Source organism: Comamonas sp. UBA7528 (assembly GCF_002479375.1).
Lineage (GTDB): Bacteria > Pseudomonadota > Gammaproteobacteria > Burkholderiales > Burkholderiaceae_C > Comamonas.
Genome location: NZ_DLMU01000008.1, coordinates 224,145 through 337,810, shown reverse-complemented (window position 1 = coordinate 337,810; position 113,666 = coordinate 224,145). Strand labels below are relative to the sequence as shown.

The following is a 113,666-nucleotide window of genomic DNA, read 5'->3' as shown; positions in this document are numbered from 1 at the left end:
CAGCAAGGTGGCCGTGGTCGGCCTGGGCGGCCTGGGCCATATGGCGCTGAAGCTGGCCAAGGCCATGGGCGCCGAAGTGACGCTGTTCAGCCGCAGCCCGGGCAAGGAGGCCGATGCCCAGCGCCTGGGTGCCAGCCACGTGGTGATCTCCACCGATCCCGCGCAAATGAAAGCCGTGCGCGGCCAGTTCGATCTGATCATCGACACCGTGCCCTATGTGCACGAGCTCAACCCCTATGTCAGCACCCTGGCGGTGTCCGGCACGCTGGTGCTGGTGGGTTACCTCGGCCCTCTGGAAGAAATGCTCAACACCGCCCCCCTGGTGATGGGCCGCAAATCGGTGGCCGGATCGGTGATCGGGGGCATTGCCGAGACCCAAGAGATGCTGGACTTCTGCGGCCAGCACGGCATCACGGCCGATATCGAGCGCATCGATATCGGCAGCATTAACGACGCCTACGAACGCATGCTGAAAAGCGATGTGAAATACCGGTTTGTGATCGATATTGCCTCGTTCCAAAGCGCTGCGTGAGGCCACCCCACCACCCTGTGACGGCAGGGGCAGCCAGGCCATAGCTACTGGCGGCCCACAGCATCGGCCAGCCAGCCCATGCCCAGGGCACCTGCCCTGCCATCGGGACGCAAAAAAGCCAGCACGCAGCTGGCTTTTTTGCTGGGGGCACGGAACGTGCCGGCTTATTCCACCCGGAAGATGCCGCTGGGCTTGAAGGTCCAGCCTGCGGCCTTGCCCTTGCTGCCGCGTTTGCCGGCAGCGTTGTTCAGGCTGCGGATTTCCAGGGTTTCTTCCCGGTCCTTGCCGCCGCGTCCATTGCCGGTGATGCGCACGCTGCGGGTGTAGGCCGCCACGCCCACCAGGCTGGCCTTGTCGTCCAGCTTCATCAGCTGCAGGCCACGGCCGCCACTCATCAGCTTCAACTCGGACAGGGCGTAGGTCAGCACATGGCCATCACTGGACAGGCAGGCCACATGGGTGGCGGCCGGCGTCTCGGCACCGTCGGCCGTGGTGGCTGCAATGGCGGCCAGGCTGCTGGGCAGGCACAACGTCTCGCCGTCCTGCACCGTCACAAAGGACTTGCCCGCCTTGTTGCGGGCCACCATGGATTCCAGCTTGGCCACAAAGCCATAGCCGCCGGAGCTGGCCAGCAGCAACTGGCTGTCGGCGTTGCCTGCAAAGTAGGCAGTGATCTGGCTGCCGGATTCCAGGTCGATCATGGTGGTGACGGGTTGGCCGTCACCACGTCCGCCAGGCAGGCTGGAGACGGCCACGCTGTAGACACGGCCGTTGTCGCCAAACACGATCAGCTGGTCCACCGTGCGGCATTCGAACGTGCCCCACAGCTGGTCGCCGGATTTGAAGGTGAACACCGCGGCCTCGTGGCCATGGCCCTGGCGCGTGCGCACCCAGCCTTTTTCGGAGATGACCACGGTCACCGGCTCATCCACCACCTTGAGCTCGGCCACCACCTTCTTTTCGGCCTGGATCAGGGTGCGGCGGGCATCGCCAAACTCTTTGGCGTCGGCCTTGATTTCCTTGACCATCAGGCTGCGCAGCGCCTTGGAGTCCTGCAGGATTTCTTCCAGCCCCTGCTGCTCGCCGCGCAATGCGGCCAGTTCCTGCTCGATCTTGATGGCTTCCAGCCGTGCCAACTGGCGCAGGCGGATCTCCAGAATGTCTTCGGCCTGGCGTTCGGACAGCTGGAAGCGCTCCATCAGCGCCGGCTTGGGCTCGTCACTGGCACGGATGAGGGCAATCACCTCATCGATATTCAGCAGCACGGCCTGGCGGCCCTCCAGGATGTGGATGCGGTCCAGCACCTTGGCCAGGCGGTATTCGCTGCGGCGGGTGATGGTGGCCTGGCGGAAGTCGATCCACTCTTCCAGCATCTGGCGCAGCGGCTTCTGCACCGGTTTGCCATCCAGCCCAATGCAGGTCATGTTGATGGAGCTGGACGTTTCCAGGCTGGTGTGGGCGAGCAACGCCACCACCAGCTCGGCCTGCGGCACCTTGCCGGTCTTGGGCTCGAAAACGATGCGCACCGCTGCGTCTTTGCTGGACTCGTCGCGCACCCCGTCCAGCACCGCCAGCATGCTGGCCTTGAGCTGGTTCTGCTCCTGCGTCAGTGCCTTCTTGCCGGTCTTGACCTTGGGGTTGGTGATGTCCTCGATCTCTTCCAGCACTTTCTGCGTGCTCACGCCCGGAGGCAGCTCGTTGACCACCAACTGCCACTGGCCGCGCGCCAGCTCCTCGATCGTCCAGCGCGCGCGCACCTTCAGGCTGCCGCGGCCGCTGCGGTAGGCCTCGGCAATGTCGTGGCTGCTGCTGATGATCTGGCCACCACCGGGGTAATCGGGACCGGGAATCAGCGCAAACAGCTCCTCATCGGCCAGTGCGGGCTTCTTGATCAGCGCCACGCAGGCTTCGGCCACTTCCTGCAGGTTGTGGCTGGGAATTTCGGTGGCCAGACCCACGGCGATGCCGCTGGCGCCGTTGAGCAGCGAGAACGGCAGGCGCGCGGGCAACTGCTGGGGTTCTTCGGTGCTGCCGTCGTAGTTGGGCACGAAATCCACTGTGCCCTGATCGATCTCGTCCAGCAGCAAGCGCGTGATCTTGGACAACCGGGCTTCGGTGTACCGCATGGCTGCGGCACCGTCGCCGTCGCGGCTGCCGAAGTTGCCCTGACCGTCCACCAGCGGGTAGCGCTGGTTGAAATCCTGCGCCATGCGCACCAGCGCGTCGTAAGCGGACTGGTCTCCGTGGGGGTGGAAACGGCCCAGCACGTCACCCACCACGCGAGCGCTCTTGACCGGCTTGGCCGCGGTGTTGCCGGTGCTGCCGCCATAGGACAGGCCCATGCGGTCCATGGCGTACAGAATGCGGCGCTGTACGGGCTTGAGGCCATCGGCCACATCGGGCAGGGCCCGGCCCTTCACCACGGACAGGGCATATTCCAGGTAGGCGCGCTGGGCGTAGGCGCCCAGGTCCAGCGAGTCACCGCCCTCGGCGGGGGGTGCAAGGTCTAGCGTCAAATGGTCACTCATGGAAGAAAGTTCGGGGTAGTACTCAGGTCCGCAGCCGGCTGGTCGCCGCGCAACTCCATGCGCACCCGGCCTGTGCCGGGGACGGCCGCTTGGCGGCCACCGCGCGTGGCCACCGAAGCCGCCATGGAGGCGCCGGGCTGCAGCTGTTCGTACAGCGCCAGCACGGTGCGGACATAGTTTTGGGTTTCTTTGTACGGAGGAATCGCCTGGCCAAAACGTTTGACCGCGTTTTCCCCTGCGTTGTAAGCGGCCAGCGCCAGGTCCAGCCGGCCCGGGAACATGGCAATCAGGTACTTCAGGTAGCGGGCACCGGCCTGCAGATTGGTGGCGGGGTCGGTCAGCTTGTGGGCCACCGAGCGGCGCGCATCGGCGCGCACGCCAAAGCGCTCGGCCGTGGCCGGCAGCAGCTGCATCAGCCCCACGGCGCCCTTGGGCGAGACCACATCCACATCGAAGCCGGATTCGGTGGCGATCAAGGCCTTAAGCAACTCGCCATCCAGGCCAGCATTCTGCGCGGTGTGCTCCACATGGCGGCGCACCCGCTGGTACTGGGCCGAGGACGAGAAATACGCCGCCAGCTTGCTGGCCGATGCCACGGAAGCCGCGTCCACCTTCAGGCCCGAGCCGTTGCCCCTGTGCCGGGGCGTGCCATCGCGCTGCGAATCGAAATCATCGCCCTGGAAGAACAGGCGGTAGCGTTCGTCCAGCGGCTCGGCCGCAAAGTGGGTCACGCCCTGACCATCCACATAGGCCCAGATATCGGCCCGGGCCGCGCCGGGCAGCGCCAGCGCGGCAGCCGCCACCCCAAGGGTCAGCAGCAGCTGTCGATACCGGGCCCACCCCTGGCTCTTTGGGCTCAGCCCTCGTTCACCGCACAGGCGCAGTCCCGCCAGGCGTGCCGCGCGCTGCGGCCCTGCCCGAAAAGTCTGCAGCCATGCAATGAAAGACAGCGGCATGGCAGGGCCTCAGATGTCCAGATCCACCGCGTCGCCGTGCAGCTCCATCAGCTCACGGCGCGAGGCGGCCTCGCCCTTGCCCATCAAACGGGTCATCAGGTGCTCCGTCTCCTGCAGCGGCATGGTGTCGACCTGCACCGGCAGCAGGCGGCGCGTGTCGGGGTTGAGCGTGGTTTCCCACAGCTGCTCGGCGTTCATCTCGCCCAGGCCCTTGAAGCGGCTGATCTGGCATTTCTCGCGCGCCACACCTTCCTTGGCCGCTTTCTCCAGGATGGCGTTCAGCTCGCTTTCGTCCAGCGCATACACCTTGGCCGCAGGCTTCTTGCCGCGCGCCGGCACATCCACGCGGAACAGCGGCGGACGGGCGATGCAGACATGACCGGCATCCATCAGCTTGGGGAAATGCTTGAAGAACAGCGTCAGCAGCAGCACCTGGATATGGGAGCCGTCCACGTCCGCATCGGACAGGATGCAGATCTTGCCGTAGCGCAGGCCGGACAGATCCACCGTGTCATCGGGGCCATGCGGATCGACACCGATGGCCACCGAGATGTCGTGAATTTCGGTGTTGGCAAACAGGCGGTCGCGGTCCACTTCCCAGGTGTTGAGCACCTTGCCGCGCAGCGGCAGCACGGCCTGGGTCTCCTTGTCCCGTCCCATCTTGGCGGAGCCGCCGGCCGAGTCCCCTTCGACCAGGAACACCTCGTTGTGGGCCAGATCGCGGCTTTCGCAGTCGGTGAGCTTGCCGGGCAGCACGGCCACGCCGGAGCCCTTGCGCTTCTCCACCTTCTGGCCGGCGCGCTGGCGCGTCTGTGCGGCCTTGATGGCCAGTTCGGCCAGCTTCTTGCCGTGCTCCACATGCTCGTTCAGCCACAGCTCCAGCGCCGGGCGCACAAAGCCCGAGACCAGGCGCACGGCGTCGCGGGAATTCAGGCGCTCCTTGATCTGCCCCTGGAACTGGGGGTCAAGCACCTTGGCCGAGAGCACATAGCTGGCGCGGGCAAACACATCGTCTGGCATCAGCTTGACGCCCTTGGGCAGCAACGAATGCATGTCGATGAACGCCTTGACCGCCTGGAACAGGCCGTCGCGCAGGCCGCTGTCGTGCGTGCCGCCAGCGGTGGTGGGAATCAGGTTGACATAGCTCTCGCGCAGCGGTGCCCCTTCTTCGGTGAAGGCCACACACCAGGCCGCACCTTCGCCTTCGGCAAAGTTGTCGTTGTGCCGGTCGGCAAAGCCCTCTGCCTCGAACAGGGGAATGACGGGATCGCCCGTCAGGCTTTGCGCCAGGTAGTCGCGCAGGCCGCCCTTGTACTGCCAGCTTTGCGTGTCGCGGTTCTTGTCGTTGACCAGGGACACGCTCACGCCGGGCATCAGCACCGCCTTGCTGCGCAGCAGGTGCACCATCTCGCCCATGGGCAGGTTGGACGATTCAAAGTATTTGGCGTCCGGCCAGGCGCGCACGGTGGTGCCCTGCTTGCGCTCGCCGCTTTGCAGCGGGCGCACGGTCAGGTGCTCGACCACATCGCCACCAGCAAACACCAGATGGGCCACCTGGCCGTCACGGTGCACGGTGACTTCCAAACGGGTGGACAGTGCATTCGTCACCGACACGCCCACGCCGTGCAGACCGCCGGAGAAGCTGTAGGCGCCGCCCTGGCCCTTGTCGAACTTGCCGCCGGCATGCAGGCGGGTGAAGACCAGCTCCACCACGGGAGCGCCTTCTTCGGGGTGCAGACCAAAGGGAATGCCGCGGCCATCGTCTTCCACGCTGACCGAGCCATCGGTATGCAGCGAGACCTTGATGCGCTTGCCGTAGCCGGCCAGGGCTTCGTCGGCCGCGTTGTCGATCACCTCCTGCAGGAGGTGCAGGGGGTTGTCGGTGCGGGTGTACATGCCGGGGCGTTGCTTGACCGGCTCCAGGCCCTTGAGGACACGGATCGAACCTTCCGAATATTCGGGAATGGAAGTAGAGGGTTTGGCTGCCATGGGGGCGGATTGTAGTGCGCGCGCCAGCGCACAGCTGGATAAATAAACAGTTACCCCTGACGCCATTGCTTGCACATGCGCCAGCGCCGGGGCATTTCCGGGCACAACGCTAACACAGCAGGCTGTCGCGCCGGAGTCCATTCGCGAGGTGGGGCTGCCCCACAGGCAGGGGGTGAACTGGATACATTCCACAGCTATGCAAAACCAAAACAACACCTCCAACCGCCTGTCCATGCTGCAGGTGCTGCTGTGCGGGGGCGCAGTGGTCACCTTGTCCATGGGCATACGCCATGGCTTCGGCCTGTGGCTGCAGCCCATCACCCAGGAAATGGGCTGGACCCGCGAATCCTTTGCCCTGGCGATTGCCATCCAGAACCTGTCCTGGGGCGTGCTGGGCATTTTCGTGGGCATGATGGCCGACAAACTGGGCGCCTTCAAGGTGCTCATCGGCGGCGCCATCCTGTACGCGCTGGGCCTGGTGGGCATGGCCCTGTCGCCCTCCACCTTGCTGTTTGCACTCACGGCCGGGGTGCTGATCGGTGCGGCCCAGGCCGGCACCACCTATGCGGTGATCTATGGCGTGCTGGGCCGGCAGATTCCGCCCGACCGCCGCAGCTGGGCCATGGGCGTGACGGCCGCTGCCGGTTCGTTCGGCCAATTCTTCATGGTGCCGGTCGAAGGCGGGCTGATTGCGCAGTTCGGCTGGTCCAACGCGCTCCTGATCCTGGCGGTGATTGCCCTGGTGATTGCCGCCTTGGCCTTTGGCCTGCGCGAGCCCGGCTTTGGCCGCACGGCAGGTGCTGCGCCCCAGCGCGACCAGACCATCGGCCAGGCCCTGGCCGAAGCCTGGACCAACCCCAGCTTTGTGCTGCTGCTGTCGGGCTACTTTGTCTGCGGCTTTCAGGTGATGTTCATCGGCGTGCACATGCCCAGCTACCTGAAGGACTTTGGCATTGCGCCCCAGGTGGCCAGCTATTCCCTGGCGTTGGTGGGCCTGTTCAACATCTTCGGCACCTACATTGCCGGGAATCTGGGCCAGAAAATGCCCAAGCGCTACCTGCTGTCGGGTATCTACGGACTGCGCTCGGTGGTCATCATTGCCTTCCTGCTGGCCCCGCTGTCGCCCTGGTCGGTCTACCTCTTCTCGGCCGCCATGGGCTTTCTGTGGCTGTCCACCGTGCCGCTGACCAATGCCACCATCGCCCAGATCTTCGGTGTGCAGCATCTGTCCATGCTGGGCGGTTTTGTGTTCTGCAGCCACCAGGTGGGCAGCTTCCTGGGCGTGTGGCTGGGCGGCTACCTGTATGACCGCAACGGCAATTACGACATGGTCTGGTATCTGGCGATTGCGCTGGGCATTTTTGCCGCCGTCGTCAACCTGCCGGTGCGCGAGCAGGCCCTGGTGCGCAAGCCGGCCACCGCCTGATCGGTCTCGCACCGCCGTTCAGCGCTACCATCGCTGCCATGCACACCCCCAGCACCGCCCCGCCCTCTGTCCCGCCGCGGCTGCACGGCTGGCAGCGGGCGCTGGTCTGGGCGGCCATCGCCGCAGTGCTGACAGCAGTGTTTGCCCTGTATCTGCAGCCGGACTTCATGGTCACACTCGCCAACCAAGTCTGGGCCTGCTTCTGAGCCTGGGGGCAGCCCGCCCCGGCGGCATGGCCGGGAGGTCTCATGCCCCGCATTCTCATCACCGGTGCCTCTGACGGCATCGGCGCCGAAATGGCACTCCAGCTGGCACGGCACCACCAGCAGTCGCTGCAGCTCACGCTGGCTGCGCGCAACCTCGACAAACTGCAGGCCGTGGCGGACCAGTGCCAGGCCCACGGCGCCCAGTTGCTGGCCGTCCCCACCGATGTCTCCGACGAAACCGCCTGCCGCGCCCTGGTGGCACAGAGCGTGCAGCAGTTCGGCGGCCTGGACGTGCTGGTCAACAACGCGGGCGTATCGGCCCATGCCCTGTTCGAAGAAGTGAGTGCCGAGCACCTGGCCTGGTACGAGCAGTTGATGCGCACCAATTTCTGGGGCAGTGTGTGGTGCACCCATGCGGCCTTGCCGCACCTGAAAGCCTCGCACGGCAGCATCGTGGCCGTGTCCTCGCTGGCCGGGCTGGTGGGCGTGCCCGGGCGTACGGCCTACAGCGCCAGCAAGTTTGCCCAGGCCGGCTTTTTCGAAGCGCTGCGCGCCGAGTTGAAACCGGCCGACGTCAGCGTGACCACGGCCTACCCCGGCGTGGTGGACACCCGCATCCGTTACCACGGCTACAACGCCCAAGGCCAGGCCGCAGGCGTCAGCGGCCTGAAGGAAGAACATGCCATGCCCGTGGCCGAATGTGCACGGCTGATCCTGCAGGGCATGGAACGCCGCCAACGCGAGGTGGTCATGACACGCCAAGGGCGGCTGGGCCGCTGGGTCAAGCTGATCGCCCCGGGCGTGGTGGAACGCATGGCGCTGGCGGCCCTGCAGCGTCCGCTCGGCAGCCATTGACCCTGGTCAGTCCAGGCCGTCTGCACCACCCGGCCCCGAAACGCAGGCTGCTATAGTTTTCTACATGATCCACGCCACGTCACCTGCCTCCATACTCCCGCATGCCCAGCAAGCGCCCTCCCCCTGGATCGAGCGCTGGCGCCATCTGCTGCCTGCCGGTTGCAGCGTGCTGGATGTGGCCTGCGGCAGCGGCCGCCACCTGCGCTGGCTGGCTGCCAATGGTCACACCATGACCGGGGTGGACCGCGATGCGACCGCACTGGCCGCCCTGCCCGGTCTGGGCGAGCTGGTCTGCGCCGATATCGAAAACAGCCCCTGGCCGCTGCCAGGGCGGCAATTTGGCGCGGTGGTGGTCACCAATTACCTGTGGCGCCCCCTGTGGCCCCAGATCCTGGACAGCGTGGCGCCCGGCGGCGTGCTGCTGTATGAAACCTTCGGCCAGGGCAACGAGGCTTTTGGCAAGCCTTCACGCCCGGACTTTCTGCTGGCACCCGGCGAGCTGCTGCAGGTCTGCACCGGCTGGCAGGTGGTGGCCTACGAATGCGGGCAGCTGCGCCAGCCCGACCGCGTGGTGCAGCGCATCGCCGCCATCCGCCCGGCAGGTACCAGTGCGCTCCCCGCGCGGCTGACGCCGTAATCTGGTCACCCGGTCTTTCCAGCAGGCCGATGCCTTCAGCAATGGCCGCCTGTGGTCGCCATGGAGCCACACCCACGCCCTGACACACCAAGGTCTGCGGCCCAGGCACACCGCATGCCATGGCAAGGCTTCCTGGCCACTCCGCACCCATCCGGGGTAGCACGTTCGGCCCATGGAACTTCTCTCTACCCTTTTTCTGAATCACTGCACTCCATGCCCACCTACGCCCTGCTGCTGGCCCACGACGAATACCCCAGTTCCACCACCGCATGGCCGGCACGCCCGGGTGCATCGGGCAGCCCCTGCGACGGCTGGGCCGAATGGTTCGACCACACGCCACGGCTGTTCAGCCTGCTGATGGGCGATGCCCGCCACCTGCCCGCTCTGGTACCTTGCAGCGCCTACGGGGACAACGAAAGCCTGTCCGCCCTGGCAGCCCCCATGGACGGTGTGAAAGCCCGCTGGCAATGGCTGAAGACGCAGATGGAGCCATTGCCCGCGCATTGGCCTGACGCCCAGCGCCGGCAATGGCAGGACATCGACCAGGCCATCACCACCAGCACGCGCCGCTGGCTGCTGCTGGACTGCGCCACGCTGTGCCCGCACGAATTTGACGAGCCCGTGTACACCACCTTTTTGCAGGCCCAGCGTGATCAATGCCTGTTGTGGGACTGCAGCACCCCGGGCCTGCCCGAGGCGCTGCAGAGCCTGCTGCAATCGCCCGCCGCCCAGCTGGGCTGGTGGAGCCCTTCGGTGGTGGCACGCACCGAGCTGATCGAACGCGATACCACCGACGACTGGCCCGCCTGGCTGTCGGAGCACTATGAAGAGCGCTACCACGGCGCCTGGGAGGAAGAACTCGATGCCTACGTGGTGATGCCCAAGCTGCACCCGCGCACCGGACAGCCCTGCAAGACGGAGGAGGAGCGTGAACACTGGCCTGAGGGTCTGGTCACGCCCTACGGCCGCTGGCTGCTGCATCCGGATGCCGGGGCCCATGGCGCATTTGCCAGCGGCGGCTGCATCAACCTGGTCTACCCGCCGGAGCATCCAGGACAGGCCGAGCGCCGGGGCATCCAGGACGCCAATGGACTGTGGCTGCTCACCCCAGACCAAGGCTATCCCGAAGCCTGGGCGCTGACACCGCACCTGATCCAGACCCAAGCAGCCGACGGCAGCTATGCGTTGCTGCGCCTGTCCGACCAGGCAGAGCTGTACAGCGGCCTGAAAGAGATCGAACTCTCTCAGGATGATGGGCTCGTGCGTGCGCGCCGCAGCGACGACATCATGCTGGTGCTGGACGCCACCGGCCAGCCGCTGTTCGACAGCATCTATAGCCACGTGCTGAACTTCAACCCCAAAAACGGCCTGGCGGTGGCCTTCCAGCGCCAGCACCCAGGCGACCGCAACAGCCCATGGCGCGAAGGCGTGCTCCACCGCAGCGGTGTGTTGCGCGTGCCCTGCGCCTTTGCCCAGATCGAGCGCGGCTTCAACGATTCGCCCCCCAAAGTTTTCCCCGGCGGCAAGCTGCTGGCCTACAGCCCCGAAGGCCAGCCCCATGTCTTCAGCACCCAAGGCCAGCTGCTGTGTGCACCCGCCCTGTGGTGCCCACCACTGGCCCGCACCATCCAGAAGAACGCGCTGCTGGCCGGCATGGGCAGCGGCCCTGAAGCGGAGATGGGCTGGTTCTCTTTGAAAGACTTCAGCTTCGCGCCCACCGGCGAAACCTGGGGCGACATCACCGAGGCCCTGCGCCGCAACCTGGAAGGTGCTACCAACCCCGAAGTGCGCGTCCTGCGCCGCAGCGATCTGGTGGATGCCGAAGACACGGACTGGATGCAGGACGTGGCTCGCATGCTGTGCCTGGGCGATGCCGGCGCCGGCGATGCACTGGCCGAGCGCTGGCGCGAAGCGGTCGCCCGCCCGGACCCGGACGACTTTGGCAGGGACACCGAGGACCCGGATTTCGACCCCGACACCCTGGAGCTCTATGGCGACGACAATGACCTGACGCTGTACTGGCAACATCTGCTGGCCATTGCGCCGCAGTTTGCCCAATTGGACTGGAAGGATGCCGACGGTCTGGCCGGCAGCCAGTGGCTGCCCGGCACACGCGATTGGCAGTGGGACCGCGCCACCCAGGGGGACGGCATGCAGGATGGACTGGACAGCCTGGCCCAGCACCTGGGCACGCAGCAGTTGGCCTTGCTGCAGCTGCGCACCGACAGCGACTGCCTGCGCTTTGCCGTGGTGCGCCAGGACGATGCAGCCCATCTGCTGGAGCGGCTGTCCCAGGCCGCTGTCGGCGCCTGGGTGCACGAGGAGTGAAGGTGGAGCGGCCCTGCCGGGGATGCCTGCAACGGCCGCACCGCCTTGTCCCTCGGGCAGCCCTAGCCCGTGCCGCTGCACGCGCCCGTCCCACAGCACCGGCACGGACGCAACACATTCGACGAAACAAAAAATAATTTATCGTCACATCGGCGAATAATTGCATCAAAATGGCAGAAACAGCGTCATGAGCGTTGCCACCCTGTCTGCCCAGTGCCCTTCACCAGATCCGCTGGGTAGAATGAATTTTTCCCGTTTCACTTTGCGGACATGACCACTTCTTCCGTCGCCCTGCGGGGCAGCATTGTTGCCCTTGTCACTCCCATGCATGAGGACGGTAGCGTCGACTACCCCAGCCTGCGCAAACTCATCGACTGGCATGTGGCCGAAGGCACCAACTGCATCGGCGTGGTCGGCACCACCGGCGAATCGCCCACGGTGAGTGTGGAAGAGCACTGCGAAATCATCCGTGTGTCCGTGGAGCAGGCCGCAGGCCGCGTGCCCGTGATGGCCGGCTGCGGCGCCAACAGCACGCACGAAGCCATCGAGCTGGCCCGTTACGCCAAGAAGGTCGGCGCCGACAGCCAGCTGCAGGTTGTGCCCTACTACAACAAGCCCACGCAGGAAGGCCAGTACCAGCACTTCAAGGCGATTGCCGAGGCCGTAGGCGACCTGCCCATGATGCTCTACAACGTGCCCGGCCGCTCCGTGGCCGATATGCAGCACGACACCGTGCTGCGCCTGGCACAGATCGACAGCATCTTCGGCATCAAGGAAGCCACCGGCAACATCGAACGCGCACAGTGGCTGATCCGCGATGTGCCCCAGGATTTTGGCGTGTACTCGGGCGATGACCCCACTGCCGTCGCGTTGATGCTGCTGGGCGGCCACGGCAATGTGTCCGTCACCGCCAACGTGGCCCCGCGCCTGATGAGCGAGCTGTGCCAGGCCGCGCTGGCCGGTGATGTCAAGCGCGCCATGGACATCCAGTTCAAGCTGATGCCACTGCACAAAAACCTGTTTGTGGAAGCCAACCCCATCCCTGTGAAATGGGCTGTTGCACGCATGGGTCTGTGTGGCGCTACCATGCGCCTTCCCATGACACCGCTGTCCGCAAACAACCACGCCGTAGTGGAAACTTCTTTGCGCGACGCGGGTCTGCTCTAATAGCGGTTTGCGCCGGGTGTCACCCGGCGCTTTCCCATGTCTTGACCCTCAAGGATTTCCTGCGTGAAAAACATCACACGACTGAGCCTGTTGGGCATTGCCGTCGCTCTGTCGGCTTGCTCTGTGCTGGAGAACGACAAGATCGACTATAAGAGTGCCAAAAAGGGCGTGACCCTGGATGTGCCTCCCGATCTGAACCAGCTCTCTCGCGACACACGCTACAACGTGCCCGGCTCCAGCGTTTCGGCCCGTGAGCTGCAGGCTGGCCAGGCATCGGTGACACCGCCGCTGGAAAAGGCCGCAGCCCTGACCGTGGGTGACGTCACCATCGAGCGTGACGGCAACCAGCGCTGGCTGGTGGTCAACCGCCCTGCTGACAAGATCTGGGATCCGGTGCGCGATTTCTGGCTGGAAAGTGGCTTCAACATGGCCATTGAAAAGCCCGAGCTGGGCATTCTGGAAACCGACTGGGCCGAAAACCGCGCCAAGCTGCCCCAGGACGTGATCCGCTCCACCTTGGGCAAGGTGTTCGACTCGCTGTACTCCACCAGCGAGCGTGACCGCTTCCGCACCCGCCTGGAACGCCGCGCCGACGGCAAGACCGAAATCTACGTGACGCACCGCGGCATGCAGGAGGTCTATGCCAACCAGCAGAAGGACAGCACCATCTGGCAGCCACGCGCCGCCGATCCCGAGCTGGAAACCGAATTCCTGCGCCGCATCATGGTGCGCCTGGGCAGCACCGAAGAGCAGTCCAAGGCCGTGGTGGCCGCTGGCGGCACCAAGCCCACCGTGGCCCAATCGACCCGCGTGACCACGCTCAACGGCCAACCCGCCGTGGAAATCGACGAAGCCTTCGACCGCGCCTGGCGCCGTGTCGGTGTGGCCCTGGACCGTACCGGCTTCACCGTGGAAGACCGTGACCGCAGCAAGGGCCTGTACTTCGTGCGCTACGTGCCGGCCAACCCCGACACGGAAGAAAAGAAGAAGGGCTTCTTCGGCAGCCTGTTCGGCTCCAAGGCCGAGGCCAAGCCCGCCAAGTACCAGATCGCTGTGCGCAGCGAAGGCGCCAAGTCGCGCGTGGTGGTGCTGGGCGAAAACGGCCAGCCCGAGAGCGACGTCAACGCCCAGCGCATCGTGCGCGTCATTGCCGACGATCTGCGGTAATCCCTTCGGGATCCTCCACCCAAAGGCTGCCTCGGCAGCCTTTTTTCATGGCATTTTCAGTCCGCAGCGTGGCCAATCCTCTGGGGATACACCGTGCTCCCAAGCGCCCATGGCGGTATGGCATGGGACCGAAGCGTCAACGCGGCCATGCTGCCGAACCAGCTCACCTCAGAGCCTCGCGCTTGCGAGATGGAAGGCAGCGCCTCTGCGCACGACCGCCATGCAACGGTAGCCTGACTCCACCACACTCCGTCCAGCGCCCCCCTACAGCGCAACATCCCCACTTCGGCCCCGCCTGAACGGGCAGCCCCATGTGCGTAGCCAGGAGTGCCGATACGGCGCTGGCAACATGCAGTGAACGCCGCCAGGGGCAGGCGCAGGACCCCTGCACGGTCCCGTCACAACTGGCTGCTGCTTGCAAGCCACAGCAACCATGAAGGCCAAATGCCCAGCCCACAAACAAAAAGCCCGCCAGAGGCGGGCTTTTTGGTGCATTTGCCACCACGGTTGACAGGCCTGGGCCCGCAGCGTGGAGGAGGAGTGCAAATTACTTGGCTGCGGGTTCAGCAGCTTGCTTGGCAGCGTCGGCAGCAGCGTCAGCAGCTTGCTTGGCGGCGTCAGCAGCAGCGTCAGCGGCGGGAGCAGCAGCGTCAGCAGCAGGAGCGGCGGGAGCAGCAGCGTCAGCAGCAGGAGCGGCAGGAGCTTCAGCAGCAGGAGCGGGAGCTTCCACAGCAGGAGCGGCGGGAGCAGCAGGAGCTTCTTCCTTCTTGCCGCAAGCAGCCAGAGCAGCAGCAGCGATCACGGTAGCCAGAACGAGAGACTTCTTCATGACAATTTCCTCTTGAGGATGAGTTATTCGGTATGCCGCACCGGCTGGCCCCCTCCGGGCCCTGTTGGCTGGTGCTACGCACATGCCCGCCAGGGGCACGCATGCACAGACATGTACCGTCTCAACGCATGCCACACGCGGTTGGTTTACAGGGTTTGCATATTTTTTGAAAAAAAATTTGCCTTCCCTGTAAAACCTCCACGGCCCGGTGCCGCACGCTTTTTCAGCCCGCCAGCAGTTGCCGCAGCACATAAGGCAGAATGCCGCCGTGGCGGTAGTAATCCACCTCGATAGGGGTGTCGATGCGGAGTTTCACAACCACTGTCTGCTGGCTGCCATCAGCGCGTGTGACCACCAACTTTGCATCGCTTTGCGGGGCCAGATTCGCTGCCGGGATGACGTCGATCCACTCATCCCCCTTCAGGCCCAGCGTCTGCCAGCTGTCATTGCCCTTGAACTGCAGCGGCAGCACGCCCATGCCCACCAGGTTGGAGCGGTGAATGCGCTCGAAGCTGCGCGCGACCACCGCCTTGATCCCCAGCAGCTGCGTGCCCTTGGCCGCCCAGTCGCGGCTGGAGCCGGTGCCGTACTCCTCGCCCGCCAGCACCACCGTGGCCCGGCCGGCCGACTGCCACTTCATCGCAGCGTCGTAAATGGACATTTTTTCCACCTTGCCGTTGTCGTCGCGGTAAAGCGTCACCCCGCCCTCCTCGCGCGAGCCATCGGCCGCCGCAGGAATCATCAGGTTCTTGATGCGCACATTCGCAAAAGTGCCGCGCATCATCACCTCGTGGTTGCCACGGCGCGAACCATAGCTGTTGAAGTCGGCCTTTTGCACGCCATGGGCCAGCAGCCACTGGCCGGCAGGAGAGCTTTCCTTGATGGAGCCTGCCGGAGAGATGTGGTCGGTGGTGATGGAGTCACCGAACAGGGCCATGATGCGCGCACCACGCACGTCGTGGTCGGGAGCCGACGCGCCCCCCGCGGCAGCACCCGGCTCCAGCGTGAAGTCCTGGAAGAATGGTGGCTCGGCGATGTAGGTGCTTTGCGGCCAGGTGTAGGTGGAGCCGGTCACACCCTTGATTTTTTCCCACAGCTTGCCAGGCTCGGTCTTCACCTTTTCATAGTTGGCGCGGAAAGCCTTGCCGTTCATAGCGTACTTCAGCAGCGCATGGATTTCCTCGCTGCTGGGCCAGATATCGCCCAGGTAGATGTCCTTGCCGCCCTTGCCCTTGCCCACAGGTTCGGTCATCAGGTCCTTGCGCACCGTGCCGGCAATCGCATAGGCCACCACCAAGGGCGGGCTGGCCAGGAAGTTGGCCTTGATATTGGGGTGGATGCGCGCCTCGAAGTTGCGGTTGCCAGACAGCACTGCCGCGCACACCAGGTTATTGCGGGTGATGGCGTCGTTCAGCTCCGGCGTCAGATCGCCCGCGTTGCCGATGCAGGTGGTACAGCCATAGCCCGCCAGCGCAAAGCCCAGCTTTTCCAGGTAAGGCAGCAGACCGGTTTCGGTCAGGTACTCGGTCACCACGCGGGAGCCGGGCGCCAGCGAGGTCTTGATGTGCGGCTTGACCTTGAGCCCGGCCTGCACCGCCTTCTTGGCCAGCAGACCGGCCGCCAGCAGCACGCTGGGGTTGGAGGTGTTGGTGCAGCTGGTGATGGCGGCAATCAGCACATCGCCGTTACCGATGCGCAGCACCTTGTCGTCGCTGCCGGGCAGCGCACACACCGCCGTGGTCACGGCATTGTCATGCGTGGTTTCCAGCGTGGGGCGGTTGCTGACCATTTCCACCACCGCACGCGGCGCACCCGGCTTGGGCGGCGGTGCATCGGTGGCCAGCTCTCCTTCGCCACAGCCTACGCGGTGGCGCAGCCCCAGCCTGTCGGCCGGCTGGTTGAAGCCATTGGCCGCCACCGAGGCCGTGAACAGGGCATCGAACCTGCCGGCCACATCGCCGATTTCGATACGGTCCTGCGGGCGCTTGGGACCGGCCAGGCTGGGTGCCACCGTGCCCAGATCCAGCGAAACCACGCGCGAATAGTCGATGTCACCCGCCCGGGGCACACCGAACAGGCCCTGGGCGCGGAAATAGGCTTCGAACGCCTCGATCTCGCTTTTCTTGCGCCCCGTGCCCTGAAAGTAGTCCAGCGTCTTTTCGTCCACCGGGAAGAAGCCCATGGTGGCGCCGTATTCAGGCGCCATATTGCCGATGGTGGCGCGGTCCGGCAGCGTCAGGCTGGCCGTGCCTTCGCCAAAAAACTCCACAAACTGGCCCACCACCTTTTCCTTGCGCAGCATTTCGGTGACGGTGAGCACCAGATCGGTGGCGGTCACGCCTTCACGCAGCCGCCCCGTGAGCTCGAACCCCACCACATCGGGCGTCAGGAAGTACACCGGCTGGCCCAGCATCGCGGCCTCGGCCTCGATGCCGCCCACGCCCCAGCCCACCACGCCGATGCCGTTGATCATGGTGGTGTGGCTGTCCGTGCCCACCAGGGTGTCAGGGTAGTAGACCCCATCGCCCGTGCGGTGCACACCGCGCGCCAGGTATTCCAGATTCACCTGGTGGACGATGCCGAAGCCCGGCGGCACCACACCAAAGGTGTCAAAGGCCTGCATGCCCCATTTCATGAACTGGTAGCGCTCCTGGTTGCGCTGGAATTCCAGTTTCATGTTCAGGTCCAGCGCCTTGGGGGTGCCAAAGTAGTCGACCATGATGGAGTGATCGACCACCAGATCCACCGGCACCAGGGGCTCGATGGCCTTGGGCTTCTTGCCCAGTTTGGCTGCGGTGGAGCGCATGGCGGCCAGATCCGCCAGCAGCGGCACACCGGTGAAGTCCTGCAGCACCACACGCGAGACCACGAAGGGAATCTCGTCGGTCCGCACGGCCTTGGGCTTCCACTGCGCCAGCTGGGCCACATGCTCGGGCGTGACCTTGTTGCCGTCGCAGTTGCGCAGCACCGATTCCAGCACGATGCGGATGGACACCGGCAAGCGTTTCACGCCGGGGTATTTCTGCGCCAGCGCTGGCAGTGAGAAGAATTTCCCTTCCTTGCCCGAGGCGGTGCGGAAGTTGTGGAGGGTGGAAGCGAATGCGTGTTTCATCGAGGGTTCTCCGTCCATACAAAAGCCATCACCCCTGCATTCTGCGTCGCCCCCTCTGACGCGTCTATCGGACAAAGACCACGCGGCAAGCCATCGGGTACAAAAAAACCCGCCGAAGCGGGTTTGGGAGGCAAGGGCCGGCGCATGTCCGGCCTGTGCAGCAGGTGAATTACACCTTTTCGGCGACTGCCGCGTACTCGGCGATCTCATTGAAGTTCATGTAGCGGTAGACGGAGGCCTTGTCGGCATCGATCACGCCCATTTCCTTCAGGTACTCTTCCTTCGAAGGCAGCTTGCCCAGGCGCGATGCGATCGCGGCCAGCTCGGCCGAGCCCAGGAACACATTGGTGTTCTTGCCCAGACGGTTGGGGAAGTTGCGGGTCGACGTGGAGATCACGGTAGCGCCTTCACGCACCTGGGCCTGGTTGCCCATGCACAGCGAGCAGCCCGGCATTTCGGTGCGCGCACCGGCCGTGCCGAAGGCCGCGTAGTGGCCTTCCTTGATCAGCTCGCTCTGGTCCATCTTGGTGGGAGGAGCCACCCACAGCTTGACGGGGATGTCGCGCTGGCCGCCCAGCAGCTTGGCTGCGGCGCGGAAGTGACCGATATTGGTCATGCAGGAGCCGATGAAGGCTTCATCGATCTTGGTGCCGGCCACGTCGGACAGGGTCTTGGCGTCATCGGGATCGTTCGGGCAGCAAACGATGGGTTCCTTGATGTCGGCCAGATCGATTTCGATGATGTGGGCGTACTCGGCGTCCTTGTCGGCTTCCAGCAGATCGGGCTTGGCCAGCCAGGCTTCGACCTTTTCGATACGGCGCTGCAGCGTGTTGGCGTCGGCGTAACCATCGGCGATCATGTTCTTCATCAGAACGATGTTCGAGGTCAGGTATTCCTTGATCGGCTCGGGGTTCAGCTTGATCGTGCAACCTGCGGCAGAACGCTCTGCCGAGGCATCGGACAGTTCGAACGCTTGCTCGACCTTCAGGTTGGGCAGACCTTCGATTTCCAGGATACGACCCGAGAATTCGTTGATCTTGCCAGCCTTGGCCACGGTCAGCAGACCTTGCTTGATGGCGTACAAGGGGATCGCGTGCACCAGGTCGCGCAGGGTCACGCCGGGCTGCATTTCACCCTTGAAGCGCACCAGCACCGATTCTGGCATGTCAAGGGGCATCACGCCGGTCGCCGCACCGAAGGCCACCAGACCGGAACCTGCCGGGAAGGAGATACCGATGGGGAAGCGGGTGTGCGAGTCACCACCGGTGCCGACGGTGTCAGGCAGCAGCAGGCGGTTGAGCCAGCTGTGGATCACGCCGTCGCCAGGACGCAGGGCCACGCCACCGCGGTTGCTGATGAACTGGGGCAGTTCGCGGTGGGTCTTCACGTCCACAGGCTTGGGGTACGCAGCGGTGTGGCAGAAGGACTGCATCACCATGTCGGCAGAGAAGCCCAGGCAGGCCAGGTCCTTCAGCTCGTCACGGGTCATGGGGCCGGTGGTGTCTTGCGAGCCCACGGTGGTCATGCGGGGTTCGCAATAGGTACCGGGACGCACGCCCTGGCCTTCCGGCAGACCCACGGCGCGGCCCACCATCTTCTGGGCCAGCGTGAAGCCGGCGTTCGAAGCAGCAGGTGCCTGAGGCAGGCGGAACACGGTGGAGGCGGTCAGGCCCAGGAACTCACGGGCCTTGGCCGTCAGCGAACGGCCGATGATCAGATTGATACGGCCGCCGGCGCGCACTTCGTCAAACAGCACGTCGCTCTTGAGCTGGAACTCGGCCACCGTGTCGCCGTTCTTGGTGATCTTGCCGTCGTAGGGCAGCACGTCGATCACGTCACCCATTTCCAGCTTGGAAACGTCCACTTCGATCGGCAGCGAACCCGAGTCTTCCTGCGTATTGAAGAAGATGGGGGCGATCTTGCCGCCCAGCGTCACGCCACCGAAGCGCTTGTTGGGGACAAAGGGAATGTCCTGGCCGGTAGCCCAGACGATGGAATTGGTTGCCGACTTGCGCGAAGAACCGGTACCCACCACGTCGCCGACGTAGGCCACCAGGTTGCCCTTGGCCTTCAGCTCGTCGATGAACTTCATCGGGCCACGCTTGCCGTCTTCTTCCGGCTTGAACTTCGCGTCAGGACGCGTGTTCTTCAGCATGGCCAGGTAGTGCAGCGGAATGTCGGGGCGGCTCCAGGCGTCCGGGGCGGGCGACAGGTCGTCGGTATTGGTCTCACCAGGCACCTTGAAGACGGTGACGGTGATCTTCTTTTCCACTTCGGGACGCGAAGTGAACCACTCGGCATCCGCCCAGCTTTGCATCACTTCCTTGGCCTTGGCATTGCCCGACTTGGCCTTGGTGGCCACGTCGTTGAAGAAGTCGAACATCAGCAGCGTCTTCTTCAGGGCGTCGGCAGCCACACCGGCGACTTCGGCGTCGTCCAGCAGTTCGATCAGGGGGTGGACGTTGTAGCCGCCCACCATGGTGCCCAGCAGCTCGGTAGCCTTGGACTTGGAGATGAGACCCACCTTCAGGTCGCCGTGTGCCACGGCGGCCAGGAAGGAAGCCTTGACCTTGGCCGCATCGTCCACTCCGGGCGGCACGCGGTGGGTCAGCAGATCCAGCAGGAAGGCATCCTCGCCAGCAGGCGGGTTCTTGATCAGCTCGATCAGCTCAGCGACCTGCTTGGCATCCAGAGGCAGCGGGGGGATGCCCAGTGCGGCACGTTCTGCCACATGGTCACGGTAGGCTTTCAACATGGGTTCTCTCTCCAATGGTTTTGTAAGTGGGGTCAGCCTATTGGCAGCCCACCGCCGGCTTTATTTGCCGGCTGCGGGGTTTTCCAGAAGGCTAGGAGGGGGGTTTCGCTTGATGGCTTCAGCCACCTGGGTTTGCTCGCTGCTCATGCACTCGTCCGCCAGGCGCTGGCCTTGCTTCTGGTTCATGAGCATGGATTTGTTGGCGATCTGCAGCCACACGGCACCGGCCTGCTTGTCTTCCAGGCGCACCACGCCGGTGGACGTGGTCACAGGGGACATGTGGTACTTGAAGCCATTGCCGTCCACGTGGAAGTAACCCGGGTTGTTGCCATCCTTGGTCACGTTCACGTGCTGGCCCAGCTCGCAGCCGATGCGACCGGTGTGCACGCGGTCCGCCAGGCTCAGGGCTTCGGGCGACAGGGCCGAGGCGGCCACGGCCGTGGCGGCACCCGCGCCGGCCGCGGCGGCTACAGCGCCCTTGGTGGCAGCGCTCTTCTTGGCGGTGGTGGTCTTCTTCGCGGTGGAGGCCTTGGCGGCCGGTGCAGCCTTCTTGGCCGCGGCGGGCTTGGCCTGGACGGTGGCAGCAGCGGGCTGTACCAGCATCAGTGCGGGTACGAGGGCGATGACGGAGGCAATGAGGGTTTTCATTTCAGCTCCTGGATTTCCATGTGTTGTTTGCTACGGTTTTAAGATCCGGCAGGGCCAAACCAGTGGCTTGCGGCCACAGGGATGTGCTGCCCTGTCCGGTGTGCACGCTCCAGCAGCTGCCAGTAATACCGGTAGCTGGCGCGGTCGTGCAGCACGCCGTGGTGGCTGATGGGAGCCCAGTCAGCGTTGGCGGCGGCGGCAAGAATATCCGCAGCAAGCGCCACTTCGTCGCTCGCGGGCATGAAAGCCGCCAGAATCGGACGAATTTGCGCCGGGTGGATACTCCAGACCCGGGTATAGCCGAAATCATTGAAAGCTTTTGTTGCAGCCGCCTGCATCACTGCGGGGTTTTTGAACTCGGTGACCACACAGTGCGAAGGCACTTTGCCGTGGGCGTGGCAGGCCGCCGCAATCTCCAGCTTGGCACGCACCACCAGCGGATGCTGAAACTGTCCTTCCACGCCCATGGCGCTGGAGGGAATGGCGCCCCCGTGGGCCGAGACAAAGTCCATCAGCCCAAAGGAAATGCTTTGCACCGCCGGATGGGCGGCAATCTCGAAGGCCCGGTGCACTGCGGCCGGCGATTCAATCAGCACATGCAGCGGCACCGGCTGGTCGGTTGCGCGCTGCAGGGCTTTTTCAGCCAGCAGCACATCCTCCACCGATTCCACCTTGGGCACCATGATGTGGCACAGCCGGGCACCCGCCTCACCGGCAATGATGTCCATGTCCTGCTGAAAGGCTGCATGGTCCACGGCATGCACGCGGGCCGCCACCCGGGCGCCTGGCGCCGCATTGCGGGCCAGCCCGGCCACCAGCCTGGCGTGCTGCAGCTCCTGGCCGACCGGGGCGCCGTCTTCGCAGTCCAGCGTGACATCGAACACGCAGGCGCCGAACTCGGCCATCATCTCGGCCTGCAGCTGCAGACTTTTGCGCATGCGCTCTTCCACGCCACTATAGTGGTCGCACACGGGCAGACGCTGCGTACCGCCCGCCTGGGCGTCCAGCAAGACCTGCGCGGGGTGGACAGTCGAATTCGTCATGCTTGGCGTTGGGCAACAAGAAACAGGCGCGGGAAGGCCAGCAAGCGCTTGCCGTCCGCCCGCACGGGATAGGCAGCATCCACACGGCGCTCGTATTCCGTCAGAAATGCGGCTTGCAGCGCCTGGGGCAGGCCTTCCACAAAAGGCTTCAAACCGGTGCCACGCACCCATTGCACGATGGCGGCAGCGGACTCCATGGGGTGCTGGTACACGGTGTGCCATACATCCACGGAGGCGGTCTGCGCGCGTGGCGCAGCCAGTAAATCGTAATAAGCCCCAATGGGCAGAATGTCGGTACGCACCTTGTCTGCATCGCCGATGTACGGGGCAAACTCGGGCAGACGCGCCACTTCGCGCATCAGCCGGTGCGTGGGTTCCTGACGGTTGTCCGGCATCTGGATCGCCAGCACGCCACCGGGCGCCAGCAGCGAGAGCAGACGGGGAATCAGGGTTTCATGCAAGCCCACCCACTGCAGGGAGGCATTGGCATAGATCAGGTCCGGTGCAGGAGCGCCTGCCTCCGGCGCCCAGGTGGCGATATCGCCCAGGGCAAATTGCGCCTGCGGCAGCTGCGTGCGCGCAGTGGCCAGCATGGCGTCGGAATTGTCGATGCCCAGCGCCTGGGCATCGACAAAGCGCTGCACCAGCAGCTCGGTGGAATTGCCCGGCCCGCAACCCAGGTCCACCACATGGCGGACATGGGCAGGGTCGCCTGGCACCCGCGCCAGCAGCTCGGCCGCAGGACGCGTGCGTTCATTGGCGAAGCGCAGATACAGCGCAGGGTTCCAGTCTTGCATGCCGGTGACTCGCTGGTGGCTTACAGCAGGTGCTTGACGCCGTCTTGCTCGCCTTGCAGCTCAGCCAGGGTCTTGTCGATGCACTCTTGCGAGAAGGCATCGATTTCCAGACCTTCGACGATCTTGTATTCGCCGTTTTCGGTGGTCACGGGGAAACCGAACACCACACCGGCGGGAATACCGTATTGGCCTTGCGAAGGCACACCCATGGTGACCCATTCGCCATTGGAGCCCAGGGCCCAGTCACGCATGTGGTCGATCGCAGCGTTGGCAGCCGAAGCAGCCGACGACAGGCCGCGGGCAGCGATGATGGCGGCGCCACGCTTGCCCACGGTGGGCAGGAACACGTCCTTGTTCCACACCTGGTCGTTGACCATGTCCTTGACCGACTTGCCGTCCACGGTGGCGAAACGGTAGTCAGCGTACATGGTGGGCGAGTGGTTGCCCCAGACGGTCAGCTTGCGGATGTCGCCCACCTTGAAACCGGCCTTGGCAGCCAGTTGCGAAGCAGCGCGGTTGTGGTCCAGACGCAGCATGGCGGTGAAGTTCTTGGCCGGCAGATCCGGAGCCGACTTCATGGCGATGTAGGCGTTGGTGTTGGCGGGGTTGCCGACCACCAGCACCTTCACATTGCGCGAAGCCACGGCGTTCAGGGCCTTGCCCTGGGCGGTGAAGATCTGGGCATTGGCAGCCAGCAGGTCGGCACGTTCCATGCCGGGGCCGCGAGGACGGGCACCGACCAGCAGAGCGTAGTCGGTATCCTTGAAGGCTTCCTTCGGGTCGCTGTGGGCTTCGATGCCGGCCAGCAGAGGGAAGGCGCAGTCTTCCAGCTCCATGATCACGCCCTTCAGAGCGTTTTGAGCCTTTTCGTCGGGGATTTCCAGCAGTTGCAGAATAACGGGTTGATCTTTACCCAGCATTTCGCCAGAGGCGATGCGGAACAACAGGGCGTAACCGATTTGGCCAGCTGCGCCGGTGACGGCGACACGGACGGGCTTCTTGCTCATGTAAGAACTCCAAGTATGGATAAAACAGTTGTCGGCGCAGGAAGCACCAGCATCCATGACCAGCCGCCCATGCTCCGCAAACAGGGCGAAAGTGTACCGCCGATTTGAATCCTTGGTCAATTTGTCTTATGTCTTATATAAGATATGATCGGGGCTTTGACCACGGACCCGTTCCGCCTGTTTTTCCCGCCCGGAGATTGCTGACCGCTCCCCTACCCTGCACCATGGCATCCACCCCGACCACCGCCCCCGAGTTCCCCAACCACAGCGTCTCCAGCTCGGGCGCATCCACTCCCTCCTTCAGCCCGCTGTACCAGCAGATCAAGGGCCTGATCCTGCAAAGCCTGCAGGCTGGCGAGTGGCGTCCTGGCGAACTGATCCCCAGCGAAATGGAGCTGGCAGCACGCTTCAAGGTGAGCCAGGGCACGGTGCGCAAGGCCATTGACGAGCTGGCCGCCGAGAATCTGGTCATGCGCCGCCAGGGCAAGGGCACGTTTGTCGCCACCCACGCCGCGCAGCAGGTCCAGTATCGCTTTCTGAAGCTGCACCCGGACACCGGCGATCTGCAAAAGGAAGGCCGAGCCCAGCGCAGCATCCTCGAATGCAAGCGCGTGCGCGCCAGCGCCGAAGTGGCCCGCCTGCTGCAGCTCAAGAGTGGCGACGCCGTCATCCAGGCCCGCCGCGTGCTCACGCTAAGCGGCACGCCCACCATCGTGGAAGACATCTGGTTGCCCGGCCACGCCTTCAAGGGCCTCAGCGCCGAGCAGATGGGCAGCTACCAGGGCCCGACCTACGCCATGTTCGAGCTGGAGTTCGGTGTGCGCATGGTCCGTGCCGACGAAAAGATCCGCGCCGTGCTACCCGATGAAGAGCAGGCACAGCTGCTGCAAGTAAGCACTTCCACACCTCTGCTGAGCGTGGAGCGCGTAGCCTATACCTACAACGACACCCCCATGGAGTTACGACGCGGTATCTACCGCACTGACACGCACCACTACCGCAACGAATTGAGCTGATCTGCAGCTTCCGCCTCGGAGATACCGCACAATCCCGGATTCCCAGGCACCCGAAACTGCGGCATTGCAATAGAATTTTGGATCGTTTGCATCCGAGCGATTACAACGCAGTTACATCTCGAAAGCACCCCGCCATGACTGAGTTAGCAAAAAAGCGGCCAGAGTTCCGCAACATCCACGCCCTCCAGGACCTCCCAACCTATCGCTTGCCGCCGGCTGGCTGGGTTTCCATCTTGCACCGCATCAGCGGCCTGCTGATGTTCCTGCTGCTGCCGTTCATCCTCTGGATGTTCGACAAGTCGCTGTCCTCCGAGTTCTCCTTTGAAATCTTCAAGGCGGCCTTCAACGTGGGCATCGGCTTCGTGCCGGGCTGGTTCATCAAGCTGGTCACGCTGGCCATCATCTGGGCCTCGCTACACCACCTGATCGCCGGTCTGCGCCACCTGTGGATGGACGTGTCGCATTCGGCCGTATCCAAGGAATTCGGCAAGTCTTCCGCCGTGACCGTGCTGGTCATCAGCATCGCCCTGACCGTGGTCCTGGGTGCCAAGCTGTTCGGCCTGTACTGATACCACGTTAGAAGGAAAACAACATGTCCGTGAATTACGGCTCCAAGCGCACCGTGGTCGGTGCCCATTACGGTATCCGCGACTGGCTGGTGCAACGCGTCACTGCGGTCCTGATCGTGCTGTTCACCGTGGTCGTGCTGGCCCAGCTGGTGTTCAGCCAAGGCCCCATCGGCTACGACCTGTGGGCCGGCATCTTTGCCGCCCAGTGGATGAAGTTCGTCACCTTCGGCGTGATCATTGCGCTGGCCTGGCACGTCTGGATCGGTGTGCGCGATATCTGGATGGACTACGTCAAGCCCGTGGGCCTGCGCCTGGCGCTGCAGGTTTTCACCATTGTCTGGCTGGTCGGCTGTGCTGGCTGGGGCTTCCAAGTCCTGTGGCGTCTGTGACTTGCGCCCTCCCCTCACGATTGAAGGTTAAGAATGAGCTACTCCAAAGCGAATATCACCAAGCGCAAGTTTGACGTTGTCATCGTCGGTGCCGGCGGCTCCGGTCTGCGCGCTGCCCTGGAACTGTCCCGCGCCGGCCTGTCCGTCGCCTCGCTGTCCAAGGTGTTCCCCACCCGTTCGCACACCGTGGCTGCACAAGGCGGCGTGTCGGCATCCCTGGGCAATATGTCCGAGGACAACTGGCACTATCACTTCTACGACACCATCAAGGGTTCCGACTGGCTGGGCGACCAGGACGCCATCGAGTTCATGTGCCGCGAAGCACCGAACGTCGTGATCGAGCTGGAACACTTCGGCATGCCGTTCGACCGCAACCCCGACGGCACCATCTACCAGCGTCCCTTCGGCGGCCACACCGCCAACTACGGCGAAAAGCCCGTGCAACGCGCCTGCGCTGCCGCTGACCGTACCGGTCACGCCATGCTGCACACGCTGTACCAGCAGAACGTCAAGTCCAAGACCAACTTCTTCGTGGAGTGGATGGCCCTGGACCTGATCCGCAACCCCCAGGGCGATGTGGTCGGTGTGACCGCACTCGAGCTGGAAACCGGCGACCTGTACGAGCTGCACGCCAAGGCCGTGCTGCTGGCCACCGGCGGCGCCGGCCGTATCTTCCAGGCATCCACCAACGCCTTCATCAACACCGGTGACGGCCTGGGCATGGCTGCGCGCGCTGGCATCCCGCTGCAGGACATGGAATTCTGGCAATTCCACCCCACCGGCGTGGCCGGTGCCGGCGTGCTGCTGACCGAAGGCTGCCGCGGCGAAGGCGCCATTCTGCTGAACAGCGAAGGCGAGCGCTTCATGGAGCGTTACGCTCCCACACTGAAGGATCTGGCCCCCCGTGACTTCGTGTCGCGCTCGATGGACCAGGAAATCAAGGAAGGTCGCGGCTGCGGTCCCAACAAGGACTACATCCTGATGAAGCTGGACCACCTGGGTGCCGACACCATCCGCAAGCGCCTGCCTTCCGTGGAAGAAATCGGCCACAACTTCGCCAACGTGGACATCACCAAGGAACCCATTCCCGTGGTGCCCACCATCCACTACCAGATGGGTGGTATCCCCACCAACATCAACGGCCAGGTCGTCACCTGGGACGGTCAGCAAAACCAGGTCGTCAACGGTCTGTACGCTGTGGGCGAATGCTCCTGCGTGTCGGTGCACGGCGCCAACCGCCTGGGCACCAACTCGCTGCTGGACCTGCTGGTCTTCGGCAAGTCCGCCGGCAAGCACATCGTCAACTTCGTCAACAACTTCGGCCCCCACCACAGCGTGCCCGCCGACGGTGCTGACCGCACGCTGGAACGCCTCAACCAGCTGGACAACTCCAAGGACGGCGTCTACGCCCAGGACATCGCTGGCGACATCCGCACCGCGATGCAGACGCATGCCGGCGTGTTCCGCACGCAAAAGAGCATGGACGAAGGCGTGACCAAGATCAACGCCATCCGTGACCAGGTCGGCTCCGTGACCCTGAAGGACAAGTCCAAGGTCTGGAACACCGCCCGCATGGAAGCGCTGGAAGTGGACAACCTGATCGAAGTGGCCCAGGCCACCATGACATCGGCTGCTGCCCGCAAGGAATGCCGTGGTGCACACACCGTGTACGACTACGAGCACCCTGCCGACCACGCCGAGTTCCCGCTGGGCCGCAACGACAAGGAATGGCTCAAGCACACCCTGTGGGACAGCGCCACCAACGGCCTGTCGTACAAGCCCGTGAACCTGAAGCCCCTGACCGTGGACAGCGTGCCTCCCAAGGTCCGCACGTTCTAATCCAGCAGCCCACGAGAGAATCCAAAAATGAAGCGTACTTTCAAAATCTACCGCTACGATCCGGACAAAGACGCCAAGCCCTACATGCAAACCGTGCAAGTGGAGCTGGACGGTCACGAACGCATGCTGCTGGACGCCCTGGTCAAGCTGAAGGCGATGGACCCCTCCATCTCCTTCCGTCGCTCCTGCCGTGAAGGCGTGTGCGGCTCGGACGCCATGAACATCAACGGCAAGAACGGTCTGGCCTGCCTGACGAACATGAACACCCTCAAGGGCGACATCGTTCTGAAGCCCCTGCCCGGCCTGCCGGTCATCCGCGACCTGATCGTGGACATGACCCAGTTCTTCAAGCAGTACCACTCGATCAAGCCGTACCTGCAAAGCGACATCTACACGACAACCAGCAAGGAACGCCTGCAGTCGCCCGAAGAGCGCGAAGAGCTCAACGGTCTGTACGAGTGCATTCTGTGCGCCAGCTGCTCGACCAGCTGCCCCTCGTTCTGGTGGAACCCCGACAAGTTCGTGGGCCCGGCCGGTCTGCTGCAGGCTTACCGCTTCATCGCGGACAGCCGCGACACCGCCACCGGCGAGCGCCTGGACAACCTGGAAGATCCGTACCGCCTCTTCCGTTGCCACACCATCATGAACTGCGTGGACGTGTGCCCCAAGCACCTGAACCCCACGAAGGCCATTGGCAAGATCAAGGAACTGATGGTCCGCCGGGCTATCTGATCCATGAACGAGATGGACGCAATCCTCGAAGAACGGGAACGCGACTTGCTGCGGTGGCGAAGCCGCCGCGGCCTGGTCGAGAACGATCTCTACATCGAGAAGTTTTTTGCCACTTACGGCAGCCAGTTGACGCGGAGACACGCAACTGGTCTGTCTGCCCTGATGGACTTGGCAGACAACGATCTGATGGATCTCTTCCTGCGCCGCAAGGAGCCGGAAGGGGCCTTAGACACCCCTGAAGTTAGAGAAGTGCTACAGATGGTGCGCAAGCCCCTCTGATCTGCACAACTTGCAAAAAAGGCCGGCCCAGATCCGGCCACTCCGAGAAGGAAGTTGGAAATGAAACTCGCTGACAACAAAGCAACGCTGTCTTTCAGCAATGGCGCACCCAGCGTCGAATTGCCGGTCTACCAGGGCAACATCGGCCCGGACGTGATCGACATTCGCAAGCTGTACGGCCAATCGGGCATGTTCACCTATGACCCCGGCTTCCTCTCGACCGCGGCGTGCCAGTCGGCCATCACCTACATCGACGGTGACAAGGGCGAACTGCTGTACCGTGGCTACCCCATCGAACAGCTGGCCAAGAACTGCAACTTCCTGGAAACCTGCTACCTGCTGCTGTACGGAGAGCTGCCCAACGAAACCCAGAAGGCTGACTTCGAGAACCGCGTGACCCAGCACACGATGGTCAACGAACAGATGCAGTTCTTCCTGCGCGGTTTCCGTCGTGACGCACACCCCATGGCTGTGCTGACCGGCCTAGTGGGCGGCATGTCGGCCTTCTACCACGACAGCACCGACATCACCAACCCCGAGCACCGCGAAATCGCCGCGATCCGCCTGATCGCCAAGCTGCCTACGCTGGTCTCCATGGCCTACAAGTACGGCGTGGGCCAGCCCTACATGTACCCGAAGAACGACCTGTCCTACGCAGGCAACTTCATGCGCATGATGTTCGGCAACCCTTGCGAAGAATACAAGGTCAACCCCGTGGTGGAACGTGCGCTGGACCGCATCTTCATCCTGCACGCTGACCACGAGCAAAACGCTTCGACCTCCACCGTGCGCCTGTGCGGTTCGTCCGGCACCAACCCCTTCGCGGCCATCTCCGCTGGCGTGGCCTGCCTGTGGGGCCCTGCCCACGGCGGCGCCAACGAAGCCTGCCTGAACATGCTGGAACACATCCAGGCCAACGGCGGCATCTCCAAGGTCGGCGAGTTCATGGAACAGGTCAAGGACAAGAACAGCGGCGTGAAGCTGATGGGCTTTGGCCACCGCGTGTACAAGAACTACGACCCCCGCGCCAAGCTGATGCAGGAAACCTGCAACGAAATCCTGCAAGAGCTGGGCCTGGAAAAGGATCCGCTGTTCGCACTGGCCAAGCAGCTGGAAAAGATCGCCCTGGAAGACGACTACTTCGTGCAGCGCAAGCTCTACCCGAACGTGGACTTCTACTCCGGCATCGTGCAACGTGCCATCGGCATCCCCGTCAAGCTGTTCACCGGCATCTTCGCTCTGGCCCGCACCGTGGGCTGGATCGCTCAGCTGAACGAACAAATGGCTGACCCCGAGTACAAGATCGGTCGTCCCCGCCAGCTATACACCGGCTCTGTCGCCCGCGACGTCAAGCCCATCACCCAGCGTTGATGCGTGCGCCGCAAGGCGCATTCCACCGACATGGCAAAAGCCCGCACGCCTTGCGCTTGCGGGCTTTTTTCATGGGGCTCAGCACCAGCCGAAGCACCCACCGGGATGGCACCTGAAAACCGGGAGCGCCAGCAGACCCACGCCCCCACAGCCTCCTGTTCGGCAGCGGCGCAGAACTTCAATCCAGCCGGATCGAAGGACGCAGGCGGGAATTCATCATGTCCACCAGCCACAGGAAACCGCCGCGCCAGAAGCCATAGAGCCGGGCCTGGTGCGAGCGGTACAGCCACAGGTGGCTGAGCATGGCCAGCCGCCCGCGGATGGTGCCGCCGTTGAACAGCCCGAACTTGCCCAGTGATCCATAGGCGTCGTAATTGGCCAGCGACACCAGCGCGCCCATATCGCGGTAGGCAAAGCGCTCGCTGCTGCCGGCCTGCGGGTCGCGCAGCACCTGGGGCAAGGTGTCGATCAGGTAACGCGCCTGCTGGTGCGCCACCTGGGCCGTCGGCGGCAGGGGCTGGCCCTGCCCCGGCAGCGTGAAACTGGCGCAGTCGCCCACCGCGTAGATATCGGGGTCATCGGTACGCAGGTGGTCGTTGACCACCAGCTGGTGGCCGCGCGTGGTCTGCAGGCCCAGGGTCGACAGGAATTCCGGCGCCTTCACGCCCGCAGCCCACACCCGCAGACCGGCATGCACCGTCCGGCCATCGCCCAGCACCAGACCATCGGCCGTGGCTTGCTGCACCCGCTCGTTGACCAGCACGGTCACGCCCAGGGCCTCCAGACGGCGCTTGGTCGCGGCCGAGATGTCTTCGGTGAAGCTGGGCAACAAACGCGGCCCGGCTTCGACCAGCACAATGCCAAAGCGTGCCGCCTCCCCGATGGCGCCATAGGCGCGGGCGCTTTCTGCCAGTTGCACCAGCTCGGCCGCCAGCTCCACCCCGGTGGCCCCGCCCCCCACAATCGCCACCTGCAGGCCCTCGCCTTGGGTCATGCTGCGCACCATGCGCAGGCGAATTTCCTGGTTGAAGGCATCGGCCTTGCGGCGCGTGTCGATCATGAAACAGTGCTCCAGCACCCCATCCGTGCCAAAGTCATTCGCACCGCTGCCAATGGCCAGCACCAGCTTGTCATAGGCAATGCGCCGGCCTGGCACCACTTCGCGGCCATCGGGCGCGGTGATCGGCGCCAGCAGCACCTCCTTGGCCACACGGTCCAGGGCGCACATCTCGCCGGGCTGGTAGGCAAAGCCCGCATCGGCCGCCTGGGCCAGATAGGTGGTCTGCTGCTGGGCCAGATCGCGCGTGCCTGCAGCAATGGTGTGCAGCATGGGCTTCCAGACGTGGGCGGAATCGCTGTCGATCAGCGTCACGCTGGCGATCAGGCCGTCATCGCGGCGCTTGCCCAGGGCCGAGGCGATTTCCAGGCCCGCCACGCCGCCGCCTACGACGACAATCCGGGCCGGCTGCGATGCGGTGCTGCGTTCTTCGCCCATGGCGACTTCCTTTGTGGTGTTGGCAGAAAAAAGAATCAGAGGCACAAGGCTGCCACCATTCCACTGGTATCTCTCCCCGCAGTCCACCAGCAGCCCTGTGCGCAAGGGGCGCATTGTGCACCAATATTCATAGCACTGAATTCAATACAGACAACGGTTTCAACTGTGTTTTATATCTAATAGAAGACTAAAAATTTAGTAACCACCTGGTAACTGCTTCCGATTTGCCCAGGCCTTTTCACGGCCTGCCGGCCGGCGCAGAAGGCACCACCGGTCCGGCGTTCCAGGGCACTGAACCGCACGCATCCGGCGCACCACAGCCCGCGCAAAGCCACCGCACGGCCCACACCATTGCGCCCCTGCGGTCTGCGCCCCACCGCACAGATGCCGATAATGGGCGGCATCCGCAGCCTGCCCGCTGCCCCATGCAGCCACCTTCGGTGCTGCCCACACCATGCGCAAAAAACTTCCTCCCATCCACGACGCCGCCGGCATTGCCAAGTCCCGCGAAGCCGGCATGCTGGCCGCCCGCGTGCTGGAAATGCTCACCCCCCATGTACAGCCCGGCGTGAGCACCGAATACCTGGACGGGCTGTGCCACGACTTCATCGTGGACGAGCTGCGGTGCATCCCCGCCAACATCGGCTATTACGGCTATCCCAAGACGGTGTGCACCTCGGTCAACCACGTGGTCTGCCACGGCATTCCGTCCACCAAGGAAATCCTCAAGGACGGTGACATCGTCAACGTCGACGTGGCGCTGATCAAGGACGGCTGGTTTGGCGACACCAGCCGCATGTACACCGTAGGCCAGGTCTCGGCCCTGGGCCGCCGCCTGATCGACACCACCTACGAAGCCATGGTGGCCGGCATCCGTGCCGTGAAGCCCGGTGCCACGCTGGGCGACATCGGCCATGCCATCCAGACCGTGGCCCACCGCGAGCAGTTCACCATCGTGCGCGACTACTGCGGCCACGGCATCGGCCAGACCTACCATGACGAACCCCAGGTACTGCACTACGGCCAGCGCGGCCAGGGCATGACGCTGCAGGAAGGCATGATCTTCACCATCGAGCCCATGGTCAACGTCGGCAAGCCAGCCACCAAGGAGCTGGACGACGGCTGGACCGTGATCACCCGCGACCGCTCCCTGTCTGCCCAGTGGGAGCACATGGTGGCCGTGACTGCCACCGGCTACGAGGTGCTCACCCCCTGGCCCGAAGGCACCGGAGCCTACCCGGCGCCCTGAGCCGAGCGCTGCGCGGGCGCCTTGGCCCGTGCGCACAAACCGGAACCGGGCGTCAAGCAAGGGCCTGGCCTGCCTCGGGCCATTGGACGCCTCCCGCCACGCCAGCGGTTCGGTTGGCGCTACAGTCGCCGGCATGAGCAATTACTGGTTTCTGGGCATCGCCATCGTCTGCGAAGTGGCCGCCACCTCGCTTCTCAAAAGCACCGAAGGCTTCAGCCGCCTGGGGCCCAGCGTGCTCGTGGGTCTGGGCTATGTGCTGTCGTTTTACTTCCTGTCGCTTACGCTGCGCACCGTGCCCACCGGCGTGGCCTACGCCATTTGGTCGGGTGCGGGCATCGTGCTGGTCTCGGGTATCGCCTGGGTGTTTCTGAACCAGAAGCTCGACATCCCGGCCCTGATCGGCATGGGCCTGATCCTCAGCGGTGTGCTGGTGATCAATCTGTTTTCCAAGACCGCCGGCCACTGAGCCGCCAGGTCCCTGATATCGCCTTCGCACCGGGCGAGGTCCACGGATTCAGCCCTGGGACGCGATCTGCTCGGCCAGCCAGTCCCGGAACACCTGCACCTTGTGCGAGTGGCGCTGCAGTTGCGGGCGCACCAGATAGTAGGAAGCGCCGGTGCGCACCGGCAGACCAAATGGTGCCACCAGCTTGCCACTGCGCAGATCGTCCACCAGCAGGGCGGTCTGGCCGATGGCAATCCCCAGGCCATCGGCCGCGGCCTGCCAGGTCAGCACCGAGCTGCTGAAGCGCATGCTCTCCACGCTGTCGATCTCCGCCTCGTACCGGCATTGCCGGGCCCAGGTCTGCCAGTCTTTCTGCCGGTAGTGCGAAACCAGCAACCGCGTGCGCAGCAGGGCCTGCGGATAGGCGGACTCGGGCGCATTGCTGCGAAAGAACGCCGGGCTGCACACCGGCTCGATCACGTCTTCGAACAGAAAGTCCGTGTCCGTCCCCGGCCAGGCACCGTTGCCCATCTGGATGGCCATGTCCACCGGGTCACGGTCAAAGTCCACGTCCTTGACCGAATTGGTGATGACCACCGCAATGTCGCTGTAGCGGGTATGGAAATCGTGCAGGCGCGGGATCAGCCACTTGGCCGCAAACGTGGTGTAGGTCTGGATGCGCAGGGTCCGGTCCGAGCCGCTGCGCATGATGTCGCCCGTGGCCTTGCCTATGCTCTCGAAGGCCGGCGCAATGGCATCGCCGTAGCGCTGGCCGGCCTGCGTCAGGCTGATGCCATGGCGCTCGCGCCGGAACAGCTCCACCCCCAGGTATTCCTGCAGCACATGAAGCTGCTTGCTGACCGCCGACTGGCTGATGTGCAGCTCCTTGGCGGCCAGGGTCAGATTGCAGGTGCGCGCCACCACCTCAAACACTTTCAGCGGATTGAGCGGAGGAATCTTCAGGGCCATGCGCGCCATTCTAGAAGCCTGTGTGGCGCAGCGCTGTCGCGCAGGCCCGGCCTGGCATCACGTCTGCAACCAGCGCATCACCAGGGTGTTCACCGCGTCCGCGCTTTCATATTGCACCCAATGGCCAGCGCCGGGCACGATGGTCCAGTCCCGTTCGGGGCGGTCCTGTTTTAGGGCTTCGGCCGCCACCATGGGTACGGCCGTCACATCGGCCTCGCCCCACACCAGCAGAATCGGCCTGGCATAGTCGCGCAGCACCGCCTGCAGGCGGCTGCTGCGCGACATGGCCTTGCTGCGAAACCGCGTGGCTTCGCAGCAATGGCGATGGATGTGCCGGGCCAGCGCATCGGCCGCGGCCTCCTTGGAAAGCATGAACACCGCCAGGTTCTGGTCCAGCGCCGCCATGCGTTCGGCCGGATCGCTGACCCGCCAATCCAGCAGCGCCTCGGTTTCCCTGCGCGAGCCGCCATGGCCGGCCGTCCCCAGCAGCACCAGCCGCTGTACCTGCGGCAGGCGTGCGGCCAGCATGCCGGCCACCGCCCCCCCAAAGGAGAATCCGGCCAGGTGCAGCGGCTGCGCACCCACCAGTTGCACCACGCTGTCGCTCAGCGCGTCCAGCAATGCCGCCGGCCGCTGCCCGTCATGGGCGGGCAGGGCAAAGTCTTCGGATGCACCAAAGCCCGGCAGGTCCGGCACCAGCACCCGGTAGTGGCGGGCAAAGCACCCGATATTGCGGACCCAGTGCATCCAGGACCCATGGCCGCCATGCAGCAGCACCAGAGGCTGGCCCTGGCCCCATTCGCGCCAATGCAGCGTGATGCCGCAGGCCTGCACCCGGTGGTGGCGGGCGTGGGCTTCCAGTGCCCCCAGCAGCTGCGCTGCGCTGTCCTCTCCGTCCATGCTGCGCCGGCCTTATCGGGCCTGAAGCACCAGCGCATCCACCGCCAGCACCCCCTGCCCTTCGGGCATCACCATCAGCGGGTTCACTTCCGCCTCCAGCACCCCATGTTCGGGCTGCAGCGCCAGTTGCGACAGATCGGAAATGGCCTGGGCCAACGCTTCCAGATCGCCTCTGGCCTTGCCACGCAGACCCGATACGGTCTGCAGCAGCTTGACCTCGGCAATCATCTCGCGCGCGGTGTCCACACTGACCGGGGCCAGCCGGATGCTGCGGTCACGCATCACCTCGGCCCAGATGCCGCCAGCGGCCAGCATGATGATGGGGCCAGCATCGGGATCGATGCGGTAGCCCAGCAGCACCTCGGTCAGTCCCTTGCGCAGGGGCTGCACCAGCACCTCGCTGCAGGCCACACCGGGCGCCCTGGCTGCCAGATTGGCGCGCAGCGTGGCGAACGCCTGCCCCAGCTGCTCCTGGTTCTGGATCCCCAGCACCACACCGCCCACTTCGGTCTTGTGCGGGATCTCGGGCGAGCACACCTTGGCCACAACTGGAAAGTCGAACGGCAGCGGCCCAGGCAGGCCGTCCAGCGCGAAGGTGGCCGCGGGCGCATGGGGCACCTGCAGACGGTCCAGCAACTGGTAGGCCTGCGCCTCGCTCAGTGCAGCACCCGTACCCTGTGCCGCCGCCACGCTCTGGCCCGGTGTGTGCGGCACACGGCGTGCCAACACGGCCGCAATCGCATCGGCACAGCTTTCCGGTGTGCGAAAGCAGGGCATGCCGGCCTGGGTCAGGGCTGCCAGGGCCTGAGGGGCATCCGGCACCAGCATGGTCACCAGAGGCTTGGCGTGGCCGGCACTGTCCATGATGGGCTTGACCGCCAGATCGGGCTGGAAGCGCGCCGAGGAGCCCACCACCGCCACCACCATGTCGAACTCCGGGGCCTCCAGCATGATGTCCAGCACGCTCTTCATTACCTCATACCGGGTACCCGCCAGGGTCAGGTCCAGCACCCGGCCGGCACTGCCCGGCACTTGGGCCGCCTTGAGCAGGGCCAGGGTCGCGTCCGACACGGGCTGCACCGTGATGCCGCGCAGCCCCAGCTGGTCCACCACCATGGCAGCGCCACCGCCGGTGGTGGTCACCACGCCGATGCGTTTGCCGGCCATGGAATGGGACTGCAGCGGTACTTTCTGTGCCAGGGGAAAGACTTCGAACAGCGTCTCCAGCATGTCCACCCGCACGATGCCCAGGTCTTTCAGGAAGGCATCGGCAATATCGTCCTCACCCGCCAGTGCGCCAGTGTGGGTGGCCGCCATTTCCGCTGCGGCGCTGGATCGGCCCAGCTTGTACGCGATCACCGGCTTGCCGCGGCGTGCGGCTTCGCGGGCAAATGCCTGCAGCTGGTCGCCGTGGCGCAGGCTTTCCAGAAAGAGCGCATAGCCTTCGATGGCCGGATCGTCCAAGGTCGCCGCGCAGATCTCCCCGATGCTCAGATCCACTTCGCTGCCCACCGACACCAGCCCCGCAAACCCCACGCCGCGCGCCTTGCCGCGAGACACCAGGGCCCCGATCATGCTGCCGCTGTGCGAGGCGACAAACACCTTGCCCCTGGGCACATCGGGCTCTGCAAATGCGGCATTCGCAGTCAGCACCAGACCGTTGTGCGGGTTGACCACCCCCAGGCTGCTGGGCCCCAGAATGCGCAGCGTGGAGTTGCGGGCAATGGCGCGCAACTCCGCTTCACGCTGGACGCCTTCAGCGCCCGACTCCGAAAAGCCGCTGGCCAGAATGGTCACCAGCGGAACGCCCAGGCGCGCACATTCCCTGACCGTGTCGATCACGGTCTCGGTGGGCGACAGCACAAACACATGGTCCGGCACCTGCGGCAAGGCCGCCAGGCTGGGCCATGCCTGCTCGCCTTGCACGTGTGCCCGGTTGGGATTGATCGGATAGATCGTCCCTGCGAAGCCTGAGTGGCGCAGAAACTGCAGCGGACGGCCACCCGTTTTCTTGACGTCATCCGATGCGCCCACCAAAGCAATGCTTCGGGGGTACAGCAGGGTCTGGCAGACGGAGGGCATAGCGGCGAGGGATGCGGTCATGGCGTGGATTACTTCTCGATCTTGAATTTCTTGAACTGCTCGGACCAGTGGCCCACCTCGGTCTGCAACTGGGTTTTGAACTCGCTGGGCGAATTGCCGATCAGCACGGCACCCTGCGGAATCAGCACATCCTTGAACTCCTTGGACTTGACCGCTTTCATGACGGCGGCAGACAGCTTGTCGACAATGGCCTTGGGCGTTCCCGCCGGCGCCAGCAGACCGTTCCACGAGTCGGACACCATATCGGGCAAGCCAAGCTCACCGAACGTCGGCACCTGGGGCAGGCCCGGCAGGCGATTGGGACCAGCCACCGCGAGAGGCCGTACTTTGCCCGCTTCCAGGTTGGGCATGGCACCGGTGGATGTCATAAAAGCGACATCAACTACGCCCGCAATCAGGTCGTTCAGCACGCCCGATCCACCGGAATACGGCACATGCAGCATCCTGACCCCCGTCAGTTGCTCCAGCCGCAGCGTCGCCATGTGCTGCGAGCCGCCCGCGCCCGTGGTGCCATAGCTCAGCTCACCCGGTTTTTTCCGGGCCAGCTCCTCGAACTCCTTGTAGGTTTTGACATTCAGCTTGGGGCTGGCGGCCAGCACCCCTGGCGCCGAAGAGACTTTGGAGACCGGCTCGAAGCTCTTGAGCGGATCGAACTTCTGCTTGGGGAACACGTATTTGTTCATCGTCAACGGTGCAGCAGCCAGCAGCAAGGTGTAGCCATCGGCCGGGGCTGCAGCCACCATTTCCGAGGCGATGTTGCTGGTGGCACCCACCTTGTTTTCCACGATGAAAGCCCCTTTCAGCTCATCCTGCAAAGCCTTGGCCACCAGACGCGCCACCACATCGGTAGGGCCTCCGGCCTGAAAGCCGACGATGATCTTGACGGGTTTGGCCGGATAGGCGTCCGACGCCAGCGCGGTGCTGGACAGGGCGAGGCCTGCCATGGCCGCAGCGGCGGCCACCCATGTACGACGTTGCATGGTTTGTCTCCTTGTTATGCGATGCCGGCGCTTATGGCTTGGGAGCACGTTGCGAGAACGTGCGACCAAATACGCCTTCGGCAATGCGGTTCTTCAGCACTTCGATCGAACCGCCGGCGATCATCCAGCCACGGGTGCGGCGCACGCAGTACTCGACCAGCGCTTCCTGGCTGAAACCCATGCCCCCCATGACCTGCATGGCCTCGTTCGAAGCTTCCCAGCCAGCCAGATTGCAGGCCAGCTTGGCCATGGCCGTGCTTTGCGCACTGGGCAGGCCGTGCTCGCCTTCCAGCGCGGCCTTGTAGAGCAACAGCTGCGCCTGCTCCAGCTTCATCCACATCTCGGCAAACTTCCATTGCAGGCCCTGGAACTCGCACAGCTCGCGGCCGAACTGCTTGCGCACCATGGCGTGCTCACGTGCCAGGTTGAAGGCGTGGCGGCCCAGTGCCAGCGCACGCGAGGCATTGCCCAGACGCTCCACGTTGAAGCCGGAGATCTGCTTCTTGAAGCCCCCGGCGCCCAACAGCAGATTGGCCTTGGGAATGCGGCAGTTCTCGAAATACAGCTGCGACCACTGCTCACCGTTCATGAAGTTCGACGGCTGGCCTACGTCGAAGCCGGGGGTACCGCGCTCCACCAGCACCGAACCGATGCCGTCCACACCGGGGCCGAAGCGCACATAGATCAGGAACAGCTCCGCGTCGGGGCTGTGGGTCGAGAACACCTTGCTGCCGTTGATGACGTAGCGCTCCCCGTCCAGCACGGCCGAGGTCTTGAGTTCGGTCACCGCCGAACCGGCATCCGGCTCGGTCATGCCCAAAGAAATGAGCTTTTTTCCAGCCAGCAGATCCGGCAGAAAGCGCGCCTTCTGCTCGGGCGTGGCGTACTCCACAAAGGTGCGGATCGGGCCGAAATTGCCGGCCTGCACAATGTCCGCGCTCTTGGGGCAGACCAGCGCCACCTGCTGGATGGCCAGCACGGCGTGCATCAGCGAGCCGCCCTGGCCGCCATCTTCTTCCGGGAAGGCGATCCCCAGCAAGCCTTGCTCCGCCAGGATCTGCGCTGTCTCCCAGGGATAGTGGGAGGCATGTGCGCGCTCCAGCGCGCCGGCCGCCAGCTTGTCTTGGGCGAAGCGGGCCACGCTGTCGGCGAATGCCTGGTGTTCTTCGGAAAGGGTGAAATCCATGGTGCGATCGTGCAGGGTTGAACAATGGTCCGAATGATCTGCCCGCCCGCTCCTGGCAAGGTCTTCCAATTGCGCCACAAGATATGAGTTAAGGAAATGACTGATACCTGGCTGCCGGCCTATCCTGCAGATTCCGGGGGCCATTGCCCTCACCCCTCTCTCCCACACTCCCCCTCCATCGTGTCTGCCACCATGTACGTCAGCGAAACCCTGGGCCAGTTCGGTGCCCGCTTCCAGACCCAGCCCGTCAGCCCCTCTGTGCTGCACCATGCCAAGCGTGCCGTCGTGGACTGGTATGCGGCCCTGATTGCCGGCTACCCCATGCACCCTATGCCCTTGCTCGAAGCCGCCATGGCGGACGACCTGGACCGAGGACCGGCGCGGCTGGCACTGGGGCGCCCAGCCACGGTCAAGGCAGCCGCCCTGATCCAGGGCACAGCCTCCCACACGGCAGAAGTCGACGACATCTTCAAACACGCGATCTACCATCCGGGCGCCCCGACGATTTCGGCCGCCCTGGCGGTGGGCCAGCAGGTGAATGCCTCCGGCCGTGAATTCCTGCAGGCGGTCATCGTCGGCTACGAAATCTCGACCCGCATCGGCCAGATCCTGGGACGTGCGCATTACCAGTACTGGCACAACACCGGCACCGTGGGCACGTTCGGCGCGGCCGCGGCAGCGGCCTGTTTGCTCCGGCTGGATGCCACGCAGTTCACCCATGCGCTGTGCACCTCGGCCACGTTCGCCGCAGGTCTGCAGCAGGCCTTTCAGATGGACTCCATGTCCAAGCCCCTGCATTCCGGCCGCGCGGCCGAAGCCGGCGTGGCGGCCGCATCGATGGCCCGGCAGGGCATCACCGGCTCACTGGATGTGCTGGAAGGCAAGATGGGGATGGGCGTGGCCATGAGCAACACGCCGGACTGGGCGCCGTTGCTGGCCGATCTGGGCGAGGTCTTCAACATCACCGAAATGACCTTCAAGAACCACGCCTGCTGCGGCCACACTTTCGCGCCCATTGATGGCGCCCTGGAACTGCAGCGCACCCACGGTTTTACTTCCGCAGAGATTGCCCACATCGAGATTGCCACCTACGGCCCGGCACTGGCGGTCGCCGGCAACCCCGCCCCCCGCACCGCCGCCGAAGCGCGCTTCAGCATTCCCTATGTGGTCAGCACCGCCCTGCGGTGCGGCAGTGTGCGCCTGGCCGCATTCGATGCGGCGCAGCTGCACCACCCCGACACCCGCGCCCTGATGGAGAAAGTGACCTTGGCGGTGCACCCGGATCTGGACCGCCAGTTCCCGGGACAGCGCGCAGCCCAGGTCACCATCCGCCTGCACAGCGGCCAGACCTTGCGCTTTGTGCAGCCCACCCGCAAAGGCGACCCGGACATGCCGCTCACCGATGCCGATCTGCAGAGCAAGCTGGAAGAGCTGGCCACCGCCACCCTGGGGGCAGAGCGGCTGCAGGCTATATCGTCCCAGCTGTGGCAGCTGGAAACGGCACCGGATCTGCTCTTTCTCTGATCCACGGGCCGGCGCCAAGCCCTCCAAGGCCGGCCCGCATGGCCCACAGGACCCACACATGGTCCGCATATCGCCCCCAGAAAAAAAGGGGCTGTCAGCCCCTTTTTCGACAGTCCTCAGCGGCGCAACGGCCACTGGGGTTCAGAACCCCTGCAACTGCCCCCACTCGGCAAACTCGGCCCGGGTGGCACGCATGGTGTTGATCGGCGCCGCCTTGTCTTCGTAGCCCAGGGCAATGCCGAAGGCCACCAGATAGCCTTCGGGCACCGGGAGGTGCTGCTTGACCACGGCGTCGTAACGGCGCCAGAAACCCTGGGCGCAGGTGGACAGGCCTTCTTCGGTGGCACGCAGCATGAAGGCCTGCAGGTAGATGCCCAGGTCGATCCATTGCACCGGGCCCATGCGCTCTTCGGTGAACATGATCACGCCCACGGGTGCACCAAAGAACTGGGCATTCTTGGCCAGCTGCTTCAGGCGGCCGGCCTTGTCCTCGCGCGGCACACCGATGCTGGCGTACAGGTCTTCACCGTTGGCAAAGCGGCGGGTGCGGTAGGGCTCCCACAGATTGGGTGGGTATGAGACATGCTGGGGGTTTTCTTCGCCAGGGGTCTTCGCCACATCGGCGAGCATGGCTTGCAGCGGCTGTCCGGAGATGGCGGCCACGCGCCAAGGCTGCATATTGCCACCGGAAGCGGCTGCGGCGGCATCTTGCATGATGCGCTGCACCAGATCGGCTGCGGGCACTTGCTCGGTGAAGGCGCGCACCGAACGGCGTTCGCGCAGGGCTTGGGTCACATCCATGGATAGCGGTCCTGTTGCAGGTCAAAGGTGGAACAAAGCGCCAAGCGTACAAGAGCTTGGTGCCTGCCAGCGCCACCTAGGTGACGCAGATCAAGCCAGCTTCCCGCCCAGAAATGCCCAGCAAGGGCCGCGCACCACAGCGTGCCCACACTGAAAGCGCTACCGACGCGCGGAAAAAAGGGCCTTGGCAGGCCCTTTTTCCAACTTGCGCCTTGCAAAGCGCTTCGTCAGTCCATGAGGGCTTATTTGCCCAGGATCTGCTTGATCTTCTCGGTCTCGAAATGCTGGCCGCGCTCGGCTTCGGACGGCACGCAGTCGCGGGCCGACATCTGCACCGACAGTTTTTCGACCACCTCCCACAGCTTGGCCAGTTGCTCCTCGTGGCAGGCGGCACCATCGACCAGGCCGCGCATGGCCTGGGACAGCGGGTCGTCTTCCTGCGTCACGCCATAGGCGGTGAAAACCCCCTCCTGGCTCGCGCAGTCGGCGTTAGCGGCGGCCGACGGTGCCGCACTGGCCGGCTGAACCACGGGCGGCAGGTCCACGGCATCGGTCACATCGGCGCTGGCGCCTTCCTTGGACGGAATGATCCGCGCCGGAATGCCCACGGCCGTGGCACCGGCGGGCACCGGCTTGATGACCACGGCGTTGCTGCCGATCTTGGCGTTGTCGCCCACCTCAAAGCCGCCCAGCACCTTGGCGCCGGCGGCCACCACCACGTTCTTGCCCAATGTGGGATGGCGCTTGCTGCCCTTGTACAGCGACGTGCCACCCAGCGTGACGCCGTGGTAGATGGTGCAGCCGTCGCCCACCACCGCGGTTTCGCCGATCACCACACCCATGCCGTGGTCGATGAACACACGCTCGCCAATCACCGCACCGGGGTGGATTTCAATGCCCGTGAGCCAGCGTCCCAGGTGCGAGATGAAACGCCCCAGCCACTTGAGCCCATGCGTCCAGCACCAGTGCGCCAAGCGCTGCAGCCAGATGGCATGCAGGCCGGGGTAACAGGTGACGACTTCCCAGGTGCTGCGGGCCGCGGGGTCGCGGTCAAGAATGCACTGGATGTCGGAGCGCAGGCGGGAAAGCATCAGGTGTTACAAAGTGGAAGAAAAGGTCGCCAGTCTAGCGGCTTGCCGCCTCGCTCATCAGCATGCGTTTGGCGACACCGCGCAGGATGTGGATTTCCTCCTGCGTCAGCTGGGCACGGTTGAACATCTGGTTGAGGCGCGGCATCAGCTTCTTGGGCGCGGCCGGGTCCAGAAAGCCGATGTGCGTCAGCGCCTCTTCCCAATGCTGCAGCATGCCGCCCACCTGCGCCACATCGGCGCGCTGCGGCTGGGGCGTGTGCTCCACCACCGGGAAACCGCCCAGTGCCTGGCGCCATTCATAGGCCACCACCTGGATGGCCGCGCCCAGGTTCAGCGAGCCGAACTGCGGATTGGATGGAATGGAAAGCGCCACATCGCTGCGATAGACATCCTCGTTGCTCATGCCAAAGCGCTCGCAGCCGAACAGCAGGCCCACACCGGTCTGGTTGCACGTGGCGGAAGGCGCGGATTCGGCCGCAGCGGCCACGCCGGAAGCCAAACCCTGAACCGCCTGTGCCGTGTCTGCAGGACGCACATCCAGCTCCCCTTTCATCAGCATTTCGAAATGCTGGCGCGGCGTGCGTGTGGGCGGACCAAAGTCGCGCGGCGTCATGGCCGTGGCACACAGATGGCTGATCCCGTCCAGGGCTTCGTCCAGCGTTTCCACAATGCGGGCATTGCCCAGCACATCCAAGGCGCCACTGGCGCGCTGGATGGTTTCTTCCTTGCGCAGCACATTGGCCCAGCGCGGCCGCACCAGCACCAGATCGTCGAAGCCCATGGTCTTCATTGCGCGGGCGGCAGCGCCCACATTGCCGGCATGGCTGGTTTCTATCAGTACAAAACGGGTTTTCATGAAAATGTCATACCCAGCGTGAAACCGCGGGCAGCAAAAAATGGCGAAGCCAGTTAGAATCTCGCCCCTATTGTCGCTGTCCGCATCGCCGGACGTGCGCAGAGCGCGGGAACCCGGTCATTGCACTGCCATTGCACCGGGTCCGACCGCCTGAAAGAGTTCTTCATCCGCTGCGGGCGGTGTGTCATGCTGGTTGTTGTCTGAGAGAAGTTGCGTTAGGTACAGCATGCGCGCGCCTGTGGTTTAGCACCCAACGCTTACACAATCTATGTCGACCAACCTGCATCCCATGCTCAACGTGGCCATCAAGGCCGCCCGCGCCGCTGGCGCTGTCATCAACCGTGCCGCCCTTGATGTGGAGAACGTGCGCGTGGCGCAAAAGCAGGTCAACGACTTTGTGACCGAAGTGGACCAGGCGTCCGAGCGCATCATCATCGAGACCCTGCTGGGTGCCTACCCCCAGCACGGCATCCTGGCCGAAGAGTCCGGCAGCGAATACGGCAACAAGAACTCCGACCACATCTGGATCATCGATCCCCTGGACGGCACCACCAACTTCATCCACGGCTTCCCCGTGTACTGCGTCAGCATTGCGCTGTCGTACAAGGGCAAGATCGAGCACGCCGTGGTGTACGACCCCAGTCGCAACGACCTGTTCACCGCCACCCGTGGCCGTGGTGCTTTCCTGAACGAACGCCGCATCCGCGTGTCCAAGCGCACCCAGCTCAAGGACTGCTTGGTCTCCACCGGCTTCCCCTTCCGCCCCGGTGACAACCTGCGCCACTACCTGCGCATGTTCGCCGACGTGACCGAGCGCGTGGCCGGCGTGCGCCGCCCTGGCTCTGCCGCGCTGGACCTGGCCTATGTGGCCGCCGGCTTTACCGACGGTTTCTTTGAAACCGGCCTGTCCAGCTGGGACATCGCTGCCGGCAGCCTGCTGGTGACCGAAGCCGGTGGTCTGGTGGGCAACTTCACCGGCGAAGCCGACTTCCTGGAGCAGCGCGAACTGCTGGCCGGCAACCCCCGCGCCTATGGCCAACTGGTCGGAATCCTGGGCAAGTACAGCAAGTTTGCCGGTGTGGACGACAAGATGGGCGTGCAAGCCGCGCTGAAGCAAGACACCGCTGGCGAAGGCGCGCAAGAAGCCTGATACCGGCCTCCTACGCCCTGGCTGCCCAATGCAGCCACGCCAAGCCGCCGCAGCCTTCCCGGGCCCGGCGGCTTTTGCATGCCCGCATGCTGCGGTGCACATATGGAAAAAACCCTCGACCTTGTCAGCCGGCATGCCGCATGATGGCCGGGCATGCAGCGCCGCTTTCGACCGCGCTGCCCCTAGGGAGGCCTGCAGTGGATTACAAGGACTACTACAAGACTTTGGGCGTGGCCAAAGACGCCGGCGCCGACGAGATCAAGAAAGCGTTCCGCAAGCTGGCGCGCAAATACCACCCGGATGTCAGCAAGGAGGCCGATGCCCAGCAGCGCATGGCCGAGGTCAACGAGGCCTACAACGTGCTGTCCGACCCGGAAAAACGCAAAGCCTATGACGAACTGGGCGACCCCAGCCAGTACCAGGGCGCACAAGGCCAGGGCTTTACCCCGCCCCCGGGGTGGAACCACCAGGAATTCCACTTCCGCGACAGCGATGGCGCCAGTGGCATGGGCGGCATGCATGGCGAGGACTACAGCAGCTTTTTCGAAGAGCTGTTTGGTCAGGCCCACCGCCAGCAACACCAGCAGCGCCGCCAGCGCCAGCAGGCCGGCCCGCCGCCCGATGTGCGCGGCCGGGACCAGCACTCCGTCATCGAGCTGGATGTGCCCGACAGCTACGCCGGCGGCATGCACCGCCTGCAGCTGCGCGGCGTGCAGCTGGACGCCCAGGGCCACGCCCATGAAACCGTGCGCGAGCTGCAGGTCACCATTCCCAAGGGGGTCCGCGAAGGTCAGATGATCCGCCTGGCAGGCCAGGGCAGCCCCGGCCTGGGCAACGGCGAAGCCGGCGACCTGCTGCTGGAGGTGCGTTTTCGCGCCGACAAGCGCTGGCACACCGAAGGCAAGGACGTGTATCAGCAGCTGCCCCTGATGCCCTGGGAAGCGGCACTGGGTGGCCCGGTGGAATTCACCACCCTGGCCGGACCGCTGGAGATCAATGTGCCCGCCGGCAGCCAGCCCGGGCGCAAGCTGCGCATCAAAGGCAAGGGCCTGCCCAGCAGCACGCCGGGGGATCTGTACCTGGTGCTGCAGCTGCAGGTGCCCAAAGCCCATACCGCTGCCCAGCGCGCCGCCTACGAAGCACTGGCCGCTGCCTACGCCGATCTGCGCACCCGCACCGGAGATGCCCCATGACCATCCCCTTCTACACCCCACCCGAACTGCTGGATGCCCAGGCCCTGAGCCTGGTGCAGCTGGCCCAGGCCTGCCGCACCGACACCGCCTGGATCGTCCAGCGCGTGACCACCGGCGTGCTGGAATGCGACCCGGCCGCCGATGACCAGACACCGCAGCAGTGGCGCTTCAGCACCCAGACGGTGATCCGCGCGCGGCGCATTGCCGATCTGGAACGCATGTTCGACGCGGACCCCGAGCTGGCCGCCATGACCGCCGACCTGATGGAAGAAGTGCGCCAGCTGCGCCAGCGCCTGGAAAGCCTGGGCCACTGAGCACCCCATACCCTGCCCCAGGCCTTGCCGAGGCAGGTACGCAAGGCCCTGGTGCGCCGGCATGAACTGCATCCCGCCGCGGAGAGCCGCCGGCCCATCCGGGATAATTGCCGGCTGATCCCTGCCGGCGCAGGGTGCCGCGGCCCCTGTGCAGCCGCCTTGCGCCGCGCAGCACACAAGGAATTGACTTTGCAGAGCCCGGCTACCCCCTCCACCACCGCATCCCCCGAAGCCACACCGGTCCCCGAACCGGGCGCATCCAGCGCCAGCGGATCGCCTCTGGACGCACCGCTGGCGGCCCATACGCCCATGATGCAGCAGTACGTCCAGATCAAGGCCCACTATCCGGACACGCTGGTGCTCTACCGCATGGGCGACTTCTACGAGGTGTTCTGGGGCGATGCCGAGAAGGCCGCGCGCCTGCTGGACATCACGCTGACCACACGCGGCCAGTCCGCCGGTTTTCCCGTTGCCATGGCGGGCGTGCCGTTCCATGCGCTGGAAAGCTATCTGGGCCGCCTGATCAAGATGGGCGAATCGGTGGCGATTTGCGAACAGGTGGGCGAAGTCGGAGCCAGCAAAGGCCCGGTGGAACGCAAGGTGGTGCGCGTGGTCACCCCTGGCACCATCACCGATAGCGAGCTGCTGAACGACAAGCAGGAAGCCATGCTGCTGGCCCTGCACACCGCCGGGCGCCAGCGCTGCGGCCTGGCCTGGCTGAGCGTGACGCAGGGCCGCATCCACATGGCCGAATGCGGCGCCGACGAACTGGGCGCATGGCTGGCGCGCATCAGTCCCAGCGAAGTGCTGTACAGCGCCGGCGTGACCGAGCGTTTCGAAAAGAACCTGTATGCCCTGCGCCAGTCCAGTACCTTCACCGCACCGCTGACCCCCCGGCCGGACTGGCAGTTCGACAGCGGCCTGGGCAAGCGCAAGCTGCTGGAACAGCTGGGCAGCGCCAACCTGAACGCCTGGAACGCCGAAGACCTGCCGCTGGCCCACGCTGCCTGCGCCGCGCTGCTCAGCTATGCCGAACACACCCAGGGCCGCGCCCTGCCGCATTTGCACAGCATCCAGGTGCAGCGCGACGATGAGCTGATTGCGCTGCCGCCTGCCACCTGCCGCAACCTGGAGCTGGTCAAGACACTGCGCGGCGAAGACGCGCCCACGCTGTTTTCGCTGCTGGACACCTGCATGACCGGCATGGGCAGCCGCCTGCTGAAAAACTGGCTGCTGGAGCCCCGCCGTGACCGCAGCCATGCCACCGCCCGCCTGCAGGCCACGCAGGTGCTGCGCGGCCAGGGCAGCGGCACGGCGCCCTGGCAGACGCTGCGCGATGCGCTCAAGGGCGTGAGCGATGTGGAGCGCATCACCGCCCGCACCGCGCTGCGCCAGGTGCGCCCGCGCGAGCTGGTGGCCCTCGGCAAGACGCTGCAGAAAGCGCAGCTGCTGGCCCGCTCCGGGACAGCGCCCTCGGCCTATCTGAACCAGATCTTTGCCGACCTGCAGCCCCCGGAAGGCTGCGCCGAACTGCTGGAGCGCGCCGTCCAGGAAGAGCCCGCCGCCCTGGTGCGTGACGGTGGCGTGATCGCCACCGGTTTTGACGCCGATTTGGACGAGCTGCGCAGCATCCAGGACAACTGCGACGGCTTTTTGCTGGAACTGGAAGCCAAGGAAAAGCTGCTGACCAGCATTCCCAATCTGCGTGTGCAGTTCAACAAGGTCCACGGTTTCTACATCGAGATCACCAACAGCTACCGCGACCAGGTGCCGGAGCGCTACCGCCGCCGTCAGACGCTGAAGAACGCCGAGCGTTACATCACCCCCGAGCTCAAGGCCTTTGAAGACAAGGCCCTGTCCGCCCAGGAACGCGCGCTGCAGCGCGAGAAGTTCCTGTACGAACAGCTGCTGGACCAGTTGCAACCCCATGTGCCCGGCCTCACCCGCGTGGCCCAGGCCATTGCCGCACTGGATGTGCTGTGCACGCTGGCCGAACGCAGCCTGACCCTGAACTGGTGCGCCCCCGAATTCAGCAGCCTGCCCTGCATCGAGATCGAAGCAGGCCGCCACCCGGTGGTGGAAGCGCGCATGGCCGAAACCTCAAGCGGCAGCTTCATTCCCAACCACACGCAGTTGAACACCAACACGCGCATGCAGATCATCACCGGCCCGAACATGGGCGGCAAGTCGACCTATATGCGCCAGGTGGCCCTGATCACACTGCTGGCCAGCATGGGCAGCCATGTGCCCGCCACGCGCTGCCTGCTGGGGCCCATCGACGCCATTCACACCCGCATCGGTGCGGCAGACGACCTGGCCAACGCCCAGTCCACCTTCATGATGGAGATGACCGAGGCCGCGCAGATTCTGCATGCCGCCACACCGCACAGCCTGGTGCTGATGGACGAAATCGGCCGGGGCACCAGCACCTTTGACGGCCTGGCCCTGGCCAGCGGCATTGCCTCGCAGCTGCACGACAAGACCAAGGCCTTCACGCTGTTTGCCACCCATTATTTCGAGTTGACCGATCTGCCCGCCAAAGCCAGGGCGGCCATCAATGTGCACGTGGGTGCCGCCGAGGCCGGCACGGACATTGTGTTTCTGCATGAAATCCAGCCCGGACCGGCCAGCCGCAGCTACGGTATCCATGTGGCCAAGCTGGCCGGCATGCCGGCCGGGGTGCTGAACCACGCCCGCCACGCGCTGGCCACACTGGAAGAACGCGCCAGCGAGGACCGCCTGCAGGTGGACTTGTTCGAAGCGCCTGCGGCGGCCGAATCCGGCCCCAGCGCCGGCCCGGTGGATGCGGCCCTGACCCAGATCAACCCGGACGCGCTCAGCCCCCGCGAAGCGCTGGAGGCGCTGTACCAGCTGAAAAAGCTCTCGCAGGTGTGACCCGCTGATTTCTATCCGCCAGCGCCCGCTGCCTGCGGGCGCTGTGCCTGGGCACATCCGCCATTGGCGCTGTCCGGCTGCATTTCGCGGCGCTTCGGCCGCAACTGGTCACATCCCGCTGGCAGTGCAACGGTGCGGGCGGTAATCTGCGGCCATTCCCCACCACAGGCTCCGTGCCTTGAAGGATGCTCTGACCATGCCAACGCCCGCCACACCGCACTCCCCCGCCACCCTGGATCGCCTGGCCCGCCGCCGGGTGCGCGCCAGGCTGGGTTGGTGGAGCCACGCCACCGTCTATCTGATCGTCAACCTGGGGCTGCTGGCTCTGAGCTGGCACCAGGGCCGGCACTGGGCCGTGTTCCCGGCCCTGGGCTGGGGCCTGGGTCTGGCATTGCATGGTCTGGCCGTTTTCTGGATGCAGCCCGGCAGCGCCGGGATGGAGCGCCTGGTCGCCCGCGAACGAGCACGGCTGCAAGCCCAACACCCGCAAGGCTGAGCCCGCATGCAGCCCTTTGCCACCTCGTCCACGTCGTCCACCGCGGCTGCCCCCCTGTTTGCGCCCTTGCTGCGCCATGCGCCGCTGGTGCTGGCCTTGTGCCTGGGCATCACCATGCTGCGCAGCGCCCTGGCGCCTGCCGACTGGCTGCCCAACCTGTGGTGCTCGCTGGCCATCGGCATCCCCAGCTGGCTGGTGATCGACGCAGGGCGGCTGTGGCTCAGCCGCGGCCAGCCCTATCCCTGGCCAGCGGGCTGGCGCGGCCCTGCGCTGGTCATGCTGGGCATGGCGGTGGGGCTGCTGGTGGGGGACATCACGACACGCCTGGTCCTCGGCCACCCACTGCTGCAAGGCGACATGCTGGTATCCACCCTGGTGACCACGGCAGTTGCCAATGGCATTGCCTCGCTGCTGTTCTACCTCGGCGGCAAGACCCATGCACTGGAAAACCAGGTGACCGCCGTCCAGCGCGACGCGGCCGAAGCCCGGCTCAAGCTGCTGGAAAGCCAGCTGGAGCCGCACATGCTGTTCAACACCCTGGCCAATCTGCGGGTGCTGATTGCCGCCGATCCGGCGCGCGCACAGACCATGCTGGACCAGTTGATCGCCTATCTGCGCGCCACCCTGGGCGCTGCCCGCCAGCCCTGGCACACGCTGGAGGCCGAATTCGCCCGGCTGAACGACTATCTGGCGCTGATGGCCGTGCGCATGGGTCCACGCCTGCACTACCAGCTGCAACTGCCGCCTGCGCTGGCCGGCATCCCTGTGGCACCGCTGCTGCTGCAACCGCTGGTGGAAAACGCCATCCGCCATGGGCTGGAGCCGCAGCCGGACCCCGGCCAGATCACGGTGCAGGCCTTGCAGCTGGGGCAGGGTGCGGCCACCCGGCTGCAGCTGCAGGTCACAGACAACGGCGCCGGCCTGCCGCCGGACTTTCCCCCGCAGGCAGGCCATGCGCCCACCCTGCCCGATCGGCACTTTGGCCTGCAACAGGTGCGGGAACGGCTGACCAGCCTGTACGGCAGTGCGGCCACCCTGGAGTTGCGCGCCCTTCCCGCAGGCGGCACCCGCGCTACCATCGTATTTCCGTTACCCGGCACCGCACCTTCGCCATGACCTTCCGCGCCCTGATTGCCGAAGACGAGCCCCTGCTGGCCCTGGGCTTGCAGCATGCCCTGGCCGAGGCATGGCCCGAACTGGACACCTCCGCCCTGGCGCTGGACGGCATCACCGCCGTGCAGCAGGCCCTGGCATTGCAACCCGACGTGCTGTTCTTCGACATCCGCATGCCGGGCCAGAGCGGGCTGGAAGCAGCCGCCGAACTGGCAGATGCCTGGCCGCCCGATCGTCCATTTCCCGCGCTGGTCTTCATCACCGCCTACGACCAGTACGCCGTGCAGGCCTTCGAGGCCCAGGCGGCGGACTATCTGCTCAAGCCCGTACAGCCCGAAAGGCTGCGGCGCACGGTACAGCGGCTGCAGCAGCGGGTGACCGCACCCGCGGCCCCCTCCCAGATGGACGCCACGTTGGCCCAGCTGCGGGCGCTGCTGGACCTGCCCGCCGCAGCCCCTGCGCGGCTGCAGATGCTGCAAGCCGGCCAGGGCATGCAGATCCACATGGTGGCCGTGGCGGAGGTGCTGTACCTGGAAGCCGCCGACAAATACGTGCGCGTGTGCACCGCCACCCAGGAATACCTGGTGCGCACCCCGCTCAAGGAACTGCTGCCCTGTCTGGACCCGGAACAGTTCTGGCAGGTGCACCGCGGCACGGTTGTGCGCGCCGACGCCATTGCCAGCGCCAGCCGGGATGCCAGCGGCCGCCTGACACTGCAGCTGCGCCAGCGCCCGGAGCGCCTGGCGGTCAGCCGCCTCTACGCCCACCGTTTCAAGGCCATGTAAGCAGCCGCCAGCCTGGACACCCGCCGTGCGGGCCCGTCGCTGGCTTCCCCCACGCAGCCCCCCAACATTGCGGGCGCACTACACTTGTGCCTTTCGCCGTTTCACTTTTCCACCATGACCTATTGCGTCGCCGTCAAACTCAACGCCGGGCTCGTTTTTCTGTCCGACTCCCGCACCAATGCCGGACTGGACCAGATCAGCTCGTTCCGCAAGATGATGGTCTACGAGAAGACGGGCGACCGCTTCATGGTGCTGCTGTCGGCGGGCAATCTGTCGATCTCGCAATCGGTGCGTGAAATCCTGCAGACCCAGCACATCCGCGACGAGCAGACCGGCGAGATCCTGACCATCTGGAACGTCACCAGCATGTTCGATGCCGCCCGCGTGCTGGGTGCCGCCGTGCGCCATGTGTACGACCGCGATGGCGTGGCACTGAAGCGCGCCGGCGTGGACTTCAATGTCTCCATGGTGTTTGGCGGCCAGATCAAGGGTGAAGGCCTGCGCCTGTTCCAGGTGTATGCGGCCGGCAACTTCATCGAAGCCACGTACGAGACGCCCTACTTCCAGATCGGCGAATCCAAGTACGGCAAGCCCGTGCTGGACCGCGTGATCACCCCCGACACCCCGCTGGACGAGGCCGCCAAATGCGTGCTGGTGTCCATGGACAGCACGCTCAAGTCCAATCTGTCGGTGGGCCTGCCGCTGGATCTGGTGCTGTACGAGACCGGCAGCTTCCGCTCGGACAAGGTGGTGTGCATCGACGAGTACAACCCCTACTACCGCATGCTCCACGAAAGCTGGGGCGAGCGCCTGCGCCATGTGTTCGACAGCATCGAAGACCCGGCCTGGGAAGGCGAGAAAACCACCACCCCGCTGCGCGTGCACAGCACCCGTGCCCCGCAACTGAAGAAGATCACCGCACCGTCCGAAAAGCTGGTGTAAGCCATCTTGCCTACAGTGCCTGCCATGCTGCCCGTCATCTTCTCGCACGCCAACAGCTTTCCGGCCGGTACCTATTCGCTGCTGTTCCAGTTGCTGGAGCGGCGCGGCATGGCGGTACAGGCACTGGACCGGCTGGGCCACGACCCCCGCTTTCCCGTCAGCGACAACTGGCCGCACCTGGTGGAGCAACTGGCGGAATTCGTGCGCAGCCAGACGCCCGAAGGCAGTGAGCCCCCCTACCTGGTGGGGCATTCGCTGGGCGGTTTCGTCAGCGTGATGACGGCTGCCAAATACCCGGAACTGGCCCGCGGCGTGCTGATGCTGGATTCGCCGCTGATCAGCGGCTGGCGTGCCACCACGCTGGGCGTGGCCAAACGCACCCAGCTGGTGGGCAGCGTCTCGCCCGGCAAGGTCAGTGCCCGCCGCCGGGCGCAGTGGCCGACGATGGACGAGGCACAAAGCTATTTCCACAGCAAGCGCCTGTTCACGCGCTGGCACCCCCAGGTGCTGCAAGACTACCTGACCCACGGGCTGGCGCACGATGAAGACGGGCAGCTGCGCCTGCATTTCACCCGGGAAGTGGAAACCACCATCTACAACACCTTGCCGCACAACCTGGGCAGCTGGCTGTCGCGCAACCCGCTGCGCTGCCCGGTCGCCTTCATCGGCGGACGCTCCTCGCGCGAAATGAAGCAAGTCGGCATGGACCTGACCCAGCGCATCACCCAGGGGCGCATCAGCATCCAGGACGGCACGCACCTGTTCCCCATGGAGCAGCCGGAATCCACGGCGGCCTCCATTGAAGCGGCCTTGCTCAACCTCGAATTCGTGCGCAACCGCGCCAGCCACTGAGCCGTTTTTGCGGAACTGCGTTCCGCGCCCCTTATTGCGGCAGGTCTTCCAGATCCAGCACGCTGTCCCAGGGCAGCCCCTGCAGATCGTCAAAGTGGGCCACCAGCACCCATTGCGCGCCCTGTGCACGTTGTGCCAGCGCCTGGCGGAGATAGGCAATGGAAGGCCGGTCCAGCCCTGCCACCGGCTCATCGATCAGCACCAGATGCGCGCCACTGGACAGTGCCGCCGCCATCCACAGCTTGCGGGCCGTACCGGTGGACAGGGCATGCCAGGGCTTGGCCACATCCGCCTGCAGCTGCCACTGTGCGATGTGCGCCTGCCATTGCGCCGCATCCCAGCGCGGATAGACCCGGGCCTGCAGCACCGCCCACTGCAGCGGTGTGCCGGTGGTGGCACCCTGCTGCTCCGGAAAACGGGGATCAACCCAGAACACATCGCCCGGCATCAGCGCCCGGTCGGACCACACCACCGTCCCCGCGTGTGGCGGCTGCGCCCCGGCCAGCGCGCGCAGCAGGCTGCTTTTGCCAGCACCGTCGCCACCGCGCAGCAAATGCAGACCCGGCGTCCAGGCATGGCTCCAGTCCCGGCACAGCTGCCATGCACCATGGCCCAGCAGCAAAGCCTGCACCTGCAACTGGCGGGAAGGGGTGGAATCGAGTGGAGAAGGCATGGACACAGAGCAATGGCAAGAGAAGCGGGAGCCGCCACCACCGGGCCGGCATGAAAGTGCCGCAGCGCCGACACAGCACCAGGGCAGCGGCACATTCTAGAAAACAGATGGCCGCCTGCTCCACAATAACAGCCGTCTCCCCCACCACCGAACACCATGCGCACCGCCCTGGACTATCTGATTTTTGACTACAGCGAAGACGAGGAAGGCAGCGCCACCTGGGATGCCATGGCCACCGTCACCACAGACCGCTGGACAGCGCTGCAGGCGGAAGTGCTGCGGGTGCTGCACTGGGCCGAACAGCAATTTCCCCGCCAGCGCGGCGCACTCGACGAAGGCGCCACCTGGGACTTCGACATCAGCCTGGGCGACAGCACCGGCCGCGATCTGCGTGCGGTGGTACAGGGCCAGCCGCTGGCGCTGCAGCATGCAGCCCTGCCTGCAACCGGCACCGTGACCTTGACGCTGACGCTCACCGGCCGCTCCGCCTTTGCAGATGCACTGCTGCAGGCCTTCGATCTGGAATGAGCCCCATGGACAGCGCGCCCTCCATTTCCATTTTGATGGTCTGCATGGGCAACATCTGCCGCAGCCCCACGGCCCATGGGGTGATGCGTGCCCGCATTGCGGCACGCGGCTGGCAGGATGGGGTGCGGGTCGATTCCTGTGGCACCCACGCCTACCACGTGGGCGAACCGGCCGACCAGCGTGCCCGGCAGCATGCGCAGCGCCGGGGCTACGACCTGTCGGATCTGCGCGCACGCCAGGTGCAGCCCGAAGACTTTCGCCGCCACGACCTGATTCTGGCCATGGACCACGAGAACATGGCCCGGCTGGAACAGCAATGCCCGCCCGCCTTGCAGCACAAGCTGCAGCTGCTGACCCATTACTGCAGCCGCCACCGCAGTGCCACCGTGCCCGATCCCTACTACGGCGGCACCAACGGCTTTGAAAAAGTGCTGGACCTGGTGGAAGATGCCTGTGATGGCGTGCTGGACCATCTGGCCCGCCTGCACCCGCAGCTGCCACGGCCCGACTCCACCCCGGGCGAGAGCGCCAAATGACCTGCATCAAGCCTTCGCGTTAACCCTTATTGCTACAAAATTAATAGCAATAGACACAAGCAACACCTAGGGAATTCACCGTCACACTGCCGTCAGAAACGGTAGAAAGTGCTCCGTAGAATCGCGCCTTCGTAAGAGTCCGCTGACCTTTTGTTTGCCCGTGCACACCGCCACAGGAACACCCGGTCAGGCGAACCTACGCTTCGCCAATACACGGAGACAACATGCAGGCTTTACTCAAGCTTTCACGAGGAATAGACCGGCTCAACGCGCTGGTCGGCAGATACGTCATCTGGCTCATCCTGGGCGCCACCATCATCAGTAGCGTCAACGCCGTCGTGCGCAAGGTGCTGCACACCAGCTCCAATGCCTTCCTGGAAGTGCAGTGGTACCTGTTTGCAGCCTCCTTTCTGCTCGCCGCCGGCTACACGCTGCTGGAGAAGGAACACGTCAAGGTGGACGTGATCAACTCCAAGCTCTCGCTGCGCACCCGCGTGTGGATCGACGTGATGGGTTTCGCGCTGTTCCTGACCCCCATGTGCCTGATCGTGCTGTACTACGGCACGCCCTTCTTCCTGCAGGCGCTGCGCACCGGTGAAATGTCCAGCAACGCCGGCGGCCTGATCCGCTGGCCGGTCTATCTGATGATGCCGCTGGGCTTTGGCCTGCTGCTGCTGCAAGGCATCTCCGAATTCATCAAGCGCATTGCCTTCCTGGCCGGCCTGATCGACGACCCCACGGTCAAGATCGTGGACAAGACCGCGGAAGAAGAGCTGGCAGAAGCCATCCGCAAAGCCGAAGAAGAAGCTGAGCGCACCGGCGCCAAGCGCGTCTGATCGAGGGAGACACAGCGATGGAATTCATTGCCAACAATATGGCCCCGATCATGTTCGCGGGGCTGATCTGTTTCTTGCTGATCGGCTTCCCCGTGGCCTTCAGCCTGGGTGCCTGCGGCCTGTTCTTTGCCGTGGTCGGCATCGAGCTGGGCGTGCTGCCCGAAGCCCTGATGCAGGCGCTGCCGCTGCGCATCTACGGCATCATGCAAAACGAAACGCTGCTTGCGATTCCCTTCTTCACCCTGATGGGGCTGATTCTGGAGCGCAGCGGCATGGCCGAGGACTTGCTCGACACCGTGGGCCAGCTGTTTGGCCCGATCCGCGGTGGCGTGGCGATTGCCGTGATTCTGGTGGGCGCCATGCTGGCCGCCACCACTGGCGTCGTGGCCGCGTCCGTGATCTCCATGGGCCTGATCTCGCTGCCCATCATGCTGCGCTACGGTTATGACCGCCGCATCGCATCCGGGGTGATTGCCGCTTCCGGCACGCTGGCGCAGATCATTCCGCCTTCCCTGGTGCTGATCGTGCTGGCCGACCAGCTGGGTCGCAGCGTGGGTGACCTGTACAAGGGTGCATTCGTCCCCGGCTTCATGCTGGTGGGCCTGTACATGCTGCTGATCTTTGCACTGGCCATCTTCAAGCCCGCCATGGTACCGGCCCTGCCGCCCGAAGCGCGCAGCCTGAAGGAAAAGAATGGCTCCAGCGGCCTGCCGTCCCTGCTGGCCCTGACCGTGCTGTGCGTGGGCGTGTCCCTGTTCGCCGCCCACCACATGGAAACCATCCACACCTGGTTCACCGGTGAAGTGGTGGAAAAAGTGGCAACCGACGAGACCATCGTCTTTGCCATGTGCTTTGGCGTGGCCCTTGCCTTCGTGGCCGCATCCGTCAACCGCATCACCCGCATGGGCCTGCTGTCGCATGTGGCCGAGAAGGTCACCTTTGTGCTGATCCCGCCACTGCTGCTGATCTTCCTGGTGCTCGGCACCATCTTCCTGGGCATTGCCACGCCCACCGAAGGCGGCGCCATGGGTGCGCTAGGCGCCATCATCCTGGCCCTGCTGCGCAAGCGCCTGAACTACACGCTGCTGCGCCAGGCCCTGGTTGGCACCACCAAGCTTTCGTGCTTTGTGCTGTTCATCCTGATCGGCGCCACCGTGTTCGGCCTGACCTTCCAGGGCGTGGACGGTCCGCTGTGGGTGGAACACCTGCTGGCCGGACTGCCGGGCGGCCAACTGGGCTTCCTGATCGTCGTGAACGTCCTGGTGTTCGTGCTGGCCTTCTTCCTGGACTTCTTCGAGTTGTCCTTCATCGTGGTGCCCCTGCTGGCCCCAGTGGCCGACAAGCTGGGCATCGATCTGGTGTGGTTCGGCGTGCTGCTGGCGGTGAACATGCAGACCTCGTTCATGCATCCGCCCTTCGGCTTCGCGCTGTTCTTCCTGCGCTCGGTGGCCCCTGAAAAGGAATACACCGACAAGGTGACCAAGAAGCGCATTGCCCCGGTGACCACCTCGCAGATCTACATGGGTGCCATCCCCTTCCTGTGCATCCAGCTGTTCATGGTGGGCCTGATCATTGCCTTCCCGGGCATTGTCTCCAGCGGCCTGGATGAAAAGCAGGACTACGACCTGGACAAGGTGCGCGAACAGATGGAAGCCGATATGCCGGCGCCCATCGACTTCGAGAACCCCACGCTGGAAGGCGGTGCCCCCGATGCCGGTGCAGCCCCCGCCGCCCCGGCCGGAGACGACCCCATGAAAGCCATGGAAGACGCGATGAAGAACGAACAGCCCAAATAAGCTGCTGTGCTCCGCACACCACCAGCCCCTGCGCTACGGCCCAGGGGCTTTTTTGTGGCCGATGCCACAGCGGCCGCATCCCGTGCAGGATCTCGCCCAGCACATGGCGAATCAGTCACCCAGGAATCCTGCTTCAGAAGCCATATCTGGCTTACTCAAGTCGCTACTATTTTTGAAAATTCAACGCCACAGTGCCGCCATGGGCCCTGTCCAGTCTGTCAAGCATTTCCAGCCTGCACTCCGGTCATCTGCACCCAATTCCCGCCCACCGCGTACACTGGCTGCGGGTGCCCACCACATGCAGTGGTGACGGCAGGTGAATCTTCATGCGCAGGTCGGGCCGCCAGCGCACACCCTGCCGAAAGTCCGTCTACCGTGCACCCCCATGACCCCATGGGCCAGGCGCGCTCGTCTGCGCCCCCTGCCCAAGTTCCGCTCCACCCGGACTTCCCCACGCCCTCAGCCCGCATCCCCCGGGTGCAGCAGGCCACCGACAGTGCGCTCAGCCACCTCGGCCGCTTCATGCACATCGAGGCCATGAGCGGCATCGTGCTGCTGCTGGCCGCCACCGTGGCACTGCTGTGGGCCAACTCGCCCTGGGCGCAAAGCTACGTCGACACCTGGCACGCCCCCCTGGCGTTGACGGTCGGCCCCTGGTCCGTCACCACCGATCTGCACTTCATCGTCAACGATGTGCTGATGACCATCTTCTTTCTGGTCGTGGGCATGGAAATCCGCCGCGAAATCCACAACGGCGCGCTCTCCAGCCTCCGCCAGGCCAGCCTGCCCGTGATCGCCGCCATCGGCGGTGTGGCCGTGCCTGCGCTGGCCTATGTGGTGTTTGCGGCTGGCGACAGACAGCTGCTCAACGGCTGGGCCATCCCCACGGCCACCGACATTGCCTTTGCCATAGGCGTGCTGGCACTGCTGGGCAAATCCGTCCCGGGACCGCTGCGCATCTTCCTGCTGGCCTTGGCCATCATCGACGACATCATGGCCGTGCTCATCATTGCCTTCTTCTACTCGGGCGGACTGGATTACAGCGGCTTTGCGGTGGCCTTCCTCGGCCTGCTATTGGTGCTGCTGTTCAACCGCATGGGCGTGGCCAGTGCATGGCTGTACCTGCTGCCCGGTGCCGTGCTGTGGTGGGGTCTGTTGAAAACCGGCGCCCACCCCACCCTGGCCGGCGTGGTGCTGGGGCTGATGACCCCTGTGGCCCTGCGCCCTGCCCCCCGCCACCAGTTGGAGGTGGCGCAGCAAGCGCTGTCGCGCGTGCAGATCCAGGCCCAGGCCGGAGGTCTGAATGTGCAGCTACTGCACCATGAACTGCGCGTGGCCGCCACAGCGCAGCGTGACCTGTTGCCCCCCGTGTTCCGCCTGCCGCCCCTGCTGCACCCTTGGGTGGCGTTTGGTGTGATGCCGATCTTTGCTCTGGCCAATGCCGGGGTGCAGTTCGGCGGAGTGGACCTGGCCGCCTCCGGCCCCGCCACCGTGGCACTGGGCGTGATGGTGGCCCTGGTTCTGGGCAAGCCCGTCGGGGTGTTTCTGGCCACCTGGCTGGCGGTCAGGACCGGCCTGTGCCAGATGCCCCAGGGCGTGACCTGGCCTGGCGTGGTGCTGGTGGGCATGCTGGCGGGCATCGGTTTCACCATGGCCATCTTTGTGGGCGGCCTGGCCTTTGCCCAGGCGGATCTGCTGGCCGCCGCCAAGCTGGGCATTCTGGGCGCCTCAGCCACAGCCGCCGTGCTGGGCCTGCTGTATGGCTATGCGGTGCGCCACCGCCTGCAGCACTGACCGGAGCGGGAGTTCCAGCACTCCCGCCTTGCTACACAAAAAAACCGGGCCATGGCCCGGTTTTTTTGTGTATGCAGCGCTGCGCGTGCTCACATCTTCTGCGCCGACATGAAGTTGTCGAAACGCGACTCGGCAAAGCGGAACCACAGAATCTGGTCGCGCTGGAAGTTGCGGTAGTCGGCGTAAATTTTCTTCCAGTCCGGATTGCTGTTGTCCAGGCTGGCGTACAGCTCCATGGTGGCCTTGAACGACGCATCCATCACGGTCTGCGGGAACGGCAGCACCTTGGCCTTGGCCGCCACCAGCTGCTTCAGCGCGCCGGGATTGCGGGCGTCGTAGCGGGCCTGGGTGGTCACGTGGGCTTCGTAGGCAGCCGACTTGACCAGGGCTTTCTGCTCGTTGGTCAGGCTGTTGAAGGCCTTGTCGTTGATGTAGAAGGACAGGTTCAGCGAACCTTCCCACCAGCCAGGGTAGTAGTAGAACGGAGCCACCTTGTTCAGGCCCAGCTTCAGGTCGTCGTACGGACCGATCCATTCAGCCGCATCGATGGTGCCCTTTTCCAGCGACTGGTAGATTTCACCGGCCGGGATGTTCTGCGGCACGGCACCCAGCTTTTCCAGCACCTTGCCGGCAAAGCCGCCCACGCGGAACTTCAGGCCCTTGATGTCTTCGGTGCTCTTCACTTCCTTGCGGAACCAGCCACCCATCTGCGCGCCGGTGTTGCCGCCTGGCAGCGGCACGATGTTGTACTTGGCGTAGAACTCGGTCATCAGCTTGGAGCCATTGCCATCCACCATCCAGGAGGTCAGCTGGCGCGAGTTCATGCCGAAGGGAATGGCACCGCCGATGGCAAACACTTCGTTCTTGCCGAAGAAGTAGTAAGGCGCGGTGTGGGCCATTTCCACGGTGCCGTTCTGCACACCGTCCACCACGTTGAAAGCGGGCATCAGCTCGCCGGCCTGGTGCACGGAAACTTCGAACTTGCCACCCGACATGGCCTTGATGGACTGGGCAAACACTTCGGCCGAGCCGTAGATGGTGTCCAGCGACTTGGGGAAGCTCGACGCAATGCGCCAGCGCACCACGGGTTGTGCATGCACGGCCGGGGCTGCGGCGGCAGCCAGCACGCCGGCAATGCCGGCATTCTTCAATACGGAACGACGATCCATTGACCTCTCCTTGTGTTGTCGCAAGTTACGGGAAATTGATCCGCTTCTGCGGCGGATTCAGGGAACAAAAAAGCCGGCCATCATCCGATGTGCATCGGATGGCAATGCCGGCTCGCAGGGGATGCTGCAACCTTCTCCTGGGGGAACGGGCTGCAGCATGGAACGCCAATCAGAGCTTGATCGACGCCATGTAGCTGTTGTAGCGGAACTCCGAGAAGCGCTCCCACAGCAGTTGGTCGCGCTGGAAGGCGCGCATGTCCTGGTGGATCTTCTTGAACTCGGGCGACTTGGCTTCGTGCTCGGCAAAGACTTCCATCGAGGCCTTGTAGCCGGCGTCCATCACGTCCTTGGGGAAGGCCTTGAGGACGGTCTTGTCCGCCACCAGCTTCTTGAGGGCAACGGGGTTGAAGGCGTCGTACTTGGACGTCATGTCACGGGCCGCCACACGGGTGGCCGCATCCACAATGGCCTTGTTCTCGGCCGACAGCGCCGCATAGGCCTTGGCGTTGACGAAGAACTCCAGCTCCGCACCGCCTTCCCACCAACCGGGGTAGTAGTAGTAAGGAGCGACCTTGTTGAAGCCCAGCTTTTGGTCGTCGTAGGGGCCCACAAACTCGGTAGCGTCCAGCGTGCCCTTTTCCAGAGCCTGGTACACATCGCCAGCAGGCATGTTCTGCGAGACCACGCCCAGCTTGGCCATGGCTTCACCGAACAGGCCGCCGCCCAGGCGCATCTTCAGCCCCTTCAGGTCGGCGACGGACTTGATTTCCTTGCGGTACCAGCCGCCCATCTGGGTGCCGGTGTTGCCTGCGCTGTAGCTCTTGATGTTGTAGTTGGCGCAGAAGGCATCGAACAGCTTGCGACCATTGCCGTGCTCCATCCAGGCATCCATCTGGCGTGCGGTCAGGCCGAAAGGGACAGCGCAGCCGAAGGCGAAGATGGAGTTCTTGCCGGTGAAGTAGTAAGGCGCGGTCTGCGCCATTTCGATGGTGCTGTTTTCCAGCGCATCCACCACGCCGAAGGCGGGCATCAGCTCGCCTGCGGCATGCACCGAAACTTCGAACTTGCCGCCCGACAGGGCCTTGACCGTCTGAGAGAATTTTTCCGCGCTACCAAAGATGGTGTCCAGCGACTTGGGGAAGCTCGAAGCCAGGCGCCAACGCACAGCCGCTTGGGCATGCACGGCGGGGGCTGCACCGGCAGCCAGTACGCCAGCCAAGCCAGCCTGTTTGATAAGGGAACGACGGTCCATTTTCTCTCCTAAGATTGCACTTTCGGCTACACACACTGCAGCACACCGGCTACAGCAGCGGAGCGTGCGGCATTGTAGGAATGGAAAAACGCCAGACCCGCGCGGGTTAACCCCGAAACCAGGGGATAGCCCGCACCCGTCTTCAGTGTTGTGTCAGCGTCATGCGTGCGGCGCGCCAGCGCCGGTATGCGAAGCAATGGCGCAAAAAAAGCCGCCCCGAAGGCGGCTTGGTGCGTGATGCCGGCAGGCAGCGCAGTTGGGCGTCATGGCGCCATGAAGCGCGCCCGGATGGAAGCTTCCATGCCCGCCGCGTCCAGGCCTTGCAGGGCCAGCAGCTTGGCGGGGTCTCCATGCTCAATGAACTGGTCGGGCAGGCCCAGGTGCAGCAGCGGCTTGGTGATGCCGGCGGCAGCCAGCGCCTCGCCCACGGCGGAGCCAGCTCCGCCCATGACGCAGCCCTCTTCCACGGTGACGATCGCATCGTGCTCGGCCGCCACCTGGCGCAGCAGCTCCTCATCCAGCGGCTTGGCCCAGCGCATGTTGACCACGGTGGCATCCAGCGCCTCGCCCGCCGCCAGGGCGGGATACAGCAAGCTGCCAAAAGCCAGGATGGCGATCTTCTTGGTGGCCGAGCTGCTGCGGATTTCCCCCTTGCCGAACGGCAGGCCGTCCAGGCTTTCCAGCGGCGTCACGCCCACGCCGGCACCGCGCGGATAGCGCACGCAGACGGGGTGGTTCTGCGCATAAGCCGTGCTCAGCAGCTGACGGGTTTCACGCTCGTCGGCCGGACAGGCCATGCTCATATTCGGAATGCAGCGCACAAAGGCGATGTCATAGGCACCGGCATGGGTGGCACCGTCGGCACCCACCAGGCCCGCGCGGTCCAGCGCAAACACCACCGGCAGGTTCTGCAGCGCCACGTCGTGGATCAGCTGGTCATAGGCACGCTGCAAAAAGGTGGAGTAGATCGCCACCACCGGCTTGACGCCTTCGCAGGCCATGCCGCCGGCAAAGGTCACGGCATGCTGCTCGGCAATGCCCACGTCGTGGTAGCGGCCGGGGAAGCGCTTGTGGAACTCCACCATGCCCGAGCCCTCGCGCATGGCCGGCGTGATGCCCACCAGACGCTGGTCCTTGGCGGCCATGTCACACAGCCACTGGCCGAACACCTGCGTGAACGTCTGCTTGGGTTGGGCGGCCGGCTTGACCAGGCCCACGGCCGGGTCGAACTTGCCCGGACCATGGTATGCCACGGGGTCGGCTTCGGCCAGCTTGTAACCCTGGCCTTTCTTGGTGACCACGTGCAGGAACTGCGGGCCTTTCAGGCCCTTGATGTTTTCCAGCGTGGGGATCAGCGAATCCAGGTCATGCCCATCAATGGGGCCGATGTAGTTGAAGCCGAACTGCTCGAACATGGTGGCTGGCACCACCATGCCCTTGGCCTGCTGCTCCAGGCGCTTGGCCAGCTCCAGCAAGGGCGGGACCTGCTTGAGCACACTCTTGCCCACATCCCGGGCCTTGGCGTAGAACTGGCCACTCATCAGCTGGGCCAGGTAGCGGTTCAGCGCGCCCACGGGCGGGCTGATGCTCATGTCGTTGTCGTTCAGGATGACGAGCAGATTGGCATCCGCCACACCGCCGTTGTTCAGCGCTTCAAAGGCCATGCCGGCCGTCATGGCCCCATCGCCGATCACGGCAATGGCGCGGCGGTTTTCACCTTTTTGCTTGGCGGCCAGGGCCATACCCAGTGCAGCCGAGATGCTGGTGGACGAGTGCCCGGCGCCGAACGCGTCGTACTCGCTTTCGGTGCGCAGGGGAAAGCCCGAAATCCCGTCCAGCTGGCGCAGCGTGGACATGCGCTCACGCCGGCCTGTCAGGATTTTGTGCGGGTAGGTCTGGTGACCCACATCCCAGACGATGCGGTCATACGGCGTGTCGAACACCGCGTGCAGCGCCACGGTCAACTCCACTGTACCCAGGTTCGAACTCAGGTGACCGCCGGTCTGGGAGACGCTGTCGATCACATAGTTGCGCAACTCGGACGCCAGTGCCTTCAGGTTGCCACGCGGCATGGCGCGCAGGTCGGCAGGCGCATTCACTTTCTGCAGCAGAGGGTAGGCGTTGGTGGTCATCAGCTCTTTTTTTACGGGCTGCCTCGGCGCTTGCAGGGCGCCTCGGCAGCTGTTTTTCATCAATAGGGCGGGCTTTGCAGCCCGGTGGGCAGCGTGCAGCAGGCAGTATCAGTGCGAGCGGTCCACCACCATATGGGCCAGGGCCCGCAACGCCTGCGTATCGCGCTGGCCGCTGCGGTCCAGGGCCGCCAGTGATTCTTGCAGCAATGCTGCCGCATGGCGGCGGGCGCCATCCAAACCCATCAGCGACACATAGGTAGGCTTGTCGTTGGCGGCGTCCTTGCCGGCGGTCTTGCCCAGGGTGGCGGAATCGGCCACCACATCCAGCACATCGTCCACCACCTGGAATGCCAGGCCCAGCGCTGCGCCGTAGTCTTTCAGTGCCTGCAGCGTCGCAGTACCGACCTGTCCGCAGGCTGCGCCCATCAGCACGCTGCTTTCCAGCAGGGCCCCGGTTTTCAGACGGTGCATCTGGCGCAACTGGTCTTCGCTCAAAGGCAGGCCCACGCTGGCCAGGTCGATGGCCTGACCGCCCGCCATGCCTTGCGCACCCGCCGCAGCCCCCAGCAGACGGCACAGCCGGGCCTGCATGGCGTCGGGCACGGTCTCGCTTTCGGGCGTCAGCAGCTCGAAGGCCAGCGCCTGCAGCGCATCGCCGGCCAGCAGCGCGCGGGCTTCGCCAAACGCCACATGCACCGTGGGCTTGCCCCGGCGCAGCACATCGTTGTCCATGCAAGGCATGTCGTCGTGCACCAGCGAATAGGCATGGATCAGCTCCACGGCGCAGGCCGCGCGCAACGCTGCTTCGGCATTGCCCTGCACGGCTTCACAAGCCGCCAGCACCAGCAGCGGGCGCAGCCGTTTGCCGCCATCCAGCACGGCATAGCGCATGGCTTCGCCCAGGCCGGCAGGCGCATTCACACCCACCCATGCCGACAGCGCGGCCTCCGTGCGCTGCAATTGCACCTGGCTCCAGGCGTTCAGATTGAATGCCTGTGCCGTCACGTCCTCACTCATTGCTTCTATCACTCCTGGGCCCATTTCTTCAGGGTCTCGCCGTCCAATACCTTGATCTGCGCTTCCACCCCATCGAGCTGTTCGCGGCAATAGGCCAACAGCACCGAGGCACGGCGGTAACCGGTCAGCATGTCGTTCAGTGGCAACTGGCCCGACTCCATGCGCACCGCCAGCTGCTCCAGCTCGGCAACGGCGGCTTCGTAGCTGTCGGGCGTCTCAATCGGATCGGGTGCAGGAGAAGCCTTTTTGGGCATGGCAACGCTCGGGTGAAAGAAAACCATCGATTTTAGGCGCAGCACCTCCCTCCCGCCGTCGCCCAAGTCCACAGATTCCCCGCGCTGGTGCAGCCTGCCCCTGCCAGGGCCGGTCCGGACGGCCCAGCCGGGCTACAAAGCCCTTACAAAGCGCTTGGCATTAGCCAGAAATGCCAATACACATACAGGAGGAACGGAAATAACCCCACCACCTATAATCCCATTCCCGTCGAACCGGCCCCACAGCCTGTGCAGTCAGGCGGACTCCAGCCTCCGGAAGCTTTCCGGCAAAGGCGCTGTCCGCTTCCTGCCAGCCGCATGGCCGGTTTTTCTTTTCATCGCGTGCGCACGCGCACCCTCCCTGTGGGGAGTCTTTAGGTCAGGTCACCCATGTCTGATTTAAGTCTTCAACTGCAGCAGGCCGCCAGCCAACTACCAGTTTCCAGCTATTTCGATGAAGCGCTGTTCCAGCGCGAAATGGCAACCATCTTCCAGCGAGGACCACGCTATGTGGGCCACGCCATCTCTGTCCCCCATGTGGGCGACTACTACGCCCTGCCGCAGGAAAACGAAGGCCGCGCCCTGGTGCGCAATGCCAACGGCAAGGTCGAGCTGGTCTCCAACATCTGCCGCCACCGTCAGGCCATCATGCTCAAGGGCCGCGGGAATCTGCTGGAAGAAGGCAAGGGACACGCCGGCGGCAACATCGTCTGCCCGCTGCACCGCTGGACCTACAGCCCCGGCGGCGAACTGCTGGGCGCGCCCCATTTCAGCCACGACCCCTGCCTGAACCTGAACAACTACCCGCTCCAGGAATGGAACGGTCTGCTGTTCGAGGCCGATGGCCGCGACGTGCACGCCGACCTGGCGGGCATGCAGCTCAAGGAACAACTGAGCTTCGAGGGCTTTGTGCTCAGCCATGTGGAAATGCACACCTGCAACTACAACTGGAAGACCTTCATCGAGGTCTATCTGGAGGACTACCACGTCGGCCCCTTCCACCCCGGCCTGGGCAATTTCGTCACCTGCGACGATCTGACGTGGGAATTCGCCAAGGAATACTCGGTGCAGACCGTGGGCGTGGCACCCAGCTTCGGCAACCCCGGTTCGGATGTGTACAAGAAGTGGCATGAGGTGCTGCTGCAGTACCGCAACGGCCAACTGCCCGAGCGCGGCGCGATCTGGCTGACCTACTATCCCCACATCATGGTGGAGTGGTATCCGCACGTGCTCACCGTCTCAACGCTGCACCCCGTCAGCCCGACCCAGACCATGAACGTGGTCGAGTTCTACTATCCCGAGGAAATTGCGGCTTTCGAGCCGGAATTCGTCGAGGCGCAAAAAGCCGCCTACATGGAAACCGCCATCGAGGACGACGAGATCGGCGAACGCATGGACGCGGGCCGCCGTGCCCTGCTGGCGCGCGGCGACAACGAAGTGGGTCCCTACCAGAGCCCCATGGAAGACGGCATGCAGCATTTCCACGAGTGGTATCGATCCACGATGGGTGAGCACGTCCCGCGATCTTGAGTTTTTTGCTAGCATCCCCAAGCTGCCTGCGCTGAATTTGTCAGCGCAGGCAGCTTTTTTTCGTTCTGACTGGCGGACCCAATGCAAGTGCTGTGGATGGTGATGAGTACATTCCTCTTCTCGACGATGGGGGTGTGCATCAAATATGCGTCGGACAGCTTCAACACCGCCGAGATCGTCTTCTACCGGGGCCTGATGGGCATGCTCATCCTGTGGGGGCTGTCGTCCTCGCAGGGTGTCAGTCTCAAGACCAGGCACCCGCTGATGCATGTCTGGCGCAGTGCCGTGGGCGTCACCTCCATGGGCTGCTGGTTCTACGCCCTCACCCAGATCCCGCTGGCCAGTGCCATGACGCTGAACTACATGAGCAGCCTGTGGATCGCCGTGATCATGCTGGCCGGTGCTGCCTGGACGCTGCGCCCCAGCTACCAGGGCCAGCGCCAGGCACTGAACATTCCGCTGGTCATCACCATCGCCATCGGCTTTGCCGGCGTGGTGCTGATGCTGCAACCCAGTTTCGCCAAGGACCAGACCGCTCCTGCGCTGATCGGCCTGTCCTCCGGTCTGCTCTCCGCCTTGGCCTATATGCAGCTGGGCGCCCTGGCCCGCATCGGCGAGCCGGAAAGCCGCACCGTCTTCTACTTCGGCCTGGGCTCCGCGCTGATGGGCCTGGGTGGCATGGCCTTCATGGGGGTGTCGGACTGGCCGGGCTGGCAGCAGGCCTTGTGGCTGCTGCCCATCGGCGTGCTGGCCGCCGGCGGCCAGATCACGCTGACCAAGGCCTACTCCAGCGCCAAGACCCGCAAGGGCACGCTGGTGGCCGCCAATCTGCAGTACTCGGGCATTGTGTTCGCCAGTCTCTACAGCATCTTTTTGTTCGGCGACCACCTGGGCGCCGCAGGCTGGACCGGCATGGTGCTGATCACCTTCTGCGGCATTGCTGCTTCCATCTTCCGTGCCCGCGGGGCCACACAGCCGGCCCCCGCTCCGGCTTCGGCGCCGGGCGCCGATATGCCCTCCAGCAACCACTGAGACCCCAGCCCATCTTCCCCGCTGCACACCAGCGGATACAGCGCTGGGCCTGCGGGCTGTTGCACAATGCAGCATTGTTGTTTGCACTGTGCCACCGCCCATGACCTACACCACCCTCATCACCACCGCCCAGCTCCAGGCTCTGCAGGCCCAAGGCCAGCCGCTGATGGTGTTTGACTGCAGCTTCGACCTGGCCCAGCCCGCCGCCGGCCGCCAGCAGTATCTGCAAGCCCATATCCCCGGTGCCGTTTTTGCGGACCTGGACCAGGCCCTCAGCGCCAAGCACGGGCTGCCGGACCACAACGGCAATGTGGCCGTGGAGCAAAGCGGCAAGCCCGCCTCCGGCGGCCGCCATCCCCTGCCCAGCCGCGAACGCTTTGCCACCTGGCTGTCCAGTGTGGGCTTTGCCAATGGCATGCAAGCCGTGGTGTACGACCGCAACGGCGCCAACTACTGCGGCCGCCTGTGGTGGATGCTCAAGTGGGCGGGCCACGATGCCGTGGCCGTGCTGGACGGCGGCCTGCAGCACTGGCAAGCCGCAGGCCTGCCCGTGGCAGAAGGGGAGGAGCCCAACCGCTTCCAGAGCAATTTCGAGCTGCACCCGCCGCTGCGCACGCTGAGCACGGCCGCCGACGTGCTGCGTGACCTGGGCCAGCCCGCCGTGCAAACCGTGATCGACGCCCGTGCCCCGGCCCGTTACCGCGGCGAAGTGGAACCGCTGGACCCGGTGGCCGGCCACATCCCGGGCGCACTGAACCGTCCGTTCACCACCAATATCGCGGCCGACGGTCGCTTCAAGCCCAAGGACCTGCTGCGTGCCGAGTTCGACGAACTGCTGCAAGGCCGAGACCCGGCCAGCGTGGTCCACCAGTGCGGCAGCGGCGTCAGCGCCCTGCCCAATCTGATTGCCATGGAAGTGGCCGGCTATGCCCCCACCCGGCTGTTTGCCGGCAGCTGGAGCGAATGGTGCTCAGACACCAGCCGTCCGGTGGAACGCGGCTGACACCAGGCGCTGGGTTACGTCGCGCCGCGGCCCATCCACACCCGCCCCGCCTTGCGGGGCTTTTTTCTATCCGGGGCAGCAGGCTCCGGTCGCTGCCCGCACTGGCTACACCAGCGCTTGCGCCGCTGGGCACGCTCCAACTTCCGCCGCCAAGGCCAACTGTGCCGTCAAGGCGGTCCGCCCAGGCTGCGAGGCGATGCCCAGCTGCCCACCGACCCGTGCGACCCGCACCGCCATGGAGCGCATGCCGATGCCCAGACCCGATGCCTCGACGGCCTGCACATCAAAGCCCACGCCGTCATCTTCGATCGTCAGCCACAGCGCCTCCGGCGTGGGCTGCGCCAGCGTCAGCCGTACCTGACGGGCCTGGCTGTGCTTGATCACGTTGGTCAGCGCCTCTTCGATCAACCGCGTCAGCGCCAGGTACTGGGCTGCGCTAGGGGGTGTGTTCCAGCGTGACGGAAACTGCCAGTCACCGTGGATGCCCAGGGCTTCGAACAGGTCGTTGAAGCGGCGGCGCAACGGCGCCAGCCATTCCTGCGGGGTGGAGGACACGCGCACCTGATCCGAGGCATTGCTGTCGATGCTCTGGCGCAGGTCGTTGCGAATCAGCTTGAGCATGGACAGCACCTGGGCCTTGTTCAGGCTGTCGCCGCCCTGCTCGACGGAAGCAATCATGTGGACCAGCTCGCCCCCCAGGCCGTCGTGCAGATCGTGGGTCAAGGACAGACGCTCCTGCAGGCGCGCGTTAGCCAGCTTTTCAGCCTCCAGCTCGGCCCGCAATTGCTCGTTTTTCTTCTGCTCCGAAATGTCGAAAGTGAAGCCGATCAACGCCGTCGGCTCGCCCTGTTCGTCGCACAGCACATGCACGACTTCCTTGACCCAGACAAAGCGGTTGTCGCTGGTTTGCGCGCGGTATTCGGCCTCGTGGTCCACGCCCGCCAGACAGAGTTCCACGCAGCGCGTGACGGTGCGCTCGCGCTCGTCGGGGTGGATGCGCTGCGCCCAGTCGCTCACGGTCTGCCAGCTATCCGGCGTCCAGCCCAGCAGCTCTTCGATCTGGGGTCCGACGTAGACGTACTTCTGGCTCGCCCAGTCAATCTTGAACGGAATCGCCAGGGTGGATTCCAGCAAGGTCTGGTAGAGGCCGTTGTCGGTGTCGGGCTCCAGCGTGCGCAGGCGGGGTCGCGCTTCAAACATGGGGTGGTCCTGCCAGATCAAGAAGGGGGTGGACCGAAGGCAACGGGTTCCAGAACCAGTAGAAATAGCCGCCTTCGGTCTGCAGCAAGGTCTGGGTTCTGACACTGCTGCGCCCGATTCCACGCCAGCAGGCCAGGGCGGAATTGCGGTTGCCATGCAGGTCCATGAAGGGCAGCCCCTGGTTGGGGGGGCGCGGCGGCACGTACAAGGCCCGGCCGCGCGGCACCCAGAGATCGGCCAAGTAGATCTTCTTGCGCTCGGGCCAGTACTTGCCGACGGAAATCACCAGCGGAAGATGGGGATCCAGCGAGGTGAAGACGTGCGGGAAGTCATGGTGTTCCAGGTCGGTGCAGACCGTGCCCAGCAGGCGTGAGCCCGTGCCTTGATAAGGCGACTGGTGCCCGGCAAACATGCCGTACTCATAGTCCACGAGTGCCAGATGCGGCTGGGGGCTGGTGATGCGAATGGCCTGCCCCGGGGCCACCAGCGTCATTCCGAATGCCTCAGCCGCCTGGGGCGTGGCCTCCACGGCTTCATACTCGACGGTATGGGCCCGGAACTCCATCCGGGTCTGGTTGCCGTATTGCGGCTGGGGGTAGGAGGTGACCGCCGAGAGGACGTCGTATTCCTTGCCCAGCACCACGTCAGGATTGCTGGCGGCCGTCTCCAGCAGCTCCAGATCGCCAGGCGTCGCACAGTAGGAGGGATACCCGTCCACATTGCAGAAAAAAGGGGTCTGCGACAGGTCGACCACAGCGGCCGCATCCTCTTTGATGAACAGTACGGGATCAAAAAATTCTTGCGCCATCGCCTATCACTTCACGGGGAGGAGGATGAGAGAAATCACTGCCCTGCGCAGAAACATTGCGCTAGCAGGCATTGGCTTGCCGCTTTGTAGGCCAATGCCGCAGTCTAAATCAAGGGACACAACACCCTCCAAGCCGCCACGGCGCGAGTCCGTCAGAGCGGTCTGCACCGGTCCGTGACATAGGGGGGCTGGCAGACGTGATGGAGCGTGGGGGAGCGGCCTCGGCCCTCCTTGTCACCGCAGGCTCCGGCCCACCTGGACCGGCTCGCCCGGTGCAACGCCATGTGCACAGACCCACGTGCAGAACCGCGACGATGGCGGACCTGCCGTGGTGGCGCAGACAGGAGCCTGTGCACGGCGCAGCCGGGGTGACACGGACGGGTTTTCTGGCGAGGAATCCAGGCGACAGGAGCGAGCGCCTGGCACCCGCAAAGCCCAGTACGATGGCTTGCTGATTGTGTATCTTGCCCGGGTTCGGGCTTGCTAAAAAACCAAGGAGACCACCATGTTCAGCCACATCATGCTCGGCACCAACGACCTGGATGCTGCCAAGAAGTTCTACGACGCCCTGCTGGGCACGCTGGGCGCCAAGCCCGGGGTGCTGGACCGCCACCGCCTGTTCTGGCGCCATGCTGGCGGCACGTTCAGCATGACCCAACCCATCAATGGCGAGCCCGCGACCATCGGCAACGGCAGCACCTTTGGCTTTGCCGCCGAATCCATTGAACAGGCCAACGCCGCCCACGCAGCCGGCGTTGCGGCAGGCGGTGTGACCTGCGAAGACCCGCCCGGCTGGCGCGGCGAGGGCAAGGGCGCCATGTACCTGGCCTATCTGCGCGATCCCGACGGCAACAAGGTCTGCCTGCTGCACCGTCCGCCCAAGGCCTGACGCGGCCTCCACCCGGTCAGGCGCTGCACACCGCAGCCACCTGGGCCGTCAGACGCGCCCCTGCGCAGGGTGGTTGATGGCCAGGTAGTGTTTGACCACCGGCGGTTCGCTGCCGCTGTGGTACTGCAGCACATCGGCTTGGACATCGGCATCGTGGTGCGTCACGCGCTGGTGCTGGCGCAGGTGCTCGGCCCAGGACTCGACCTGGAACCACTCGACCAGGGTGTTGTGCGCCGCTGCATCCTGCACCACGCCCCAGGCATAGGCGCCATCGCGGCGGCGCTCGGCAGACAGCCGGGCCAGCGCCTTCAAGAAGGCGGCTTGCTGGGCATGCTCCACGTGGTAGGTGATCTGGATCATCACCGGTCCCCGGTCGTTGTCCACTTCGGCCTCCGTCAGCGGCTCGGGCCAGTGGTTGGATGGCACGAGGTCTGCCTCCCCTTGAGGCAGCTTGATGCGGTGCGCAATCAGGCCCATCACAACGAGGCCGGCCGCACCGGCCAGCAAGGTGGAGGGCACGCCGATGGCCTTGGCCGTGAAGCCCCAGCCCAGGCTGCCCAAAGTCATGGCGCCGTTGAAAACCGTCAGATACACGGCCAGTGCGCGGCCGCGCACCCAGTTGGGCAGGATGGCCTGTGCCACGCCGTTGAGCGTAGTCAGCGCCGTGATCCAGGCGGTGCCCAGCAGCAGCAAGGCGACCGCTGCCGCCCATTGCGCAGGGCCGGTGGACAGGAACGCCATGACCGCCGCAGTGACACAGGCCGAGAGCAGCAGCAGGCCGTCGGACGAGAACTGGGCGCGCAGCTTGGGCAGCAGGAATGCACCGCCGATGGCACCCACACCGACCGCGCCCAGCAAGATGCCGTAAAAGCCTGCACCGCCGCCCAGCAGCTGGCGCGCCACCAGCGGCAGCAGCGCCCAGACCGAACTGGCCAGCGCAAAGAACAGGAATGCACGCAGCAGCACGACATGCAGCTCACGGCTGGCACGCGCATAGCGCAGGCCGGCGCGGAAGGCGCCCGCGAAACGCTCGGTCAGATCGTCTTGCCCGGACTTGGGACGCGGCCACCACAACAGAGCCGCCACCACGAACACATAGCTGATGACATCCACGCCATAGGCGACGGAAGCGCCCAGGCCCGCCAGCACCATGCCCCCCAGCGCAGGGCCCACGGCGCGCGAGATATTGATGCCCAGCGAGTTGAGCGCGACCGCCGATTTCAGGTCTTTCTTCCCCACCAGCTCCGGCACGATGGCCTGCCAGGTCGGCCCCATCAGCGCCGCGCCAATGCCGCCCAGAAACGTGAACGCCACCAGCGAGAACACGGTCTGCATGCCCAGCGCAGACAGGGTCATCAGCGCGATGCTGACGCTGGCCAGCAGCAGCTGGATGCAGATCAGAAACTTGCGGCGGTCCAGAATGTCCGACAGCACACCGGCCGGAATCGCCAGCAGGAACGCCGGAGCCGACGCGGCGGCCTGCACCAGCGCCACGGCCGTGGGCGAGGGAGACAGATCGGTCATGATCCACGAGCTGGCCACATCGCGCACAAAGCTGCCGGTGTTGCCAATGACAGTGGCCACCCACAGCACCGCGAACAGTTTTTGCCGCAACGGTGCAAAGCTGCTGTCACTGGCCGCAGGCGGTGTGGGGCTGGGGGGAATGGAAGCGTTCATGGTTGCCTGTGCAGATACAGCCCGGCGAGCGGCACCATGCCACCCGCCAGACCCGAATGTGGAGAAAAGGAATAAGGCGCCGCTCCCGCCGCGGCTGCGCCATCGGGCCGCAGCACCAGGCCTGCCATGCGCGTGAGCGCAGAGCGTGCCTGAACCGCTGATGCCGGTACCGACGGTGGCCTCAAGTGCCGCCCGCCCTCCGCAGGCTCCACCCGGCGGGCAGGTGAATCGGCACAGCAAGTTCTCGAACTGTTCATCGCCTCTCCCGGCCCGGCGGGCCATACAAAAAGCCGAAGCTGAAACCGGCCGGCGTCGGCACGGCACATCTGGTCAGAGCCAGCAGGAACACCCCAGCGCCCCAAAAAAGCTCTTGGGGTCGGATGTGGGAACGCCCGATGCCCAGGAATTCGCGTGCTGGTGCCCGTGCATGCCACAGCTGGTGCCGCAGCCGCAGGCGGCAGCCATCTGGCGGTAGCGCACGGGGTTCAATGAGTTCTGGCCTGCGCCTTCCGGTTCGCCCCAGGCGGCGAACCCGCCATAGCGGCGCACCGGCGACCAGTCAGGCATGGCCGGGGGGACCGGGTTGTCATCGTGCTGCTGGAAGTTGCCTGCGCCATAAACCACACGCCCGCCCACCACCGTCATGTCGGACACCAGGAAGGAAATCTCTTCCTCCGCCACCTGGAAGTAATCCTTGTCCGGCACTATCAGGTCGGCAAAATGGCCCACCTGGATGCGGCCACGCTGGTCCACTTCGTTGCTGAACCAGGCCACGTTCTCGGTCCACATGCGCAGGGCCGTTTCGCGGTCGAGCAGGTTGCGTTGGGGATACATCGGGGTGCCGCCCACCGTCTTTCCGGTGACCATCCACGACAGCGACACCCAGGGGTTGTACGAGGCTACCCGCGTCGCGTCGGTCCCGGCGGACACCTTGACGCCTTTTTCCAGAATCTTCTTGATCGGCGGCGTGGCTTCGGCGGCCCTGGCGCCGTAGCGCTCAATGAAGTATTCGCCCTGGTAGGCCATGCGGTGCTGCACGGCAACGCCACCGCCCAGCGCTGCAATGCGGTCTATGGAGCGGTCCGAAATGGTTTCGGCATGGTCGAAGAACCAGTTCAGTCCGTTGATCGGCGACTCCTGGTGCACCTTCTCGAACACATCGAGCGCACGGCTGATGGTCTCGTCATAGGTGGCATGCAGGCGCCACGGCCAGCGGTTCTGCACCAGGATGCGCACCACCTCTTCCAGCTCGCCTTCCATATGGGGCGGCATGTCGGGACGGGGCTGGCGAAAATCTTCAAAATCTGCGGCCGAATACACCAGCATTTCACCCGCACCGTTGTGGCGGAAGTAGTCATTGCCCTGCTTGTAGCGAACGCTCTGCGTCCACTGCAAAAAGTCCTCTTTCTCTTGCTTGGGCTTCTGCGTGAACAGGTTGTAGGCCAAGCGCACGGTGATCAGACCGTCCTTGTCGAGCTGCTCGATGACCCGGTAATCGTCGGGATAGTTCTGTGAGCCCCCTCCGGCATCGATCACGCCCGTCACCCCCAGGCGGTTCAGCTCACGCATGAAGTGGCGCGTGGAATTGAGCTGGTAGTCGAATGGCAGCTTGGGCCCCAGCGCCAGCGTGCTGTAGAGGATGGTGGCATTGGGCTTGGCCAGCAGCAGCCCCAGGGGGTTGCCGTTGGCGTCGCGCACGATTTCGCCACCGGGCGGCTCGGGCGTGTCCCGGGTGTAGCCCACGGCACGCAATGCGGCAGCGTTCAGCAGCGCGCGGTCATACAGGTGCAGCAGAAACACCGGCGTGTCGGGGGCCAGCGCATTGATTTCCGCCAGCGTGGGCAAACGCTTTTCTGCAAACTGGTGTTCGGTAAAACCGCCGACGACCCGCACCCATTGCGGCGCGGGCGTGTTGGCGACCTGGGCCTTGAGCATGGCCATGGCGTCGGCCAGCGAACGCACGCCGTCCCAGCGCAGTTCCAGGTTGTAGTTCAGGCCGCCACGGATCACATGCGTGTGGTTGTCGCACAGCCCGGGCAGCACGCTGCGTTGCTGCAGGTCGATCTTGCGTGTGCCGCTGCCCGCCAGGGCCAGCACTTCGGCATCCGTGCCCACCGCGGTGAACTTGCCATCCTTGACGGCCACGGCCTGGGCCACAGGCTGGCCCTTGTTCAGCGTGGTGATCCGCCCGCTGTGAAAGATGACGTCGGGGGGGCTGTAGGGCATAGCGGGTCCTTGCGAAGAATGGGGGGAGCGAACGGCAACCCAGCATACCGCCCACCGCCAGGCCTGCTTCGGCGGTGATGACTTTGCGGCGCGTGGTCATGAAAGGGAATGGGTCAGGAATCTGGGTGGGTGTCGTGCGGCTGGGCAGTGGCCGCCGGTCGGCTTTTGCCGGGCAGCTGCCCCAGGACATGGTCATCGGCCTTGCATGCGGTGCATGCCGTACCGAACGCCGTGCCCACCAGCAGTTGCTTGCCTACCGGTACGATCTGCTCGCCCAGCAAAATCCCCAGCAGACCGACCAGGGCCACCAAGGGCGGCGCAGGCGAGCGGACCTGGAGCAGGCTGTAGACCACACCGACCAGCAAACCTGCTGCCAGCGAGAGCACATAGAGTTTCATGGAGGGGCCTCCCTGCACCCAGCCCGGGCCGGTGCTGACGAGAATCGGTGTCCTGCACCCTTCAGGGTGCAGGAGAAGATGGTGGTGGTGCAGCAACCGCCGGGGTTTTATGGCTGGGCAGGGTTGGGGCCGATGGTGCCGCCATGCTGCACACGCTCCGGTGCCTTGTGCACCATGGTGTAGCAGTAATCCACGCCCATGCCGTAGGCCCCGGAGTGTTCGCGCACGATGTCCATCACGGCGTTGTAGCTGTCACGCTTGGCCCAGTCACGCTGCCACTCCAGCAGCACCTGCTGCCAGGTCACCGGCACCACGCCCGCCTGCACCATGCGCTGCATGGCGTAGTTGTGAGCGTCCAGCGATGTGCCGCCCGACGCGTCGGCCACCATGTAGATCTCGTAGCCCGCATCGTGCATGGCCGACAGCGCAAAGGTGGTGTTGCAGACCTCGGTCCACAGGCCCGAGACGATGATTTTCTTGTGCCCCTTGGCCACGTTGGCGGCCAGCGCATCACGCACATTCTGGTCGTCCCAGGAGTTCATGGAGCTGCGCTCCAGCAGCGGTTGATCGGGGAACACGCTCAGCAGCTCCGGGTAGGTGTGGCCGGAAAAGCTTTCCGTCTCCACCGTGGTGAGGGTTACGGGAATATGGAACACCTTGGCCGCCTTGGCCAGGCCCACCACATTGTTCTTCAGCGTCTGGCGGTCGATGGACTGCACACCGAATGCCATTTGCGGCTGCTGATCGATGAAGATGAGCTGGCTGTTTTGCGGGGTCAGAACTTCCAGGTAATTGCGATGGGACATGGCAAGGCCTTCCGGGTTGAGGGAATCGGGGTTGAAGGAGAAATGGGCGGCGCAAGCGAAAGCGCCAGGGCTGTGGCTAGGGCAGCGGGGCGGCGTCAACGAGCACGACTTCGGTGTCTTCGCTGGCGGTGATCCGGATGCGGGTTTCGCCGTGAATGGCCGCGCCATCCTGCTGTCGCAAGTCCACGCCGTTGACCGTGGCCGCCCCCGTGGCCAGTACCAGATAGCCATAGCGGTCGGCATGGGCAAAGTGGTATTCCACGCTGTCCCCGGCCTGGATGGTGGCGCCCAGCACACGTGCGTCGGTGCGCAGTGGCAGCACATCGTGGTCCCCCACCATGCCGCTGGCCAGCGTGACAAATGCCCCTGCACGGTCACCCTTGGGGAAGGCCTGGCTACCCCAGCTCGGTTTCTCGCCCCGGCGGTCGGGAATGATCCAGATCTGGAAGATGCGGGTGACACCCGGCTCCAGGTTGAACTCGGCGTGGGTAATGCCGCTGCCGGCACTCATGACCTGCACATCCCCCGCCGGCGTGCGGCCTTTGTTGCCCAGATTGTCTTCGTGCGTGATGGCACCTTGGCGCACATAGGTGATGATTTCCATGTCGCCGTGCGAATGCGGGGGAAAGCCGCTGCCAGGCTGGATGGCATCGTCATTCCAGACCCGCAGACTGCCCCAGTGCATGCGCCGGGGGTCGTGGTAGTCGGCAAACGAGAAATGGTGCTTGGCATCCAACCAGCCATGGTTGGCCCCGCCCAGGCTGTCCAACGATCGACGCTCAATCATGTGTCATCCTTTGCTGAAGCGATGGTGGAGCAAAGTCTAGTTGCCCTGCATGTGCACTGAGATGACAGCTATCGAATATCTGGCTTTCACTTTTCGATACCCTATCCAGAGGCCTGCAGTCTTACAGTGCGACGGCCTACAGCGACTTACCACCCCATGAAAAAACTGCCCGATCTGGAAGCCTGGGCCATCTTTGCCAAAGTGGCTGAAACGGGTTCATTTGCGCGCACGGCGCAAGAGCTGTCGCTGTCGCAGGCCACGGTGTCCAAAGCCATCTCCCGGCTGGAGAGCCGCCTCAAGACCATGCTGCTGCACCGCACGTCGCGGCGTGTGGCGCTGACCGATGCCGGCCAGGCCGCACTGGAGCGCGCCACCCGCATCCTGCAGGAAGGTGAATCGGTGGAAACCGAAGTCATGGACCATGCCACCAGCCTGCGCGGGCAGGTGCGTGTGGCGGCCCCCATGACCTTCGGCATCTCGCGGCTGGCCCCTCTGCTGCCAGGCTTCATGCTGCAGCATCCGGACGTGGATCTGCAGGTCCAGTTCAGCGATGCCCAGGTGGACCTGATTGCCGAGCGCTTTGACCTGGCGTTGCGCATTGCCAACCTGGAAGATTCCAGCCTGCTGGCCCGCCAGCTGTGCCGGGTGCGGCTGCTGCTGGTCGGGGCACCTGCGTACTTTCAGCGCCATGGCCACCCCCGGCACCCCAGCGACCTGCGGCAGCACCGCGCCCTGCACTATGGCCACACGCCCCATGGTGGCCCCTGGCACTTCCGCCATGCGCAGCAGGGCGAATTCACCCAGGTCGTGCATGCCCAGTTGCACGCCAACAATGCCGAGGCGCTGACCCCCGCCCTGCTGGCCGGCATGGGACTGGCACTGCAGCCGGCATTCCTGGTCTGGCCGCTGCTGCAGTCAGGCCAGCTGCAGGTGGCGATGGAAGACTGGCAGGCCGACCCGATTGCGCTGCACATCCTCACCCCACCGGGGCGCATCCGCCCGGCGCGGGTACAGGCGTTCATCGACTATGTCGCGACCTGCCTGCCGAACGAGCCCTGGGCAGAGCGGCAATAGGCCGCAGCCCTTGCGGTAGCGGGAATGCCCAACCGGACCGCGTCCGGACTGGCCGGCGACCTGGCCGGGCTTTCAGGCTTTTTCGATCTTCAACGCGGCTTCGTCCAGGATCGCGGCGATGGCCGCCACCTGGGCGTCAGTCAACGGCGCCGCCGGCACGCCGGGCTGGCCGTGGGTCTTCAGGCGCAGCGCCGTCTTGAAGTTTTCCATGGCACGCACCAGGCCGGCTGGGCGCTGGCGGGCTTCGCGGTCCTTGCCGTGGGCCAGGCGGGCCAGCAGCTGCTGCAGCGCGCCATCTTGCTCCTGCAACGCGGCCTGGCCTTCGGCTGTGATGGCGTAGCGCTTGCGGCCGCCTTCCACTTCGGTGGCCGTCGCATGGCCCATGTCGACCAGATAGCTCAGGGTGGGGTAGATCGTGCCGGGGCTGGGCTGGTAGTCGCCGCCGACCAGCTCGCCAATGGCGCGGATCACGTCATAACCGTGGCTGGGTTGCTGGGCAATCAGGTACAGGGCGATGAGCTTGAGGCCGCCGGCCTCGAACATGCGCTCGCGGCGTTGGCGCTCCGCGCCCGGGCCATGCTGCGGGCGGCCATGGCCGTGGGCATGTTCACGGCCGTGGCCTCGGCCGCCTTCGCCGCCGTCATGGTGCATGCCACGCGGGCTGTGGAAAGCGTGGTGGGGATGGTGGTGGTGATGGGGATGCATGGTGAATTCCTTGGTTAAGATGCATCTAAGATATATCTTTAAAAGATAAATTTCAAGACCTTCCACACCGTTCACAGCGCAATTCACACAACTTTACGTCGCACCTCTCCACCCTCTTGCGCAGCCGGCACCCAGCAGAACTGCGGCGCTTTTAGCCTGCTCTTGTCGGCGAGATCAGCGCAGGCCGCTATCGAAATCGAAATCGAAATCGAAGTTTCGGACGTGAAAAAGCCCGCAGCGGCGAACCGGTGCGGGCTTTCAGTATTGGACGATGACTCTTACGCGATCACCGTTTTACGGCAGAACGTCTCTGCAGCTGTCACTTGTATTTTTCTCGTCGGGTGCCCGACGTGCTGGCGTGAGATCAGCATTGTTTGCGCAAACAACGGAGCAAATTATAACCATGCTGCATATTTCATGCAAGTCATACCTGCTTTTCTGTCTATACAGCCGCTCCGTTGCTGCGCGCCAGGGTCTCAGGCCTCGGCCTTGAAGCCCGTGCTGCGCACCACGGGGCCCCATTTGTCGAGGTCCCCTTTGAGCAACTGGGCAAATTCGGCCTGGGTGCCGGTGGTCACGCCAAACGCCATTTCGGCCAGGGCCTTCTGCACGGCCGGCTGGGCAAAGGCGCGGTTGGCGGCATCGTGCAGGCGGGCCGCCACCTCGGGCTTGGTGCCCTTGGGGGCCAGCAGACCGATCCATTCCTGGCTGGTCAGCTCCTTCATGCCCAGTTCGGCAAAGGTCGGCACCTTGGGCAACTGGGCAATGCGCTGCGGGCTGGAGACCGCCAGCACGCGCAGCTTGGGGCTGGCGGCATGGGGCACGGCCTCGCTGACCACATTGAAGCTGGACGTCAGCTGGCCGCCCATGACGTCCTGCAGCGCCAGCGAGCCACCCTTGTACGGCACGTGCAGATAATCCACGCCCGCGCTGGCGGCAAACATGGCGCCCAGAAAGTGCGGCGTGGTGCCGGCGCCGGGCGATCCGTAGCTGGCCTGCTGTGGATGGGCCTTGAGCCACTGGCCAAATTCCTTGAGCGTCGTGACCGAAGCCGGCACCCCGGGGCCGATGTTCACGCTATAGGGCACGGCGCAGAGATTGGCCACCGGCACCAGGTCGCGCAGCGGCTGGTAGCTGAGCTTGTCGTAGACATGGGGGTAGATGGTGAGGATCGAGCCGGGCGTGACCAGCAGGGTCAACCCATCGGGCTTGGCGTTCTTGGCCACATCCACCGCAATGCGCCCTCCGGCACCAGGGCGGTTGTCCACCACCACGGTGGCGCCCAGTTCGGCCTGCAGATTCTGCGCCAGCTGGCGGGCCACAAAATCGGCCGCACCACCGGCGGCAAAGCCCACCACCAGACGCACCACATTGGACTGGGCCCAGGCCGTGGGTGCCAGCGGCAAGGCGGCTGGCAATGCTGCGGCGGCCAGGAATTGGCGACGAGAAACCATGTTGAATATCCTTGGGGTTTTGAATGGCGGGGCCTTCCAGGGAATATTCAAATTATTCAAATTTCAATAAATCAAATAGTACCCAGTGCAGGCAGATGGCTGATTTTGCTGAATAAATTACCTGCTTCATTCTCCATTCCAGAAATGCGCATAGGTATTTATCAAATTGAATTTATAATGTTTTTATGGTAGTCTATATAATCGTGCAGACTGTTTTTCAAATATGCACAAAACCTGCGCACAAGTGGCTCTTTGTGACAGAACCCTGCGGTCTGCGCAGGCCTGCCTGACCCGCCGCCCTGCCCCATTTGCGGGCAAACCCGTGCATCCCGGTCGGCCGCCTGACCATCTGCCCCATCCCGGGGCCGTTCATGCCTTCCTTCATTGCCCCGGCAGCGTGCACCGGCAGTGCCGCGCGCAATACCGCAGCACCCCACGCGTGGAGACGGCCTGAGCCATACTCGGCCGCCACAGCGCATGGGCGCTTCAGCAAAGGAGACTGCGTGCAATCAGCAAGCGGCGAGTGGTTTGACGAGGCGTACTACCAGCGCTTTTACTTCGACAAGAAAACCAGCGTGATCGATCCCGAGCACGCGCGGCGGCTGGGGGCGTTTGTCTGCTCGTACTTGGCGTATCTGCGCGTACCCGTGCACCGCGTGCTGGATGTGGGCTGCGGCATCGGCCTGTGGCGGGATGCGGTGCAGCAACATTTCCCCGGCGCCAGCTACCAGGGCGTGGAGTTCAGCAGCTATCTGTGCGAACGCTATGGCTGGGCCCAGGGCTCGGTGGTGGACTGGCAGCCGGCCGACGGCCAGCCGTTTGATCTGGTGATCTGCCAGGGCGTGCTGCCCTATCTGAGCCCGGCCGACCTCAAGAAGGCCCTGGCCAATCTGGGCCGCCTCACCCGCGGCGGCCTTTATATCGAGGCCGTGGCGCGTGAAGACTATGAGCGCGACATCATCGACGAAGAGCTGACCGACCCCCGCCTGTACCGCCACCGCGCCGAACTGTACCGCCGTGGCCTGCAGCCTTTTTGCAAGGAACTGGGCGGCGGCGTGTGGCTGAGCCGCCAGGCCGAACTGCCGCTGTTCGAGCTGGAATGCCTGGGCGGCTGAACGCCCCATCCCTTGCTTTCCCTGGCATGCATGCCCCGTGGCCGGGGACTGCCGCGCTGCGGCGCAGCGGGGCACCCGCGTCTGCGCCTGGCGCGGCATTCCCGGCTGCGGTGGAGGTCTCTGCACTGTTCCATGCCCATGCGCGCCGGTGCGGCCCGCTTTGCGCGGACAATCGCGACCGTGCCGTTTTCCTCTGACCCGTCCTCTTGCATGGCGTCCCCGCACGCCTGCCCCTCCACTACCACGCCACCACTGGTGCACCCCCATGCGGTCGCCCGCCTGCGCGACGCCCGACTGGCGCGCAGCACCCGACCATTTCTGGCACGGGGCGGCCCCAAGGGCGAACGCTGCGAGGGCTGCCGCCTGCGGCCCAGCCATTGCATCTGCGCGCTGCGCCCCGATCTGCCCACCCACGCCGGCTTTTGTCTGCTGATGCATGACGCCGAGCCGCTCAAGCCCAGCAACACCGGTTGGCTGATCGCCGATGTGGTGCAGTCCACCTGGGCCTTCGGCTGGGCGCGCACCGCCATCGATCCAGCCCTGGAGGCACTGCTGGCCGATCCGCAGTGGCAGCCCTATGTGGTCTTCCCCAGCGAATATGTGCAGCCGCCCGAACGCGCCGTGCAGGCACTGCCACCCGCTCCAGCAGCTCCGGTTTCCGGCCACACCGGCGAAGCCGCCGGTGTGGCTGCAGCCAAAAGGCCGCTGTTCATCCTGCTGGACGCCACCTGGCCCGAAGCGCGCAAGATGTTCCGCAAAAGCCCCTATCTGGATCGCTTTCCGGTGCTGGGGCTGCAGCCCCAGCAGATCAGCCGCTACCGCCTGCGCCGCTCACAACGCGACGACCATTTCTGCACCAGCGAAGTGGCAGCCCTGTGCCTGGAGCTGAGCGGCCACCCGCACGACCAGCGCGCCGGCCAGGCGCTGGAGGCCTATCTGGAGGTCTACACCCACCACTACCTGCAGGCCAAACACCAGTTGCCCGCCGATCTGCACAGCCCGGCGCACCGGCAGCTGCAGCAGGCCGTGGCACGGCAACCCGGCTGAAGCGCCACGGCTGCCGGGGCATCCACGGGCCGCGCAGGCCGCTGCAGCGCCTGCCATCCATAGATGTGTGATTTCCCGGCAGCGTCGCCAGCCCCCCCCCGCAGCGACGGCGCGGCCAGGGGCATAAGCATTCCACTGCAAGGCATGAAGCATCTGGAAGAATAGGCGCTCTCCCCCAACTTCCTTTGAGAGGCGCTGCCGCGGTAGCGCCTCCTTTTTTTGCCATGCGTTGTGTGTTTGCCGGGTCTGTTGCCCTGCTGGCCCTGTCGGCCAGTGCCTTGTCTGTCCATGCCGCCCCGTCGGCCACCCTGCAGAAATGGCGCGACGGCGGCACCGTGGTGGTGGGGGTGCGCGAAAGCGCCTCCCCCATGGTCTATACGCTGGACGCCAACGAGACCTTCACCGGATACCACCTGGAGCTGTGCCAGAAGGTGATCCATACCATCGCGCCCAAGGCCCGGTTGAAATACATGGTGCTGACGGCCCAGAACACCATGCCGCTGATCGACAACGGCACGGCCGACTTCAACTGTGCCAGCATGACCAACACCTTGCGCCGCCAGGAGCAGGTGGCCTTCGGTCTGACCACCTATGTGAGCGAGGTGCGCATGGCTGTGCCGGCCAGCTCGTCCATCACCAGCTTCCAGCAACTGAACGGCAAGAAAGTGGTTGCCACCACCGGCACTACGGCCGTGCAGATTCTGCGCAAGTACGCCGATGCACACAGCATCCAGTTCGACACCCGCATGGGCAAGGACCATTTTGAAAGCATGCTGCAGCTCGAAGCCGGCCGCGTCGATGCCTTTGTGCTGGACGACAACCTGCTGGCGGGCGTGATCGCCCAGTCCAAGAACCCGCAGGGCTGGAAGATTGTGGGCGAGGTGATTGGCGCCGAGCCGATTGCCATCCAGTTCACCCGGCGTGACCCGGAAGTGAAAAAAGCCGTAGACGCTGCCTTGCGCCAGATGATGAAGAACGGCGAGATCCACCAGCTCTATGCCAAGTGGTTCACCCAGCCGATTCCGCCGAAGAACGTGAACCTGAACCTGCCCATGGGCGAGACCCTCAAGCGCATGCTGGCCCAGCCTGACGACACGCCGCTGGAACAGTTGCAGCTGCCGCTGGCGCGCTGACAGCGCCTCCTGCCCCGGGTTCGACGGCGCGAACCTTGGAACGGCAAAGCCCATGCCTGCGCCAACGCCGGCCGCAGGCCATCCCCGGGTACCGACGCAGTGCCCGGGGATGGGACCCAAGCAGGGACCTGGCTGCCTGGCGATCTCTTGCGGCACAGCCACTTGCAAGCACATCTTGCGAGAATGTCTCGTTTGTCACATTGCGTACAGTCCAGCGACATTGCCAGGGTGCTGCCGCTAGAATGCGCCCACCCCTGCGGGCTGTGCCGGAGACCGGACAGCGGAACTTCAGGGCTGCGCATGCACTCAGTCTGCATGCCGTGAAAGCCTCCTGGCGCGATCCGCCCAGGCCCCGCTTTTGCTGTGGGACGTCCATCTGCTGCCGCTGCGCAGGGACACGGACCGGTCCAGATTGTCTGCCCCTGGGTACGGAACAGGCTGCACCAGGACTCCCACACCTTGCTTTGCGCGCCGCTTCCCTGGCGCCACGCTGCAGTCCATGGCGCGCATTGCGCAGGACTGCACTTTGTCTGTTTGCACACCGGGCCCGGTGCCCGATCCGAGGAGGTGCCGCGTTTTGCCCCAGAACCCCTTGAAGCTGGCCTACAACCCCGCACTGGATGGACTGCGTGCGGTCGCCATCCTGCTGGTCATCCTCTCCCATGCCCATGCGCCCATGTTCGACGGCGCGTTCTTTGGCGTGGACCTGTTCTTCGTGCTCAGCGGCTATCTGATCACCTCGCTGCTGCTCAAGGAAATACAGGCTACGGGCCGCGTCGACTTCTGGCAGTTCTACCGCCGGCGCTTCTACCGGCTGATGCCGCCGCTGGCCGTGTTTCTGGCCGCCTACGCGCTGCTGGCCCCCCTGGTCTGGCCTGATCTGGAGGATGTGTACAGCGATGCCCTGGTGTCTCTGCTGTACCTGGCCGACTACGGCATTGCCTTCTTCGACAGCCCGGACACGCTGCTGCACATGTGGTCGCTGTCGGTGGAAGAACATTTCTACCTGGTCTGGCCCATCGCCCTGCTGTGGCTGACCCGCCGCAGCAGCCCGGGCACGCTGTGGCGTGCAATTGCCGCCCTGTTCGTGCTGGGCTGGGCCTGGCGCGTGCTGTGGGTGCTGCTGGGCCAGGAGTTCTATGCGGTGTTCTTCCGCTTTGACACCCGCACCACCGGTCTGCTGCTGGGCAGCTTGCTGGCAGCCCTGGTGCTGGACCGCCACCCGCTGCTGGAGCGCCTGCAGCAGCACCTGCCGCGCCTGATGTGGATTCCGCTGGCCGTGCCGCTGCTGATGGCCATGGAATGGGGCGATATGGGCCCCATGGTGTGGGGACTGACGGTGGTGGAAATGGCCGCTCTGGTAGTGCTGGTGGCCGTGCTGCCCGGCCAGGGACTGGTCTACGACATGCTGTCCGCGCCCTGGCTGGTCTACATCGGCAAGCTGTCCTACGGCATTTACCTGTGGCACTACCCGGTGGTGCGCTGGCTGCGGGCGGAATTCGCCTGGCCGGTCACCCTGGTGCTGGGTTTTGTCATCTCCACGGCCCTTGCCGCTCTGTCGTTCTACACCATCGAACGCTGGGCACTGCGCCGCCGCGATGCCATACCCCAGGGTAACCCACCGACGGCTGCCGACGCGGGCACGGTGAAGACCACCAACGCCCTGGAAACCGCTCCGCGCGGCCGCTGAGCGCCCTCCTTCACCGGACGGGGCACCGGGTAACGCAAAGGCAGTCTTTCTTGCGAAAGCTGCCTTTTTTCATGGGGCGTTGACCCGCTTGCGCTTGCGCTGGGGCGGATGCTGGGAGACGGGCCTCCAGCTCTGGCTACCGGGCCAAGGCAGCGCCGTCGTAAGGCCGTGTCCTTTGCCCACCTGTGCATCGCGGTGCACGCGAGGACACCAGACACGCAGCGCCAGCGTACAGGCGCTACACCATCTCACGCAGGCGCAGTGCCGTTGGTACAGCCCTTGAGCATGGTGTAGAGCCTTTCCTTGATCAGCAGCTTTTCCTTTTTGAGCTTTTCAATCTGGGTGTGCAGACTGGGCGTACGCCGGTCCTCCAGGTTCTTGATCTCATGGTCCAGCGCATTGTGCTGCTCGAAGAGGCGGCTGAAATGGCGGTCGTTGGCGCGCATGTCCGCAATCTGTTCGCGAAACTCAGGAAACATCATCACTCCTTTGCTTGGATCGGCGAGAGGGGGGTGGTGTGCAGGCCCGGGTGCATTCCAAGGACAGACTGACCTGGGCTGCGGTTTCATCTTACCCAGCAATGGCCGCCATGGCAGCCCATTCCCGAGGTGCGGCCGGGGTGGTTGATACAACACAAAACACTTTCAAATCATCCACTTGCACCGACTGCCGGGGACCCAACCGCTGTCATTGTGCGCGTGCCGCCCCCGGAGCACACCATGGGCGGAGTTCCCCTCGGCACACCACAGCCAGATGCCGCAGACGTGGCGCCAAGCGCCCCAGGCAGCGCAGCGCGGGGATCCACCCGCCTGCGGCACCACGGCGGCCCCTTGCGAGACGTGCGATGCAGGGCCCTGCTCAGAAACCCGCGCCGGGCTGGGCCAGGTAGACCTTTTCCTCGGCCGTGCTCGCCCGTCCCAGAATGGGATTGCGGTGGGGGAAGCGGCCAAAGCGCTCGATGACGTCGCGGTGGCGGTGGGCGTAATCGGCGGTGACGGCAAAGAAATCGCGCGTGGCGGGCCCGGCCTCCTGCGCCAGCTGCTCAAAGGCCACCACGCTGTGCTGCTGCATGGCCAGGTCTTCGGCATGCTCCAGCGGCAGGTAGAAAAAGATGCGCGCCACCGGTGGAATGCTGTCGTCGGTGTCATGCCCCTGGGCCACCCCGTCCAGCGCCAGCTGCAACGCCAGCGGGTCGCCGGCAAAGCTCTTGGGCGTGCCGCGGTGGGCGTTGCGCATGAACTGGTCCAGCACAATGATCACCGCCAATCGCCCCAACGGGGTGGCGGCATCGCCGTTCAGGCGGCCGGTCAGGGCCTCCTGCATCACCGCGCCAAAGCGGTGGCGGATTTCCTCGTCCACGGCTTCATCCTTGCTGAACCACAGCTGCTTGCGCGCCAGTGCCGTGGTGTCGGTGGGCTGCTCGGCGCCCAACCAGTACTCCAGCACCTGTGCCAGCCGGGGGTCCAGCGGCGGGTTGCCCGCATGCAGGGTAAAAGCCATGTCCATATCCTTTCTTCGCTATCGGTGACCATGCCGCCGGTCTGTGCGGCCGCACACCATGGTAGTACGTCCGCAATAGGGCCACGTCATGCCGCACTACGGCACTGCACCAACGGTCTGGTGCGGATCGGGCCGCCGCCCATTGCACAATGGGCACCATGCAAGCCGCACTCCCCATCCCGACCAGCTGGCTCCACGACGCCATTGCCCGCATCGAGGCCGACTACCAGCGCAGCGCCGACACCCACCTGATCCCGCTGAACCTGCCCGGCTTTGCCCGCTGCGGTATCGACCTGTATCTGAAGGACGAATCCACCCATCCCACCGGTAGCCTCAAACACCGGCTGGCGCGCTCGCTGTTTCTGTATGCGCTGTGCAATGGCTGGATACGCGAGGGCGCGACGATTGTGGAAGCCTCCAGCGGCTCCACCGCCGTCAGCGAGGCCTACTTTGCCCGGCTGCTGGATCTGCCGTTTGTGGCGGTCATGCCGCGCAGCACCTCGGCCGAAAAGGTGGCACAGATCGAATTCCACGGCGGACGCTGCCATTTTGTGGACAGCGCGGCCGAGGTCTATGACGCGGCCCGCACCATTGCGCACGACACGGGTGGCCACTATATGGACCAGTTCACCTATGCCGAGCGGGCCACCGACTGGCGCGGCAACAACAATATCGCGCAAAGCATGTTCAGCCAGATGCAGCGCGAACGCCACCCGGTGCCGCGCTGGATTGTGGTGGGCGCCGGCACGGGCGGCACCAGCGCCACCATCGGCCGCTGGGTGCGCTACCAGCGCCTCTCTACCCAGGTCTGCGTGGCCGACCCCGAAGGCAGCGTGTTTTCCGCCTACCACCGCACCGGGGATGCCACACTCACCGCCTGCGGATCGCGCATCGAAGGCATTGGCCGCCCGCGCGTGGAGCCCAGTTTCATTCCCTCGCTGGTGGACCGCATGGAAGATGTGGGCAATCTGGAGTCCATCGCCGCCATGCAGCTGCTGGGCCAGTTGCTGGGGCGGCGCGTGGGCCCGTCCACCGGTACCAATCTGGTGGCCATGCTGCGCCTGGCCTGTGACATGCGCGACCGCGGTGAACAAGGTTCCATCCTGTCGCTGCTGTGCGATGCCGGTGAACGCTATCTGTGCACCTACCACGATGCGCAGTGGGTGCAGCAGCAGCTGGGCGATGTGGCGCCGGCGCTGGCCCAGCTGCAGCAGGTGCTGGACCGTCAGGGCCAGGTGCAGCGCTGGGTATGAGCACGTTCCCGTTTTCTCCCCCCCTGTCCCGCCGCCATGCGCTGGGCGGCCTGGGAGCCCTGGGCCTGCTGTGCAGCGCCGGCGCGCTGCTGCCCCTGTCGAACGCGTGGGCCCTGCCGTCCAGAACACTGGCTTTTCCACGCGACTTTGGCAGCCACCCCGACCTGGGCACCGAGTGGTGGTACATCACCGGCCATGTGCAGGCCGGTGGCCGGCCCTGGGGTTTTCAGCTGACATTTTTCCGCAGCCGGGTGGATGCGGCACAGGGCCTGCGCTCCGCCTTTGCGGCCCGGCAACTGCTGTTCGCCCATGTGGCGCTGTGTGATGTGCAGGGCCAGGTGCTGCTGCACGACCAGCGCATGGCGCGCGCCGGCTTCGGCCTGGCCGAGGCGGCGCTGGAGGACACGGGCGTACACATCCAGGACTGGCGCCTGGCCCGCCAGCCTGTCCCCGGCCAGAGCGCCACCCAGGCCAGCCGCTACAGCGCCCGCCTGCAGGCCGCCGACTTCGCACTGGAACTCGAACTGGCCACCACCCAGCCGGTGCTGCTGCAGGGCCGGGGCGGCCTGTCCCGCAAAGGCCCGTTGCCTGAGCAGGCCAGCTACTACTACAGCCAACCCCAGCTGGCCGTGACCGGCCACATCACCGTGCGCGGCCAGAAACTGGCCATCGACCTCGTGCCCGCCAACGCCACTGCGGCGCTGCACAACCGCGCCTGGCTGGACCACGAATGCAGCACGGCGCTGATGCACCCCGAGGCCGAAGGCTGGGACTGGATCGGCATGAACCTGGTCGACGGCAGCGCCCTCACCGCCTTTCACCTGCGCCGGCGCGATGGTTCGGCCCTGTGGGGCGGCGGCTCGCTGCGCGCACCCGGCGCCAGCCCGCAGGTGTTTGCAGACCAGGAGGTGCAGTTCACCCCGCTGGTCTGGTGGACCAGCCCGGCCAGCCACGCCCGCTACCCCGTGCGCTGGCGCGTGGACACGCCTGGCCGGCGCTATGTGGTGCGCGCCCAGGTTGCCGCCCAGGAACTGGACAGCCGCGCCACCACCGGCGCTGTGTACTGGGAGGGGCTGAGCGATCTGCTGCAACTGCCCCCCGGGGGCGATGCACTCGACGACCAGCTGCCGCTGGTGGGCCGGGGCTACCTGGAAATGACGGGGTATGCCAGCCGGCTGAAGATGTAAGGGCCTTGGCCGGTTGTACGCGGAACGGAGGCGGTAGCCCTCCATGCGCGGGCATGCACTGCCGCCTGCCCTGCCCCCCGCATCCAGCCCCCAGGGGGCCGGAACACTTTCCCAAAAACAAACGCCACGCACCTGGGTGCGTGGCGTTGTTCGCGCAAGGCCCGCAGGCCTTTCAGCAGGGTTTCAGTCCCTCACGCCGTCCCGTTCTTGCGGCGGGTCAGCCAGGCAATGATTTCGCCCATGATGCCGCGGCGGAAGGCCAGCACGCAGATCACAAAAATCAGGCCGGTGACGATGGTCACCGACTCGCCCAACGTAGAGAACCACTCCACACCGGTGAGCTTGGCCAGGAAGCTGCCAAAGTCACCGATCTTGTTTTCCAGCGCCACCACCACCGCCGAGCCGACGATGGGACCGGACAGCGTGCCCAGACCGCCCATCAGCGTCATCAGGATCACGTGGCCGGAGGTCGTCCAGTGCGCGTCCGACAGCGTGGCAAAGCCCAGCACCACGGTCTTGAGTGCACCGGCCAGACCGGTCAGCGCGGCCGACAACACAAAGGCCAGCAGCTTGAAGCGGTGGACGTCATAGCCCAGCGAGATGGCACGCGGCTCGTTCTCCTTGATGGCCTTGAGCACCTGGCCAAACGGCGAATGCACGGTGCGCACGATCAGCAGGAAGGCCAGCGCCACGATCACCAGGGCCACGTAGTACATGGTCAGGTCGCTGGACAGGTCAATCACGCCAAACATCTTGCCGCGCGGCACGCCTTGCAGGCCGTCTTCCCCTCCCGTGAACTTGGCTTGCAGGAAGACGAAGAACAGCATCTGCGCCAGCGCCAGCGTGATCATCGAGAAATAGATGCCCTGGCGGCGTATGGCCAGCCAGCCGGCCACCAGACCAATGAAGGCCCCTGCCAGCGTGCCCAGGATCAGACCCAGCTCGGGCGTGAACGCCCAGGCCTTGATGGAATAGCCGGCCACATACGCCGCACCACCCAGAAAGGCAGCGTGGCCGAAGGACAGCAGGCCGGTGTAGCCCAGCAGCAGATTGAAGGCCGAGGCGAACAGTGCGAAGCACATCAGCTTCATCACGAACACCGGGTAGGCCCCGAAGAAGGGGGCCACGATCAGGCCCAGCAGCAGCAGGCCGTAGCCGGTAAAAGCGAGTTTCTTGGAGTTCATGTGGCTGGCCCCTGCTTACTTTTCTTTGCCGAACAGGCCGGCGGGGCGGATCAGGAGAACGATGACCATGATGAAGAACACCACGGTGGACGAAGCTTCGGGCCAGAAGACCTTGGTCAGGCCTTCGATCACACCCAGGCCCAGGCCGGTGAGGATGGAGCCCATGATGGAGCCCATGCCGCCAATCACCACCACGGCAAACACCACGATGATGAGGTTCTGCCCCATCAACGGCGTGACCTGGTAGACCGGTGCGGCCAGCACGCCGGCAAAGGCGGCCAGGCCCACGCCGAAGGCATAGGTCAGCGTGATCATCACCGGCACGTTGACGCCGAAGGCTTCCACCAGGCGCGGGTTTTCGGTTCCGGCGCGCAGGTAGGCGCCGATGCGGGTCTTCTCAATCACATACCAGGTGGCGACGCACACCACCAGCGAGGCCACCACCACCCAGGCACGGTAGTTGGGCAGCATCATGAAACCCAGGTCCGTGGCGCCGGTCAGGGCTTCGGGGGTGTCGTAACCCAGGCCCGAGACGCCGTAGACGGAGCGGAACACGCCTTCGATCAGCAGCGACAGACCCAGGGTCAGCAGCAGGCCGTAGAGGTGGTCGAGGTTGTAGATCCAGCGCAGCAGGAAGCGCTCAATGAGTATGCCGATCAGTCCCACGATAAAGGGCGCCAGGATCAGCATGACCCAGTAGTTGATCTCGAAATAGTTCATGGCCATCCAGGTGACCATCGCCCCGAGCATGAACAACGCGCCGTGCGCAAAGTTGATCACGTTGAGCAGACCGAAGATCACGGCCAGGCCCAAGCTCAGGATCGCGTAAAACGAGCCGTTGACGAGCCCCAGCAACAGCTGGCTCATCAGGCCCGGCAATGACACACCGAAGATTTCCATGGGAAACGACACAAAAGGGAAAAGAGGGGGATGCTCTGGTGGCGCCGGCCCCGCGCCCACAGGGCACAGAACCGGACCGCAGCCTGGGTGCCTAGGCACTCAGGCGCGGCGGCTGCGGCTTATTTCCAGAGCGCACATTTGGTTTCTGCCTTGGTGGTCCACACCTGGTCGGCCGGCAGGGTCTGCAGCACCTTCAGATAGTCCCAAGGCTTGGTGGAGTCCTTGGGCGCCTTCACTTCCACCAGGTACATGTTATGGGCATAGGTACCGTCAGGGCGGATGCGGCCCTTGGCGTAGAAGTCGTTCAGCTCCGTGCTCTTCAGGTAGGCCATGACCTTGTCCGGGTCGGTGGTCTTCACAGCCTGCACGGCCTTGAGGTAGTTCATCACCGCCGAGTAGTCGGCCGCCTGCACATCGGTGGGCATGCGCTTGGTCTTGGCCATGAACTTGCTGGCGAAAGCACGTGAGGCGTCGTTCATGTCCCAGTACCAGCTGGTGGTGTGCAGCAGTCCCTCGGTGTTCTTCAAGCCCAGCGAGTGGATGTCGGTCAGGAACACCAGCAGACCGGCGGTCTTCATGGACTTGCTGATGCCGAACTCCCGCGCCGCCTTGATGGCGTTGATGGTGTCACCACCGGCATTGGCCAGGCCCAGGATCTGGGCCTTGGAGTTCTGCGCCTGCAGCAGGAAACTGGAGAAGTCCGAGGCATTGAGCGGGTGCTTGACCGAACCCAGCACCTTGCCGCCCTTGGCCTGCACGACCTTGGTGGTGTCGGCTTCCAGCGCCTGCCCGAAGGCATAGTCCGCCGTCAGGAAGAACCAGTCCTTGCCGCCCCGCTCCACCACCGCCGCGCCGGTGCCCTTGGCCAGGGCCACCGTGTCGTAGGCGTAGTGGATGGTGTAGGGATTGCACTGCTCATTGGTCAGTGCCGAGGAGCCCGCGCCGTTGTTGATGTGCACGCGCTTCTTCTCGTTGGCCACCTGCGCCACCGCCAGGGCCGTGCCCGAGTTGGTGCCGCTCATGATCAGCGTGATGCCTTGCGTGTCCACCCACTCGCGCACCTTGGAGGCAGCGATGTCGGCCTTGTTCTGGTGGTCGGCGCTCATCAGCTCGATGGGCTGACCCAGCACCTTGCCGCCAAAGTCGTCGATGGCCATCTGCATGGCCAGCGCGCCGTTCTTGCCTTCCACGTCCGCGTACAGGCTGGACATGTCGGTCACGAAACCGATCTTGACCTTCTCCTGCGCCGCCGCGCCCACTGCCACACCTGCGGCGCACAGCGCCAATGCCAACTTACCGAGCTTGTGCTTCATCGCCTGTCTCCTCATAGGGGTCTACCGATCGAACACTGCGCCCGCTGCCGGACCGTCCTTCAGACGGTCCGGCGCGTGGGCCTTACTTCCAGAGAGCGCACTTGCTGTCTGCCTTGGTGGTCCACACCTGGTCGGCCGACAGCTTGGTAACCACCTTGTAGTAGTCCCAGGCTTCCTTGGATTCCTTGGGCGACTTGACCTGCATCAGGTACATGTCGTGGGCATAGCGGCCATCGGGACGAATCACGCCCTGGCCGTAGAAGTCCTTCAGCGGCGTGCTCTTGAGAGTGGCCATGACCTTGTCGGCATCGGTGGTGCCGGACTTTTCCAGGGCCTTCAGGTAGTTGGTGACGGCCGAGTAGTTGGCGGCCTGCACGTCGGTGGGCATGCGCTTGGTCTTGGCCATGAACTTCTTGCCGAAGGCACGGGTTTCGTCGTTCAGGTTCCAGTCCCAGCTGGTGGTCAGCAGCAGGCCTTCGGTGTTCTTCAGGCCCAGGCTGTGGATGTCGGTCAGGAACACCAGCAGACCGGCCATCTTCATGGTCTTGTTGATACCGAACTCGCGCGCCGCCTTGATGGCGTTGACGGTGTCACCGCCGGCGTTGGCCAGACCCAGAATCTGGGCCTTGGAATTCTGGGCCTGCAACAGGAAGCTGGAGAAGTCCGACGCATTCAGCGGATGGCGCACCTGGCCCAGCACCTGGCCGCCCTTGGCCTTGACCACCGCAGCGGTGTCGGCTTCCAGCGAGTGGCCGAAGGCATAGTCCGCCGTCAGGAAGAACCAGCTCTTGCCGCCGTTTTCCACCACGGCTGCGCCCGTGCCCTTGGCCAGGGCCACCGTGTCGTAGGCGTAGTGCACGGTATAGGGGGTGCACTGCTCGTTGGTCAGTGCCGAGGCGCCGGCACCGTTGTTGATGTAGACGCGTTTCTTCTCGTTGGCCACCTTGGCCAGCGCCAGAGCCACGCCGGAATTGGTGCCGCCCAGCAGCATGGTCAGGTTCTGGGTGTCAATCCATTCGCGCGCCTTGGTGGCGGCGATGTCGGGCTTGTGCTGGTGGTCCTGGGTCAGCAGTTCAATGGGCTTGCCCAGCACCTTGCCGCCAAAGTCATCGATCGCCATCTGGATGGCGATGGCACCGTTCTTGCCGTCCACGTCCGCGTAGTTGCTGGACATGTCGGTGATGAAGCCGATCTTCACCTTCTCTTGCGCCTGGGCGTTCACCCCCAGCAGGCCTGCAGCGGCCAGACCCAGAGCGAGGGCTTTCATCGAAAAATTCTGCATGGTATGCGGTCTCCTTGTATTTATGCTGATTTCAGGCTGCTCGGCGCTCTTCACGCGCTTGGCAGCTCTCTTTTTACATAGCCTCTTGCGGTGCAAGAAACACTCATACGCCCAGCAGCTCATTGAGCACGGACATCTTTTCCTGCAGTTGCGCAGATTCGAAACGTTCGACGATGGAGCCATGCTCCATCACATAGAAGCGGTCGGCCAGCGGTGCGGCAAAACGGAAGTTCTGCTCCACCATCACCACCGTGTAGCCCTTGCTGCGCAGCATGGTGATCATGCGGGCCAGCGCCTGCACGATCACGGGCGCCAGGCCTTCCGAGATTTCATCGAGCAGCAGCAGCCGTGCGCCGGTGCGCAGAATGCGGGCCACGGCCAGCATCTGCTGCTCGCCCCCCGACAGGCGCGTGCCCTGGCTGTGGCGGCGCTCGGCGAGGTTGGGGAACATCTCGTAGATTTCCTCCACACTCATGCCTTTTTCGCCGGTTTTCAGCGGCGGCGGCAGCATCAGGTTCTCTTCGCACGACAGACTGGAGAAGATGCCGCGCTCTTCGGGGCAGTAACCCACGCCCAGGTGGGCAATCTTGTGGGTGGGCAGGTGGATGGTTTCCTGGCCGTTGATCTTGATCGAGCCTTTGCGGCTGCCCGTCAGCCCCATCACGGCACGCATGGTGGAGGTGCGGCCCGCGCCGTTGCGGCCCAGCAGCGTCACCACTTCACCCGGCTGGACCACGATGTCCACACCGTGCAGCACATGGGATTCGCCGTACCAGGCTTCCAGGCCGCGGATCTCCAGCGCCGGAGTTGTTGTGTTGTTCGTCATTGCGTATCTCTTCAAAGCACCGCGCACCGGGCGCGGCGTGCAAAACCGGCACGTGCCAGCGGCGTGGCGTCGCGCAAGGCACCTTCTGCCGCACCACGGCAGTCCCCTTGGGGAGTAGGCGCGAAGCGGCGCAGCATGGCAGCCATCAGTGCGCGCCCTGCAATTGGCCGTCGGTGGTGCCCATATAGGCTTCCATCACTTGCGGATTCTTCGAGACTTCCTCATACGGGCCTTCGGCCAGCACCGCACCGCGCTGCAGCACGGTGATGCGGTCGGCGATGGAGGAGATCACCTTCATGTTGTGCTCCACCATCAGGATGGTGCGGCCCGCCGAGACCTTCTTGATCAGTTGGGTGACGCGGTCCACGTCTTCGTGGCCCATGCCCTGGGTGGGCTCATCCAGCAGCATCAACTCGGGCTCCATGGCCAAGGTGGTGGCGATTTCCAGCGCGCGCTTGCGGCCGTAAGGCAGGTTCACCGTCACTTCATCGGCCAGGTCTTCCAGGCCCACTTCGGTGAGCAGTTCCATGGCGCGGGTGTTGAGCTTGTCCAGGGACTTCTCGCTGCGCCAGAAATGGAACTCCGTGCCCAGCTGGCGTTGCAGGCCGATGCGCACGTTCTCCATCAGCGTCAGGTGTGGGAACACCGCCGAAATCTGGAACGAGCGGATCACGCCACGGCGGGCAATCTGCGCCGGCGCTTCGCGGGTGATGTCCACGCCGTTGAACTTGATGGAGCCCGAGGTGGGCACCAGAAACTTGGTCAGCAGGTTGAAACACGTGGTTTTGCCTGCCCCGTTGGGCCCGATCAGGGCATGAATGCTGCCGCGCTGGACGTCCAGATTGACGTTGCTCACGGCAGTGAAACCCTTGAACTCCTTGGTCAGGTTCCGGGTTTCGAGAATGACATCGCTCATCGCTGCAGTCCCACTTCAAGGTTGGGATAGTGCGGCTTGTGGCTTGTCTCCAGGCCGCACCATCCATGTTCTTATGTTGCAGCGCATCCTACGTAGGCCCCTCTGTCACCGCACTGGGGCTAATGCGTAAGACTTACAACCTAAGCACAAACCCTAGACACCCAAAAAATTAAAAATTCACTGCAAATACAATACGTTAGAAAAATTTACAAGCACCAACGGAACTGCATCCTCTGTCGCCCAGTCACAAGTTCGGCAGCTTTTTGTCAGTTAGCACAGCCCGGCGCAGCTTTCCTGCGCGCTGCGGGCATAAAAAACGCTCCACCAAGGGAGCGTTTTGCACAGTGGAACCCGCAATGCGGACTGCAGGCCCTATTGCAAGGTCTCTTTGGACGTATCCGGCACGGCCAGCGGCAGCACGCCGATGCCCTCTTCCAGCAGTTCCAGGGCTTCGCGGGGTGTGGCCTGGCCGCGGATGCCGCGCTCCTCCACCTCGCCCCGGTGGATGCGCCGCGCCTCATCGGCGAATTGGGCACCGACATCCTCGGTCTGCTGCACGATACGGCGGCTCATCTGCAGCCAGGCCGCCTGCACGGCCCGCAGGCGGTCTTCCGGGACAAGAGGGATGGATGACGCCGCAGCAGCCGGCGCTGCCGGTGCGCCTGGCGCGCTGGAGGCGGTCGCTGCGCCCAGATTCAGGCGCGGTGCACTGAGGCCTTTGTGGATGCGGACACTGCTGCACACGGGGCAGGCAATCAGATCCCGGGCCAGCTGGCTTTGGAAATCGTCTTCCGAGCCGAACCAGCCTTCGAACAGATGGCCTTGCTCGCAACGCAGATCCAGGACCTTCATATCGCCCTCCTCCTCAGCACACGCAGGCCGGCTCAGGCCAGGGTGCGGCGGCGTTGTCCCAGATAGCGGTAGACAAAGCCAGGAAACGCCAGCGTCAGGAACAACGCGCCGGTCACGGCATAGAACTCCCAGCCCTGCGGATAGATCTGGCCGGCACGCTTTTCCAGCGCCAGTGCCAAGCCTCCGACCAGCAGGTACAGCAGGAACAGTTCCAGCAGTCGCCCCCAGAAGGGCTTGGCGTGGCCGCGGGCCACGGGGCCGGCCAACAGCCAGCGTTCATTCAGAAAAGGCAAATTGGCTGCCACAAGGGCAGCCAATATCACAAGCCAGATAGAAGCAGTTTGGGTCACGCTTCTATTTTAAAGCCTCATGACGCCAGGGCGCGCACTATCGCATCGGCGCACAGGGACATCAGCGCGCTGGGGAAGATGCCCAGCAGCAGCACCAGGGCGCCATTGACGGTCAGCACGGCACGCACATCGAACGGAGCGGACACGCTGGTTGCAGTCAGCGGCTTGTCGAAGTACATGACCTTGACCACGCGCAGGTAGTAGAAAGCACCGATCAGCGACATCACCACCGCGTACACGGCCAGACCGATGTACAGCGCCTGGCCGGAGGCCACCAGAGCCTGCAGCACGGCCAGCTTGGCGTAGAAGCCCACCAGCGGAGGAATACCGGCCATGGAGAACAGGCAGGCGGCCATCACGCCGGCATACAGCGGGCTGCGCTGGTTCAGGCCAGCCAGGTCGGAGATTTCTTCGCTTTCGAAGCCTTCACGCGACAGCAGCAGGATCACGCCGAACGCAGCCAGGGTGGTCAGCACATAGGTCACCACATAGAACATGGCAGAGCTGTATGCGCTTTCCACGTTGGCTGGGTTCACGTTGCCGTTGACGACGCCGGACAGCAGGCCCAGCAGCACAAAACCCATTTGCGCGATGGTCGAGTACGCCAGCATGCGCTTGAGGTTGGTCTGCATGATGGCAGCCAGGTTACCCACCAGCAGCGAAGCAATCGCCAGCACGGCCAGCATCTGCTGCCAGTCGATGGCCAGCGGCAGCAGGCCGTCCACCAGCAGGCGCATTACCATGGCGAAAGCGGCCAGCTTGGGCGCGCCACCGATCATGGCGGTGATGGCCGTCGGTGCGCCTTGGTACACGTCAGGCACCCACATGTGGAAAGGCACGGCACCCAGCTTGAAGGCCAGGCCAGCCACGATGAACACCAGACCGAAGACCAGCACCTGGTGCTTGATCTGGCCGGAGTTGATGGCCTTGAAGACTTCACCGATGTCCAGCGAACCGGTGGCACCGTAGAGCATGGACATGCCATACAGCAGGAAACCGGAAGCCATGGCACCCAGCACGAAGTACTTCATGGCCGCTTCGGTGGACGTAGCATGGTCGCGGCGCAGCGCCACCAGCGCGTAGCTGGAGAGCGTCAGACATTCCAGGCCGAGGTAAATCAGCAGGAAGTTGTTGCCGGAAATCATGATGAACATGCCCAGCAGCGCGAACATGGACAGCGTGAAGAACTCGCCGCCTTGCAGCATGCCGCGGTCGCCCGCGTAGGGACGGCCGTAGACCAGGGTCACCATCATGGCGACGGTGGCAAAGCACTTGAGCCAGTTACCCATGGCGTCGGAGACAACCATGTTGCCCCAGCCGTAGAAAGTATTGCCGCTGGAGGCATACATGGCCTGCATGACGGCGACCACGGCCAGCGTCAGCAAGGTCAGCACATAGGTCGCTGTGCGGCGTGGGCTTTTGACACCCAGATCTACCAGGGCGATCACGCATCCCATGACTAGGAGCACGATCTCGGGGTAGATCGAAAGCCAGCTGATGTTGTCAATCATCTCGAATCTCTCAGTTCTGTCCTGTCAGGGGAGCTTGCTCTGTGCCACATGTTGCAGCAGCTGCGCCACCGACACATCCATCACGTCCGTGAAGGGCTTGGGATAGATACCCATGTACAGCACGGCAACGGCCAGCACCCCCAGCACCAGGAATTCGCGGCAGTTGATGTCCTGCAGCTCCTTCACATGGTCGTTGGCCACAGGGCCCAGGTAGACGCGCTTGTACATCCACAGGGTGTAGGCAGCACCAAACATCAGTGCAGTGGCAGCGCCCATGCCCACCCAGAAGTTGAACTTCACGGCAGCCAGGATCACCATCCACTCACCCACGAAACCGGCCGTGGCAGGCAGGCCGCAGTTGGCCATGGCAAACAGCAGGGCAAACGCAGCGAACTTGGGCATGGTGTTGACCACGCCACCGTACGAGGCGATTTCACGGGAGTGCACGCGGTCGTACAGCACGCCGATGCACAGGAACATCGCGCCCGACACAAAGCCGTGGGCAATCATCTGCACGATACCGCCGGCCACGCCCAGGTCGTTGAAGATGAAGAAGCCCAGGGTCACGAAGCCCATGTGGGCCACGGACGAATACGCCACCAACTTCTTCATGTCCTTCTGGACCAGGGCCACCATGCCCACATAGATCACGGCGACCAACGACAGCGTGATCATCAGCCAGGCCCATTCACGGGCAGCATCCGGAGCAATGGGCAGCGAAAAGCGCAGGAAGCCATAGGCACCCAGCTTCAGCATGATGGCAGCCAGCACGGCGGAACCGCCGGTAGGCGCTTCCACGTGCACGTCCGGCAGCCAGGTGTGCACCGGCCACATCGGCACCTTCACGGCAAACGCAGCGAAGAAGGCAAAGAAGATCAGTGTCTGGGCCGTGCCGCCCAGCGGCAGCTGGTGCCAGGTCTGGATGTCAAAGCTGCCACCCGACTTGTTGTACAGGTAGATCAGCGCCACCAGGGTGAGCAGCGAGCCCATCAAGGTGTACAGGAAGAACTTGAACGCAGCGTAGATCTTGTTCGGACCACCCCAGATACCGATGATCAGGTACATCGGAATCAGCGTGGCTTCGAAGAACACGTAGAACAGCAGGCCGTCCAGTGCGCAGAACACACCGACCATCAGACCCGACAGGATCAGAAACGCGCCCATGTACTGGTTCACGCGCTCGGTGATGTTCTCCCAGGAAGCGATCACCACGATCACCGTGATGAAGGCCGTCAGCGGCACGAACCAGAACGACAGGCCATCCAGGCCCAGGTGGTAGTGGATATTGAAACGTTCAATCCACAGCGACTTTTCCACGAACTGCATATTGGCAGTCGACGTGTCAAAGCCGGACAGCAGCGGCAAGGTCACCAGCAGGCCGGCGATGGCCCCGATCAGGGCCAGCCAGCGCACGGCACGGACCTGGCTTTCACGCCCCAGTGCCAGCAGCACGACACCAAAAAGAATCGGTGTCCAAATGGCAAGACTCAACAATCCCATTTTTCTACTTCCTTACTTGTTGAGCCACACGAAATAAGTCATGAGCAGGAAGATGCCCAGGATCATGACCAATGCATAGTGGTAGATATAGCCCGACTGGAACCAGCGGACCACCGAAGCGATCTTGCCCACTAGCTTCCAGGAACCGTTGACGACAACACCGTCGATCAAGGTTTGGTCACCCACCTTCCACAAACCGGTACCCAGGCAACGCGAGCCGCGTGCAAAGATGTTTTCGTAGACCCAGTCCACACCGTATTTGCCTTCCAGCGCCTGGTACAGGCCGATCTTTTGCGAGAACGACTTGATGGCCGTGGGGATGGCAGGCATGACCATGTAGAACACATAGGACACCACCACACCTGCCAGGGCCAGCCAGAAAGGCGCGGTCTGGAAGCCGTGCAGTGCCATGGGCAGCCAGCCGTGAATGTCCGCAGCCAGTTCGGCCATGGCGTGGTGCTTGGTGCCGTCGACGTAGATCACGCCCTTGAAGAAGTCACCAAACAGCATCGGCATCAGTGCCATGGCACCGATCACCACCGACGGGATGGCCAGCAGGACCAGAGGGCCGGTCACCACCCATGGCGACTCGTGCGGCTTGGCATCGTGGCCATGGCCGTGGTGGTCGTCGTGGGCACGGTGGTCGTCATGGTGTGCATCGGGGTTCTGGTCGTAGCGCTCCTTGCCGTGAAACACGATGAAGTACAGACGGAACGAATAGAAAGCCGTGATGAACACGCCCGCCAGCACCGCAAAGGTGGCGAAGCCAGCCGCGGGCAGGTGCGAAGCGTGTACCGCTTCGATGATGGCGTCCTTGGAGTAGAAACCCGAGAAGAACGGTGTACCGATCAGTGCCAGGTTACCCAGCAGGAAGGTGATCCAGGTGATGGGCATGTACTTGCGCACGCCGCCCATCCAGCGGATGTCCTGGTTGTGGTGCATGCCCATGATGACGGAGCCGGCACCCAGGAACAGCAGCGCCTTGAAGAACGCGTGCGTCATCAGGTGGAACGTGGCCACCGAGTAGGCCGACACGCCCAGGGCAATGGTCATGTAACCCAGCTGCGACAGCGTGGAATACGCAATCACGCGCTTGATGTCGTTCTGGATGATGCCCAGGATACCCATGAACAGGGCTGTGATGGAGCCGATCACCAGGATGAAGTTCAGCGCGGTGTCCGACAGCTCATACAACGGCGACATGCGCGAGACCATGAAGATACCGGCGGTCACCATGGTGGCAGCGTGGATCAGCGCGGAGATGGGGGTGGGACCTTCCATCGAATCCGGCAGCCAGGCATGCAGCGGGAACTGGGCCGACTTGCCCATCGCACCGATGAACAGGCAGATGGCCGTCACAGTCACCAGCAGCCAGGCCGTACCGGGCAGCAGCGTGTTCTGGATCTCGGGCAGCTTGGCGAAGATTTCCGAGTAGTTGAACGTGCCGGTGTAGGCAGCGATCAGGCCGATGCCCAGGATGAAACCGAAGTCACCAACGCGGTTGACCAGGAAGGCCTTCATGTTCGCAAAGATGGCCGATTCCTTCTTGAAGTAGAAACCGATCAGCAGATACGACACCAGACCCACCGCTTCCCAGCCGAAGAACAGCTGCAGCAGGTTGTTGCTCATCACGAGCATCAACATGGAGAAGGTGAACAGCGAGATGTAGGAGAAGAAACGGTTGTAGCCGTCGTCTTCTTCCATGTAGCCCATGGTGTAGATGTGCACCATCAGCGACACAAAGGTCACCACGCACATCATCATGGCCGTCAGGCTGTCGATCAGGAAGCCGATCTCCATCTTCAGGCTGCCCACCGTCATCCATTCGTAAATGGTCTGGTTGAAGGTGGCGCCGTCGAAAACGACCGACTGGAACGTCATCGCGGAAATCACGAATGCCACCAGCACACCCAAGATGGTGAGCGAACGGCTGGCACCGCGTCCGAACTTGTTGCCGCCAAAGGCTGTACCAAAGATACCGGCCAATGCGGAGCCCGCCAGCGGTGCCAAAGGCACCGCCAGGAGCATGGATGCAGAGAGGGTTTGACTCATTCTTCTGGACCTTGCTAAGACCGGCGACTCAACCCTTCAGGGTGTTGAGATCTTCCGCATTGATGCTGGACTTGTTGCGGAACAGCAGCACCAGGATGGCGAGGCCGATGGCCGATTCGGCTGCAGCCACAGTCAGGATGAAGAACACGAACACTTGGCCGTGCATGTCACCCAGATAGTGGGAGAAGGCCACGAAGTTCATGTTCACCGACAGCAGCATCAGCTCGATGGCCATCAGCAGCACGATCAGGTTCTTGCGGTTCAGAAAGATCCCGACAACCGACAGCGCGAACAGCATCGCGCCCAAGGTCAGGAAATGTCCCAGTGTGAGCGTCATGCCTTCTTCTCCTCCACAACGGTTTCCTCCACAGGAGCCACAGGCGCCTGGGTGCTGGGCATCTTCACCATGGACAGACGGTCCTGGGCACGCACTCGCACTTGGTCGGAAACGCTGATTGCCTTGTTGTCTTTGCGTTTGCGCAGCGTCAGTGCAATGGCCGTGATCATGGCCACCAGCAGGATGACTGCCGCAATTTCAATCGGGTACAGGTACTCGGTGTACAGCAGCTTGCCCAGCGCCTGGGTGTTGGAATAGGGAATGACCTGACCGGCAGCATTCACCAGATCGGCCACCGGCTTGGGCTCATCCACGCCGCTGAAGCCACCAATCACCACCAGTGCCATCTCGAAAGTGATGACCGCGCCGATCACAGCGGCCAGCGGAAAATGCCGCCAGAAGCCACGTCGTACGTCGTCGATGCGGATGTCCAGCATCATCACCACAAACAGGAACAGCACCAGCACCGCGCCCAGGTACACCAGCACCAGCGCGATAGCCAGGAATTCAGCCTTCAGCAGCAGCCAGATGGCGGAAGCCTGCGAGAAAGCCAGAATCAGATTGAGTACGGCGTGCACGGGATTGCGCGCCGTAACCACTCGGAAGGCTGCAAACAGCAGCACTGCCGAGAAGAGATAGAAAAAACCAGTCTTGGCGTCCATGGATCGAATCTTCTTGGTTGATCAGGAGCCGCTTCAGCGGTACTTGGCATCGGCTGCCTTGGCAGCAGCGATGTCGGCTTCATAGCGGTCACCCACGGCCAGCAACATGTCCTTGGTGAAGTACAGGTCGCCACGCTTTTCGCCGTGGTATTCAAAGATCTGCGTTTCGACGATCGAGTCGACCGGGCAGCTCTCTTCGCAGAAACCGCAGAAGATGCACTTGGTCAGATCGATGTCGTAACGCGTGGTGCGACGCGAACCATCGTCACGCACATCCGATTCGATGGTGATGGCCATGGCCGGGCACACGGCTTCGCACAGCTTGCAGGCAATGCAGCGCTCTTCGCCGTTTTCATAACGGCGCAGGGCGTGCAGGCCACGGAAGCGCGGCGACAGCGGCGTCTTTTCCTCGGGGAACTGAATGGTCACGCGGCGCGAAAATGCGTAGCGGCCCGTCAGAACCATGCCCTTGGCCAGCTCCCAGAGCATGAAGCTCTTGAGGAAGTCCTTCAAGGAGAATGGGGTTGCAGCAACAGCAGACATTGTTCGTATCCCGCCTTAATTCCAGATGTTCCACGGCGAGTGCAGCCAAGCACCCACAAGCACCAGCCACACCAGGGTGACAGGGATAAAGATCTTCCAGCCCAGACGCATGATCTGGTCATAACGGAAGCGCGGGAACGTTGCACGGATCCAGATGAAGCACGACACCACCAGGAACGTCTTGATCGCCAGCCAAATCCAGCCGGGGATGAAGCCCAGGAAGTCGAACGGAGGCAGCCATCCGCCCAGGAACATGATCACGGCCAGGATGGACACCAGCCACATGCTGGCGTATTCCGCCAGGAAGAAGATGGCAAAGCCCATGCCCGAGTACTCGACCATGTGGCCGGCCACGATTTCCGACTCGCCTTCCACCACGTCGAAGGGGTGGCGGTTGGTCTCGGCCACGACCGAGATCAGGTAGACGATGAAGATGGGCAGCAGCGGCAGCCAGTTCCACGACAGGATGCTCACACCCATGCTCGCAAAGTGGCCCTGGCCCTGGCCCAGCACGATCTGCGTCAGGTTCATGCTGCCGCTGACCATGATGACCACCAGGAAGCAGAAGCCCATGGCGATTTCATAGCTCACCATCTGTGCCGAAGCACGCAGCGCGCCCAGGAAGGCGTACTTGGAGTTGGAAGCCCAGCCCGCAATGATCACGCCATACACTTCGATCGAGGTGATGGCCATGACCAGCAGCAGACCTGCATTCACATTGGCCAGCGCCACTTCAGGGGCAAAGGGGATTGCCACCCATGCGGCCAGGGCCGGCATGATGGCCATCACCGGGCCGACATAGAACAGACCCTTGGCGGCAGCCGAGGGGAAGATCAGTTCCTTGGTCAGCAGCTTCAGGCCGTCGGCCATCGGCTGCAGCAGACCCCAGGGACCCACGCGGTTGGGACCAGGACGCACCTGGATCCAGCCCAGGAACTTGCGCTCCCACAGCGTCAGGTAGGCGACGGCAATCATCAGCGGTGCCACGATGGCGATGATGCCCAGCAGAACCCAGATCACCGGCCAGGCCACGTCGGTCCACCAGGAAGCGGCGATCAGGCCAGCGCCTGCATTCTTGAGTGCGTCAATCATGCGGCACCTCCCTCACGTGCCTGGCGCGCATCGGCTGTCAATTGCAGCGACGTCGCACGGCGGACAATGCTGTCCAGTTGGTAAATACTGGCCACCACCGGTTCGGCCACAGCACCTTGCACCACGGCCGCAGCAGCGGCTGTGCGGTTGTTCAGCTCGGCGCCCAGCTGGCTCACGCCACCGGCGGCTGCCGCCAGCACATCCTGCGAGGATTCGAACGCCATGCCCTGCACGCCCAGCAGATTGCCCAGCACGCGCAGCACCTTCCAGCCCGGACGGGTTTCGCCCAGTGGCTTGACCACGGCGTGGAAGCTCTGCACACGGCCTTCGGCATTGACGAAGCTGCCCGAGGTTTCGGTGAAGGGTGCAATCGGCAGCAGCACATCGCTGACATCCAGATTGGTCTTGAAAGGGCTCAAGGTCACCACCATCTCTGCCTTGGACAGGCCTTCGACGGCCTTGGCACCGGCAGCCGTGTCGAACACGGGCTCGTTGTTCAGCAGAATCACGGCCTTGGCCTGGCCGGCCGTGATCTGGGCCGCGTCCAGGCCCTGGGCCTGCGGCTGGGCCTTGACCCATTGCGCGCCCACGGTGTTGGCAGCTTCGGTCAGGTACCCCACGTGGGCACCGGTCTGCTCGCCAATCCACTGCGCCAGAGCCAGCAGGCTTTCGGCCTGTGCATGGTGCGCAGCCGCGTTGCCCAGCAGGATGGCCTTGCGCTCGCCCGACAGCAGTGCGCCCGCAATGGCGGCCGCTTCAGCATTGTCAGAGCCTTGCACGGGAGATGCCACGCCCTTGGCCTGGGCCACGGCGGCAGCCACATCGGCCAGCGCCTGCGCCCAGTCGGCAGCAGCCACCACCGAGGCGGACACGGGCAGTGCCCAGTCGTACACCTTGCCATTGATGGCAAACACCTGGCAGCCCTTCTTGGCGGCCTGGCGGATGCGCTGTGCAAACAGCGGATGGTCCTTGCGCAGGTTGGAACCCACGACCAGCACAGCCTGCAGCTCGTTCATGGCGGCAATGGGCATGCCCAGCCAGCGCACGCCTTGTGCGGCGGCAAATTCGGCATGGCGCAGACGCCAGTCGATGCTGTCGCTGCCCACACCGCGCACCAGCGCGGCAGCCAGGTACAGCTCTTCCAGCGTGCTGTGCGGGCTGGCCAAAGCGGCCACGCTGTTGGCGCCGTGGTCGTTCTTGATGGTACGCAGACCATTGGCCACGTATTCCAGCGCGGTCTGCCAGTCGACTTCCTTCCACTCGCCGCCCTGCTTGAGCATGGGGCGGGTCAGGCGGTCTGCCCCGTTGAGCGCTTCATAGGAGAAACGGTCACGGTCGGCAATCCAGCATTCGTTGACGGCTTCGTTCTCGAACGGAACCACGCGCATTACCTTGTGGTTCTTGACCTGAACGATCAGGTTGGCACCGGTGGAGTCGTGTGGCGACACCGACTTGCGGCGCGACAGTTCCCAGGTACGGGCGCTGTAGCGGAAAGGCTTGCTGGTCAGCGCGCCCACGGGGCAGATGTCGATCATGTTGCCCGACAGCTCCGAGTCCACGGTATCGCCCACCACGGTGGTGATTTCAGAGTGCTCGCCGCGGTGGATCATGCCCAGCTCCATGATGCCGGAGATCTCTTGGCCAAAGCGCACGCAGCGGGTGCAGTGGATGCAGCGGCTCATTTCCTCCATGGAAATCAGCGGACCCACATCCTTGTGAAACACCACGCGCTTTTCTTCTTCGTAGCGCGAGCTGCTGCTGCCATAGCCCACGGCCAGATCCTGCAGCTGGCATTCACCGCCTTGGTCGCAGATCGGGCAATCCAGGGGGTGATTGATGAGCAGGAACTCCATCACCGACTGCTGGGCCTTGATGGCCTTTTCGCTCTTCGTGCGCACGATCATGCCTTGCGTCACCGGGGTGGCGCAGGCGGGCATGGGCTTGGGCGCTTTTTCCACGTCCACCAGGCACATGCGGCAGTTCGCCGCAATGGACAACTTCTTGTGGTAGCAGAAATGTGGAATGTAGGTACCGGCCTTCTCGGCTGCATGCATCACCATGCAGCCTTCAGCCACCTCCACCTTCTTACCGTCCAGTTCAATTTCAACCATATGCTTGTCTCGCGATCAGGCGGCCTTGGCAGCCTGTTTGGAAGCGTTCTGGATCTTCGCTTCGAACTCGTGGCGGAAGTGCTTGATCATGGCGCGCACCGGCATGGCCGCTGCATCGCCCAGGGCGCAGATGGTGCGGCCCATGATGTTCACGGACACAGAGTCCAGCAACTCGATGTCTTCCGGACGGCCTTCACCGTGCTGGATACGGTTCACCACGCGCCACAGCCAGCCCGTGCCTTCGCGGCAGGGCGTGCACTGGCCACAGGACTCGTGCGAATAGAAGTACGACAGGCGCAGCAGGCTCTCGACCATGTCACGCGAATCGTCCATCACGATCACGGCACCCGAACCCAGCATGGAACCCGCCTTGGAGATGGAGTCATAGTCCATCGTGCATTCCATGATGACGTCGGCCGGCAGCACCGGGGAGGACGAACCGCCGGGGATCACCGCCTTGAGCTTGCGACCGGTGCGCACACCGCCCGCCAGTTCCAGCAGCTTGCTGAAAGGCGTGCCCATTGGCACTTCGTAGTTGCCGGGCAGGTTCACGTCACCGCTGACCGAGAAGATCTTGGTGCCGCCGTTGTTGGGCTTGCCGCATTCGAGGTAGGCCTGACCGCCATTGCGGATGATCCAGGGCACCGCCGCGAAGGTTTCGGTGTTGTTGATGGTCGTGGGCTTGCCGTACAGGCCGAAGCTGGCCGGGAATGGCGGCTTGAAGCGGGGTTGCCCCTTCTTGCCTTCCAGCGATTCCAGCAGCGCGGTTTCTTCGCCGCAGATGTAGGCGCCAAAACCATGGTGGGCGTGCAGCTGGAAGCTGAAGCTGCTGCCCAGGATGTTGTTGCCCAGGAAGCCGGCGGCACGGGCTTCTTCCAGAGCGGCTTCGAAGCGTTCGTAGACTTCGAAGATTTCGCCGTGGATGTAGTTGTAGCCAACCGAGATGCCCATCGCGTAGGCGGCAATGATCATGCCTTCGATCACGATGTGCGGGTTGTGCATCAGGATCTCGCGGTCCTTGCACGTACCGGGCTCACCCTCGTCCGAGTTGCACACCAGGTGCTTCTGGCCGGGGAACTGGCGGGGCATGAAGCTCCACTTCAGACCCGTGGGGAAGCCTGCACCGCCACGGCCACGCAGACCGGATTCCTTCATGGTGGCGATGACCTGGTCCTGTGTCAGACCTTCGCCGCCATCCTTGCCCAGCAGCTTGCGCAGGGCCTGATAGCCACCGCGTGCTTCGTAGTCCTTGATGGACCAGTTGCTGCCGTCCAGATCCGCATAGATCTGCGGATTGATGTGGCGGCCATGGAAACAGGTCTCGTTGCCGGACGAAGCGAACTTGGCCAGCACCGCGTTGGCGGCGGGATTGTTCAGGATGGTGGAGCTCATGCCTTGCCCTCCGCAGCGCGCAGGCCGTCCACCAGCTCATCGAGCTTTTCATTGCTCATGAAGCTGCACATGCAACGGTCGTTGACCAGCATCACGGGCGAATCGGCGCAGGCGCCCAGGCACTCGGACTGCTGCAGCGTGAACATGCCGTCGGCCGTGGTCTCGCCCATCTTGATGCCCAGCTTGTGCTCCAGGTGGTGCAAAGCCTTGTAGCCGTCGCGCAGCTGGCATGGCAGGTTGGTGCACACATTCAGCTTGTACTTGCCCACCGGCTGCTGGTTGTACATGTTGTAGAACGTCGTGACCTCATGCACGGCAATGGCCGGCATGCCCAGGTAGTCACCGATTTCAGCTTCGCTCTCAGGGCTGACCCAGCCCTGCTCCTGCTGAACGATGGTCAAGCAGGCCATCACGGCAGACTGCTTCTGCTCGGGCGGGTACTTGGCCACCTCGCGCGCAAAACGCGCCTTAGTCGCTTCAGTAATCATCGGTCAATCTCTCCGAACACGATATCCATGGTGCCGATGACCGCCACCACGTCGGACAGCATGTGTCCGCGAATCACCTCGTCCATCATGGACAGGTGGGCAAAGCCCGGGGCACGAATCTTCAGACGATAGGGCTTGTTGGCGCCATCGCTCACCATGTAAATACCAAACTCACCCTTGGGGTGCTCAACGGCGGCATACGCTTCGCCTTCGGGCACCTTGAAGCCTTCGGTGAAGAGCTTGAAGTGGTGGATCAGCTCTTCCATGTTGGACTTCATGGCTTCGCGGGCAGGCGGGGCCACCTTGTGGTTCTCGGTGATCACCGGACCGGGGTTGGCACGCAGCCACTTCACGCACTGCTGGATCAGGCTGTTGGACTGGCGCATTTCGGCCACGCGCACCAGATAGCGGTCGTAGCAGTCGCCGGTCTTGCCCACGGGGATGTCGAAGTCCAGCTCCGAATACACCTCATAGGGCTGCTTCTTGCGCAGATCCCAGGCAATGCCCGAACCACGCAGCATCGGGCCGGTGAAGCCCATGTTCAGCGCGCGCTCGGCAGTCACCACGCCGATGCCGACCATGCGCTGCTTCCAGATACGGTTGTCCGTCAGCAGGGTTTCGTATTCATCCACGCACTTGGGGAAGCGGTTGGTGAAGTCTTCGATGAAGTCCAGCAGCGAACCCTGGCGGTTCTTGTTCAGCTCCGCAATGCCCTTGGCATTGCGCACCTTGCTGGCCTTGAACTGGGGCATGGTGTCCGGCAGGTCACGGTAGACGCCGCCCGGACGGAAGTAGGCTGCATGCATGCGCGCGCCGGACACGGCCTCATACATGTCGAACAGGTCTTCACGTTCGCGGAAGGTGTACATCAGCACCGTGGAAGCGCCGCAGTCCATGCCGTTCGAGCCCAGCCACATCAGGTGGTTCAGCAGGCGCGTGATTTCGGAGAACAGCACACGGATGTACTGCGCACGCTTGGGCACGTCGATGCCCATCAGCTTTTCAATCGCCAGGCAGTAGGCGTGCTCGTTGCACATCATGGACACATAGTCCAGGCGGTCCATATAGGGCAGCGACTGGATAAAGGTCTTGTGCTCGGCGAGCTTTTCGGTCCCGCGGTGCAGCAGGCCCACGTGCGGGTCGGCACGTTGCACCACTTCACCGTCCAGCTCTAGCACCAGACGCAGCACACCGTGCGCTGCCGGGTGCTGCGGACCAAAGTTCAGGGAATAGTTCTTGATTTCAGCCATGGTCTTCCGTCAGAAGGCGACGCGCGCCTTCAGTGCAGGCCTCCGCCGTAGTTGTCTTCACGGATGATGCGCGGAGTGATTTCGCGCGGCTCGATCGTCACCGGCTGGTAGACCACGCGGCCCAGCTCTTCGTCGAAGCGCATTTCCACGTGACCCGACAGGGGGAAGTCCTTGCGGAAGGGGTGGCCGATGAAACCGTAGTCGGTCAGGATGCGGCGCAGGTCGTCGTGGCCTTCGAACATGATGCCGAACAGGTCGAACGCCTCGCGTTCGAACCAGTTGGCAGAGCTCCACAGCGGATTCACCGAAGCGACCACCGGGAAATCATCGTCCTCGGCGTACACGCGCACCCGCAGACGTTGGTTCAGTGACACCGACAGCAGGTGCGACACCACGGCAAAGCGGGCACCTTCGGTACCCACTTCAGCGTAAGCAGAGTAGTCCAGACCGCACAGGTCGACCAGTTGTTCGAACTGGCAACCGGGCGCATCGCGCAGCGTTTGCATGGCAGCGTAATACTGGGCCGCAGGCACCTCAGCGGTGACTTCGCCCAGCGCGACAGTGACGCTGCGGGCTTTGTCGCCCAGGGCAGCAGCCACCAGATCCCGAAGCTTTTCGGGATGGATAGCGATAGCAGACATCTCGACTCCTTAGACGCGAGCGATGGTGTTCGTGCGGCGGATTTTTTGCTGCAGCTGAATGATGCCGTAGATCAGCGCTTCGGCAGTGGGGGGGCAGCCCGGCACGTACACGTCCACAGGCACCACACGGTCGCAACCGCGCACCACGGAATAACTGTAGTGGTAGTAACCGCCGCCATTGGCGCAGGAACCCATGGAGAGCACCCAGCGCGGCTCAGACATCTGGTCGTAGACCTTGCGCAGGGCCGGTGCCATCTTGTTGCACAGCGTGCCAGCCACAATCATCAGGTCAGACTGGCGCGGGCTGGGACGGAACACTTCCGCACCAAAGCGCGCCAGGTCATAGCGCGCCGCGGCGGCATGCATCATTTCCACCGCACAGCAGGCCAGACCGAACGTCATGGGCCAGATCGATCCGGTTTTGGCCCAGTTCACCACAGCGTCATAGCTGGTGGTGACGAAGCCTTCCTTCATCACACCTTCGATCATCGTGTTTCCTTTTCGAATTCAGCTGTTATTCCCAGTCCAGGGCGCCCTTTTTCCACTCGTAGGCAAAGCCTACGACAAGAACGGCCAGGAAGATCAGCACAGCGACGAAACCAGCAATGCCAACGTCCTCGAGCGCAACGGCCCAAGGCAGCAGGAAAGCGATTTCCAAATCAAAGAGGATAAACAGAATGGCGACGAGGTAGTAGCGCACATCGAATTTCATGCGCGCGTCTTCGAAGGCCTCAAAACCGCATTCGTAAGGAGAGTTCTTGGCGTCATCCGGTCGGTTGGGACCCAGCACATAGCCGAGCACCAAAGGCACGACACCAACGGCCATGCCAACGAGGATGAACAAGAGAACGGGGAGGTATTGATCGAGGTTCATCTTGAGGTCGCGTTTCCCGCTTGACCTTGCCCCGACCACTGCCTGATCAGGGCAGGCTTGTTATGTGTGGTGCCGTCGGCGAGACTCGAACTCGCACAGCTTTACGCCACTACCCCCTCAAGATAGCGTGTCTACCAATTCCACCACGACGGCTTTTTTCGTCTCAGATCACCCGGATGGCATGAGGAGCCCCCTCTAACTGGGCTTTGGCTGTCCAGGCAATCCCTATATTCTATCCGGAAAAACACTTGCATCGAAGTATTTTCCGGATTGCTTCAATTTATTTCGCGGGAGCAGGCTCCGTTGTGGCAGCAGGCTGCTGCACCGGTGCGGGCACGTCATTCGCCACGGGCGCGGGCACATCCTTGCTCACGGCAGCCGGGGCAGGAATGCTGGCGGCAGGCGTGTTTTCCAGCACGCTGCCAGTGCTGGCTGGGCGGGTGTTGCCCAGGTAGGCCAGGGCCAGCGTGCAGACAAAGAACACGGCGGCCAGGATGCCGGTGGTGCGCGACAGGAAGTTGGCACTGCCCGAAGCCCCGAACAGGCTGCCGGAGCTGCCGCTGCCAAAGGCCGCGCCCATGTCCGCACCCTTGCCGTGCTGGATCAGGATCAGACCGATCATGCCCAGGGCCGCCAGCATTTGAATGCCCAGAATCACACCAGAAAACGCTTGCATTTCATTCACTCCTAAATCAGTAGCTATTCACACTGCAGCTTATTGAGCTGCAGCAATAATTTGCAGAAAATCTGCGGCCTTGAGCGACGCACCGCCGATCAGGCCGCCATCGATATCGGGCTGGGCCAGCAGCTGGGCCGCATTGGCGGCATTCATGCTGCCGCCGTACAGCAGCGGCACGCGATCAGCCTGCTGGGTCGCGGCCGCCAGCTGTGCGCGCAGCACGGCATGCACCTGCTGGGCCTGCTCAGGCGAAGCCGTCTTGCCGGTGCCAATGGCCCAGACCGGCTCGTACGCCACCACCAGCTCGCTGACGCAATGGCCCACGTGCTGGATCACCGCCGCCAGCTGGCGCTTGACCACGGCTTCGGTCTGGCCGGCTTCCCGCTCGGCCAGGGTCTCGCCCACGCACACCACCGGTGTGATGCCCTTGGCCAGGGCCGCCTGGGCCTTGTGCGCCACATCAGCATCGGTTTCGCCGTGGTACTGGCGGCGCTCGCTGTGGCCCACCAGGGCGTAGCGCACACCGAACTCCTGCAGCATGGCGGCCGACACCTCCCCGGTGTAGGCACCTTTTTCGTGCTGCGACACATCCTGGGCGCCCAGCGCAATCGGCGAGTCCTGCAGCAGCGCCTGCACCTGGGCCAGGTAGACCGCCGGAACAGCCACACCCACGCCGCAATGCAGCGCGGCAGGCAGCCCCTGGCGGATGCCCGCCAGCAGCTCGGCATTGGCCTGCAGGCCGCCATTCATCTTCCAGTTGCCAACAATCAGCTTCTTCTTCATGTGTTCGCTCACCACGTCAAAACGATCTTGCCAATGAGTTGACCCGACTCCATCAGGGCATGGGCCTGGGCGGCATCCTGCGCTGCAAAGCGGCTGTGGATGATGGGACGC

Annotated in this window: 104 protein-coding genes and 1 tRNA gene (2 of these 105 cut by a window edge); 43 read left to right on the top strand and 62 right to left on the bottom strand. The window is 64.1% G+C overall.

The window, feature by feature from the left end:
- Positions 1-532: the 3' portion of an NAD(P)-dependent alcohol dehydrogenase gene (locus tag B3349_RS10550; RefSeq protein WP_291588554.1), read on the top strand. Its footprint begins 530 nt before the window's first position; 532 of the gene's 1,062 nt are visible here — the last part of the coding sequence; the start codon falls outside the window, past its left edge; the stop codon is at positions 530-532.
- Positions 533-696: 164 nt separating this feature from the next.
- Here B3349_RS10550 and parC read toward each other — a convergent pair whose 3' ends face one another.
- From parC to B3349_RS10535, 3 genes are read right to left on the bottom strand one after another with little or no spacing between them, the layout of a single operon-like run.
- Positions 697-3,060: a DNA topoisomerase IV subunit A gene (parC, locus tag B3349_RS10545; RefSeq protein WP_291588553.1), complete on the bottom strand. Its 2,364-nt coding sequence runs from the start codon at positions 3,058-3,060 to the stop codon at positions 697-699.
- Positions 3,057-4,016, bottom strand: a complete 960-nt coding sequence (locus B3349_RS10540) for a lytic transglycosylase domain-containing protein (protein WP_291588552.1) — start codon at positions 4,014-4,016, stop codon at positions 3,057-3,059. The genes parC and B3349_RS10540 overlap by 4 nt, the downstream gene beginning before the upstream one ends.
- Positions 4,017-4,025: 9 nt before the next feature.
- Positions 4,026-6,005, bottom strand: a complete 1,980-nt coding sequence (locus tag B3349_RS10535) for a DNA topoisomerase IV subunit B (RefSeq protein WP_291588551.1) — start codon at positions 6,003-6,005, stop codon at positions 4,026-4,028.
- Positions 6,006-6,237: 232 nt separating this feature from the next.
- On the opposite strand from B3349_RS10535, the gene B3349_RS10530 reads away from it, so the two are divergent.
- From B3349_RS10530 to bamC, 7 genes are all read left to right on the top strand, one after another.
- Positions 6,238-7,431, top strand: coding sequence for an MFS transporter (locus B3349_RS10530; RefSeq protein WP_291588660.1), 1,194 nt, complete (start codon positions 6,238-6,240; stop codon positions 7,429-7,431).
- 38 nt (positions 7,432-7,469) lie between these two features.
- Positions 7,470-7,637, top strand: coding sequence for a hypothetical protein (locus B3349_RS10525; protein WP_291588550.1), 168 nt, complete (start codon positions 7,470-7,472; stop codon positions 7,635-7,637).
- A 42-nt stretch (positions 7,638-7,679) separates the two neighbouring features.
- The gene (locus B3349_RS10520; RefSeq protein ID WP_291588549.1) at positions 7,680-8,492 is read left to right on the top strand and encodes an SDR family oxidoreductase; all 813 of its coding nucleotides are present in this window, start codon (positions 7,680-7,682) and stop codon (positions 8,490-8,492) included.
- Positions 8,493-8,556: 64 nt separating this feature from the next.
- Positions 8,557-9,129 carry a class I SAM-dependent methyltransferase gene (locus B3349_RS10515; RefSeq protein ID WP_291588548.1) on the top strand — a complete coding sequence of 191 codons (573 nt, stop codon included), beginning with the start codon at positions 8,557-8,559 and terminating at the stop codon, positions 9,127-9,129.
- Positions 9,130-9,342: 213 nt separating this feature from the next.
- On the top strand, positions 9,343-11,457 hold the full coding sequence (locus B3349_RS10510) for a DUF6630 family protein (RefSeq protein WP_291588547.1): 2,115 nt from the start codon (positions 9,343-9,345) through the stop codon (positions 11,455-11,457).
- 270 nt (positions 11,458-11,727) lie between these two features.
- Positions 11,728-12,624: a 4-hydroxy-tetrahydrodipicolinate synthase gene (gene dapA, locus B3349_RS10505; RefSeq protein WP_291588546.1), complete on the top strand. Its 897-nt coding sequence runs from the start codon at positions 11,728-11,730 to the stop codon at positions 12,622-12,624.
- A gap of 63 nt (positions 12,625-12,687) precedes the next feature.
- Positions 12,688-13,791, top strand: coding sequence for an NlpB/DapX family lipoprotein (bamC, locus tag B3349_RS10500; protein ID WP_291588545.1), 1,104 nt, complete (start codon positions 12,688-12,690; stop codon positions 13,789-13,791).
- A 547-nt stretch (positions 13,792-14,338) separates the two neighbouring features.
- On the opposite strand, the gene B3349_RS10495 is transcribed toward bamC, so the two are convergent.
- From B3349_RS10495 to B3349_RS10465, 7 genes are all read right to left on the bottom strand, one after another.
- Positions 14,339-14,620 carry a hypothetical protein gene (locus tag B3349_RS10495; RefSeq protein WP_283339482.1) on the bottom strand — a complete coding sequence of 94 codons (282 nt, stop codon included), beginning with the start codon at positions 14,618-14,620 and terminating at the stop codon, positions 14,339-14,341.
- A gap of 223 nt (positions 14,621-14,843) precedes the next feature.
- Entirely contained in the window at positions 14,844-17,732 is a 2,889-nt protein-coding gene (locus B3349_RS10490; protein ID WP_291588544.1) for an aconitate hydratase, read from the bottom strand.
- 169 nt (positions 17,733-17,901) lie between these two features.
- Positions 17,902-20,487, bottom strand: a complete 2,586-nt coding sequence (gene acnB, locus B3349_RS10485) for a bifunctional aconitate hydratase 2/2-methylisocitrate dehydratase (RefSeq protein WP_291588543.1) — start codon at positions 20,485-20,487, stop codon at positions 17,902-17,904.
- A gap of 60 nt (positions 20,488-20,547) precedes the next feature.
- Positions 20,548-21,135, bottom strand: a complete 588-nt coding sequence (locus tag B3349_RS10480; RefSeq protein ID WP_291588542.1) for a hypothetical protein — start codon at positions 21,133-21,135, stop codon at positions 20,548-20,550.
- A gap of 38 nt (positions 21,136-21,173) precedes the next feature.
- Entirely contained in the window at positions 21,174-22,178 is a 1,005-nt protein-coding gene (locus tag B3349_RS10475) for an HpcH/HpaI aldolase/citrate lyase family protein (protein WP_291588541.1), read from the bottom strand.
- Entirely contained in the window at positions 22,175-22,975 is an 801-nt protein-coding gene (tam, locus tag B3349_RS10470) for a trans-aconitate 2-methyltransferase (protein WP_291588540.1), read from the bottom strand. The genes B3349_RS10475 and tam overlap by 4 nt, the downstream gene beginning before the upstream one ends.
- A 20-nt stretch (positions 22,976-22,995) precedes the next feature.
- Positions 22,996-23,982 (bottom strand): malate dehydrogenase, encoded by a 987-nt coding sequence (locus B3349_RS10465; protein WP_066539187.1) that lies wholly within the window; start codon positions 23,980-23,982, stop codon positions 22,996-22,998.
- A gap of 224 nt (positions 23,983-24,206) precedes the next feature.
- On the opposite strand from B3349_RS10465, the gene B3349_RS10460 reads away from it, so the two are divergent.
- The 7 genes from B3349_RS10460 to B3349_RS10430 all read left to right on the top strand — a co-directional run bounded on the left by B3349_RS10460 (position 24,207) and on the right by B3349_RS10430 (position 30,177).
- A complete protein-coding gene (locus B3349_RS10460; protein ID WP_291588539.1) occupies positions 24,207-24,998 on the top strand; it encodes a GntR family transcriptional regulator in 792 nt (263 codons plus the stop codon).
- 134 nt (positions 24,999-25,132) lie between these two features.
- Complete coding sequence (gene sdhC, locus B3349_RS10455; RefSeq protein ID WP_066539192.1) at positions 25,133-25,567, top strand: succinate dehydrogenase, cytochrome b556 subunit; 435 nt, start codon at positions 25,133-25,135, stop codon at positions 25,565-25,567.
- A gap of 23 nt (positions 25,568-25,590) precedes the next feature.
- The gene (gene sdhD, locus B3349_RS10450; protein ID WP_066539194.1) at positions 25,591-25,956 is read left to right on the top strand and encodes a succinate dehydrogenase, hydrophobic membrane anchor protein; all 366 of its coding nucleotides are present in this window, start codon (positions 25,591-25,593) and stop codon (positions 25,954-25,956) included.
- 33 nt (positions 25,957-25,989) lie between these two features.
- The gene (sdhA, locus tag B3349_RS10445) at positions 25,990-27,795 is read left to right on the top strand and encodes a succinate dehydrogenase flavoprotein subunit (RefSeq protein WP_280011010.1); all 1,806 of its coding nucleotides are present in this window, start codon (positions 25,990-25,992) and stop codon (positions 27,793-27,795) included.
- A gap of 27 nt (positions 27,796-27,822) precedes the next feature.
- On the top strand, positions 27,823-28,527 hold the full coding sequence (locus B3349_RS10440) for a succinate dehydrogenase iron-sulfur subunit (RefSeq protein WP_066539199.1): 705 nt from the start codon (positions 27,823-27,825) through the stop codon (positions 28,525-28,527).
- Between the two features lie 3 nt (positions 28,528-28,530).
- On the top strand, positions 28,531-28,806 hold the full coding sequence (locus B3349_RS10435; RefSeq protein WP_066539202.1) for an FAD assembly factor SdhE: 276 nt from the start codon (positions 28,531-28,533) through the stop codon (positions 28,804-28,806).
- Positions 28,807-28,866: 60 nt separating this feature from the next.
- Positions 28,867-30,177 (top strand): citrate synthase, encoded by a 1,311-nt coding sequence (locus B3349_RS10430; protein ID WP_066539204.1) that lies wholly within the window; start codon positions 28,867-28,869, stop codon positions 30,175-30,177.
- 178 nt (positions 30,178-30,355) lie between these two features.
- Here B3349_RS10430 and B3349_RS10425 read toward each other — a convergent pair whose 3' ends face one another.
- A complete protein-coding gene (locus B3349_RS10425; RefSeq protein WP_291588538.1) occupies positions 30,356-31,672 on the bottom strand; it encodes an NAD(P)/FAD-dependent oxidoreductase in 1,317 nt (438 codons plus the stop codon).
- Between the two features lie 454 nt (positions 31,673-32,126).
- Between B3349_RS10425 and map the strand changes: the two genes are divergently transcribed.
- Both map and B3349_RS10415 read left to right on the top strand, forming a co-directional pair.
- A complete protein-coding gene (gene map, locus B3349_RS10420; protein ID WP_291588537.1) occupies positions 32,127-32,921 on the top strand; it encodes a type I methionyl aminopeptidase in 795 nt (264 codons plus the stop codon).
- 133 nt (positions 32,922-33,054) lie between these two features.
- Complete coding sequence (locus B3349_RS10415; RefSeq protein ID WP_291588536.1) at positions 33,055-33,387, top strand: SMR family transporter; 333 nt, start codon at positions 33,055-33,057, stop codon at positions 33,385-33,387.
- Positions 33,388-33,435: 48 nt separating this feature from the next.
- Here B3349_RS10415 and B3349_RS10410 read toward each other — a convergent pair whose 3' ends face one another.
- From B3349_RS10410 to B3349_RS10390, 5 genes are read right to left on the bottom strand one after another with little or no spacing between them, the layout of a single operon-like run.
- Positions 33,436-34,335, bottom strand: coding sequence for a LysR substrate-binding domain-containing protein (locus B3349_RS10410; RefSeq protein ID WP_291588535.1), 900 nt, complete (start codon positions 34,333-34,335; stop codon positions 33,436-33,438).
- A gap of 57 nt (positions 34,336-34,392) precedes the next feature.
- The gene (locus tag B3349_RS10405; RefSeq protein ID WP_291588534.1) at positions 34,393-35,235 is read right to left on the bottom strand and encodes an alpha/beta fold hydrolase; all 843 of its coding nucleotides are present in this window, start codon (positions 35,233-35,235) and stop codon (positions 34,393-34,395) included.
- 12 nt (positions 35,236-35,247) lie between these two features.
- The gene (locus B3349_RS10400; RefSeq protein ID WP_291588533.1) at positions 35,248-37,338 is read right to left on the bottom strand and encodes an acetate--CoA ligase family protein; all 2,091 of its coding nucleotides are present in this window, start codon (positions 37,336-37,338) and stop codon (positions 35,248-35,250) included.
- Between the two features lie 8 nt (positions 37,339-37,346).
- Positions 37,347-38,318, bottom strand: coding sequence for a Bug family tripartite tricarboxylate transporter substrate binding protein (locus B3349_RS10395; protein WP_291588532.1), 972 nt, complete (start codon positions 38,316-38,318; stop codon positions 37,347-37,349).
- 31 nt (positions 38,319-38,349) lie between these two features.
- Complete coding sequence (locus tag B3349_RS10390; RefSeq protein WP_291588531.1) at positions 38,350-39,504, bottom strand: acyl-CoA dehydrogenase family protein; 1,155 nt, start codon at positions 39,502-39,504, stop codon at positions 38,350-38,352.
- A 192-nt stretch (positions 39,505-39,696) separates the two neighbouring features.
- Between B3349_RS10390 and B3349_RS10385 the strand changes: the two genes are divergently transcribed.
- Positions 39,697-41,028 carry an MmgE/PrpD family protein gene (locus B3349_RS10385; RefSeq protein ID WP_291588659.1) on the top strand — a complete coding sequence of 444 codons (1,332 nt, stop codon included), beginning with the start codon at positions 39,697-39,699 and terminating at the stop codon, positions 41,026-41,028.
- 141 nt (positions 41,029-41,169) lie between these two features.
- On the opposite strand, the gene B3349_RS10380 is transcribed toward B3349_RS10385, so the two are convergent.
- From B3349_RS10380 to B3349_RS10370, 3 genes are all read right to left on the bottom strand, one after another.
- Positions 41,170-41,829, bottom strand: coding sequence for a nitroreductase (locus tag B3349_RS10380; RefSeq protein WP_291588530.1), 660 nt, complete (start codon positions 41,827-41,829; stop codon positions 41,170-41,172).
- A gap of 242 nt (positions 41,830-42,071) precedes the next feature.
- Entirely contained in the window at positions 42,072-42,920 is an 849-nt protein-coding gene (gene cysE / locus B3349_RS10375) for a serine O-acetyltransferase (protein WP_066539220.1), read from the bottom strand.
- A gap of 34 nt (positions 42,921-42,954) precedes the next feature.
- Positions 42,955-43,776: an RNA methyltransferase gene (locus B3349_RS10370; protein WP_291588529.1), complete on the bottom strand. Its 822-nt coding sequence runs from the start codon at positions 43,774-43,776 to the stop codon at positions 42,955-42,957.
- 268 nt (positions 43,777-44,044) lie between these two features.
- On the opposite strand from B3349_RS10370, the gene B3349_RS10365 reads away from it, so the two are divergent.
- From B3349_RS10365 to B3349_RS10325, 9 genes are all read left to right on the top strand, one after another.
- A complete protein-coding gene (locus B3349_RS10365) occupies positions 44,045-44,926 on the top strand; it encodes an inositol monophosphatase family protein (protein WP_066539222.1) in 882 nt (293 codons plus the stop codon).
- 197 nt (positions 44,927-45,123) lie between these two features.
- Positions 45,124-46,119 carry a DnaJ C-terminal domain-containing protein gene (locus B3349_RS10360; RefSeq protein ID WP_291588528.1) on the top strand — a complete coding sequence of 332 codons (996 nt, stop codon included), beginning with the start codon at positions 45,124-45,126 and terminating at the stop codon, positions 46,117-46,119.
- Complete coding sequence (locus B3349_RS10355) at positions 46,116-46,433, top strand: chaperone modulator CbpM (RefSeq protein WP_291588527.1); 318 nt, start codon at positions 46,116-46,118, stop codon at positions 46,431-46,433. Before B3349_RS10360 ends, B3349_RS10355 begins: the two co-directional genes overlap by 4 nt.
- A 309-nt stretch (positions 46,434-46,742) precedes the next feature.
- Positions 46,743-49,328 carry a DNA mismatch repair protein MutS gene (gene mutS / locus B3349_RS10350; protein ID WP_291588658.1) on the top strand — a complete coding sequence of 862 codons (2,586 nt, stop codon included), beginning with the start codon at positions 46,743-46,745 and terminating at the stop codon, positions 49,326-49,328.
- 196 nt (positions 49,329-49,524) lie between these two features.
- The gene (locus B3349_RS10345; RefSeq protein WP_291588526.1) at positions 49,525-49,824 is read left to right on the top strand and encodes a 2TM domain-containing protein; all 300 of its coding nucleotides are present in this window, start codon (positions 49,525-49,527) and stop codon (positions 49,822-49,824) included.
- Positions 49,825-49,830: 6 nt separating this feature from the next.
- On the top strand, positions 49,831-50,940 hold the full coding sequence (locus B3349_RS10340) for a sensor histidine kinase (RefSeq protein ID WP_291588525.1): 1,110 nt from the start codon (positions 49,831-49,833) through the stop codon (positions 50,938-50,940).
- A complete protein-coding gene (locus B3349_RS10335; RefSeq protein ID WP_291588524.1) occupies positions 50,937-51,722 on the top strand; it encodes a LytR/AlgR family response regulator transcription factor in 786 nt (261 codons plus the stop codon). The genes B3349_RS10340 and B3349_RS10335 overlap by 4 nt, the downstream gene beginning before the upstream one ends.
- 114 nt (positions 51,723-51,836) lie before the next feature.
- Positions 51,837-52,664, top strand: a complete 828-nt coding sequence (locus B3349_RS10330; protein ID WP_066539228.1) for a proteasome-type protease — start codon at positions 51,837-51,839, stop codon at positions 52,662-52,664.
- Positions 52,665-52,688: 24 nt separating this feature from the next.
- Positions 52,689-53,516, top strand: coding sequence for an alpha/beta fold hydrolase (locus B3349_RS10325; RefSeq protein WP_291588523.1), 828 nt, complete (start codon positions 52,689-52,691; stop codon positions 53,514-53,516).
- Between the two features lie 31 nt (positions 53,517-53,547).
- On the opposite strand, the gene B3349_RS10320 is transcribed toward B3349_RS10325, so the two are convergent.
- Entirely contained in the window at positions 53,548-54,189 is a 642-nt protein-coding gene (locus B3349_RS10320; RefSeq protein ID WP_291588522.1) for an ABC transporter ATP-binding protein, read from the bottom strand.
- Positions 54,190-54,345: 156 nt separating this feature from the next.
- On the opposite strand from B3349_RS10320, the gene B3349_RS10315 reads away from it, so the two are divergent.
- The 5 genes from B3349_RS10315 to nhaA all read left to right on the top strand — a co-directional run bounded on the left by B3349_RS10315 (position 54,346) and on the right by nhaA (position 59,679).
- On the top strand, positions 54,346-54,717 hold the full coding sequence (locus B3349_RS10315) for a hypothetical protein (protein WP_291588521.1): 372 nt from the start codon (positions 54,346-54,348) through the stop codon (positions 54,715-54,717).
- On the top strand, positions 54,714-55,253 hold the full coding sequence (locus B3349_RS10310; protein ID WP_414646875.1) for a low molecular weight protein-tyrosine-phosphatase: 540 nt from the start codon (positions 54,714-54,716) through the stop codon (positions 55,251-55,253). The genes B3349_RS10315 and B3349_RS10310 overlap by 4 nt, the downstream gene beginning before the upstream one ends.
- Before the next feature lie 224 nt (positions 55,254-55,477).
- The gene (locus tag B3349_RS10305) at positions 55,478-56,089 is read left to right on the top strand and encodes a TRAP transporter small permease subunit (protein ID WP_291588519.1); all 612 of its coding nucleotides are present in this window, start codon (positions 55,478-55,480) and stop codon (positions 56,087-56,089) included.
- A gap of 17 nt (positions 56,090-56,106) precedes the next feature.
- On the top strand, positions 56,107-57,885 hold the full coding sequence (locus B3349_RS10300; protein ID WP_291588518.1) for a TRAP transporter large permease: 1,779 nt from the start codon (positions 56,107-56,109) through the stop codon (positions 57,883-57,885).
- 393 nt (positions 57,886-58,278) lie between these two features.
- Positions 58,279-59,679, top strand: coding sequence for a Na+/H+ antiporter NhaA (gene nhaA, locus B3349_RS10295; protein ID WP_291588657.1), 1,401 nt, complete (start codon positions 58,279-58,281; stop codon positions 59,677-59,679).
- An 89-nt stretch (positions 59,680-59,768) separates the two neighbouring features.
- Here nhaA and B3349_RS10290 read toward each other — a convergent pair whose 3' ends face one another.
- The 5 genes from B3349_RS10290 to xseB all read right to left on the bottom strand — a co-directional run bounded on the left by B3349_RS10290 (position 59,769) and on the right by xseB (position 65,503).
- On the bottom strand, positions 59,769-60,848 hold the full coding sequence (locus tag B3349_RS10290; RefSeq protein WP_066539245.1) for a TRAP transporter substrate-binding protein: 1,080 nt from the start codon (positions 60,846-60,848) through the stop codon (positions 59,769-59,771).
- Positions 60,849-61,017: 169 nt separating this feature from the next.
- Positions 61,018-62,100: a TRAP transporter substrate-binding protein gene (locus tag B3349_RS10285; protein ID WP_283339458.1), complete on the bottom strand. Its 1,083-nt coding sequence runs from the start codon at positions 62,098-62,100 to the stop codon at positions 61,018-61,020.
- 263 nt (positions 62,101-62,363) lie between these two features.
- Positions 62,364-64,232 carry a 1-deoxy-D-xylulose-5-phosphate synthase gene (gene dxs, locus B3349_RS10280; protein ID WP_291588517.1) on the bottom strand — a complete coding sequence of 623 codons (1,869 nt, stop codon included), beginning with the start codon at positions 64,230-64,232 and terminating at the stop codon, positions 62,364-62,366.
- Between the two features lie 108 nt (positions 64,233-64,340).
- Positions 64,341-65,249 carry a polyprenyl synthetase family protein gene (locus B3349_RS10275; RefSeq protein ID WP_291588516.1) on the bottom strand — a complete coding sequence of 303 codons (909 nt, stop codon included), beginning with the start codon at positions 65,247-65,249 and terminating at the stop codon, positions 64,341-64,343.
- Between the two features lie 8 nt (positions 65,250-65,257).
- Positions 65,258-65,503, bottom strand: a complete 246-nt coding sequence (gene xseB / locus B3349_RS10270; RefSeq protein WP_192334338.1) for an exodeoxyribonuclease VII small subunit — start codon at positions 65,501-65,503, stop codon at positions 65,258-65,260.
- A gap of 390 nt (positions 65,504-65,893) precedes the next feature.
- On the opposite strand from xseB, the gene put2H reads away from it, so the two are divergent.
- The 3 genes from put2H (at position 65,894) to B3349_RS10255 (ending at position 69,068) form a co-directional block, all read left to right on the top strand.
- Positions 65,894-67,033, top strand: coding sequence for a putrescine 2-hydroxylase Put2H (gene put2H, locus B3349_RS10265; RefSeq protein ID WP_291588515.1), 1,140 nt, complete (start codon positions 65,894-65,896; stop codon positions 67,031-67,033).
- Between the two features lie 81 nt (positions 67,034-67,114).
- Positions 67,115-68,065: a DMT family transporter gene (locus B3349_RS10260; protein WP_291588514.1), complete on the top strand. Its 951-nt coding sequence runs from the start codon at positions 67,115-67,117 to the stop codon at positions 68,063-68,065.
- A 100-nt stretch (positions 68,066-68,165) separates the two neighbouring features.
- Positions 68,166-69,068 (top strand): sulfurtransferase, encoded by a 903-nt coding sequence (locus B3349_RS10255; protein ID WP_291588513.1) that lies wholly within the window; start codon positions 68,166-68,168, stop codon positions 69,066-69,068.
- A gap of 105 nt (positions 69,069-69,173) precedes the next feature.
- On the opposite strand, the gene B3349_RS10250 is transcribed toward B3349_RS10255, so the two are convergent.
- Together B3349_RS10250 and B3349_RS10245 are read right to left on the bottom strand one after the other, a co-directional pair.
- Positions 69,174-70,268, bottom strand: coding sequence for a sensor histidine kinase (locus tag B3349_RS10250; protein WP_291588512.1), 1,095 nt, complete (start codon positions 70,266-70,268; stop codon positions 69,174-69,176).
- On the bottom strand, positions 70,261-71,076 hold the full coding sequence (locus B3349_RS10245; protein WP_291588511.1) for a hypothetical protein: 816 nt from the start codon (positions 71,074-71,076) through the stop codon (positions 70,261-70,263). Before B3349_RS10245 ends, B3349_RS10250 begins: the two co-directional genes overlap by 8 nt.
- 505 nt (positions 71,077-71,581) lie before the next feature.
- Here B3349_RS10245 and B3349_RS10240 point away from each other — a divergent pair.
- Positions 71,582-71,965 (top strand): VOC family protein, encoded by a 384-nt coding sequence (locus B3349_RS10240; RefSeq protein ID WP_291588510.1) that lies wholly within the window; start codon positions 71,582-71,584, stop codon positions 71,963-71,965.
- A gap of 48 nt (positions 71,966-72,013) precedes the next feature.
- Here B3349_RS10240 and B3349_RS10235 read toward each other — a convergent pair whose 3' ends face one another.
- From B3349_RS10235 to B3349_RS10215, 5 genes are all read right to left on the bottom strand, one after another.
- The gene (locus tag B3349_RS10235) at positions 72,014-73,642 is read right to left on the bottom strand and encodes an MFS transporter (protein WP_291588509.1); all 1,629 of its coding nucleotides are present in this window, start codon (positions 73,640-73,642) and stop codon (positions 72,014-72,016) included.
- A 330-nt stretch (positions 73,643-73,972) separates the two neighbouring features.
- Entirely contained in the window at positions 73,973-75,868 is a 1,896-nt protein-coding gene (locus B3349_RS10230; RefSeq protein WP_291588508.1) for an amidohydrolase, read from the bottom strand.
- 113 nt (positions 75,869-75,981) lie between these two features.
- Positions 75,982-76,266 carry a DUF1427 family protein gene (locus B3349_RS10225; RefSeq protein ID WP_291588507.1) on the bottom strand — a complete coding sequence of 95 codons (285 nt, stop codon included), beginning with the start codon at positions 76,264-76,266 and terminating at the stop codon, positions 75,982-75,984.
- 107 nt (positions 76,267-76,373) lie between these two features.
- Positions 76,374-77,072 carry a hydrolase gene (locus B3349_RS10220; protein ID WP_291588506.1) on the bottom strand — a complete coding sequence of 233 codons (699 nt, stop codon included), beginning with the start codon at positions 77,070-77,072 and terminating at the stop codon, positions 76,374-76,376.
- 76 nt (positions 77,073-77,148) lie between these two features.
- Positions 77,149-77,859 carry a pirin family protein gene (locus tag B3349_RS10215; protein WP_291588505.1) on the bottom strand — a complete coding sequence of 237 codons (711 nt, stop codon included), beginning with the start codon at positions 77,857-77,859 and terminating at the stop codon, positions 77,149-77,151.
- A 156-nt stretch (positions 77,860-78,015) separates the two neighbouring features.
- Between B3349_RS10215 and B3349_RS10210 the strand changes: the two genes are divergently transcribed.
- The gene (locus B3349_RS10210) at positions 78,016-78,933 is read left to right on the top strand and encodes a LysR family transcriptional regulator (protein WP_291588504.1); all 918 of its coding nucleotides are present in this window, start codon (positions 78,016-78,018) and stop codon (positions 78,931-78,933) included.
- A 72-nt stretch (positions 78,934-79,005) separates the two neighbouring features.
- Here B3349_RS10210 and B3349_RS10205 read toward each other — a convergent pair whose 3' ends face one another.
- Complete coding sequence (locus tag B3349_RS10205) at positions 79,006-79,638, bottom strand: PadR family transcriptional regulator (protein WP_291588503.1); 633 nt, start codon at positions 79,636-79,638, stop codon at positions 79,006-79,008.
- A 476-nt stretch (positions 79,639-80,114) separates the two neighbouring features.
- On the bottom strand, positions 80,115-81,092 hold the full coding sequence (locus B3349_RS10200) for a Bug family tripartite tricarboxylate transporter substrate binding protein (RefSeq protein WP_291588502.1): 978 nt from the start codon (positions 81,090-81,092) through the stop codon (positions 80,115-80,117).
- A gap of 503 nt (positions 81,093-81,595) precedes the next feature.
- Between B3349_RS10200 and B3349_RS10195 the strand changes: the two genes are divergently transcribed.
- From B3349_RS10195 to B3349_RS10180, 4 genes are all read left to right on the top strand, one after another.
- Positions 81,596-82,207, top strand: a complete 612-nt coding sequence (locus B3349_RS10195; RefSeq protein WP_283339445.1) for a class I SAM-dependent methyltransferase — start codon at positions 81,596-81,598, stop codon at positions 82,205-82,207.
- A gap of 210 nt (positions 82,208-82,417) precedes the next feature.
- Positions 82,418-83,254, top strand: coding sequence for a tRNA-uridine aminocarboxypropyltransferase (locus tag B3349_RS10190; RefSeq protein ID WP_291588501.1), 837 nt, complete (start codon positions 82,418-82,420; stop codon positions 83,252-83,254).
- 224 nt (positions 83,255-83,478) lie between these two features.
- Entirely contained in the window at positions 83,479-84,387 is a 909-nt protein-coding gene (locus tag B3349_RS10185) for a transporter substrate-binding domain-containing protein (RefSeq protein ID WP_291588500.1), read from the top strand.
- 577 nt (positions 84,388-84,964) lie between these two features.
- Positions 84,965-86,077, top strand: coding sequence for an acyltransferase family protein (locus B3349_RS10180; protein ID WP_291588499.1), 1,113 nt, complete (start codon positions 84,965-84,967; stop codon positions 86,075-86,077).
- A 248-nt stretch (positions 86,078-86,325) separates the two neighbouring features.
- Here the strand turns inward: B3349_RS10180 and B3349_RS10175 are convergent, their stop codons facing one another.
- Positions 86,326-86,556 (bottom strand): HP1242/YdcH family protein, encoded by a 231-nt coding sequence (locus B3349_RS10175; protein WP_291588498.1) that lies wholly within the window; start codon positions 86,554-86,556, stop codon positions 86,326-86,328.
- Between the two features lie 379 nt (positions 86,557-86,935).
- Complete coding sequence (locus tag B3349_RS10170; protein ID WP_291588497.1) at positions 86,936-87,577, bottom strand: DUF924 family protein; 642 nt, start codon at positions 87,575-87,577, stop codon at positions 86,936-86,938.
- A gap of 158 nt (positions 87,578-87,735) precedes the next feature.
- Here B3349_RS10170 and B3349_RS10165 point away from each other — a divergent pair, with 158 nt between their 5' ends.
- Both B3349_RS10165 and B3349_RS10160 read left to right on the top strand, forming a co-directional pair.
- Positions 87,736-88,830, top strand: a complete 1,095-nt coding sequence (locus B3349_RS10165; protein WP_291588496.1) for a PLP-dependent cysteine synthase family protein — start codon at positions 87,736-87,738, stop codon at positions 88,828-88,830.
- Entirely contained in the window at positions 88,827-90,017 is a 1,191-nt protein-coding gene (locus B3349_RS10160; protein WP_291588495.1) for a lipocalin-like domain-containing protein, read from the top strand. Before B3349_RS10165 ends, B3349_RS10160 begins: the two co-directional genes overlap by 4 nt.
- 191 nt (positions 90,018-90,208) lie before the next feature.
- Here the strand turns inward: B3349_RS10160 and B3349_RS10155 are convergent, their stop codons facing one another.
- The 26 genes from B3349_RS10155 to B3349_RS10030 form a co-directional block, all read right to left on the bottom strand.
- Positions 90,209-91,201 (bottom strand): branched-chain amino acid ABC transporter permease, encoded by a 993-nt coding sequence (locus tag B3349_RS10155; RefSeq protein WP_280010965.1) that lies wholly within the window; start codon positions 91,199-91,201, stop codon positions 90,209-90,211.
- Between the two features lie 15 nt (positions 91,202-91,216).
- Positions 91,217-92,101 carry a branched-chain amino acid ABC transporter permease gene (locus tag B3349_RS10150; protein ID WP_291588494.1) on the bottom strand — a complete coding sequence of 295 codons (885 nt, stop codon included), beginning with the start codon at positions 92,099-92,101 and terminating at the stop codon, positions 91,217-91,219.
- Positions 92,102-92,220: 119 nt separating this feature from the next.
- Positions 92,221-93,414, bottom strand: a complete 1,194-nt coding sequence (locus B3349_RS10145) for an ABC transporter substrate-binding protein (RefSeq protein WP_291588493.1) — start codon at positions 93,412-93,414, stop codon at positions 92,221-92,223.
- An 82-nt stretch (positions 93,415-93,496) separates the two neighbouring features.
- Positions 93,497-94,696 carry an ABC transporter substrate-binding protein gene (locus tag B3349_RS10140; protein ID WP_291588492.1) on the bottom strand — a complete coding sequence of 400 codons (1,200 nt, stop codon included), beginning with the start codon at positions 94,694-94,696 and terminating at the stop codon, positions 93,497-93,499.
- A gap of 103 nt (positions 94,697-94,799) precedes the next feature.
- Positions 94,800-95,522, bottom strand: coding sequence for an ABC transporter ATP-binding protein (locus B3349_RS10135; protein ID WP_218332718.1), 723 nt, complete (start codon positions 95,520-95,522; stop codon positions 94,800-94,802).
- A gap of 145 nt (positions 95,523-95,667) precedes the next feature.
- Positions 95,668-96,438 carry an ABC transporter ATP-binding protein gene (locus B3349_RS10130; protein WP_291588491.1) on the bottom strand — a complete coding sequence of 257 codons (771 nt, stop codon included), beginning with the start codon at positions 96,436-96,438 and terminating at the stop codon, positions 95,668-95,670.
- 372 nt (positions 96,439-96,810) lie between these two features.
- Positions 96,811-97,290 (bottom strand): DUF1178 family protein, encoded by a 480-nt coding sequence (locus tag B3349_RS10125; RefSeq protein ID WP_291588490.1) that lies wholly within the window; start codon positions 97,288-97,290, stop codon positions 96,811-96,813.
- Between the two features lie 32 nt (positions 97,291-97,322).
- Entirely contained in the window at positions 97,323-97,640 is a 318-nt protein-coding gene (locus B3349_RS10120) for a DUF2818 family protein (protein WP_291588489.1), read from the bottom strand.
- Positions 97,641-97,657: 17 nt separating this feature from the next.
- Entirely contained in the window at positions 97,658-99,151 is a 1,494-nt protein-coding gene (gene nuoN / locus B3349_RS10115) for an NADH-quinone oxidoreductase subunit NuoN (protein ID WP_291588488.1), read from the bottom strand.
- A gap of 24 nt (positions 99,152-99,175) precedes the next feature.
- The gene (locus B3349_RS10110; protein ID WP_291588487.1) at positions 99,176-100,651 is read right to left on the bottom strand and encodes an NADH-quinone oxidoreductase subunit M; all 1,476 of its coding nucleotides are present in this window, start codon (positions 100,649-100,651) and stop codon (positions 99,176-99,178) included.
- Between the two features lie 12 nt (positions 100,652-100,663).
- Positions 100,664-102,703: an NADH-quinone oxidoreductase subunit L gene (nuoL, locus tag B3349_RS10105; RefSeq protein WP_291588486.1), complete on the bottom strand. Its 2,040-nt coding sequence runs from the start codon at positions 102,701-102,703 to the stop codon at positions 100,664-100,666.
- A 28-nt stretch (positions 102,704-102,731) separates the two neighbouring features.
- Positions 102,732-103,040: an NADH-quinone oxidoreductase subunit NuoK gene (nuoK, locus tag B3349_RS10100; protein WP_066539304.1), complete on the bottom strand. Its 309-nt coding sequence runs from the start codon at positions 103,038-103,040 to the stop codon at positions 102,732-102,734.
- Complete coding sequence (locus tag B3349_RS10095; RefSeq protein WP_291588485.1) at positions 103,037-103,702, bottom strand: NADH-quinone oxidoreductase subunit J; 666 nt, start codon at positions 103,700-103,702, stop codon at positions 103,037-103,039. The genes nuoK and B3349_RS10095 overlap by 4 nt, the downstream gene beginning before the upstream one ends.
- 33 nt (positions 103,703-103,735) lie before the next feature.
- Complete coding sequence (gene nuoI, locus B3349_RS10090; RefSeq protein ID WP_066539308.1) at positions 103,736-104,245, bottom strand: NADH-quinone oxidoreductase subunit NuoI; 510 nt, start codon at positions 104,243-104,245, stop codon at positions 103,736-103,738.
- 15 nt (positions 104,246-104,260) lie between these two features.
- Positions 104,261-105,337: an NADH-quinone oxidoreductase subunit NuoH gene (gene nuoH, locus B3349_RS10085; RefSeq protein WP_291588484.1), complete on the bottom strand. Its 1,077-nt coding sequence runs from the start codon at positions 105,335-105,337 to the stop codon at positions 104,261-104,263.
- Complete coding sequence (nuoG, locus tag B3349_RS10080; protein WP_291588483.1) at positions 105,334-107,448, bottom strand: NADH-quinone oxidoreductase subunit NuoG; 2,115 nt, start codon at positions 107,446-107,448, stop codon at positions 105,334-105,336. The genes nuoH and nuoG overlap by 4 nt, the downstream gene beginning before the upstream one ends.
- A 15-nt stretch (positions 107,449-107,463) precedes the next feature.
- On the bottom strand, positions 107,464-108,840 hold the full coding sequence (gene nuoF, locus B3349_RS10075; RefSeq protein ID WP_291588482.1) for an NADH-quinone oxidoreductase subunit NuoF: 1,377 nt from the start codon (positions 108,838-108,840) through the stop codon (positions 107,464-107,466).
- A complete protein-coding gene (gene nuoE / locus B3349_RS10070; protein ID WP_066539315.1) occupies positions 108,837-109,328 on the bottom strand; it encodes an NADH-quinone oxidoreductase subunit NuoE in 492 nt (163 codons plus the stop codon). The genes nuoF and nuoE overlap by 4 nt, the downstream gene beginning before the upstream one ends.
- A complete protein-coding gene (locus B3349_RS10065; RefSeq protein ID WP_291588481.1) occupies positions 109,325-110,578 on the bottom strand; it encodes an NADH-quinone oxidoreductase subunit D in 1,254 nt (417 codons plus the stop codon). The genes nuoE and B3349_RS10065 overlap by 4 nt, the downstream gene beginning before the upstream one ends.
- 29 nt (positions 110,579-110,607) lie before the next feature.
- Positions 110,608-111,219 (bottom strand): NADH-quinone oxidoreductase subunit C, encoded by a 612-nt coding sequence (locus B3349_RS10060; RefSeq protein WP_218332724.1) that lies wholly within the window; start codon positions 111,217-111,219, stop codon positions 110,608-110,610.
- Positions 111,220-111,228: 9 nt separating this feature from the next.
- On the bottom strand, positions 111,229-111,708 hold the full coding sequence (locus B3349_RS10055) for a NuoB/complex I 20 kDa subunit family protein (RefSeq protein ID WP_066539321.1): 480 nt from the start codon (positions 111,706-111,708) through the stop codon (positions 111,229-111,231).
- A 25-nt stretch (positions 111,709-111,733) separates the two neighbouring features.
- Positions 111,734-112,093, bottom strand: coding sequence for an NADH-quinone oxidoreductase subunit A (locus tag B3349_RS10050; RefSeq protein WP_066539531.1), 360 nt, complete (start codon positions 112,091-112,093; stop codon positions 111,734-111,736).
- Between the two features lie 67 nt (positions 112,094-112,160).
- Positions 112,161-112,246: transfer RNA gene (locus B3349_RS10045), tRNA-Leu, on the bottom strand.
- Between the two features lie 127 nt (positions 112,247-112,373).
- Positions 112,374-112,769: a preprotein translocase subunit SecG gene (gene secG, locus B3349_RS10040; protein WP_066539323.1), complete on the bottom strand. Its 396-nt coding sequence runs from the start codon at positions 112,767-112,769 to the stop codon at positions 112,374-112,376.
- 39 nt (positions 112,770-112,808) lie between these two features.
- The gene (tpiA, locus tag B3349_RS10035; RefSeq protein ID WP_291588656.1) at positions 112,809-113,555 is read right to left on the bottom strand and encodes a triose-phosphate isomerase; all 747 of its coding nucleotides are present in this window, start codon (positions 113,553-113,555) and stop codon (positions 112,809-112,811) included.
- Between the two features lie 8 nt (positions 113,556-113,563).
- Positions 113,564-113,666, bottom strand: the 3' end of a protein-coding gene (locus B3349_RS10030) for an NAD(P)H-quinone oxidoreductase (protein WP_291588480.1). Its footprint extends 884 nt past the window's final position; only the last 103 of its 987 coding nucleotides appear in the window; the start codon falls outside the window, past its right edge; it ends in the stop codon at positions 113,564-113,566.

What these genes read in the sequence shown, in the direction of transcription:
- parC (WP_291588553.1), bottom strand. Translation starts at nt 3,060, where the DNA reads ATGAGTGACCATTTGACGCTAGACCTTGCACCCCCCGCCGAGGGCGGT.
- B3349_RS10540 (WP_291588552.1), bottom strand. Translation starts at nt 4,016, where the DNA reads ATGCCGCTGTCTTTCATTGCATGGCTGCAGACTTTTCGGGCAGGGCCG.
- B3349_RS10535 (WP_291588551.1), bottom strand. Translation starts at nt 6,005, where the DNA reads ATGGCAGCCAAACCCTCTACTTCCATTCCCGAATATTCGGAAGGTTCG.
- B3349_RS10530 (WP_291588660.1), top strand. Translation starts at nt 6,238, where the DNA reads ATGCTGCAGGTGCTGCTGTGCGGGGGCGCAGTGGTCACCTTGTCCATG.
- B3349_RS10525 (WP_291588550.1), top strand. Translation starts at nt 7,470, where the DNA reads ATGCACACCCCCAGCACCGCCCCGCCCTCTGTCCCGCCGCGGCTGCAC.
- B3349_RS10520 (WP_291588549.1), top strand. Translation starts at nt 7,680, where the DNA reads ATGCCCCGCATTCTCATCACCGGTGCCTCTGACGGCATCGGCGCCGAA.
- B3349_RS10515 (WP_291588548.1), top strand. Translation starts at nt 8,557, where the DNA reads ATGATCCACGCCACGTCACCTGCCTCCATACTCCCGCATGCCCAGCAA.
- B3349_RS10510 (WP_291588547.1), top strand. Translation starts at nt 9,343, where the DNA reads ATGCCCACCTACGCCCTGCTGCTGGCCCACGACGAATACCCCAGTTCC.
- dapA (WP_291588546.1), top strand. Translation starts at nt 11,728, where the DNA reads ATGACCACTTCTTCCGTCGCCCTGCGGGGCAGCATTGTTGCCCTTGTC.
- B3349_RS10495 (WP_283339482.1), bottom strand. Translation starts at nt 14,620, where the DNA reads ATGAAGAAGTCTCTCGTTCTGGCTACCGTGATCGCTGCTGCTGCTCTG.
- B3349_RS10490 (WP_291588544.1), bottom strand. Translation starts at nt 17,732, where the DNA reads ATGAAACACGCATTCGCTTCCACCCTCCACAACTTCCGCACCGCCTCG.
- acnB (WP_291588543.1), bottom strand. Translation starts at nt 20,487, where the DNA reads ATGTTGAAAGCCTACCGTGACCATGTGGCAGAACGTGCCGCACTGGGC.
- B3349_RS10480 (WP_291588542.1), bottom strand. Translation starts at nt 21,135, where the DNA reads ATGAAAACCCTCATTGCCTCCGTCATCGCCCTCGTACCCGCACTGATG.
- B3349_RS10475 (WP_291588541.1), bottom strand. Translation starts at nt 22,178, where the DNA reads ATGACGAATTCGACTGTCCACCCCGCGCAGGTCTTGCTGGACGCCCAG.
- tam (WP_291588540.1), bottom strand. Translation starts at nt 22,975, where the DNA reads ATGCAAGACTGGAACCCTGCGCTGTATCTGCGCTTCGCCAATGAACGC.
- B3349_RS10465 (WP_066539187.1), bottom strand. Translation starts at nt 23,982, where the DNA reads ATGAGCAAGAAGCCCGTCCGTGTCGCCGTCACCGGCGCAGCTGGCCAA.
- B3349_RS10460 (WP_291588539.1), top strand. Translation starts at nt 24,207, where the DNA reads ATGGCATCCACCCCGACCACCGCCCCCGAGTTCCCCAACCACAGCGTC.
- sdhC (WP_066539192.1), top strand. Translation starts at nt 25,133, where the DNA reads ATGACTGAGTTAGCAAAAAAGCGGCCAGAGTTCCGCAACATCCACGCC.
- sdhD (WP_066539194.1), top strand. Translation starts at nt 25,591, where the DNA reads ATGTCCGTGAATTACGGCTCCAAGCGCACCGTGGTCGGTGCCCATTAC.
- sdhA (WP_280011010.1), top strand. Translation starts at nt 25,990, where the DNA reads ATGAGCTACTCCAAAGCGAATATCACCAAGCGCAAGTTTGACGTTGTC.
- B3349_RS10440 (WP_066539199.1), top strand. Translation starts at nt 27,823, where the DNA reads ATGAAGCGTACTTTCAAAATCTACCGCTACGATCCGGACAAAGACGCC.
- B3349_RS10435 (WP_066539202.1), top strand. Translation starts at nt 28,531, where the DNA reads ATGAACGAGATGGACGCAATCCTCGAAGAACGGGAACGCGACTTGCTG.
- B3349_RS10430 (WP_066539204.1), top strand. Translation starts at nt 28,867, where the DNA reads ATGAAACTCGCTGACAACAAAGCAACGCTGTCTTTCAGCAATGGCGCA.
- B3349_RS10425 (WP_291588538.1), bottom strand. Translation starts at nt 31,672, where the DNA reads ATGGGCGAAGAACGCAGCACCGCATCGCAGCCGGCCCGGATTGTCGTC.
- map (WP_291588537.1), top strand. Translation starts at nt 32,127, where the DNA reads ATGCGCAAAAAACTTCCTCCCATCCACGACGCCGCCGGCATTGCCAAG.
- B3349_RS10415 (WP_291588536.1), top strand. Translation starts at nt 33,055, where the DNA reads ATGAGCAATTACTGGTTTCTGGGCATCGCCATCGTCTGCGAAGTGGCC.
- B3349_RS10410 (WP_291588535.1), bottom strand. Translation starts at nt 34,335, where the DNA reads ATGGCCCTGAAGATTCCTCCGCTCAATCCGCTGAAAGTGTTTGAGGTG.
- B3349_RS10405 (WP_291588534.1), bottom strand. Translation starts at nt 35,235, where the DNA reads ATGGACGGAGAGGACAGCGCAGCGCAGCTGCTGGGGGCACTGGAAGCC.
- B3349_RS10400 (WP_291588533.1), bottom strand. Translation starts at nt 37,338, where the DNA reads ATGACCGCATCCCTCGCCGCTATGCCCTCCGTCTGCCAGACCCTGCTG.
- B3349_RS10395 (WP_291588532.1), bottom strand. Translation starts at nt 38,318, where the DNA reads ATGCAACGTCGTACATGGGTGGCCGCCGCTGCGGCCATGGCAGGCCTC.
- B3349_RS10390 (WP_291588531.1), bottom strand. Translation starts at nt 39,504, where the DNA reads ATGGATTTCACCCTTTCCGAAGAACACCAGGCATTCGCCGACAGCGTG.
- B3349_RS10385 (WP_291588659.1), top strand. Translation starts at nt 39,697, where the DNA reads ATGTACGTCAGCGAAACCCTGGGCCAGTTCGGTGCCCGCTTCCAGACC.
- B3349_RS10380 (WP_291588530.1), bottom strand. Translation starts at nt 41,829, where the DNA reads ATGGATGTGACCCAAGCCCTGCGCGAACGCCGTTCGGTGCGCGCCTTC.
- cysE (WP_066539220.1), bottom strand. Translation starts at nt 42,920, where the DNA reads ATGCTTTCCCGCCTGCGCTCCGACATCCAGTGCATTCTTGACCGCGAC.
- B3349_RS10370 (WP_291588529.1), bottom strand. Translation starts at nt 43,776, where the DNA reads ATGAAAACCCGTTTTGTACTGATAGAAACCAGCCATGCCGGCAATGTG.
- B3349_RS10365 (WP_066539222.1), top strand. Translation starts at nt 44,045, where the DNA reads ATGTCGACCAACCTGCATCCCATGCTCAACGTGGCCATCAAGGCCGCC.
- B3349_RS10355 (WP_291588527.1), top strand. Translation starts at nt 46,116, where the DNA reads ATGACCATCCCCTTCTACACCCCACCCGAACTGCTGGATGCCCAGGCC.
- mutS (WP_291588658.1), top strand. Translation starts at nt 46,743, where the DNA reads ATGATGCAGCAGTACGTCCAGATCAAGGCCCACTATCCGGACACGCTG.
- B3349_RS10345 (WP_291588526.1), top strand. Translation starts at nt 49,525, where the DNA reads ATGCCAACGCCCGCCACACCGCACTCCCCCGCCACCCTGGATCGCCTG.
- B3349_RS10340 (WP_291588525.1), top strand. Translation starts at nt 49,831, where the DNA reads ATGCAGCCCTTTGCCACCTCGTCCACGTCGTCCACCGCGGCTGCCCCC.
- B3349_RS10335 (WP_291588524.1), top strand. Translation starts at nt 50,937, where the DNA reads ATGACCTTCCGCGCCCTGATTGCCGAAGACGAGCCCCTGCTGGCCCTG.
- B3349_RS10330 (WP_066539228.1), top strand. Translation starts at nt 51,837, where the DNA reads ATGACCTATTGCGTCGCCGTCAAACTCAACGCCGGGCTCGTTTTTCTG.
- B3349_RS10325 (WP_291588523.1), top strand. Translation starts at nt 52,689, where the DNA reads ATGCTGCCCGTCATCTTCTCGCACGCCAACAGCTTTCCGGCCGGTACC.
- B3349_RS10320 (WP_291588522.1), bottom strand. Translation starts at nt 54,189, where the DNA reads ATGCCTTCTCCACTCGATTCCACCCCTTCCCGCCAGTTGCAGGTGCAG.
- B3349_RS10315 (WP_291588521.1), top strand. Translation starts at nt 54,346, where the DNA reads ATGCGCACCGCCCTGGACTATCTGATTTTTGACTACAGCGAAGACGAG.
- B3349_RS10310 (WP_414646875.1), top strand. Translation starts at nt 54,714, where the DNA reads ATGAGCCCCATGGACAGCGCGCCCTCCATTTCCATTTTGATGGTCTGC.
- B3349_RS10305 (WP_291588519.1), top strand. Translation starts at nt 55,478, where the DNA reads ATGCAGGCTTTACTCAAGCTTTCACGAGGAATAGACCGGCTCAACGCG.
- B3349_RS10300 (WP_291588518.1), top strand. Translation starts at nt 56,107, where the DNA reads ATGGAATTCATTGCCAACAATATGGCCCCGATCATGTTCGCGGGGCTG.
- nhaA (WP_291588657.1), top strand. Translation starts at nt 58,279, where the DNA reads ATGGGCCAGGCGCGCTCGTCTGCGCCCCCTGCCCAAGTTCCGCTCCAC.
- B3349_RS10290 (WP_066539245.1), bottom strand. Translation starts at nt 60,848, where the DNA reads ATGGATCGTCGTTCCGTATTGAAGAATGCCGGCATTGCCGGCGTGCTG.
- B3349_RS10285 (WP_283339458.1), bottom strand. Translation starts at nt 62,100, where the DNA reads ATGGACCGTCGTTCCCTTATCAAACAGGCTGGCTTGGCTGGCGTACTG.
- dxs (WP_291588517.1), bottom strand. Translation starts at nt 64,232, where the DNA reads ATGACCACCAACGCCTACCCTCTGCTGCAGAAAGTGAATGCGCCTGCC.
- B3349_RS10275 (WP_291588516.1), bottom strand. Translation starts at nt 65,249, where the DNA reads ATGAGTGAGGACGTGACGGCACAGGCATTCAATCTGAACGCCTGGAGC.
- xseB (WP_192334338.1), bottom strand. Translation starts at nt 65,503, where the DNA reads ATGCCCAAAAAGGCTTCTCCTGCACCCGATCCGATTGAGACGCCCGAC.
- put2H (WP_291588515.1), top strand. Translation starts at nt 65,894, where the DNA reads ATGTCTGATTTAAGTCTTCAACTGCAGCAGGCCGCCAGCCAACTACCA.
- B3349_RS10260 (WP_291588514.1), top strand. Translation starts at nt 67,115, where the DNA reads ATGCAAGTGCTGTGGATGGTGATGAGTACATTCCTCTTCTCGACGATG.
- B3349_RS10255 (WP_291588513.1), top strand. Translation starts at nt 68,166, where the DNA reads ATGACCTACACCACCCTCATCACCACCGCCCAGCTCCAGGCTCTGCAG.
- B3349_RS10250 (WP_291588512.1), bottom strand. Translation starts at nt 70,268, where the DNA reads ATGTTTGAAGCGCGACCCCGCCTGCGCACGCTGGAGCCCGACACCGAC.
- B3349_RS10245 (WP_291588511.1), bottom strand. Translation starts at nt 71,076, where the DNA reads ATGGCGCAAGAATTTTTTGATCCCGTACTGTTCATCAAAGAGGATGCG.
- B3349_RS10240 (WP_291588510.1), top strand. Translation starts at nt 71,582, where the DNA reads ATGTTCAGCCACATCATGCTCGGCACCAACGACCTGGATGCTGCCAAG.
- B3349_RS10235 (WP_291588509.1), bottom strand. Translation starts at nt 73,642, where the DNA reads ATGAACGCTTCCATTCCCCCCAGCCCCACACCGCCTGCGGCCAGTGAC.
- B3349_RS10230 (WP_291588508.1), bottom strand. Translation starts at nt 75,868, where the DNA reads ATGCCCTACAGCCCCCCCGACGTCATCTTTCACAGCGGGCGGATCACC.
- B3349_RS10225 (WP_291588507.1), bottom strand. Translation starts at nt 76,266, where the DNA reads ATGAAACTCTATGTGCTCTCGCTGGCAGCAGGTTTGCTGGTCGGTGTG.
- B3349_RS10220 (WP_291588506.1), bottom strand. Translation starts at nt 77,072, where the DNA reads ATGTCCCATCGCAATTACCTGGAAGTTCTGACCCCGCAAAACAGCCAG.
- B3349_RS10215 (WP_291588505.1), bottom strand. Translation starts at nt 77,859, where the DNA reads ATGATTGAGCGTCGATCGTTGGACAGCCTGGGCGGGGCCAACCATGGC.
- B3349_RS10210 (WP_291588504.1), top strand. Translation starts at nt 78,016, where the DNA reads ATGAAAAAACTGCCCGATCTGGAAGCCTGGGCCATCTTTGCCAAAGTG.
- B3349_RS10205 (WP_291588503.1), bottom strand. Translation starts at nt 79,638, where the DNA reads ATGCATCCCCATCACCACCACCATCCCCACCACGCTTTCCACAGCCCG.
- B3349_RS10200 (WP_291588502.1), bottom strand. Translation starts at nt 81,092, where the DNA reads ATGGTTTCTCGTCGCCAATTCCTGGCCGCCGCAGCATTGCCAGCCGCC.
- B3349_RS10190 (WP_291588501.1), top strand. Translation starts at nt 82,418, where the DNA reads ATGGCGTCCCCGCACGCCTGCCCCTCCACTACCACGCCACCACTGGTG.
- B3349_RS10185 (WP_291588500.1), top strand. Translation starts at nt 83,479, where the DNA reads ATGCGTTGTGTGTTTGCCGGGTCTGTTGCCCTGCTGGCCCTGTCGGCC.
- B3349_RS10175 (WP_291588498.1), bottom strand. Translation starts at nt 86,556, where the DNA reads ATGTTTCCTGAGTTTCGCGAACAGATTGCGGACATGCGCGCCAACGAC.
- B3349_RS10170 (WP_291588497.1), bottom strand. Translation starts at nt 87,577, where the DNA reads ATGGCTTTTACCCTGCATGCGGGCAACCCGCCGCTGGACCCCCGGCTG.
- B3349_RS10165 (WP_291588496.1), top strand. Translation starts at nt 87,736, where the DNA reads ATGCAAGCCGCACTCCCCATCCCGACCAGCTGGCTCCACGACGCCATT.
- B3349_RS10160 (WP_291588495.1), top strand. Translation starts at nt 88,827, where the DNA reads ATGAGCACGTTCCCGTTTTCTCCCCCCCTGTCCCGCCGCCATGCGCTG.
- B3349_RS10155 (WP_280010965.1), bottom strand. Translation starts at nt 91,201, where the DNA reads ATGAACTCCAAGAAACTCGCTTTTACCGGCTACGGCCTGCTGCTGCTG.
- B3349_RS10150 (WP_291588494.1), bottom strand. Translation starts at nt 92,101, where the DNA reads ATGGAAATCTTCGGTGTGTCATTGCCGGGCCTGATGAGCCAGCTGTTG.
- B3349_RS10145 (WP_291588493.1), bottom strand. Translation starts at nt 93,414, where the DNA reads ATGAAGCACAAGCTCGGTAAGTTGGCATTGGCGCTGTGCGCCGCAGGT.
- B3349_RS10140 (WP_291588492.1), bottom strand. Translation starts at nt 94,696, where the DNA reads ATGCAGAATTTTTCGATGAAAGCCCTCGCTCTGGGTCTGGCCGCTGCA.
- B3349_RS10135 (WP_218332718.1), bottom strand. Translation starts at nt 95,522, where the DNA reads ATGACGAACAACACAACAACTCCGGCGCTGGAGATCCGCGGCCTGGAA.
- B3349_RS10130 (WP_291588491.1), bottom strand. Translation starts at nt 96,438, where the DNA reads ATGAGCGATGTCATTCTCGAAACCCGGAACCTGACCAAGGAGTTCAAG.
- B3349_RS10125 (WP_291588490.1), bottom strand. Translation starts at nt 97,290, where the DNA reads ATGAAGGTCCTGGATCTGCGTTGCGAGCAAGGCCATCTGTTCGAAGGC.
- nuoN (WP_291588488.1), bottom strand. Translation starts at nt 99,151, where the DNA reads ATGATTGACAACATCAGCTGGCTTTCGATCTACCCCGAGATCGTGCTC.
- B3349_RS10110 (WP_291588487.1), bottom strand. Translation starts at nt 100,651, where the DNA reads ATGGGATTGTTGAGTCTTGCCATTTGGACACCGATTCTTTTTGGTGTC.
- nuoL (WP_291588486.1), bottom strand. Translation starts at nt 102,703, where the DNA reads ATGAGTCAAACCCTCTCTGCATCCATGCTCCTGGCGGTGCCTTTGGCA.
- nuoK (WP_066539304.1), bottom strand. Translation starts at nt 103,040, where the DNA reads ATGACGCTCACACTGGGACATTTCCTGACCTTGGGCGCGATGCTGTTC.
- B3349_RS10095 (WP_291588485.1), bottom strand. Translation starts at nt 103,702, where the DNA reads ATGGACGCCAAGACTGGTTTTTTCTATCTCTTCTCGGCAGTGCTGCTG.
- nuoI (WP_066539308.1), bottom strand. Translation starts at nt 104,245, where the DNA reads ATGTCTGCTGTTGCTGCAACCCCATTCTCCTTGAAGGACTTCCTCAAG.
- nuoH (WP_291588484.1), bottom strand. Translation starts at nt 105,337, where the DNA reads ATGATTGACGCACTCAAGAATGCAGGCGCTGGCCTGATCGCCGCTTCC.
- nuoG (WP_291588483.1), bottom strand. Translation starts at nt 107,448, where the DNA reads ATGGTTGAAATTGAACTGGACGGTAAGAAGGTGGAGGTGGCTGAAGGC.
- nuoF (WP_291588482.1), bottom strand. Translation starts at nt 108,840, where the DNA reads ATGAGCTCCACCATCCTGAACAATCCCGCCGCCAACGCGGTGCTGGCC.
- nuoE (WP_066539315.1), bottom strand. Translation starts at nt 109,328, where the DNA reads ATGATTACTGAAGCGACTAAGGCGCGTTTTGCGCGCGAGGTGGCCAAG.
- B3349_RS10065 (WP_291588481.1), bottom strand. Translation starts at nt 110,578, where the DNA reads ATGGCTGAAATCAAGAACTATTCCCTGAACTTTGGTCCGCAGCACCCG.
- B3349_RS10060 (WP_218332724.1), bottom strand. Translation starts at nt 111,219, where the DNA reads ATGTCTGCTATCGCTATCCATCCCGAAAAGCTTCGGGATCTGGTGGCT.
- B3349_RS10055 (WP_066539321.1), bottom strand. Translation starts at nt 111,708, where the DNA reads ATGATCGAAGGTGTGATGAAGGAAGGCTTCGTCACCACCAGCTATGAC.
- B3349_RS10050 (WP_066539531.1), bottom strand. Translation starts at nt 112,093, where the DNA reads ATGAACCTCGATCAATACCTCCCCGTTCTCTTGTTCATCCTCGTTGGC.
- secG (WP_066539323.1), bottom strand. Translation starts at nt 112,769, where the DNA reads ATGCAAGCGTTTTCTGGTGTGATTCTGGGCATTCAAATGCTGGCGGCC.
- tpiA (WP_291588656.1), bottom strand. Translation starts at nt 113,555, where the DNA reads ATGAAGAAGAAGCTGATTGTTGGCAACTGGAAGATGAATGGCGGCCTG.